Origin of the sequence: Streptomyces halobius, assembly GCF_023277745.1 — a bacterium.
GTDB lineage: Bacteria > Actinomycetota > Actinomycetes > Streptomycetales > Streptomycetaceae > Streptomyces > Streptomyces halobius.
The window spans coordinates 922747-1034085 of the sequence record NZ_CP086322.1; the positions used below are offsets into that span (position 1 = coordinate 922747).

Below are 111339 nucleotides of genomic sequence, written 5' to 3' on the forward strand. Positions count from 1 at the left end.
GTCTTCGTTCTGCGCCTCGTAAACGAAGCCGAGTTCGCGGTCCCAGCGGCGGCCCTCCCGGTCGCAGATCGCCCACCGGTCGCCGCCTGCCATGCTGCGCCGCAACCGGAGGGGAAGTGCGTGACCAACCCAGGGGATCTCGAAGGCGGTGGTGTGCGCGAGCAGCTCGGCTGCGCTCGGCGCGAGCCAGCCCGCGACCTTCCGACGCGTCTCTGGGTCGAAGCACAGCGCCACGGGCCGCCCGTCCTCGGCGACCGCGCCGACCGTCAGCACCGGCTCTTCCTCCGGGGCGGGCTCCATGGCCGTGTCGTACCGGGACACGACCAGCGGTTCGGGCTGCTGCTCGGCGTCGCGCTTCGCGAGAAGCTTCCGGGCCAACTCTCGGTCGCCGTCGTAGTAGACGGTCAGAGCATGCTCGATCACGCTGCGGGCGCTCACCGGCGCACCTCCGTCTCTCCCTCGAAGGACTCCAGCAGGTCGAACGCGGCGTTCTCGTTGCCGGACAGGTAGTGCTGGGCGTAGTCGGCGAGCCGGGCCCGGGGCAGCCAGCCGCGCTGTTCGGCGATGAACCCCTTGTCGCCCCAGTGGCCGTCGCCGCAGGGGAGGTCGCTGCTGCCGTTGGCGTCGGCCCGATCAAGGCGGGATCGCGGGAACCCGTATGCCAGGGCCTCGGCGCGGGTCCACGCGCCCGTGGGCCCCTCGGCGACGTTCGACCAGCCGACGTACAGGTCACGGTCCCGGGCCGCCTTAATGATCAGGCAGCGCAGCAGCGGATTCCGCCCGGCCTTCACCTCCGCCAGCTCGTCACGCAGACGATCGATCTCGGCCTCAGCATCGAGCAGTCGGCGCAGCACGGGCGCTGCCCGCTCGCCCATGTACGCAGCGAGGTTGAGGCAGTACCAGTCCTCGCGCTGGGTGGTGTGGTCGTGCTCGCGGCGGTCCTGGACCGACTTGCCGAAGGACAGCAGCAGGGAGTTGCGCGCTGGTTGCGCGTCGCCGAGCTGCTCGTCGAGCGTGGCCCGCTGCTCCGGGGTCAGCGACTCTGGGGTGCTCACCGGCTCTCACCGCCCTCGGCCTCGTCGAGCAACAGCGCGGCGGCCTGCTTGGCGGACAGCAGCCCGTTGCGCTCGGAGATGGCGCGGCGGATCCGATCGGCTTCGGCGGTGTGGCCGTGGGCGTCGAGCAGCTCGGCGGCATGCTTGCCGTGCATGCCCCGCCGAGCCTTGGCCGCGTCGAGGATGAGGCGCACGGCCGGGTTGCCATCGATCCGGGCCTGCTCCCACACGGCCGTACGCCCTCGGCGCACCTGGGAGTTGCGGGCACGGGTACCGCCGTGGCTTGCGCACAGCTGGCCGGCCGCCGAGCCACAGTCCGGGCAGACGACGGCGAGCGGCGGCAGGTTCGCGCGCTGCCAGTCGTTCGGGGTGAGGTCCATCAGGCGTCGCCGCCCTTCTGCCTAGGCTTCCAGACGCTGGCCACCTTGGTCCACGCGTCGTAGTCCTCCAGCGGCATGCCGCCCTCGTCGTGGCTGTGGTCGTTCAGCGCGGTCGCGGCGGCGAGGGCGAGTGTCGCGTGCACCTGTGCGGCGGTGAGGATCTGGGCGACGTCGTCGCCGATCTGGTGGCCGTCCCTGACGGAGCGCACCAGCTCCTCAGCGCGGCGGTAGTTCTCGGGTCCGGTAGCCATCAGTCGTTCTCCTTCGTGGTGTTGCGTGGGTGGGGTGCGCCGTCGGGCTGATGTGGGCAGCTGGACGTGGCGTATTCGAGTCCGAGGGCCTGGCGGGCGAGGGCGAGCAGGCTGTCCAGGTCCGGGCCCGCTGCCGGGCGGATGGGCCGCTTGCGCAGCACGGGCACGTCCAGATCGACGCCCAGCAGTTGGCCGGGGTGCTCCGGGTCGGTCTTCACGCGGTACGAGCCGGGTGTGATCCACCAGGCGTCGAAGGCGTCGGCGGGGCGTCCGGCGCGCGGGCCGCGGCCCGCTTCGGCGACACCGGGCAGGCCCGACGCCGCGGGCGTGGCCCGGTAGCGGGTGGCTTCCCCCGACAACATCGGGCAGGCGCGCACGCTGTACGCGAGGCATTCCGGGTGCATGCCGGGCTCGGCGGTGTACCCGACGCGCACATCAGCAGGCCGCACCGCGAGACAGATCCGCTCATCGAAGCTCTGCCCGCACACCTGGCAGCGCCGTTCGGCCAGTGCCCGGTCGCGCCGGTCTTTGTCGAGCGCCCCGAACAGGTACCGGCCGCCGGCGTGCAGCGTGATCCACGGGACGACCAGGCCGCCCAGGGTTGGGCGGTCCGCGCACCGTATCGGCGCCGGCAGCTGTGCGGTCACCGGTGGTCTCCTTGCGCGTCACGTGGGTGGGGTGCGCCGCCGTCCTTGCCGGGCCAGTCGTGGGGCCAAGGGACGCCACACCAGCAGCGGCGCGTCTCCCGGTCGAAGAGCGGGGCCTCGCAGGTGGACGGTTCGCGGTTGTCGCGGAAGCGGACCCGCCGCCACTTCGCGGCGGCCGAGTTCGCCGCCGCGGTGACGGCACGCTCGCGCTTCGGGTCGGCCACCGCGCTCAGTCCTCGAATCCGGGCAGGCCGCGGGTGTCCAGGCCCATGGCGGACGTAGTGGAGTGCAGGTGGGCAACGGCCTCGTTGAGGAGTTCCGCGGCCTGCTTGGCGTTGGCCAGGGCGGCGCGCATGTGCTTCACGGCCTCGTCGGCGTCGCCGCCGCCGTCGATGGCCACGCGGCCGTGCTCGTACGTACGCATGACGGGGTTGATGGCCTGTTCGAGGGCCTGGGGCAGCATGCTCACCAGGTGCGAGAGGGCGCCGAGGGCGGTGTATGAGGCGCTGGGGTACTCCCAGCCCGTGCCGGTGGCGCGGGAGGCGTGGTTGAACTGGCGGACGTTCTTGGCCGCCTGGGAAAGGCTGTAGGCGGGTTCGGTCATGGTCGTTATTCCTTGGTGTCGGTGAGGTCGTCGGTGGTGCAGCGGTAGCCATCGGCGGCGAGGGGCACCTCGTCGGGCACCGGGCCCTGGAAGTGCTCCTCACCGGGCTCGTCGCCGTCGGCGTGGGCGTCGATCCACTCATCGGCGGCCTGCTCGGCACCGGCGCGCAGCAGCTCGGCGAGCGTCTCGACCTCGGCGCAGTTGAGGGCGGCGGCCACGTCGGAGGTGAGCCGACCGCACCAGGCGTTGGTGAAGGCGTGCGCGACGTCGGCCGGGATGGTGACGGTGTCGGCCATGGCAGGCTGTCGGGAGGTCAGATGTGGCAGTCCACGACGACGACCCAGGCGTCCTCGGGCAGTTCGTCGAGGTAGGCGTTCGCGCGGGCGTTGTAGACGATCCGGTCGTCCTCGGTGTCGCTGCTCATGCCGAACCAGCCCATCCGGCCTGGCTCCAGCCAGCGGCCTAGCCGGTCCTTCAGCTTGTTGAAGCGTTGCTCGGGCAGAAGCTCAGTGCTCTCCTCGGAAGGCTTGTCCTGGCATCTGCCGGACACATGCTCCTCGGACAACCCGCGGTTGTCGCGTTCCTGATTCTCCGGGGAGGTGTAGCGACCGGAAGTGTCGTGCTTCGCGCCGCAGTTCGGGCAGATGATCCAGGCCATGAGTTTGCCGCTGATGCGTGTCGGGGTGGTCTTGCGCCGGCGCGCGAGACGCCAGCGGTAGAGGGGGCTCGGCACACGGTTGGACTTCCGCCGGTTGTGCCGGCGGCAGAGCAACTGGCCGTTCCACAGTTCAGTCGGCCCGCCACGGCTCCAGGGGTGTATGTGATCGGCCTCGGTCCCCGGTGCCGGGCATCGGAACCAGAGGGGCGGCTTATGCTCGCACCGGCCGTTGGCCTGGCGGATGAGCTGCTGCTTCTGGGACCAGCTGAAAAGCCGGGTGGGGTCCCGCCAGCGCCGCTTACGGCCAACGCCGATGGCGAGACACAGGATGCCGAGCGCAGCGACGGCCAGGCAGGCGAGCAGCACAGTCGGATCTGGCTGCATGGCGCTCAGTGCAGGTCGTTGCCGAAGGAGATCAGCTCACGCCTGGTCGCCCAGAACAGGTCCTCGGAGTCGATGACCGTGACGAGACGGGCCTTGCCGAGGCAAAGGTTGGCCCTTCGGGGCTCACGATGCTCTGCGCCGGAGTCGGGCTCGGAGACGATGCGGTACTTGGGCATGGTCGAAGGCTGCTTTCTGTACAGGAACGCGTGAGCCGGACAGCGAACCGCCGAGGAGACCGGAGTGGCTCCTCGGCGGTTCGGATGGGGGCGTCCTCAGAAATCGATGGAGTACTTCGGGGGACGGCGCAGGATCACCGCGGCGGCACGCAGGTCCTTCTCGTCGTCGGGCGACCTGTCGTCCTCGTCACGGAGGTCGGTGAGCGTGAAGGCACCATTTAGGACAAGGTTTTACAGGTGTATCAGTAGTCTCAACTGAGGTCAGTCCAGAGGGCTTTGGGCTGTTAGGTTCCAGCACTCCTGGTCGTCTCGCAGGTGGGTTGGTATGCACTACTTCTTCGCCTCAGTTGACAAGGTCCGGCGCTTCTACAAGGCCCCGGACGGTGTCGAGCTGGAGGCCCGTACGTACATCGAGCGTCCGGGGGCCGTACGCGAGGGCACCCCGTTCTTCCTGGGTCCGGACATGCAGCCGGTGGAGCCGCTGTGCTCGTTCTTCTTCGATCTGTCGAAGTCGCTGGTGGCCAAGACGCTCGCGGACTACACGTACGACGTTCTCGATCTGGTGGAGTTCCTGGGGCAGTTGGACCCGCCGACGGATCTGGTGTCGGCGACCGAGGACGACCTGGTCGCCTACCGCGATGACCGCACCCGGCACCAGGACGTGCCGATCTCGGCGGCGACGTGGCAGCGGCGCCGGGCGGCGATCAACAACTTCTACGACTGGGCCGTCTACGACGGGCTGCTGGACCGCCGGCCGTATCACCGCCGTCGCAACGGCCGTGACGTGCTGGCCTGGGGCAGTACGACCGAGCTGGACGTGCGCCACCTCTCGTTCGGGCAGTGGCGGTTCCTGAAGCAGGTGGGCCTGCGAGGACTGCTGCCCGACGACTGCATGGACCGGTCCTTCCGTGGCTCGGCTCCGCTTCGCAACAGCTCGGCGGGCGAGCTCGCGGTGACGACCGGGATGCGGCTGCGGGAGTTCACCTGTCTGCTGGACATCGAGGTCGGCCCGCCCCGCCGGGATGCCTCCCCGGCGGACGTGCAGCTGCAGGCGATCGCGAAGTACGGGCTGCCGCGGGCCGTGTCGATCCAGGATTCGACCCTGCGCGAGATCGACCTCTACCGCCGCACCGAGCGGGCCCAGGTGGTGCGGAAGGCGGCCGGGAACCTGCACCGCCGACGCGAGGAATGGTTCATCGTCGACGACGTCGACCTGCGGCAGATGCGGCTGGGTGGCGTCTGGCGGGGCCGGCGGCGGAGTTTCCGCATCGCCCAGATGCCGGCCCCGCTCCGCCGGATCACGATGACCGAGGGGGACCACGGGCTGGAGCCGATGGCCCTGTTCGTGGGCCGCGGCGGGCAGATGCCCAGCAAACAGCGCTGGGAACAGGTCTTCGAGGACGCCCACACCCGCACGCTGCAGGTCAGCGAGGAACACGGGCTCGGTCCGGTGATGCCCCGGCTGTTCCGCATTCACGACACAAGGCACACGTTCGCGATCTTCATGTTGCAGCAGCTCACGAGGATGGTGCTGGCCGAGGAGGCCGAGCGGATTGCCTCCGGCGGGCACGGCGCCTACCTGGCCGATCACATCTCCCGCAACCCGCTGCTGATCGTCCAGCGATTGTTGGGGCATCGCCAACCAGGGTCGACGATGCGGTACTTGCGCTACATCCGCGAGACGAACGTGCTGGTCATGAGGGCCCTGGAGGAGTGGAACGACCGGGATGCCTCCTACGCGGACTATGCGGCCCGTCTCATGGGCGGGGCGGCCTGATGGCCCGGCGGGGAGACAGGAAGGGCCGCACCCGGGCACCGGTTCCCGAGGCGGCCGCACCGGCGGCGGGCCGGATCGGGGTCCGTGCCACGGTGAGCGAGCGACACGGCAGCACCACCCGGCACATCCTCGATCCGGCGGCCTACCAGTGCACGGTGCTGGCCGCCCAACTTGCCGACGAGGCGGTGGAGTACGTCCGCAAGATGGCCCTGTCTGATCACGGCGGCGCCTACCTGGGGGCGGTCCGCAAGTTCGCCGCCTTCGTCGACGGTCAACTCGGCGACGCCGCGGAGGCGGCCCGTCTGGATGACGACCGGGTCGACCTTCCGGAGGTGATCCACGAGTGGGAGACCGCTCTGCGGCAGGAGTACGGTCTGCGGTCCGGCCAGCCCTACCGGCTGGTCAGCGCCGTGCTGACGCTGATCGCCCAGCGCGGGAACCGCGACCAGGCGGTGCCCGAGCGGCTGCGGCGGCGGGCGGCGGCCCTGCCGGTCTTCCCGGAACCCAAGTCGACGCCGCTGGACGAGTTCTCCAACGCCGAACGGATCGACCTGCGGGATGCGGCCCGACGCCGGGTCCGTGAACTGGAAGCACGTCTGGAACGCGGGCGGCGGCTGCTGGAGGAGGGCCGTGACCCGCGCGAGTACGGCTGGCGCGAGCTTCCCCATCTGCTCTGGGCGGCACGCGGGGGAATCCTGACCACGGCCGTCCTGGCGGAGAACCTGCCGCACAAGCCGAAGTGGTGGCCGGCCGCCCTGCGGGAGGCAGGGGCCGGACTTCGTGCGCTCGTCACCGCGGTGGGCGGGATGCTCTTCCCGACGCAGATCGACCTGATGGCCTTCCGGGTCCTGTTGCTGCTGGGCATGGCGGACACGACGCCGGAGGAACTGCTCGACCTGAAGCTGGCAGACATCGAGGACACCGGCGAAGGTGTCCGGGTAGTGCAGCGCAAGGCACGAGCCCGGCGGGTGAGAGCCGATCTGCACCCTGCCGCCCAAGGCGGCGGGGCCTGGGATGTCCCCGGGCTCCTTCGGCGGCTGCTGGCCGCCACCACGATGACGCGCGAGGTGTTCCCCGACGCCGAGTCCTGGTTGTTCCTGGCGACCGAACTCAACTTCCGCACCGGCGAGTTGGCGGCGAGGCCCGCGACGTTCACCCGGGACGGGCGCCGGTTCACGCACTGGATCGCCGCCCAGGAGGGCGGCGACGGGAAACCGCTGGCGATCTCGCTCCCGCACGACGCCCGCCGACTGCGGAAGACCGCGAAGACCGCCAGGGCCGCCGCCCTGGGCGGCACGGTCAGCGACCTGGCGGGCGATGACCACCACGTCGAGGTCTTCCGCGGCCACTACGCGCACGGCACCACCGCCCACCTGATGGCCGGCCGGGCCATCGCCCGCGCTCAGCAGTGGGTCTTCCAACGGGCTCTGGACAAACCCCTGTTCGTCGATGCCGAAGCGGAGAAGCACCTGACCGAGCCGGAGACCGCTAAAGCGGCGGGCCTGAGCGAGGGCCAGGCCCGCGACATGCTCGCGGGACAGCTGGACATGGGCCTGGCCCACTGCCGTGACCCCTACGACTCGCCGTTCACCACCGGCAGCCAGCCGTGCCATGTCGCTCCGGCAATGTGCATGCTCTGCCGCAACGCGGTCGTCTTCACCAGCCAGCTGCCGCGGCTGTTGATGCTCGCCGATCACATCGAGACCATGCGGGCGAGGCTGGAACCGCCCCGCTGGCAGGCTCTTTGGGGCCGTCAGGCAGCCGCTCTGACGGAGTTGTTCACCGAGTACGCCGAGTACATCCCGGCAGCCCGCCAGGAGATCGAGGACAAGCGGCTCACCCTGCATCTGCCGCTGGGTCTGCGGACGGAGTACGACCGATGATGCCCACCCCGGCCCCGCTGCCAGCCCCGGTCTCGGACGTCTTCGGCGACGACGAGCCGGTCTTCGGCACCGCCCACCACTTGCTCGACGGCATCGCAGTGCCGGTCTTCGGCGAGAGGCGGTCCTGGCCCGGCGACTGCATCCGCCGCCCCAGCAACCGGCCGAAGGCAATGTGGACCGTCTACTTCCCGCTCGATGATCCACAGCGGAATCTGCAGCTGCGGGAAGTCGCCTTCGCCCTGCTCAACCCCACCCACCGCATCCTGCGGCAGGCGTCGGTCTTCCTGATGGCCGAACCGCCCTCACTGAGTACGGTCGCCCAGGCCTGCCTCAAGATCAACATGGTGATGCGGTGGGCCCAGACCCACGGATGGCCTGCTGACCTGGGGCAATGGAGCCCCGATGACTGGCAGGAGTTCCTGGACGACCAGGCCCGGGAGAACGGCGCCGCCGTGCTGCGGCACTTCGTCCATGCCGTCCGCCGTCTGGCCGAGGTCTCCGCGGCCGTCACCGGCATCAGTGACTTCACCGACCCCTGGAAGGACGAGTCCGCCGTCGAAGTCGCCCGCCGGACCGCGGCCGTCGTCGAGAAGTACGGCGACGGCCTGTCGACCCCCTCGATCCCGCCGGCGACCTGGTGGCCGCTGCTGCGGGCGGCCTGGACCTACATCCACACCTTCGCCCCCGACATCCTGGACCTGTGCGACAAGCTCGCCGAGGACCTCAAGGTCACGCGGACCGGCGGGGCCTCTCACACCAGTTCCGCCGAGCTGGACGACAAGGTCACCAAGTGGCTGGCCGATCCCGCCCACGCGGTCCCCGTCCACGTGGTCGACTGGAACCGGGCCGAGGCCGGGGCGCCCGTCTGGACCACCCTGAGCCAGCTGATCACCGGCGGAGCCACGGCCTGCCTCTTCGGCCGCGGCAACCATGTCAACGGCCGCCAGAAAGCCCGCCGGGACATGGTCATGGAGGCCGCCGCCGAGGGACAAGTACAGCCGATCGCCGGACGCGACGGGATCGCGGCGACGAGCGGGCAGATCTACGTCCCGCGCTCGCGCCGCCCGGAGGGCCGCACGGCCAGGGAACTGGACCAGGTGCTGGCCGCCTGGCTGGCCGAGCCCGGCAACCGGGTCCCGGTCCGGGACCGGGACGATGCCGCCGGCGCCGCGGGCACCCCGGTCTATGGCATCCTCGCCCGGCACGTCTTCCAGCGGGGCAAAGCCGATCTCTTCGCGCACTCGGCCACCGGCCTCAGGCGCCGGGCGATGGTCGCCGAGGCCGTCGCCGCGGGCCGGGTCGCTCCCGTCGTCGGCGAGGCGACCCACCGCTACCTCACGATCGACTGCCCCGGGTTCGCCCTGGTCACCGGCCCGGACGGGGAACCAAGGCCCTGGCGGACGACGATCAACCGCCGCGAGCTCGACGACGAACTGCGGATGATCAGAGCTGCCTGCTATTGCTTCGTCGCGGGGCTGAGTCTGATGAGGGACAGTGAGATCCAGGAGATCGAACGCGGGGCTCTGACCACCTACTTCGGGTCGCCCGCCATCGCTTCCCGCAAGATCAAACGCGACCCGTCCCAGCCCGAGCTGTTCTGGTGGGTCATCGAGCCGGTCGCCGAAGCCCTCGCCGTCGCCGAGCGGCTGTCCTGGCACTCTTCCCACCTCTTCGCGACCCTGCGGCCGCCGACCGGCAAGCAGCTGATGGGGCGTCGGGGCATCGAGGCCGCCGACGACATTGACTTCTTCATCGAGCACGTCAACGCGGACCGCGACCGCACCAGGCTCCCTCAGATCCCGCTCGCGCACGTGAGACCGCACATGTTCCGGAGAACCATGTCTCTCATCACCGGCCGCGAACCGGACTCCGAGATCGCTCTTGGACTGCAGCTCAAGCACGCCGCCCGGCGGGCCCTCGCGAACCGCACCACTGTGAACTACGGCCAGATGGACGCGAAATGGGCCAAGGAGTTCGATCACGAGCTGGAGTGGGCCGCAGCCCGCAAGCTGGTCGATCTCCTCAAGGCCCGCCGCGCCGGCGAAACCGTCGCGGTCGGCCCCGGCGCCGCCCGCTTCCATGCCCGGCTCGACAACGTCATCGACACCCATCTGCGGGCCCAGGTCGCCGATGAACGGGCCCAGGTCGCCCTGCTTCACGCCGAGTTCCCCGATCTTCACCTGGGCACTCTCAATCACTGCATGTGGGACGCGGGACAGGCCGAGTGCCAGAACGGACTGCCTGCCGATCAGCGGGGCGAAGCCCCGCTGATCGGGGCCTGCAAACCGGCCCGCTGCCGCAACTCCACCGTCACCCCCGCACACGCGCCGATCTGGCTCGCCGAGGAAGAGGACCTGATCGCGATGGCCAAGGACCGCCGCCTGGCCCCGCCCCGCCGCGAGGCCGTGCTGATCGAACTCGCCGACGTCCAGCGGATCACCCAGGCGTTCAAGGACCAGAAGGACGGCCACTGATGCCGGTCTCCGCCGCCACCGCAACCAAGCTGCGGGAGGCCATGCAGCGGCTTCTCGCGGGTGAGCCCATCCGCACCAACGGGGCTCTGACCAAGGAGAACCTGGCCCGCGAGGCCGGAGTCAGCCACGCGACCATCCACCGGGCCGAGGACATCCTTGCCGAGTGGGACGCCAAGGTCCCCCGCCAGATCCTGCGGACGCCAGGTGAAGTCCGCCGGGACGAGGACATCGACACCCTTCGCCGACAACTCCGTGAAGCGAAACAGCAGATCACCGAGTTGAACGGCAAGCTCGACGCCCTCGCCACCGTCACCGCGAACCTCTACCACGAGAACCTTGCCCTGCGGCGCAAACAAGGACAGAACCGGCGGATGGCAGCCCTCCCGGACGCCAACTGACCACCACAGTCCCGGCCCGCGACGTCAGCCACCCCAACCAGGGGCCGGTGTCCTCCGGCGCGGACGGACCGCCGCCACAACGAAACGGTTTCGCGCCGGAGGATGCCGGGCGAGCGGGGTCCAGGGGCCGGCGAAGGCCCCTGGGACCACCGGCTCACACCACCACGCATTCACCCGAACGGAGGGTTCACGCTGAGACACAGCCCAGCCCTCCACCCCGCCGCTTGTCCCTGACAGACGATGCGATCACCGCAGGTCCCTGTCGACTGAGACACCCCAACTGTTCCTAACGTCGGCCGGGAGCTGGTAGCCGTCCTCGGACGGGACGGCGTCGCGCATGCGGAACTGCAGCCCGGTGCCGGTGTCCCAGTCGTTGATGGTCTGCAGGCTGTCGCTGTTGAACAGATCGACACGGCCATCGAAGACGTCGGTGTCGCCGTTCTTCCAGGTGATGTGGGCCTCGATCCGCGAGCCGGCGTGCTCGCTGCGCTTGATGTTCAGGTCACCGATCACCTCAGCGAACGACTCGCCCAGGCGCAGCTCGAAGGCGATCGCCCGCAGGTGGTCGAAGTTGATGTCGTACTTCCGGGAGAAGTCGACGATCTCGGCCACCTGCTTCTCGGCCACTCCGGGCACCTGGTCGCGCAGGTAGGTGGCCACCGTCTCGGGCTCGGGGTAGGCGAAGCGCATGTGGTAGTGGAAGCGGCCGGGGCGGTTGAGCATGTAGTCGTTGACGCGGTGCAGCTCGTTGACCGACAGGACGTAGAGGCGCTTCGTTGTGCTCAGCCCGTCGAACAGGCTCAGGAACTGGTTCTGCGACTCGTCATCCTCGTTGGAGAAGATCTTCTCGAACTCGTCGAAGACGACGACGACTTCGCCCAGCTCGTCGAGGAAGGCGGCGAGCCCCGGCGTGTCGTGCTGCACAAGCACGGTGGGCAGGTGGTGTTCCTCGCGCATCCGCTCGGCGAGCAGGCGGAGCATGAGGCTCTTACCCATGCCCTTGTCGCCGGAGAGGATGACGCCGAGCGAGCGGTCCATGGCGGAGTAGTCGGTGACGATCCGCTGTACACGGGAGGCGTGGCTGCCGTAGACGGTCTCTTCGGCGGATGCCAGCGGCTCCGTCTGGCGCAGGCTGTAGCCGGTCATCTGAGAGAAGGAGATCGTGTAGGTGGCCACGGGCAGATCGGCGAAGGTCTGCACGGAGTCCCCGTAGAGGCGGAACTCCCCGCCGGAGGCGACGATCGTGGATGCGGGCATGAAGACTTCTCGCTTTCGCGGGAGTATGTGGGTGGTGGTGGCAGCACAGCGGTGCTCAACGGATGGGCAGCACGCTGCTGTCCGGGCGGTAGACGCCCTCGCCCTCATCGAGCACGGACTCGGTGAGGGTGACGGTGGCCGGCATCAGGCGTGTTGGCGGCGCGGCGCCAGGTTCGCGGCGGGGTTGAACGTGACTGGTCTCCGCGGCCGCGTGGTCGTAGGGTCCTGCGTCATGCCGCGAGTCGACGCAGGCCCGGCGATACCCTTGGGTCGTTCAGTTCAGAAGCGGTCGCCGATCTCGACGCTGTCGTACTCCTCGCGCGTGACGGTTTCCCAGCCGGTCACATCGCCTTCCTTCAGCTGCAGTTCCCACTTCGCGGGCGTTCTGTAGCCCTTGAAGACGGGCACGGTGGTGATTCCGCACCGGGCCGAGGAGTCATCCTTGTCCGGTGTGCGTGGACTCGGTGTCGAGCGCGGTGGCCTCTTCTTCGAGGTGTCGGTGCCCGGTGCTGCTGCTCGTCCGGCCGGGCGTTGGACGTGTCAGCGGGGGACTTGGGCTTGGGCACCGGCCTGGTGAGCGTGGTCCGGAGCGTCTGGGTGCGCGTGGACCGGCAGGGGGCCGGCCTCTCGATCTGCTCGTAGATGGGGCCCTTGGCGGCCCGGCTGCGCTTGTCGATGACCTTGCCGTGGTCGAGGTCGGTGCCGGTGCATCCGACGAGCGTGATGGCTGCGGTGATGGTGGCTGCGGCCGTGATAGCCGACCGCACGGCGATAGGGTGCATGAAGTGTCCTTGAGCTGTAGCGGGGGAACCGGTCAGGCGGTGGGGCGGGGCGGCCGCAGGATGGCTGAACGTGGCCCGCCCCGCGTGTTCAGGCCTGGGGAAAGCCCGTTGCCAGACGGCTGTAGAGCTCTGCGCTGGACAGGGCCAGCGGGTTGGAGCCGACAGCATTGACGCCGGTATTGCCCGGGCGGCGGGAGAGCAGTTCGAACTGTCGCATCTCGCCGAACGGAACGAACTGCCGGCGCACGTTCTCGTTCTGGGTCGCCCGGAGGAAGGAAAGCTGGCGTGGATGCCTTGTGCGCGCTGGAGGCGCGGAAGTGCTCCAGCACTGCTTCCATGGCCGAATGGTACTGCTTTCCCCCATGCTCCCTAGGGAGTTGTGCAGCTCGGCGATGCGGCCCTGGTCGGCGCCGAGTGCGACGTCGACGAAGATCTGGGAGCGGCGGAACAGGCCGCCTCGCGTGAGGGTGTGCCTTCCGCCGGTGCTTTGCTCAACGGGTCAAAAGCTCGTCGAGGAAGCTGTCGATGTCGACGAATTCAGACTCCTGGCCTGCGGGGACGACCTCGAAGGTCTTGGCGAGCCATGCCTTGACGGAAGCTGCCGGTCCTTCAAGGCGGGCGTATCCGTAGGGAGATTCCAGTTCGATGCTAAGGCGGCGGTTCTGGTGAGGGCCGATCGGAGTGATCTTCACGTCGCCGATGCCAGCGGGTGCGGTGAGGCCCTGGTCGAGCAGTTCCCGGGCGAACGTCCACCGGACCACCTTGTCGGGCGTGACGTCGAAGGAGAACTGCACCGCGTAGGGGTCGGTGTCCTTGTAGTACAGCCGCACGGGGACGAATACACGCGTGTCCGCGCTGGCCACGAGCGTCATGCGGGTCTTCAGTTCCAGGCCGGGAAAGCCCATGGGTGGATTCCTGTTCTTCGGCGGGAAAGCGTGGTGGAGGCGGGCGGCGGGAGGCAACGCCCGGCGATACTCGAACACCGCCGTCCCGCCGAGGTCGCTGTGCGGGGGGCATGGCGGGTGCGGTTTGCTACGCCTGGCGTTCTGCCAGGGCGTTGACGGCGAAGAGAACCTCGCCGTGGATGGCCCACTGGTCGAGGTAGTGCCAGGCTTCGGCATGGCTCTCGGCGAGCGGTTCGTCGTACGCCTTCGTGCCGGGCCGGGCGCTCTCGGGCAGCTTGTCGCGCACGGCGCGCCACTCGTCCTGGACGGCGTACAGGTGTTGGGTGGCCTCGCGTAGTTCCCGCACCTGCCAGGCGTAGCGCCGGGTCCGGTCGGAGGGAGCCAGCCGGGCGAGCTGCTGCTCGGCGACGTGCACGAGCTCGTCAGCGTGGTGGAACACCCGGCCGAACGCGGACAGGGTGTCGGCGTCGCGCTGCTGCTGACGCAGGCCGTAGGCGTCCTCGTCGTGGGGTTGGAAGGTCTCGGGGTCGGAGTGTCGACTGGAGTAGTGGTCCCAGGCGGCGAGGATCTGCCGGCCGTGCCGTAGGTAGAGGGCGAGTTGACGCAGATACAGCCGGTGTGCCCAGCTGCCGGGCTCGAGTGACATCGTCAAGTAGGGCCTTTGGACGGTCGGTTCACCGGCCTGGCTCCTGGGGCTGGTCCGCAAGTCCTGAGCCGTGCTCGCCGGGGGCGAGGTCGTCGCAGGCGCCCTGTGTGCCGAAGACGGTCATGGCGTGCCTCCTTCGGGCTGCGTCATTCAGAGGTGTGAAGTGTGGAAGACCGCAGGGGCGGGAGTTCTCGACGAGCGAGACACCCGCCCCTGCGGCATGGGGTGGTGGCGGCGGTTGGTCAGACGGCCGCGGTGACCGCGGAGCGGTCGTCGGCGCTGCCGGGAGCAGCGCTGTCGTTGTCGTCCAGGAGATCCGGATCGATGCCGAGGGCGCGAGCGGCGTTCCTCTTGTCGCGCTCGGTCAGAGCCGTCACGATCTGCTCGTAACTGCTCTGGATCGGCGGGTTCTTCACGGTGCCGTAGCCGAGTACGTACTGGCTCTTCATGGCACGGGTGAAGGCGACGTAGAACATCCGCTTGGCGTCTTGGGTCATCTTCGCGTCCTCCCTGTAGAGGACGACAGCGTTGTCGAATTCGAGACCCTTGGCACCATGGATCGTCGAAACGACCAGGTCGGCCTTGGACTCGAGGTTCTTCCGCTTGCGCTCCTGGTTCTTCTGCTTGTTGATGTTCAGCTTCTGCTGGTTCCGCTGAATCTCGAAGGAGAGCAGGTTGTCGCGCAGCCGATCGAAGAACGCCTTGTGCGTGAGCGTGCTCTGGTGGCAGAGCGTGACCCAGCCGTTGATGGTTGCGCTGTTCTCGATCCACCACTCGGAGATCGTGCGCAGGATCGCCTTCTCAACGTTGGCGTTGGCAGCGTTCTTCGTCAGCTTGCCCATGTTGTCCTTGATCCCCTGGGAGACCACGAACGCGGCGTTGGTCGGCGGTGCCTGCAGGACGTCGTTCCAGAAGAACTTGATGTACTTCGAGAAGATGTCCGTGGCGTAGACGCGATCGCTGACCAGAGAGGCGACGTGGCGGTCCGGGTAGCGCTTTTCGAGCACATCCTGGATCAAGGACACCTCGCGGCGCGAGTAGGCCAGGAAGGCCACCTGCTCGCCCCGGTCCAGGCACTTGTCCACGTAGTCGGGGATGACCGTGTTGCGCACGATCGCCTGCAGGTCCTGGGTGACGAACCCGGTGAGTCTGGCCACCTCGCGGTATTCCAGGGTGACCTTCTCCTGGAACGAGTCGGCCGTGGGCATGGCGAGCGAGTTCGCCTGCAGCTGGATGTTGGCGAACTGGTTGGTCTCCAGTCCGCCGAGCACGATGTTCGCGAAGTCCAGGATCTCCTGGTTGCTCCGGTAGTTCGTCGTGAGCTTGAAGGTCGCGAAGACCCCCGAGCCCTCCAGCGTGTTGAGCGCGCGCGGGTTCGCCGAGCGGAACTCGTACAGCGTCTGCGAGGCATCGCCGACGATGAACAGGGACTGAGCGTGCTTGGTGATGTACTTCAGCACGTAGATGAACTCAAACACGCTGTTGTCCTGCACCTCGTCGATGATGAGATACTTCGACTGCACGTGGGCCGGCTCGGCCATGTCGTCGATCTTCTGGTAGCAGATGATGATCTGTAGCTCCAGCGACGTCTGCTCGATGCGGTCGAGCAGGGCGATCACCTCGTCGAAGTGGCTCTCGACGAAGGTGTTCAGGGCCGTGAACGCGCCGGTCCTGTTCTGGTCGACCTCCAGCAGGCGGTGGCGGAACGTCGCCGCGAACTGGCTGTTCGGGTAGAAGATGTCGATCGAGTTGATGATCGTGTCGATCGCCGAGACCTTGTGCCTCGGGTGGTTCATCGAGTAGACATCGATGATCATCTTGGCGATCGTCATCGAGCCGACGTTGGGGTTCTTTTCCGTGATGTTGTCGGCAGCGGCGTTGGTGAACGAGAGCACCGTGATGTCCGAGGCGGGGACGCCGCAGGCTTCGAGGTACTTGATCCGTTCGAGGATCACGGTCGACTTGCCGGTGCCGGCTCCCGCCTGCGTCATCACCAGCGGCTCGTGCGTGGTGAGCGCGTCGAGCTGCTGCTTGGACAGGTGGGGCGGCAGATTCGGAGGCGTGGCCGGCTGCGCAGGCACGATCAGCTGAGGCTTCATCTGCTCCAGATGGTCGAGCGTGTGGTTCATCAGCAGGCTGAGGTTCTGCTTCGACAGCTTCGTGGCGATCTGGTCGGAGAAGGTCACATCCACCTGCTTGTGGATCTGGCGGTAGGCCTCCAGCGGGACGTTGTAGTTCTCCAGGTAGCGCAGCTGGACGGCGAGCATGTTCAGCTGCTGCTCCGTCGGGCCCGCGGGCATGTCCTGGATGTAGCGGCAGACCTCGTCGGCAATCGCCTCGGAGTCCCAGATCTGGGCCAGGCGCGTGATGCGCTCGTAGATTGAGTACTGGCGCATCCACTCATCGAACTCATCGCCGAGGTTGGAGGCCGTCAGGCGGGCGGATGTGAGCACGTCCTGGACGTAGTCATGGGCGTTCTCGAGCGGGCTGGTGTCCCACTGCAGGAAGACGGCGGCGTCGTGGTTGCCGTAGCCGACCGAGCGCGAGACGGCGGTCGCGTACTCGGACTCGGGGAGCCCCTTCTTGAAGAGGTATAGCTCCATCCGGTACTGGATGACGAGGTCGCGCGTCGACTTGCCGCCGGACTTGTCCTCGTAGAACACGAGCGCCTGCGGGGTCATGTCGAAGGCGACGTCCCAGTCGTCGAATCGGCTGGACGAGGTGTCGACAGCAAAGCGGTCGTCGGCGTGCGGGCTCGGCAGGGTGAAGGACCCGCCTGCGTTCAGAGCGCGGCGCGTGATCGGTGCGAGCGGGATCGATGTCGTGGTGATGTCGTGCTGCGTCGAGCTCTGCTTGACCTCGATATCGGTGGCCATGGCGTAGGCGGTGTTGGTGGCAGTGTTGATCGGCAGCAGGGACTCGTTGAGCAGGCCGATCTTCTTGCCGTTGCCGGTGAGCTTCGAGGAGAAGAACTTCGGGTCGACGGCCTTCTGAGCAACGGCATTGGCCGAGAGGTCGAGGTCATCAAGCAGGACAGGCATGTCGTTGCCTTTCTCCAGTGGATCGAGAGGCAGATTGAGAGAGGGCATAAATAATGTCGCATAGCAATTCCGACAAGGTGTGAATAGTCAGTCGAATGCCCGAAGGTGAGCGAAGAGCGCAGCGACAGGGCTGGGTCATGGGCGCAGGTACGAACACGGGCGGGGCTCTCGTCAGCCGACGAGCCCCGCCCGTGTTCCTCTCAACCCACCCGTCAGGGGCCGTTAGGTCCCTGAATCCGGGGTATGTGGCGAAGCCACGCCCCGGACACCGCGCGCTACCCAGGCGCGCGGTCGTTCATCAGCGGCAGCTCATCTCACTTCGAGGTCGAGTCCGAGCGCCGGTTGGGACCATCGACGGCAGCATCGCCGGCATCGAGATCCCAGGGACAGGCCGTGACGAGGGATCCTGCGGGATCGACCTCGACCAGGCCGAGCATGAGGCCCAGTTCGCGGAGTTCATCGGTGCTCCGGACATGGGTGGTGAGGTTCGCTCGGGCCGCGGCGGAGAGCTCCATGGCTCGCTTTCGGTGCTCTTGGAGCAGAGGTTCGGGGAGCATGGTGGACATGACTGTCCCCCTTTCTGAGCAATGAGGGTGTGGGGGTGAGGTACGCCGAGGGCTTCTGTTCCGGAACATCCGGAACAGAAGCCCTCGGTGCGATGCGGACGGCTGCTCAGTCGTCCGACGGGGATGCCGAGGCTGTGCCGCCGGTCTGGGCAGCGAGCAGGTAGTCCTCGATCCAGGTGCGAACAGCCTTGCGCGCCGGCCGCGCACCCTGGGAGTCCACGTAGGTGGTCTCTTCGATGGCGCGCAGCTCGTCGTCGGGCATCGACACGGGCAGCGCCGGGGCCAGCCGCGGCTTGGCCTCGACGATCCGCTCACGCTGCCGCTCGTAGTCGGCGGCCATGATCTGCCGGTAGGTCTGCCGGTCGATGGGGTTGAACCCCACGACCAGTGAGAACCGGCCCAGCAGCTCGGCGTCGAAGAACTGCTCCAGTGCCTTGTTGAGGCTCTGGTTCGAGATGGTCTTCGGGCTGTTGCCGAAGCCGATCATCTTGCCGTCGAGCGAATCACGGGCGGCGTTGGTCGTGCAGATGACCAGGGCCTTGGAGAAGTCCAGCATCTTGCCATGGGCGTTGCGGATGTAGCCTTCGTCGAACGCCGAGAGGAACAGGCGCTGCACGGCCTTGTCGGCCTTCTCGAACTCGTCGAGCAGGATCACCCGGTGGGGGTTGGACTCCAGCGTGTCGAACGGGAGTTCCTGGTTGGAGTCCGATCCGACATAGCCGGGAGGTGAGCCGATGATCTTCGACGTCGACCACTCGCTGTGGAATTCGGTCATGTTGAGGATGATCGGCTCGGTGCCGGTTGTCTCCTCAGCGATGATCTTGACCGCCTCGGTCTTACCCACACCCGAGGCCCCGGCGAACAGCCACGTCGTGGGCGTCTTCGTCGGGAACAGGTCGAGCTCTTCGCGGGCCAGACGGTCCGTGAGCTTGGCGAGCACGTCGTCCTGGCCCTGCAGGCGGCTGGTGAGCGTGGCGCTCAGCGCGGCGACATCGAGGTCCTTGCGCTGGGCGTTTCCGGTCATCAGGCGTTTGGCCACATCGAGCACACGGGTGCTCGTCAGCGGCACCTGCGGGATGGACCGCAAGGTCTGCGCGAGTGCCGTGTCGCCGGCGTTCTCGGCCTGGACGATGAGCTTCTTCTGCTCCAGGACCCGGTCAGCCATCGCGCGGTCGAGCAGCGTGATGGCGTTGTCCGGCCGGTGCTGGCCAGCCCGGGAGTTCGCTTCGGCGATCTGCACCACTGAGGCCAGGACGTCGTCGGAGACTCCGATCTGGTGACGGTAGTGGGCCATCAGGCCGGGCCGGACCGCGGTCATCACGGCCAGCGTCTGTTCCACGCTCAGCTCGTCGACGATGAGCCGGGTGAAGCGGCGGGCGAAGGCCGGGTCCTCGTCGAAGGCCCGAGACTCGGTGCTGGTGGTCGCGCCGATGACGGACATGTCGCCGCGGGCCAGGGCCGGCTTGAGGATCTGCGAGATCTTGCGGCCGACGGCGTCGCCATGGCTGCCGGATCCGCCGGTGATCTGGTGGATCTCGTCCATGAACAGGATGGCCTTGTTCTTGGGGTCCGAGGCGAACTCGACGATCGCCTTGACCTTCTCCTCCAGCGAGCCGACGATGCCGGTCCCGGCGATGATGTTGGTGATGGGCAGCTCGTAGATCGTGTGGTCCTTGAGCTGATCGGGAATGAGGGCGTCGCCGAGCGCGATGCGCCGGGCGATGTCCTCGACGATCTTCGTCTTGCCGACGCCGGCGGAACCGACCAGCAGAGCGTTGGGCTTGGTCTTGCTGATGACGACCGAGAGGACCTGCCCGATGAGCGTGTCACGGAACATGGTCGGATCGGCGTTCTTGAACTTCTCGTTGTAGTCAACGAGGAGCTCCTTGACGTCGTCGGCGCTGCCACCGCTGGACGGCAGTCCCACGGACGGGAACTGCGGAGGGAAGCTGCCGCCACCGCCGTTGCCCTTGTCGTCGTCGGAGCCGCCGGGTGTGAAGTTGCTGAGACCCACCGGGTCCTCCTTCGGTGCGAGTCGCTCGGCGTGGGGGCGCGCTGGGCGGATGCGCCACGGTGTCCCGAGCAGGGATATGGATGAGTGAGAGGGAAAGTCAGGGGTCGTCAAAAGCGGCACTGCTCTTGACGGTTTTCGAGGAGCGGCATGGTCAGCTGACCTCGATATCGCCTGGCACGGTGGTGGGCGCAGGCTTGGTGAGCGCGGCGGCAACCTCTTCGAAAGCGGCGACCGCTTTGCGAAGATCAGCGACGATCTCCGCGGCGATGTCGGCCGGGTTTCCGAGTTCTTCCGCGTCCTGGGCGGGGATGTCGCGCGCAGGCCAGACCGTGGGCCGGGCGTCGGCCGGACGGGTGGCAGGAATGGTGACGAGGACGGTGTCGACGGTCGTCCCGGACTGGGCGAACGCCCGGGCCGGAAGTGCTTCGACGAGACCACCGCGCTGTTCCACGAGCTTTCGGAAGGCTGTGGTGCTGCCGGTCTGTTCAGTGACGGTCCACGACATGACCGACACCAGCAGCCCATTCGGTTTCAGGAACCGCAGGGCATGGGTGACGTGGGCCATGTCGGTGCCACGGGTGAACGGTGGGTTCATCAGCACCCGGTCGAAGCGAGGTTCGGCAGGGACGGTGAGGAAGTCGGCGACCTGCACCCGGCGCGCCACATGCGTATCGGACAGGACGGTGGCGTATCCGGGGTCCCGTTCGATGCAGTCCACGATCGCACCGCGGGCTGCTGCGGCTGTGGCTATGGCACCGGAGCCGGCAGATGGTTCCAGCACCGTCATGCCGGGCTCAAGGGCGGCCAGAGCGATGAGCTGGTCGACAACGGGTTCGGGTGTGGGGAAGTACTGAGCAAGGGTGCGTTTCTCCCCCAGGGTCACGACCTCACCGGTGGCAAGCACTGGGGCGAGCGCCTCGGCGGCGTGGACGGGGAAGAGGTGCGCACCCTCGCTCTTCGTCCATCGACCGCCGACCGCTTCGAGGACCTCGTTGACGCGCTGGTACAGGGTGGGAGCCAAGCGGGGGCCGACGAGCATCAGGCGATGGCCATCAGTCTTGGTACGGCCTGACAGGGCTGCGAGCACATCCGTGGGGATTCGCATCGGAGATTCCTTTGGTGCGGCCGAGTAGGGATTGGATGGACGAGAGAGAGTCAGGTGTCGCCAAGAGCGGTGCCAGCCAGGGGAGTTGGTTGCACGGCACCGCTCTTGGCGGTTCTTGGGGCAGCAGGGTCAGACGACCATGCCGAGGAGCCTCTGCCGGATGCTCGGATCGATGTGCTTCATCGAGTCGGCGTAGCGCTTGGCCAGGTCAACCATGAACGACCAGTCCATGGCGGAGCACGGCGCGTAGTACAGGTTCTTCGGGTGGTCCTGACGTGTGGACGGCGGCAGCCAGTCGAAGTCGGTGACCATGAGCGAGAGCCTGCGCTGACGCACCCGGCTGGCGTTGATGTACTGCCAGATCTGCGTGTACTCCGTTCCGCCCGACACCTTCGGGATCCTGCGGAACTCCTTCCAGATCTGAGCCGTCGACTTGTTCTCCGTGCGCAGCATCACCTCCTGGGACAGGAAGTGGCTGAACGAGTTGAAGTACAGGTTGATGTTGAGCTTCTTGGCGATCCGGATGAGCATCATGACCGCCTCCTGGTAGTTCTCCTCGGAGATCGAACCGGAGGTGTCGATGTAGATGTGCAGGTCGGGCATGTACTGCACCGAGGTGATCCGGCCGGGCTTGTTGAAGTCGTCCGGGTCCCGGCGGTTGGCCTTGAGGAAGGTCGCCTTCGTCGTGCGGAAGATGTTCTGCGACTTGTTGACCTTGCCCATCCGGCGCAGCACACGGGTGATGTCCTTGAGCAGGTCGAGCTTGCTCGGCGGCTGCTTGCGGAACGCCACCTGGGCGCTACGGCTCCCAGGCTGGCCCGGTTGCTGCTTGGCTCCCAGGGCGGCGGCCCGGGCGGCGGCCCGTGGCAGCGACGTCAGCTTGGACAGCGACGTGTTCGAGACGACCTTCACCGGCGAAGCCAGCGACTGGTTGATGAGGTTCCACTCCCCCGTGATCTTCGCCGCGGTGGCCCGGGCATGGGCCTCGACGTTGACCAGGACGAGGGAGCGCGGGAAGAACAGCTCCCCGACCGTGAACGGCAGGACGCCGGTGTCCAGGGCGGTGTTCTGCTGGCTGGCCTGGGCCCGCTGCTGCTCGACGTAGTTCATGAGCATGTGCACGAGCACGCGGGCGAAGGAGTGCTCATCGTTGGCGTCAGAGTCGTCCTTGCGCACCAGCAGCGACTCGGTGAGCCCCTTCAGGGACAGGGCCGAGAAGTCGTTGAGCAGCTTGGTGGTGGCCGGCGGCAGCGCGCTGGCCATCGTCTGCGTCTGCTGGGACAGCCAGATCTTGAAGTCGTCGAAGGCCGCAGAGGACTGGAACCAGAACCCGAGGGTGTCGGGGTGGAAGGTGTAGGCGATCGAGGCGAAGAAGGCGCTCTCGTCGCCGGTCCCCCCCAGCAGGGCCTTCGCGGCCGGGAGGACATCAGCCTGCGCGGTGTAGAGCACCCGCGGGGAGGGCGCGGGCATCTTGTTCTGCTGCCCGGCCTGGACGGCGAAGAGCTCGGCGATCGGCAGCGGTGTGCCCTGGTCGAAGTTGATCAGGGTCTGCCCGAGCAGCTCCTTGACGGTCTGCTCGCTGGCCACGTTCAGCGTGTCACCGAAGCAGCTCATGATCAGGTTCGAGATGTCCCCGGTCAAATCCGCGCCTTGGGCATCGGTGATGCTTGCCGGGGCGTTGGGGTTCAACGGCTGCAGCAGCGGGTCGACGAGGACCTGCTGGATCGCAGGTACCGGGTCGTAGTCGCCGATGCACGCGATGGTGTGCAGTGCGTCGAGCACGGCCGGCTTCTGATTCGTGACGTTGATCGTCATGGGTCGTGGTCTCTTTCTGAGGACGAGGCAGCGGCAGAGCGCCGCCGGTGGTGAGGAGTTGCGGCGAGGACCGCAGTCCCCACCACCGGTGACCGATCGATCAGAGGAAGGCCGACAGAACCGGCTTGGCCTGGTTGACGATCGGAGCGTCGATCTCCATGAAGGCCTCCAGGTTCTGGCGGTCGATCTGCTGGCTGGTCACCATCTCGATGAGCGTGCGGGTGTGTTCCGGCTCGATCTGGGTGATGGCCTGGGCCAGCTGCTCGATGAGGCGCGCGTTGTCCTTGCTCTCCTTGAGCGCGTACAGCAGCGACCCGGACTTCTCGTTGTCGGTCAGCGTCGCGATGACCGCGGCCATGTCGGTCATGGTCGCTGCGGCCTTCAGGCTCTGGTAGCAGTTCGGCTTCGGGACGTTCACCCGGTTCTGCTGCACGCCGCCGGCGTTGTTCGCCAGGTCCTGAGAGATGGTGGCCACGAGCTGCGTGGTGAACATGGTGTCTCCGACGTAGGCCTCGATGGCCTCGTTCAGCAGCGAGGTCTCGCGGTCGCCGATCTGGATCGGGGTCGCCAGGTACTGCGCCAGCTGCTGCGGGTCGGCCGCGTTGAGCCACTTCGACAGGTTGTCGATGGTTCGCGGCGTGGTGAGCTGGTTCATCTCCTCGCCGCCGTCGAACAGATCGGCCATCGTGACGTTGCCGTTGTCGTCGTCGTCCTGACCGTCGGCGACGATGGCCTCGGGCGTCGACTTCTGGAAGATCAGTCCGGGGTACTGCGTGAGCACCGTCTTCACCCAGGGGTTCATGTTGTCGCCGAGCACGGACATGAGGGTGGCGGCGTCGGGCTCGACATGAAAGATCGCGAAGCGGGACAGGCTCGCCTCGTCGAGCGAGGTGACGTTACCCCTGTCGTTGCCGGCCACGACGATGCGGACGTTCTTGGGTAGCTCGACGTAGCCCATGCGGCGCAGCGTGACCAGGGTCAGCGCGCCGGAGGTGACGTCGGAGGTGGTGCGGTTGATCTCGTCGAGGAAGAGGATCGGCCACTCTCGCGGGTTCTTCTCGGCGTAGTCGATGCACTCCTGGATCACCTGGTGCGGGTAGAAGACCTGCTTGTAGCTCTGCGTGCCGTCGTCCTTGGTGTACGGCGCCAGGCGCGCACCGGTGAGGTCGGCCTTGTCGGCGAGCTGGTTGCACGGCAGCGTGAAGGCCTGCGTGCCCATGGAGTAGGCCAGGTCTTCGACGAAGCTGGACTTGCCGATGCCGGGTTCGCCCATGAGAGCGGGCGTCGCGCCGACCTCAAGGGACTGCTTGATGAGGGTCGTCAGGGTGTCGTTGAACTTCATGTCGATGTCTTTTCTGTGCGTGGGCGAGGAAGAGAGAGGAAGGCAGGAGATGTCGGAGGGCGGCGCTGCTCTCGGCGTCGCCGAGGCTGCATAGGCCGTGAACGGTCTTGTGGCGCGGGCCGCGCCGTCGGAGCCTGGCGGAGACCTGCACTCCCGCCATGGGTGGCGATGGAGCTCTGCTGCACATCGCCACCCGATCGCGCTTCGCGCGATCCAGCGCTGTCCCCCACCTGTGCTCGGCCCCGCCGCAGCACCCGTCACCCACCCCACCCGCTGCCGGAGGCATCGGATGAACCAGGAGCAGAAGCAGCAGCAGGAACAGGCACAGAGCGTCAGTCAGTTGGTCGACGAGGAACGCGCCTCGCGGTCGGCCACGAGCGCAGCCGCCCGGTCGAGGAGGAAGGGCCGGCCGTTGCGCCGCTCGCTGTGCTTGGGGCGCGCAGGGATGACATCGACCGCCGCCTTGTAGAGCAACCACGCGGTGTCGCCTGTCGAGTACTCGACGCCGAGGACGCTGTAGGCGCGCAGTTGCGTCCGCATCCAGCCGTAGAGCGAGGCGAGAACCGAGAACTCCCAGCGGGACATGTCGTGGTTGAAGTCGCCGGGATCCCTGAGCTGATGGCGTGCACTGGTCAGGGTCTGCTCGACGATCGCCTGTGAGTACGGGATGTCGGGCATGTCCTCGGCGGTGTCGACATCTGATGCTGAAGCGCCGGAGCTCTCGCTGGCGTTCGCGGCCAGCTGCGTGTAGAGGTCCTCGATGGAGGCGAAGGCTGGCGCGTTAGTTGCTGCGTTGACGTGAGCGACGATGCGATCGGGCACCGGCTGGCGGGTGAAGGTCGACCAGTGGTCCAGGAGCAGCTCGTACCAGCCGTGTTCCTCACGCAGGACGCGCTTGCCGGCGGCTACGGGGAAGTCGTGGAAGTTCTTCGGCAGCGGCATGACGAGATGGAAGCCCTGGCCGGACATCGACAGCTCCGAGTAGAGGATGCCCGGCAGCCGCAGCAGGTCTGTGGCCACACCTGGCGGGCAGTCGGCCTCGATGTCGACGACGAGCAACCCGTCAGTCTGGGCTTGGAGGTAGAAGGCGGTGTTCGCGGCGTTCGGTATCGCCGCAGTGAGTTCGTCGAGCGTGAGCAGGCAGGTTTCGTCCAGGGCGAAGGCTCCGCGTAGTCCGGCGTGCTTGCAGCTGGAGGTGCAGCCGGCGAGCAGGTGCCGTACGTCGATCGGGGCCTTGCGCTTCGGCGGCTTGGTGGGATCGTCGGGGGTCTCTTCCCCGATCTGTCCGGAGATGGTCCACCGACAGGCACTGGCGAGAGTGCGGATCGCGGGGTTGTCGTAGAACTGCGGGAACCAGGCATGGGGGTCGGCTGGAGTCATCGTGGGACGCACGCTTTCGATCAGAGGCGTCAGGAGGGGAAGAGAAAGACAGGACCCCCGTACTGCACGGATGCGAGTACGGGGGTCTCATCGATGGTCAGCGTGGATCAGCCCTGGTAGGTGATCCCCGCCTGCTGGGCCGGGCCGGAGTCGTTCCAGGGGCCGGTGGCCACGGGCGAGCCCACCGCCGAACCGGCGTCCTTGAGGGAGGCGTTCTCGGCCTCAAGATGCGCGAGCTTCTGCGCGAGCTTCTGCTCCAGAGTCTCCTGTTGGGCAGGAGCCGGAGCCGGAACGGGAGCAACAGCGTCGGTCGCCGGGGCGGTCTGAACCGGAGCCTGCGCGGCCACGGCCACAGGTGCGGACGCCGGCTGCGGGGCCGGGAAGGACAAGCCGTCCTCCACCTCGGTCGCCACCGGGACGGCGGCGGCAGGGGCAGCACTGGCAGGAGTGGCCTGCACGGGGCGCGGAGTGCCGTTGAGCACGATGCCACGCGCAGCCAGCTCAGCCTGGTCGATGCCGCCGGCATTGTAGTAGCGCGGCGCCTCGTGAACGATGACCTGTTCGAGGGCCAGGCCGCGGTTGTTGAAGTTCTTCGGCTTGTAGGTGCGCAGCACGAGCGTGACGTCGAGGCCCTGCGCGAGCTCCCGGCCGGACTCGTCCTGGTCGTAGGTGCCGTCGCCCTTCGGAGAAGGGATCGCGATGACCGGCAGGGTGCTGCCCTTGGAGTCGATGGAGTAGTTGGGTCCGGTTTCGGGCCGCTTCGGGGAGTCGTAGCGGCGCTCGGAGACGAACTGCTCTTCGAGGGTGGGGTTGTTCGGATCGGCGAACTGGACCTCGGCGTGAATGATCGTTGCGGTGGTGTGCGGCTTGCCGACGGGGTTCATGCCGTTCTTCGTCTTGCGCTGGTCGCTGGCGACGAGCTCCGCGCCCTCAATGAGGCGGGCGAGTACGGCGAAACCGAGCTTCCCGCGGATGAAGACGTTCTTGCCCTCGGTGATCTGGCTGGCGGAGATGGAGTAGTTGGCCATGGTAGTGCGGTTCCTTCGTTCGGTCTGGCGGTCGGTGGCCCAGAGGTCTATTGGGTGGCTATCGGACATGATTCGGACTGCCATCCAATCCCTTATTCTATCAACTTCGGTTCGACTATGAGTAGAATGTCAATGTCGGACATGAATGGCTGTGCGCACTATTCAAAAAGGAGTTGGGACAGGGATGACGGCTACGATTCAGAGGCCAGTGGGGACGGCGTTGAAGCCGTCGGCGCAGACGAAAACATCTGCCGGGAGTCACGCCGGCCCGATGGGCTTCGGCAACGGACCCGCCATCGCAGCCGGCGTCATGGTGGGCGGAGCGGCGCTCTTCGCCGGGTGGGGCCTGACGCAGCTCGCGACGTCCGACGGCGGCCTCATCCAGGCGCTGCAGGGCAATCACGCCCCGGTCGAGGCACCGGGGAATCCCGGCGAGAAGAACGCCGGAGGCGGCAGCGCCCAGCAGCCGAGCGAGGGCGGCACGGGGAAGCAGGACGAGAACGGGGCGAGTCAGGATCCGACGACGGGTCGCGGCGACGAGGACAAGCCCAACGGATCGGGTGCACCGGCCGAGGCGAAGCCCGCGCCGAAGGCGAAGCCGTACACCATCAAGCCAGGCGATACGCTCACCGCGATCTCGGGGACGACGGGGGCGCCGATCGGCATCCTGGTCGAGACGAACAAGATCCAGAATCCGGATCTCATCTACGCGGGGGCCTCGCTGCTCATCCCGCCGGTGTGACGACCCGGCAGGGCGACACTGCCGCGTACCGAGCCTGATTCGGCGCCCTGATCACCATGACGCGGTCAGGGCATCGTCGTCTTCTCAGGCGGAGGACTCTGCTTCCCGGCGGGCCTGCAGGTCCATCAGTTGCGTGCGCAGCTGGTGCAGCTGCTCGACCTCGTCGTTCATGGACCGGATGCCATCCGGCGCGTAGTCCTGCGGGTATTCGAGCTTGTACTCGCTGAGCAGCTCGATCTTCGCATCGACGAGATCGAGCGCTGTGCTCAGATCGAGGACGTCGTCCAGCGTGAGCCCGGAATCGGCGGAGGCGGTCATGCTTCGGTCCTGGGCTCTGCCACCCAGTCGCTGCTCGAGGTCGGGGGAAGGTTCTGGATGTCCAGCCAGCGGTTCATCGCTTCATCCTGGCCGGCGACGCCGTCTGCTTCTTTGTGCAGGGTCAGAAGCGTGATCCACCCGGTGGGGACGAGGGTCGCGATCTCGAACTCGGCCGGGTCCAGACGCTGGACGACGCGGTAGAGACTTCCCTCAGGGTCCTGGAAGTCGAAGGTATCGAAAACGAACTGCGTGGCCTCGTAGGGTTCACCGCGAGGCGTCACCCGGGACCGGCGTGAGCCGGTCCACGGCATGTCTCCCCGCAAAGCACTCGGCCTGGGTTCGACACCCGGATCAGCTGTGCTGATCCCCTCCCCTGTTGCGGAAATGCAGCACTGTAACAGCGTCAGAGATCAGAAAACCCCGTCGGCCAGGCTGCCGGCGGGGTCGTCTGAGGTACGAGGTCGTGGTCTCTCACGCCGCATCAGTGTCGTCGGACTCACCCCGGCCAAACAGGAATCCGCGGACGTCACCGTTCTTCATCATGTCCTGCAGATGCGCCAGGAACACCGCGCGCTGCGTGGCCCGGCGATCAGCCAAGGGGTCGTACTCGCGCAGTACCTTCAGGTTGACGACCCAGCCGTTCTCGCGAGAGATGGCCTGGTCAAGCTGTGAGTCCGGCACGACGTCCATGCCGGTGAAGTCGTGGTCGAACTCGGGCGCGATGCCGAGGTGTTGATTCGGCTCGTCGATGTAGAGCGTGTCGACGCCGACCCGCTGGCCGGCCTTGTCGAATGCCACGAGGAACACACGGTCCGCCCTGGTGGTGTTGTCGACGTGGACTGCTGCGACGTCCGTGTCGACGATGAAGGTCGTCAGCTCTAACCGCTCGTACACGCGGGCGCGAGCTTCGTGGCACCACATGATGCTCCGGGCTTCGTTGAAGCCTTTGAACTCGTCAGAGTTGGACGCTTCAGGGTGGGGGTGGATCATCGGTGCGCTCCTTCATATGCGAGATCAGGGTGGTTTGCGATGCCAGGGAGCGTATTAGCTACGAAACACGCCTCAAGGCAGCGAGCCTCAGCCGTTCTTCACTGCAACTTGTGGTGTCAGCAGAGGACATGGCAGCGAGGGAGATCAGGTTTGTGGAATGGCTAAGGAGCTCGTGGCCGATCTCGTGGCCAACGAGGTGATTTGTCTGGAGTTGGGTGGGGCGCACCCTGTACAGCAGGATGGTTGCCTCAGGGAGCCTGACTCGCAGTCCGCAGGCGGTGCGCATGTCCGAGCCATGGCTCTCGAACGGCGCAAGAACGATTCTTCTGCCACGAGTCCGTTCGATGCGCTCAACCAACCCTTCGATACTGAAGGGCTCAGACAATCCCACCTCTGCGAGCTGGGCCCTGCAGCGCTTATACAGTTCCCGCATGGCAAGCGTCTGCTGCAGCCGCCTGATGGCGAACATATTCAGCTCCCCCGTGTCGTCGTGCCTGTGCATGACGTAGGACCACGCCTGCCCTTACGTCACTCCTCCGCGCAGAAACGGAGCCTTTGTCCCGTTGTAGCACGTTATGTGAACCTGTCGGCTTCGTGATCAAGTGACAGAATCGACTGCACCCACCCGCTTCGAAGGCCCGTGGACGCCGCCGCGCGACCCACGCCGAAACCTACGCAACGCACGAACCCATGCCGACCGTTGTCCAAAATGTCGAGTACGCTCCACCTTCATTGCCGTAGCACATCTGTAAAACAGACCATGCGACTGGTTGGATATGAGGCATGATGGCCGCGCTGTGAGAAAAAGACAACGATCAGTCAGTGGACACAGTGATCGTGCGGATGACTTCGGCGTCCCGGCCCTCGGCACGCTGATGGTGGTTACGAACGGGATCTTGCCCGGTCTGGTCCGGTCACGGGGCTTCTGCTCCGTCATCAGGCCGGGGCAGTGACTCCCGAGAATGCAGGAGGACTTAGCGGTGCGGAAACCAGTGCAGACCCGTGCTGTGGCGAAGCGTGCGGCAATCCTCGAAGGTGCCGCGCACGTTTTTGCAGAGAAGGGCTACGCGAACGCGCGCATCGATGAGATCCTGGAGCGCTCACGGGTGACGAAGGGCGCCTTCTACCATCACTTCGCGACGAAAGCTGAACTCGCATCGGCGGTGGTGTATGAGGGGTTCACCATGGAGGACGTGCAGCCGCAGACTCCGCACCTGCAGAGCATCGTCGACGCCTCCATTTCTCTAGCCGTGCTGACACCCAAGGTCGCGGTCGTGCGGGCGGCCGCCCGTGTGGCCACTGAGCAGGCGGACACCGAGTTCTTCGGGGCTCTATGGAAGATGTACGTTCCGCCGGTCACCGAGTTGATGCACGCGGCGCACGCAAACAATGAGTGCATCCCCGGCGTGGACCCCGAGCTGGCCGCGACGACTTGGATCGCGACCTTCGTCGGTGTCGATCTGATGTGTCGGCAAACCTATGAAGAGCTCCCCGAAAAGATCGCCGGCATCAACCTCCAGATCCTTCAGGGCATTGCGACACCCGCGACCCTCGCCCTCCTTGATGTGTCCGTCGCCCGTGGCGAGCACTTGGTCGCGAATTCCCCAGTAGCGGCGGCTTATTTCGATGCCGAGCGTGGAGTCGGTTGAGTGCCCAGACGGCGGGGCCACGCCACCGTCTGCTGTGGCCCCGTCCTCTGGACACGCAACTAACGTGGTTCGCCGCCCCTGGTTCGCTCGGCACGGAACCCAGGTGATGTGGACTGGCAACAGGGGGCTCCGGCGAGGCAGTTGATTGAGCATGGCGTACCTGGGCCCGCTGGTCCACGCACACTGCTGCATCCCTGTCGACGTGATGGACGACGCCTGGTGATCAACCTGGATACGGGGAAGTGTGACGACGCATACAACCACCGAGTGTCCGCATTGACTGCAAGTTCCCTGATTGGGCGAAACCTTCCTGCGATTCCCTGGTTCAAAAACCAACCATGCACATGGTTGGATTTACTCCTCACGCTTGGGGCGATTGGCGGGTCCTCAACGTCCGCGAGGTGTACACACCCTGTCGCGGACGTTGAGGACCCGCCAACAACAGGGGGTAAAGTTGAAACATGGACTAACTCGCGAGTATCGTAGGCTTCTGAGGTGCTATCGTCGCAGCCTTACCCGCGAGGACCTTGGCCTGACGCCGCGTTCCACGAAGGGCAGAGTGCGGAGTAGCGGCCTGCGCCAGGCAGATGTCGACGAAGCGCTGAGTGGTTCTGATGGGCCAGGCGGCGGAGCTGGCGTCTACCAGAAGCTGGAATCAGGCACACTTTCCCCTTCACCGGAGCTCTTTCTGCGGGTCGCCTCCCTTCTGCGATTCAGTGATCACCATCTGCGTATTGCCCACTTGGACCTCTTCCGGACCGAGCCGGTCCTGACCGCCCAGCCTGCTTCGCCTCACTGGCAACAGGTAGTTGACAGGCAACGCGAGATGTCCTACGTGATGTCGCCTGCGGGAGGCCTGATCGCCCATAACGCCGCGTTCGGCGAGATGTTCTCCGCTGGGGAGCCCCCGGCCCAGCTCCGGCGGTGGGGCCTGCTCTCCGAAGAGGCCCGAGACGGCGCCCTTTGTGACTGGGAGAGCGAGTGGGCGCCCTATCTACTCGCAGACCTTCTCCTGGCCCGTGCTCGTTACCCCTTCGAGGAAACGCTGCTCGCCCTCCATCGCGAGGTGAAGAGGGACGCCCGACTGGCGCAGCTGGCAGACGCAGCCACAGGCCTCGACGACAGTCCACGCCCGCTCAACCATGCGCGGCGCGGCCCCGGGCACGCTCGATTCATGACGGTTGGTGTCGAAGTGCTCCTAGTGACCATCCTGTTCGACCCCGCCCCGTGAGAACCCCACCTGCCCGCACCTCCTTGTGTACCCGCACCGGCAAACGGTGATTGGAGGCATGACATGCACGTCCTGCTGCCTAACGACCCGGTCTGGGCCGTCAAGTTCTTCCAAATGGAGGAACCCCTCCTCCACTCGCTCAGCTACTTCTATATCCACGACCTCCCCCCGGACGAGGCCAGTTGTGTCAGAACTGCGTATGCCAGCTGGGCCCGCATCAACGTCCAGTTGCCGTCAGTATTCAGGGACTGGGCATCGTCCGCGGAGGTCGTCCCCGGCATAGCCGCCGACACCAGCTACAAGCTCCATGCCCCGCAGGGACGACGCCTCACCGAGATGTATGCCGTGGACGTCGAAGAGGGTGACCTCCAGGAGCTGGCGGCCTTCCACGCGCTGCTACGCCGAGCAGAGATGGGCGGCACCGGCACCCTCGCCCGATCGATCGAAGACATCGCGCAGGACAGCGGACACCGATCGATCACCGCAGACTTTGGGCGGGTGCTTGCTGTCCTGCAGTTGAAAGCCGATCCGACGCTGCTGAACCCTCTGTGCCATACCGACGTCGGCGCGCCGCGCGAGGTGATCGCCCTAAATGATGTGCAGGAGGTGCGCTACCGCTCGCACTGCGACAGCATTATCCGAATACTGAGCAACGGCGATCCATGGCTATCCACTACTCACCGCCATCTCTATCCCTAGTGCTCTGACCGCGTAGGTTCGCGGGGTTGTTGGGTTTCAGCGGGAGTGCTGCAGGAAGGCGATGAGAGCGGCTGTGAGTTCGGCGGGTGCGTCTTCTTGGACGAGATGGCCCGCGCCCGCGATTGGCTCAAGTCGCGCGCCTGGGATGCGGGCGGCGAGCTCGCGTCCTTTCGCTATGGGAATCCAGGTGTCGTCCTGGCCCCAGCACACCAGTGTCGGAATGTCGATCTCGCCGTACCGGTCCTGCACCTCGTCGGTGTAGAGCTGGTCGGCCTGGGCGATCTGCCGGTAAAAGGCTGCCTGGCCGAGGTCGTCGAGCCAGGGCTGGACGAGCCGGTCGAGGACGGCTGGGTGCAGGCCGGGGCTGCTTGCCGAACTTACGTACTCGCGCACCAGAGCATGGTGCAGTGCGGGCGGCAGCTGCTCGAAGACCTCGGAGTGCTCGCCGACGAGCCGGAAGAACGGCGACCCCCACGGCGCCAATGCGACCGGGTCGACCAGAGCGAGCGCGCGGTAGCGGGCCCCGTGCAGCAGATGTGCCCGCAAGGAGACGGCACCGCCGAAGTCGTGGGCGACCACCAGGGGTTCCTCCAGGTCCCAGTGGCTCAGGAGCTCGGTGAAGACCCTGCCCTGGGCAACCAGGGAGACATCCTGGCCGGCGGACTTCTCCGACGTCCCGTAGCCGGGCATGTCCCACACGAACACCTGGTGGCGGCGGGCGAGTGAGCGAGCGACGGCGCGCCAGACATACGAGGAGAAGGGGGTGCCGTGAAGGAGGACGACCGGATCCTGACCAGGTTGTCCGAGACTGTCCCAGCGGACGTCGCCGGACGTGCTCCGGAATGTCTCGGTCAACTGCCATTCACTCACGGGTGCTGTTCCTCTCGGTGGTGCCTCCGGCCCAAGGCGGTAATCAAGCCGGGGGTGGTCCGGACAACTCCATCACAGGTCGGCAGCGCCGTGCCCGGACGGGGAATCCACCCGGTGCCAGATCACGCGACGGCGGGCGTGAGCGGTCTGCCTCCCCAGCGGATGCCCTTCTCGCCGCGGATACGGGCGCGCTCGCGGCGTTGGGCGGCCAGCACATCGGGGTGGCGGGCGTTCGCGTTTCGCCAGCGCAGGTAGCGGTGCAGTTCGCGGGTCTGGACGGTGTGGTTGGGGTGGTGGGAGTTGGCCAGGGTGAATTGCCGCAGCGGTCCGAAGTGTGCCTCGATCGGGTTGGCCCAGGAGGCGTTGGTCGGAGTGAAGCACAGCTCGACGCGATGCTTGTTCGCCCAGGTGCGGATCCTGGTGCCCTTGTGGGCGGAGAGGTTGTCCATGATCACGAAGATTTGGGCGCCATCCGGGCGGGCGGCGCGGATCGACCTCAGCGCGGCCAGCGACTGCGCGGCACCTTTGTGGCGGCGGTTGACTCCCCACAGTGTGTCGTCGCCGATCGAGTAGCAGCCGTGGAAGTAGGTCACGCCGTGGGTGCGGCGGTAGGTCGCCGGGAGGCGGTCGGGGCGACCGTGTTTCGCCCAGCAGGAGCCGGCGGTGGGACGGATGCCCAGCGGCCCGAACTCGTCGAACGCGAAGACGCGGTCCGCGAAGTGCTCCAGGACGTGCTCGATGCGCTCCAGCTTGGCGTCACGCTCGGGGTCGGTGGACTCCTTCCACGTCTTGGTTCGCTGGAAGGTGATGCCACGTCGGACCAGAAGGCAACGCAGGGCCTCACAACCGATCCGGATCACGCGACCGTGCACGGTGCGCAGGTAGGCGGCGAGTTTGCGGATCGACCAGCGGCTGAAGGGCTGGCCGAGCTTGGCCGGGCGAGTGGTGGCCGTCACCACGACGAAGTCCTCGTCGTCAGGACCGAGTAGGCGGGGACGGCCTCTCGCCCAGCGAGACATCTCACGATGCCAAGTTGTCAAGCTGCTACGGCCAGTTGGGGCGGGAACGCGATGTGCTCGTCGAACAGTTCGCCGGTCTGGATGCAGTGGTAGAGCTGGCCGATCATGCGGTTGAACAGGTGTCGCTGGGCGGCTGCGTGCCAGTCTCCTCGCTCGCGTCGGCGACGGTAGTGGGCGTCGGCTCCTGGTGAGGACCGCAGGGCGGAGAAGGCCCACAGATAGCCGGCGTGGTTGAGCCGGTCATTCTTGACCATGCGGCGCCCGACATGATGTTTCTTCCCGGACGCGCGGGTGACGGGTGCGGATCCCGCGTATGCCTTCATGCCGCGGGCGTCGGCGAACCGCTGACGGTCGTCTCCGATCTCGGCGAGCACCCGGGCACCGAGCTGAACCCCGAGACCGGGGAAGCTCAAGATCACCTGAGCGTCCGGGTGTTGGAGAATGCCTCGACCGCCTCGGTGAGTTCGTCAGCCGCGAGGCAGGCGGCTTCCAACTGTCGCAGGAGGGCGAGGGCCTGCTTGCCGAGCGCATCCTCGACCAACCGTGGCTGGCTTGCGTAGTCGCCCCGGAAGATCTCGCGGAGCCGCTCGGCCTCAGCTTCGATGCCGCGGCTGCGACCGGCCCGTTTGAGGGCGGAGCGGAGCTGTGCCCGGGTGAGCCGCGCGGCCTGTGCCGGCGTCGGCGCCACCTTGAGTAGTTCGCGGGCTTCGGGGCGGCACAGGCCGTTCTGCCACCCGGCGAAGGCATCCAGGGCAGCGGGGTAGTACTCGCGCAGCAGGGAGCGGAGCTGGTTGGCGCTCTGCTGCCGGTTCCAGGTGGCGTCCTGCTGAGCACGGGCCAGGACTGCGATAGCGCGGGCCAGATCGGTGTCGTCCGGCAGTGGGCGGTGCATGGGCATGTCGGTGCGCAGGATGTTCGCCAGTACCAGGGCGTCGCCTGGATCTGACTTCTTGCGCGAGACGCCGTGCCGATCGCGGTATCGGGCGGCGGCCATCGGATTGACCGCGAAGACCTTCCGCTTGCCCTGCCTCAAGGCGGCAACCAGGAGCCCGCGGCTGGTCTCGATCGCGATCGGGATGGGGTCTTCTTCGGTGTCGCCGTACTCGGCCAACAGGTCCAGCAGCAGCCGGTAGCCGACCGCGTCGTCGCTGATGCGGCGCTTGGCCAGCAGTTGCCCGGTGTCGTCGACGAGGGCGACGTCGTGATGCTTTTCGGCCCAGTCGATCCCGCAATAGATCAAATTGTCCCTCCCCTTGGCGCTGGTATTTGCGCTGGTCACGAGCGCATGCGGGCCACGCGGCTCCCTAATTCCAGAACTCTTCGGTCCGACATCTCACAAGCCGTTCGTGGCACCAGCGCACGCCACGGGCCTCGGTCTTGCCCGGAGCTCGACGGCTCGGGACTGGCAAGAGGTCACCGTGAGGCGGGCTCGTACCACCAACATCAACGAGTGTTCCCGCATGGGGGTGGTGGCGGCCGTGAAGACGCCGAACGTCACCGCTCTACCTAGAGGCATCACACGCCGGGGCTTGTATAGGTTGTCCGCCCGGCGTCCACGCGACCGCCACCACCATGAGCACGGGGACCTGGGCCACTCTCCCGCGAGGGCTCGGAGCCAGGAAGACCTAAGGCGTCAGGTCTCAATGCTCACAAGTACGGTTCGTGCGCCGCTCTCAGTGGAGGCTTCGTCAGCCGGGGTCCAGAAAGGCGTCACAGTCCCGCACTCGAACAGTCCGGCAGTGCTCCAAGAAGCCTCGCCGGTGCCGTTACCAAGGAATTAGGGTCCAGACAGGCCAGACCGACCGCGTTGAAGCGATGGATCACGTCGCGCACCGTGCCCCCGTCGGCCTGCACGAGCTGGGCGATGACCGGCACCCGGTTCCCGCCGGCCGAAGCCAACAGCATCATCGCTCGTCGGTAGCGCACCGAGTTGGTGGTGCCACGACGCCCGATCTGCTGTAACCGCTGCCCTTCCTGATCAGTCAGTCGTCGTACTTTGACCGGCTCCGCCACCACGCCTCCACACGCTGGATGGGATGTCCGTCCCCCATCCAATCGCCCCTGGCCTCACGCAAGCCAGAACCCGGTGAACCTATGCGGTCAGAGCACTAGACAACAGCACGGGTCTCGCTTGGGTGAAAGGAAGTGGAGAACTGAAGACGCTGACGTACCCGCAGCGGCCTTTCGCCTGTCCGACTCGATCCAGTGCTGGTGAAGCGCGGCATAGACGCGGTGCACGGTTCGGGTGGGTGACGTCCAGGCCGAGTCTGTGCAGACATCGACCAGCCGGCGCTGAGTGACGGTGAGGGAGTGTCTGGCGTCGTAGCGGGGGGCGAGGTAGTGCCTCATGCCGCGATCGGCCTCGCGTCGTTGGCACTCTTCGCGGGCCGATGGCCGACGAGCAGCCCCGAGTTTGTGAAAGCTTCGCCTTGGAGTTTGCATTCCGACAGCTCAGAGTGGGAACTTACCGCACCTGACGTCTACTCAATCGTGGTGATACTCATGCTGAATTGAACGATCATATGAACTACCGTTGCGGAGCGTGACGCTTCAACTTCTCTATGCCGAGTCTCCTTCAGTAGCCGCAGATCTTACGCGAACCCTTTACGGAGATGAATTCGAACTAATTCACGAATCATGGCGCAAACTCTTCAGCACCAGCGCCTTCCGCTTCCAGGAAGGCCTTGCCCCGGAAGAACGAGCAGCACTGTCTTACCAGCGCTTGAAACTGGTCAATGAGTCTCTCGACAGTCCGGAGCAGCTGGTGCTCGATGTGGAGCGGCTCGCCGCTCTGCACGAGTGGGCCGGTCCGGTGGACGCGGGGCTGGCTACGGTCGCCAGCATCCACTACAACCTGTTTCTCGGGAGCCTCCTCGATCACGACGGCGACCGGCGTGACCTGCGGGCGTTCACGAACTTGGAGCGCATTGGAACCTTCCTGTGCACCGAGGCCGGCCATGGCAACTCCGTTTCCCAGTTGGAGACTACTGCCACCTATGACCCGGTGAGTCGTACCTTCGATCTGCACACGCCCACGCATGCGGCGCGGAAGTTCATGCCGAACACCAGCTCCACGGGCGGCGCCAAGTCGGCCGTCGTCGCAGCTCGTTTGATCACTGAAGACGGCACGGATCGCGGGGTGTTCCTCTTCCTCGCCCCCCTTAGCAACGCGGACGGGGATCCTCTGCCCGGCGTGCTCATACGAAGCTTGCCGCAGACTGCGACGGCGCCCATCGACCACTGCTCGACGGCATTCGAGCACGTCCGGCTGCCCTACGAGGCACTGCTGCAGGCCGACCACGGGCGTCTCACCCCCGGCGGTGCGTTCACCAGCCCCATCGGCAGTCCCCGCAAGCGATTCCTCAGCAGCATTGGCCGGGTTACCACTGGCAAACTCTGCATGAGCGCCTACAGTCTGGGGGTCGCGCGCCACGCAGTCACCGTCGCCGTGCGTCACGCTCACAACCGTCACACTCTCGGCGTCACGGCGCGGGGAACCGTCCCACTGGTCGCTCACCGCAGTCACCACACGCCTCTCCTCAACGCCCTGGCCACCACCTACGCGGCAAGCCTCCTGCACCGCACCGTGGTACGGCAGTGGGCACACACCACGGAAGCCGGCCGTGAGGACGCCGAACACCTCGTCGCCGTCGCAAAGGGGTGGCTCACCTGGCGCGCCCGAGAGGTCATGACCGAGTGCCGCGAGCGCTGCGGCGCCCAAGGACTGCTCCTTGCCAACGGCATCGCCGGCCAGCTCGCCGCGAACGAAGGCACGATCACAGCAGAGGGCGACAACCTGGTCATCTGGGTCAAGGCCGCCGGGGAACTGCTCCTGGGCCACTTCACGCCGATCCAGCCCAGCGACATCGCCGCCGCGGACCGCGACCTCACCGATGCCGCCTTCCTCCAGAGCCTCCTCACGGATACCGAACGGATCTGGCACCACCGCGCCCGCACCCGCCTGCATACAGCCAAGGCCGGAAATCCGCTCAACCGTTGGAATCAGAGCGTCACGCCCGCGCTCGAACTCGTCGACGCCTACGCTCACCGTCTGGCCGCCGACGCCCTGCTGCGCGCGGCCGAGCAGGCGGGCGGTCCTGAGGCCCGGGATCTCCTGTATGGCCTGCACCGGCTGTTCTCCCTGCGCCGAGTCGCCAGCCAGAGCGGGGACCTTCTTGCGGAGGGGCGTGTAACTGCCGACCAGGTCAGGCAGCTTCCCGAGGCGATCGAGGAAGTCATCGCTGACCTCGCGCCGCACGCACTGACCCTCGCAGCCGGTTTCGGCGTCTCCGAAGACGTCCTTCTCGACCACCCCATCACCACTGAAGGCACTGGCCAATTGGTGACATAGAGGCTGAGGCAACCGTCGGACGTGACAGTGAATGATCAGGCAGCTGACAGAGCCAAGGAGGACGTCGTGGCGTCTGGTTTCGTTACGACTGTTTTGTCTCGACGGATCCAGTCGGCGTACCTGGTAGGCGACGATGCCGAGGCTGCTAATTGGCCGGTGTGGCAGCTGGCGGACGGATCCTTCGGTGGGCCGTTGCACCCGTTGTGTGCATCGGCCTACCGTCGCCATCCGATCCTGCTCTCGGCATGTGGCGAGATTCGGTCACGAAGTAGCCGAAGAGCCACGGTTCCAGAGTGGCTTGACCTGATGCGGCCCTCGGCATCCGCGTCGGCCAGGACGGCCGCGTAGATCTTGTCCCACGTGCCGTCCGCCGACCAGCGTCTGTGCCGCTCGTACACGGTCTTCCACTTGCCGAACCGCGCAGGCAGATCCCGCCACGGCACCCCCGTCCGGTTCCGGTGCAGAATCCCGTCGATGATCCTGCGGTGACTGGCCCAACGCCCCCCACACTGCTCGGACTTGGACAGATGCGGCTTCAGCCGGGTCCATTCCTCATTCGTGAGATCTCCCCGCCTCATGAACATGCCAACGTGCCGGAGCCCGAGAAGTCACATGATCCGCCGGACAGGACCTAGTAGGACTCCGTTAGGTCTGTCTCGATCTTGGTGTCATGTGTGTCCTGGTGGGCAGGCGTTGTTGGCAGGTGGTGCAGATGCCGGTCCAGCACCTCAAGACGTCCTGGAGGGCGTCGAGTACTTGGTAGAGGGTGAGACCGGCGTGGGCACTTTTGGGGCCAGGCGCTGTTCGGTGAGGAAGGCGTGGGCGGCGGTGACGAGGGTGACGTGGTGGTGCCAGCCGGGCCAGGAACGGCCTTCGAAGTGGTCCAGGCCCAGGCCGTGCTTGAGTTCGCGGTAGTCGTGCTCGATGCGCCAGCGGACCTTGGCCAGGCGGACCAGGTCAGCGATGGGTGTGTGCGCCGGTAGGCTGGACAGCCAGTAATTTGTGGGTTCCTCGCTGTCTTCGGGCCATTCGATCAGCAGCCAGCAGTCGGGCAGGATTCCGTCCCACCAGCCCTGTTCGGCTGAGGCGGCGGCTCGGATGGGGCGTTCGACTGCCTTGCCGGCCGGGCGTACACGCACGGCGGCGAAGCGGGAACGTAACTCCCCTCGCGAGCCTTGCCGCCACGTCACGGGGGTGAAGGCATCCGGCCCAAGGCCTGAGGCGAGAGCTGCCACGGACGGTGCGGGTTCCCGGTATCGGGGCTGGGGCCGGCAGCCGACGGTCCCGTTGCGGCGTGGGGTCACGGGTTTCGCGTCGAAGGGGTGGGCGGTCACATCAGCGCGGACGGCCAGCACGTAGGCGAGTTGGCGGTCGGACAGAGCCGCCCGCAGGTGCGCGTTGGTGCCGTAGGCGGCGTCGGCCACCACGACTGGTGGTGTCATGCCCCAGGTGGCGAGCGTGTCGAGCATGTCCAGAGCCAGGCGCCATTTCTCGCGGTGTGTGACCTCGGGCGGGATGCGGGTCCTGGCCCGCCGATCGGTGTCCCAAGCCCACTCCTTGGGCAGGAACAGGCGCCATTGCAGCGGGCAGGAGGCGGTGTCGGTTGCGGCATGGACGCTGACCGCGACCTGGCAGTTCGCCCGTTTCCCCAACGCTCCGCAGTACTGCGGAGCCACCCCGACCGACATCCGGCCGTCCTTGGGCACCGACACGTCGTCGATCACCCAGGCGGTCGGGCCGATCAGTGGCAGCATCCGCTCGGCGATCCGCCGCTGCACCGGCACGGGATCCCACGTGGACTGGTTCACGAACTGCTGCAGGTTCTGCTCGTTGCCGTCCGGCAGCCGCAAAGCCATGGCCTGGACGGACTTGCGGCGACCCTCCAGCATCAGACCCCGCAGATAGCAGTCGCCCTTGGCCCGCTGGTCCTTGCGCGGTACTGAGGCGAACACATCCTCCACGAACAACGCCAACTTCGCCCGAACCCGGTTCACTTCAAGTGCATCCACACACCCAACATGCTCCTGATCTAGCACAACAGGAAGACCTAACGGAGTCCTACTAGTGCTGGATTCCGCTTTTGCGGGGGTATATGTGCTGGTGGCGGGGTGGTTCGGGGGTCGGGTACCACGTCGACGGCGGTCCGCCGCTCTCCCAGCATCAGCGGCCGGGACGGGCGGGGCGCGGTACGGGTCAGGATGCGACTGAACTCGCCTTCGCCATCACGGAAGATGGCGCGCGCCCCCTCCTGCCGGAGGAAGGTGAGCTTGTAGCCGACGGCGGGCTCGAACGTCTCGTCCTGTTCGACCTGATGTCCGTTGAAATCGATGTGGGTCATGCTGCCTCCCTTTGAATTTGGGCATGGAAAAGGCGACCCACCGGTTGGTGAGTCGCGCGGATTTCCGCTGTGTCCTGCTGCTATTGATGACCGTACTTCTCGCGGACCTGCGTTAGGAAGTCCACGCTGAGGGTGTTGTGCACGACGCCGAGGATCTTGTCGCCGTTCCGGTCGCCGACGATTTCCATTCCTGGGAAGCGCTCGGAGGTGCCGAGGTGCTTGGACCGGAAACCGGTCAGGGTGAGCACGGTGTAGTTGGCCTTGTGCGTGGCGCACCACCCGGCCCGACAGGTCTCATAGACGTGCCCGATCTCTTCGCCGTGGCCGGGCCGTTCACTCGGATTGCTCATTCTCCTCGCCCGCGGCCGCGCCCAGCACTACCTTCAACAGCCAGCAGGTGTTGACCGCGCCGACCGGAACGCCGTGCTGCTTGATCAGCAGGTGGCTCTCCAAGATCGTCCCGTACGGCTTCCCGGTCTCCATCTCCGGCCAGAACCCGTGCCCGGACGCATTGCCGTCGACCCACTCGAAGGTCACACCGCTGTCCTTGGCGTCGTGGGCGTCAAACGGGACAGCAGCCCGCGACAGCGCAAGCAGGTCCGCCGGGGAGCAGACCTTGACGAACTCCGGAGGAACCTTGGCGATCCACACCTGCGTACCGGTCTTCACGCGGTCGACGACCGAGCCGTCCTCGTGCTTGAACAGGATGACGCCCTTTGCGTCGGTGGCCTGCTCGACGGTCACGCGGGCCGGCGTCTTCAGCGGGGTCTTGCGAGTGCTCCGGCCACCAAACAACACGACACCCGGTCGGTCATCCTTCTCCTCCTGCTGCGCCAGGCTCAGGGCCTCGGGTGCCTTCACGATTTCCATTAGTCGAACTCCTCTTGCTCGTCGGGGTCAATCAATCCGAAATTCGAAGTGTCGGATTGCCGAGGATTACCAACTCCTCGTCGCCGCACCGCCAGTACTCCGTATTCGCGTCGAACCGCGGCCCATCGTCGCCGAGCCAACGCAGGTCCCACACAACGCTCCAGTCGTCCCGCGTGTAGTGGACCTTAGTTTGGCGCTCGATGCCGTGTCCGTCGGTCCAGGTGTGTATCCACGGTTCCCTCTGTACGGGCCGGCGGGACGTCACTTCACCGGCTCCACATCGCCCTTGATCCAGGCATCAGCGCGCTGCTCCAGCCACTCGATGACTGCCCCCTCCGTCTGCTTCTGGGGGCACAGGGCGAAGTTGTAGTCCGGGTGCCGGAGCGTTTTGTCCGGCGAATAGACGTACGCCAAGGGATGCCCGAACCAGACGAAGTTCCAGCGGTTTCCGTCCGCGTCTTCTCGTGTCGACGACCACGGTCGCTCTGCGCTGATTCGGCGTTCATATGTCCCCAGGTCCCGCCATGCTCGTTTTCGTGCTGTACCCGCACTAGCACTCTGGTCCTGGGCGGAACCACCGACAGCACTGTGCCGTCCACCAGCAGCACGGGCCGCATGCGCTTGACCTCGTTGGTGCGCATGTAGGAGGCCCCGCATTCCTCGCACACCCCGTCGCGGACTCGGCGGCAGTCCCCCGGCAGCGGGTACGGGTCCTCCTGGTCCAGCAGGTGCGTGGCGCGGGATGTGCACCACGCCGTCGTGCATTTCTCAGGCTGTGACACTCTGCCGCTCCTCCTTTGTCTTCTCGGGGTAGTCGTTGCTGTCGGCCGAGGTCGGAAAGCGGTCGCGCTCGGCCTCGTTCTTGGCGATGCGTCCCTCCCACGTGCCGACGTGCCGCAGGCACGCGAGGTAGTTGTTCAGGGAAGTCCAGTTCTGGCCTTTGCGGCAGCTCTTCCAGTACGCCACCCACAAGTCGCTCAGCTCCGGGCACTTCGTGGTGACCCAGTTGCTGTCGAAGTGGATGTAGCCGCCGGGGAAGTAGACATAGATCTTGCAGCCGCACGGCAGCACGTACGTTCCGGTTTCGAGGCCGAGCTGTTCGGTCTGAATTTCAGGCATAGCTTTCCTCTCGACGAATTGGATTGAGTAAGTACCCAGTGCGGGAATTGAACCCGCGAATGCGCAGGGGAGTACGCATCCGGTGCCTACACCGGCCGGGCCCGCTTTTAGGTGTCGACCGTCATGTATTCCACATTGTCGATCAGCTTCGGGCTGTCGTCTCCGGGCTCGCGCACGTAGGTCTCGTACGCCGTCTGACAGGCGGCCCGGTGGCTGTCAACAAGGAAGGAAGCGGCCCAGCCGTTCTGCTTGTCGTCCAACTCCCGATAGACCTCGGTGTCGAGTTCCTTGCGAGGTGTGTCGTCGGGCAATTTCCGGGACGACTCGATGATGAGATTTCCGTCGTGGTCCGCGACCCATGAGGAGGATCACTCGTGTACCTCCTTTGCATCCTCATGAGCACCAGATGGCTTGCGGCGCTGGCTCGGGCTCATCCGGTCACCCCGAAGACGGTCACGCCGTCGATCTCCTGCGGCGGCCTGCCCTCGCGCATTAAGCAGCCGGGGCAGGTGAGCCGGTCCAACGAGTGGACCGTGATGTAAGAGCTGTGGCCCTGCTCCCACAGCTTCACGCCGCCGGTCGTCTCCAGCAGCACGCCGCACACCGTGGACTGCCACGTCCGGCGGTCCTCGTAGTGCTTCCCGTTGTCGAACCCGGTCGCCGACATGGAGTGCTTGGCGTCGGCCGGCATCTCCCACACCGCGAGCCGCTTGCGGCCCTCGGCCAGCTCACAGGCGCACAGGTTGGAGACGAACCCGGTGTGCTCCCAGACCTGCATGTAGATCCGGAAGTGGTTCCGGTTCGTGCAGATGGGGTTGTAGGGGAGATTCGGCTGCTCTCGTGCAGCACGTACTCCGCGCACCACTTCCCCCGATGATTCACGGCGCGCGGGTCAAACAGCGACACCCGCTGCCCCGGCTTGATTGCCCGCAGGAAATCGGTCGCCGTTTCGATCTTCATGTTCAGATCTCCTCAAGATGCTGTCGGCCGGCGAACAGGTTGGGGTGGGTCGGCAGCGAGATGTACGTGTCACGGACCGCTCGCCCGTTGCCATACTCGGCCGCGTACTTACGCGCCCGGTTCCGCGCGATCTTCTCGGTCTTCAGATCCTTGAAGTCCCGTTGCAGCGTCGGGCTGTTGAGGCTGGTTCCAGCCCACGCGGAGAACTTCTCGTGAATCTCGACGTCCAGCGGAACGACGACCGAACGGGACCACCAGGGAGGCAGGAAGCTGCTGTTCTCCACGAACCGGACCTCGGCGCTCGCAATGTCCCGACCGTGCATCGCGCGGGCCTCGTCGCGCATCTCTTCGAACCGCAGGGACTGGACGCCGTAGAGCTGCTTGCCGTCCACGTAGACGTAGAAGCGGCCGGTCGTATGCGTCACGGTGCGGCCCACACCGATCTCGTGGATGTCGTACGAGTAGGAGCCGGTGTCGTCGCTGTAGAAGCTCATCCAGCTCAGCGGGTTCGGCATGGAGTGCTCGTGGCCGGACTCGGGCGAGAGAAGCTGCCCGAACCCGTTCTCCAGAATGCGGACCGGCATGAGCTTTCTGTCCAGGCCCATACTCATCATGCATTCCGACGCACCGAGCTTAACGACGACGGTGTCACCGGGCTGCACATAGTGCTTCTCGGGCCGCTTGTAGTGGTTCATATGACCTCCCAGAAAACGAAATTACGGCTGACAGTCGGCAGTCCAGGGCGCGGCATTTCTGCTGCGCACTGGACTGCCGTTAGCTCAGACGTCGATTGGTGTGCGGGTGCCGTCGATGTGCACCACGAATGCCTCACGGAACGCGCGACCATGGAATTCCTTGACCAGCACACGGAACTTGGGCTGATCGCTTCGCATGCGCGCCGGCGTATGGCGTACGCAGTGCTCAGCAACCGGATCGGATTACGTGCCGTCACGGCGCGACTTGAGTTCTACGTACCGATCGGAGGTGTCGGTCCACGAGACCGGCCTCCCCGCGGCCGGCGGCTCGTACCGCTGGAGCATGAAGAACCAGAGCGGGCCTAAGGGCCTACCTGTCGATCTCGGCCGGTTCACGTGTCGCCACGCAGACCTTGTCGTAACAGAGCGGGTCGCGGTCGCCGTCCTCGAAGAGGAGCGCGAACCCCGTCACCGGCGAGTTCGGTACGACGTCCTTCAGCCGCTTGAAGGCGGAGTTGTACATGTGCGCGGGCTGATAGATGCCGCGAGCAGCATCGTCCTGGCGGCGCCAATACGCCCGGCACGCGACCAGTTCACTTCGGCGAAGGGAGACGTCAAACGACGTGTTGATGTACTCGTACACCCAACCCTCGGCCGCCGCCTTCGCCTCGATCTCCGTGTGCCGCCTACGCACACGGTCGTAATGCCGGTTGTCGCTGCACCGTCGGCAGCAGCTCTCCCCGTTCTCCGGGTCGGTGAAGACACCCGGCCCCTGGAAGGAGAACAGCTCGTCCGGCTTGTGTCCGCAGTCAAGTATCTGGTGGTGGTTGATGAGTTCCATGCCGCTCCTAGAACGTGACCCGATTGCGGAGCATCTGCAGGCCGTCGTTCGGGTCGACCGTCGACATCTGGTGGCCGTTCAGTAGCGGGGTCGAGTCGAAGCCCATACCGCTCCGGCGCCCGTACTGCTTCCGCTCCAAGATCTCCCGCACGCCGCCGGGTGGGTGTCACCTCCAACGCTGCTTCCCTAGGCGCGGCTGCGGCGAATGACGATGTCCGCCGCCGCCTCGTCGCCTACCTCCGCTATGACCTCGTCGGCGTCGCTGCCCGCGCCAGATTCGCCGGCCGCCTCGGCCTGCTCCTCGGCTGCCTCGTCGTTCTCGGCCTGGGCGGCCCCTATGGTGCGCGGCCCGTCGAAGTAGCCGGGAAGATCACCTGTCCTGCACCCCAGGTCAGCGACCACGCAGAACGCACACCGGCCCACGGTGTTACAGGTCTCCCACAGGGCGACGTCTTCCAGGGTGTGAACGTCCGTCATGCAGGTTCCGAACCCGTCCAGCTTCGTCACGACGTACCCGGCGACCACGCCCCATTACCCCGCTGCTCCCCGTTGTGGGTGCAGGCGGGGCGGCTTTCGCCCCGGGAAAACTCGACGGCCGCACCGCACGAGCAGCACCCGCCCACCATGACCGGCGCGGCCGTCTCGGCCTTCGCGTCCTTGACGGGGTAGACCCATCCGTCGGCGGACCGGTACAGCGTCCCCGCCTCGATCAGCGGCGCCACACGGGCAGCGGGCACCCTACGGCCCGCGTGCCCGAACCCGTCACCGCGCTGCCACAGCAGACCCGCCCCGGCCCACTCGATAACCTCGGCATCCGTGCCCGGCTCGGCGGTCTGTACGAACTCACGCGACGCCCACAGCTCCGGCGACTCCTGCGCCTCCGACTCCTCATCGGCGGCGAGCACGGCGAGCGCGGCCCTGCCTGCGTCCATGGCGGCCTGAAGGTCGAGCCGGTACACCCCGTACCGCTCATCCACCGACGTGCACAGCGCGTGCCAGGTGTCGGCCGTGGCGTCGGTGAGGTTGGCGGGGATCGCCGACAGCGTGTCGTCCGCCTCGGTCGTGATCGGCTTCTCAACGCTGTTGACGTTGTACGTACGCGACACGTGCCGCTCTTCGTCGTTCGAGCCCTCATCGAGGCGGACCGAGGTAGCGCCGGGCCGGTACCGGGTAATGACGTGCCCGATGTACGCGGCCGACAGCACCGCCGCCGCGTTCTCGTCCAGACCCTCACGCCCCAACGCGTCGATCACGGCGAGTTCGTCATCAGTGGGCGTCGCGGCCTCCAGTGCCGCACGCTCTTCCTCGGCCTTGCGCAGCGCTGCCGCCTCCGCCTCCGCCTTGGCCTCCGCATCGGCGGCGGCCTGAGCGGCCTTGACCTCACCGGGCCAGGTGTCCCCGGCGGAAAGCCAACGATAGGGGCCGTCCTTCACGGCCGTGTGCTTGGTGTCCTTCTCCGGCTCGGTCACGGCGCCGATGCGCACGGCCTGAGACCACAGGCGGAACGCGGCCTCACCCTCATCGGTGAGACCGAACGCGCGCACGCCGGGGGCGACGGCGTACACCTTCACGAACCCGGCCAGCCACAGGCCCGGTACCCGCTGCTTGTTGATCTTCGCGGAAACGTCGGCCTTGTCGGGGGGAGACGTCAAAGGCGGTGAACCCGTCGGCGGTCTCGCGCACCTTGCCCTCACGCATCCATCCGAGGGCGCGCCACTGGTCCCGGCTGAAGTTCAGCGACTGGGCGGCGTCGATGTCGTCGGGGGTCATGGTGTCGGCGTCCTGTGCGGCGTGCCGGTCCAGGTGGAGGCGGGCGGCGTCGTCGGCCTCATCGCGGGAGGTGTACACGTACGCGGCGGAGACGTCGGCCACCGGGTCGCCGTACTTGTTGAGGGCCATGGAAACGGGGCCGTGCCGGTCGCACTCGGCTACCCACTTGGTCTCGTGGACGTCCAGCGCGACCGCCCGCGCGGGGGTCGGCGTGTTGTAGGCGTCGCCGGAGGCGGGGACGTCGGCGGCCTCGTCCGCGTCGCTGCCCTCGGCGCTTTCGCCGGCTGCCTCCTCGGGGGTAGTGACGGCATCGACGGCCCGCTCGGAGTCGGCGGGGAGACCGGGAACGGGCTTGTCGTCGGCGTGCGCCCTGACAATGTCGCGGATGTCGTCGGTAAACGGCTCGTTGTTGATCACGGACGGGTGGGCGATGCGCTCACCGTCGGGGGAGACCACGATCCACGGCCACTCGCGGCCGTCCTCCTGCACGATCGTATACACCTGCCCGCGCGTGGTCGCGTGCCACAGAAACCCCGTGATCCGCTTCACCGTGATTCGCCGCTTACCCGCCATGTCCGTGTGTCCATCCGTGTCGTTGTCGTGGTCCTGCTGTGTCCTGCTGTCGCTGTCGCCCGAAGGAAGGGCGGGGAAGTCCTCGATGCCCCGCGCTGCCAGTTCCCGGCACTCCCCACACCGCCAGTCCAGCGGCCACACCCCCCGGCAGCACCGGCTCGGCGCGGTGCGCTTTTTCGCTCCAGTACATCTCGCGTACGGCGGCGGTGAGTTGAGACTCCTGCATCCTCAGCCACTCGCCGGGGATCCAGGCCATCACGTAGGGCTGCGTCCTGCGGTCAAGCTGGAGCATGATCTTGCCGTCGCCCGTCATGGACGGTCGCGCGAACGCGACTCTCGGCGAGCCGAGGAACGGCCTGAGTACCTGAGGCACCGTCTCCGCGGGGAACTTCGCGAGCACGCGCGAGATGAGTCCGGCAATCTCCTGGAGGTCGGCGTACATCTGGATCGTGGCGTCGACGATCTCTGTGGTCTTGTGCTTCATCACTTCTGGTCCTTGAAGATCGGGTCCTGCTCGGGGAACCGGGACAGGGCCGTCCCGCCCCGATTGGCCTCCCCCGCATGACGTAGAGGAAGGCACTGCACTTGACGCAGAGGATGGAGGCGCTCGGTTCCTTCGTATCCATGACCAGACCCGTCGTCAGGGCGCGCTCGTGAGAGGCCGTCAGGGGTCTGGTTGGAGGCCGATGCGTGTCCCGGCTGGCGCATTGACGGGTCTCATCGGTGTCTTGCTCGGGGCTTCGGCGATCAGCGTCGTGGTCGCGTCCGGCCGGTGGCAGCAAAACGTCTCCTCAGGGACACCACCGGAACCCGGGGATGCCCATGACGAGACGCCGACGTATCAACGAGGAACAGGCCGATGCACGAACACCCGGCCTGTTCCGGTGTCGATCCCGCACCCGGGTCGGCTATGCCGACCCAGACCCCCGAGGATCTTCTTCATGAGGGAGTCCTCTTCTCGATCACGCGTGTTCGGTGAGCGGTCGCCGCAGCGACGGCCCGGCTGTGGGATCACAACCGGGCCGTCGTCGGATGGGTGTGGGTTAGACCCGCTCGGAAGCCCAGAGGTCGTTGAGGTCCTCGCGGATCTCTTCCTCCAGGGCGGCGAGAAGCACCTGCTCGGCGTTGAAGTCCCCGGATACGGCCTCGATGAGGTCGTCCTGGACCTGCTGCTTGCCAGCGAGCACCGAGGGCATCCGCTCGTCCTGTGTGCCCTTGGCGATGAGCCGATGGACGGTCACCGGCTTCGTCTGGCCCGTGCGGAAGAGTCGGCCGTTGGTCTGCAGGTAGTGCTCGAGCGAGAAGGGCAGCGTGTACCAGATCATCGTCGAGCCGCCGTGCTGCAGGTTCAGGCCGTGCCCCGCGGCGGCAGGGTGGAGCAGCATCACCGGGATCTGCTTGGCATTCCACCGGCGAACCATGTCGCGCGAGCCGTCGAAGGCCTGCGCGTCGATGCCGGCCTTCCGGAGCCGTGTGAGCAGCTGCTCCTTGTCGGACTTGAAGTGATAGGCGATGAGGACGGGTTCGCCGCCGTTGTTCCGCACCAGGTACTCGGTCATCTCGATCTTCTTGTCGTGGATGACCTCGTACCGGCCCTTCGTGGTCGGGTCGTCAGGATCCGCGGTGTAGAGCGTGCCCGAGGCGAACTGCATCAGCTCGCTCGTCAGCACCGCCTGGTTCGCGGCAACGATCGATTCGACGCTCTGCGTCAGCTTCCCGTCGTCGGTGTAGGTCTGCACGATGTCCAGGACCAGGTCGCGCTTGAAGTCCTTGTAGGCCTGGAGCAGGTCCGGCGGGAGCGTGACATTGACGTCCTGGATGCTGAGCGCCGGGAGCTGCAGGCTCGTGTTCTGCGCGCTCATCACCAGGTGCGAGATGGCCTGATGGATCTCAGCCTCGGCGTTCGCCGTGGGAATCCACTTCGCCGGCGTCGTGGTGCCGGGCACCATCTTCGGCGTGAACCAGCGGTTGCGGTACGCGGTGATGTTCTGACCCAGCGTCTGGCCCTGGTCGAGCAGGTAGACCTGGCTCCACAAGTCGTGGAGACCGTTAGGGCTGGGCGTTCCCGTCAGCTCGATGAGTCGGTTCATGGCCGGCCGCACCGTCGCCAGGGCCAGGAAGCGCTGCGAGTCGTGCGACTTGAAACCCTGGGACTCATCGATGATGACCGTCTGGAAGGGCCAGATGATGGTGTTCTGGCCGTTGATGTTCTGGACCGGCAGCTGGTCGACCAGACCGAAGCGGCATCGAGCGCAGCCTGCGCCGGAACAGGTTCGGCAGTCATAGGCTTCCCACGTCACCAGGGCCGACTTGAGCAACTCCTGAATCCAGGCGCGGATCTTGTCCTTGGCGGGGACCCGGTTGTTGGCGTTGCCGGCGACCAGAGCACGGTACCCGTCGATCAGCTCGTCTCGGCCCAGTGGCCCCCGTGCCTGGAGCAGACCCAGGATCGCCGTCGCCTCCGGTGAGACGGTCGGGGCAGGCACTGCGCCCGGTACCGGCGTGATCAGCTTCGTCTCCTGGGACGGCTGAGTCAGCAGCTCCTGGTTGATGAAGTACATCGTCGGCGGATCGGTGGCGACCTCCTGGAAGCGCTTCAGGCGCTTGGCCTTGGAGAGCTTCCTGTCGTTCTCGTCGACGATCAGCGACTTCGTCCGGATGGGGAAGCCCCACTTCTCGATCTCGTCGATCCAGGTGGAGCGGGCGATCGCCACGGGCGCTATGACGAGGATGTGCCCCATCGGGCGGATCGTCTGCAGGACACTGAGGGTCGTGAGCGTCTTGCCGGCCCCGACGCCGAGCCACGCGCCGGCGAAGGGGTGGTCAACGAGGAAGTCGTGGATCTGCTGCTGATGCGGCATCAGCGAGATCGGGGACGGAGCAGTAGCCGTGGTCATGTCGCTGGTCATCCCTTCTCTTCGAGTGAGTGGTCAGGCATGGAATGCTTCTTGAATGAGGGCGAGTCGGGCATGGGCCTCGTCGGCTCTCTGTTTTTGCTGCGCGACCTCGGTCTCCAGCTCGGCGACCCTCGCTTCGAGCTGCGTGACGCGCGGGTCGGGTCCGAGGGCTTTTCGCACGCGTTGCAGCACTGCCACCGGGTCGTCAGGCTGCTCGGCTGCGCCAACCGGTGCTGTCTGGTGCATGGGTGCTGGCATGTCGTGCTTCGCTTTCTGCAGAGTCTCGGGAGTGATGTCGGAGTCGGTTCTGGTTGCGGGGACCGACGCGGCACGATCGCGGTGGACTCGCCGATGCGATCCCAGAGCAGCCGCAGTGCTGAAGGGCCGCCGGCAGACCTCGTATCTGAACTCCCGCGCCTGGGGCGTGGATTCGTCCTCGGTCTCTGCTTCAGTCGCGCGTATGACCTCGAATAGCGGCTGATCGAACTCGTCGAAGGTCACCTTCAGCGGCGTATCCGCGGGAAGGCTGCCTTCTTGGGCGTCAAACCAGGCGGTGAAGGCTGTGCTGTGCTGGATGAACGCCTGGGCCACCGTGACCTCTTGGGCCGGTCTGGGTTCCTGAACGGAGTCCGACGATGGAACTTCAGCATGGTGCTCGGCCATGAGCCGGCGCATGTCGGCCCTGGCGTTCTGCGCCGTGCGGTTCTGCGAGGTCAGGTTGGGCGGCACCGAGGCTGTGCCCCCGGTGTTGTTGTGCATGATGCAGTGGCCTTTGGAGGAGATCCGCCCAACGCAGCCGATGTCCATGGCCGCGAGGATGAGGCTCTTGGCTTCCTGGTCGAAGGTGGGGAGGTCGGCCCGGGTGAGCCGGCGGAGCGACGGCGCCTTGAACCCGTTGGCCTTTGTGCTGCGGTTCCTCATCAGAACCCCAGCTCGCCGTTCTTGACCCCCTGCTCGATCCGGTACGCGGTCGTCTCGACAGCCAGGAGATTGAACACAACGGCGGCAGCGTGATCCTCGTCGGTCTCGCCAGTGAGCCACTGCATGACGTGGCGGAATGCGCTGGCCTTCATGCGCTCCAGCTCAGCGGCGGAGTCGGCCTTCTCCCAGTTACGGGGGCTGTATTTCTGCGCCCCTCCCTCCATGGGGGCAGCGCAGCGGGTGAGCAGCTGCTCGTCGAAGGGGACGGTCTCCGGGACGAGCACGTCGAACCGGGGCTGGCCGGTGTCGGGCTCGCGCAGCATCCCGGAGGAGAACTCGTCGCGCTGGCCGGAGTCTTTGGTCTCATACTGCGGTTGCTGGGCCGCGGCTATGTATTTGTGGGTCATGGTGCTGCTCTCTGTTGGTCGGATGAGGTCTTGAGGAGGTTCGCGATGAAGACGTCGACGCTCGGCTTGTTGTCGACGACGTGAACCTCGGCCCCGTGGCGGCGCAGCTTGGCGTGCGTGAGCTGTTGCAGCTTCCGCAGCTGGCCGCCGGGGCGTTTGACCTCGACGAACACGGTGCCGTGGGGGGCGACGACGATCCGGTCGGGCACTCCCCCGCGGGCTGGCGAGACGAATTTCAGGCACAGGAAGCCGTGCTCCCGGCACTGGCTGAGGAGGTAGTCCTCGATGGCGCTCTCGCGCGTGCGAGCCATCAGCGCTGTTCCGTCTCGTCCGAGGAGACCGTCGGCACGCCGTACTTCAGCTCACCGGGCTCGACGAGGCGGAAGCCCGTGGAGTGCTTGTGCATCCGAGAGACGCTGATGGTCGAGCGCCTCGTGCCGTAGTGGGCCCGGACTCGGGCCCTGCCGCTTTTGACGAACTCGACGACGACGCGGCGCTGGTTCTGCCGGGTGTCGAGGTCCTCCCAGATCTGGCCCCGGCGGACCAGGATGCCCTCGCGGGTCGTGTTCTTCTCCTGCTGGGCCTGGGCGTCGTCTTCCTGGGCGGAGGTGTCGGTCGGCACGGCATCGGACACGAGTTCGTACTTCCGCAGGACCAAGTCGAGCTCGGTGACCGTTCGACGCCGCGCCCGGTGCTGGACCGAGCGCCGGAACCGCAAGGGCGAATCCACGTAGATGACCATGGTCAGGATCCTGTCGCTTTTGCGCCGCCAGCGCTGGCCGGGCTGGACCGTCTGGCCTGTGCTCCCGGTTCCTCCGGTGGAACTCACAGCTCGCCCTCGTCAGCGTCTTCGAGGCAGGCGAAGGCGGCATCGTCGGCTTCGACGGCAACCCTCCGCTCGGCCGTGTCGCCGAAGCGGGAGACGCCCTTTTGGGAGCCCTCGGTGGCGAGGCCGGCGTTGACGGGCTCCTTGAGCCGGGTGCGGATGCCGGATTCGGAAGCACGAGGTGTGTCCGGGGTCATGACGATGCGGGCGTGGTACGCGGCGATGAACTCGTCGTGAGTGAGCGGGCCGGACTCGCTGAGCGCCTCCAGGACGACGGGGCGGACGCGGGACGCGCCCAACACTGCCTTCAGGGCGGCCTCGCAGGAGGTGACGGGGTCGTCGGTGCGGACGGGAAGTGTGGTCTGGGACATGACGCCTCTCAACTCTCTTGTCGCAACAAGTCAGACTCGTCTTTCATCTCAATCATGACTAGGAGTAAATGACCTATGCGGCCCTATTCGCCAATGGCTATGGAAAGCCACACGGTGCCGGTCTGCGTCGTGTCGACACGGCCCGGCACCCTGTGGTCCGGTGGTGGTGCAGGCGCTGATCAGGCGGCGTTTCTCCAGTTCTTGGTGAACGTCTCGTCGAGCATCCGGGTGTAGATGTCGAGATCGAGCGCCCCGATGAGCTGCTCGACTCGGGAGGCCGGCAGCGCGCGGAGGTCGTCGTTGACGACGATCACCGACCAGTGCGGGTCGATGCCGTTGATCCGGCGGATCACGACGTCCTGGTCATCGGGCAGCAGCGTGAGGCCGTCGGAGGTGCTGGCCTCGCTGCGGTTCTTCGCCCACCCGTGGTGGCGCAGGATCTCCAGCGCGATCGGGTCACGTCGCACCCCGGCGCTGCCGGACTCGCGCCGCTTGCTCTGGCTGGCCGGGTTCACCTTCCATGCGCCGGCGTTGTGCAGGCTCACGGCACCATCAGTGCCGTCTTGGACGATGAAGACCCGGTTGACCATCTGCAGGGCCCGCGGGTTCACCAGCTGCGCATCGGAGTCCTCGTTGTCGTCACGGTCGGGCCCGGCGCTGACCGGGTCGGCAGCGAACGGGTAGGTGATTGATCCACGCGAGGCGGCGAGGACGTTCTGGAACAGCAGCAGCGTCCGCACGGGATCGGCCGGGTCGATCGCCTCCTCGATCATCTTCCGGCCCAGCACGGGATCGAACGGCTCGGCGAGAGCCTCCTCTCCCCTGTTGGCGACGGTCTGCAGGTAGCGGGCCAGGGCGAAGTCGATCACGGCCGGGTGGGCCAGCGACTTCGTCGGGGTAGGACCCGCGTGGCAGGCCAGCGTCCCGCCGGAGGCGGTAATGATCGGGCTGTCGGCGACGCTCCGGTCCTCACTGGGCGACTCCAGCTCGAGCCGGTTGTTCGAGTCCTTGCTGATGAGGAACATCAGCTCCGGTTCGATGTCGATGCCGATGGCGGCCTGCTGCTCGGCGAGCACCCGGTTGTTGGTGGTCTCATCGAAGCCGTTCTCGCCGCCGACGACGGAGTAGAGGCCGTCGGTGTTCGTCGAGATGATCCGCGCGCCGGCCAGCGTCTGGGCCTGCCCGATTCGCCAGCTGAACAGCTGGCCGATGATCCGCATCGAGATGGTGCGGTTGTTCATCCTGATCGGGGTCCGGTGCGCAGCGTCAGCAGCTCCAGAGGCCGAGTTGAGGATCAGCTTCGTGCCGTTGCGCAAGGTCGTGAGCCGGGCCTTCTCCTCGGCGGAGATCCACGGCTTCTTCATCTCGAAGCCCAGGCGCTCCTTCTCGAAGAAGATCGTCGTGTAGCGGTCCTCGCCCAGCTCGGGATTGTAGAACGCCCTCATGTTGCGCAGCAGGTTCGGGTAGTAGCTCGTGAAGTCCTCGTGGATGACGAGGCCTGCCGAGGTCCGTGCGAACTTCGGGTGCAGCTTGGTGGATTTGTCGGCCTTCGCAGTGAACAGCATGGGGGCCTTCTTCGCCGCCTCATCGCGATAGACGGCCTTGACCGCCGAGGTGACGGCCAGGACTACCTTGCCGTCGAGCACGGTCCCGTCGGCCAGGCACACGTGCATCGCCTCGGTGTCCGGGCGCTGAGTGTCCAGCAGCTGGGCCGGATCCGGCACTTGGGCCTGCGCACGCGCGAGCTGCTCGGCCTGGTCCGGGTCGTCCTTCTTCGGCTTGCGGTACTTCACCTTTTCCGGGTCCGAGCCCAGCAGCACGAGCCGCTTGTCGACGGCCGTGCCGTCGGGCAGCGCGAGCAGGTTGTGCTGGCGCTTGGCCTCGGCGACGAAGTCCTTCGCGTCCGGGTAGAAGAGCTTGGCGAGGCCAATCATGGCTGCCTGTTCTCGGTGCTCGAAGGAGTCGGCGTCGAAGACCGTCATGTCTGCCTCGGCTCCGTGGATACCGCCTGTGCTGAACGTGGCGAAGCACGACGACGCGGAGGCGTCACGGTGGAAGTAGGGCACGTTGTTCGGCGTCTTCGGCAGCTCGCGCAAGGACTTGGCCGGGAGGTCGAACAGGTCGCGGTACTCCTCGGAGTCGTTGAAGTTCTGCCCCTCGATCGAGCGGTAGTAGTTGACGACCTGCATGAACTGGCGGTGCGCCTTCGCCTGTGCCGGCGTCGCAGCTGGGTCCTTGGCAGGGTCGGGGGCCACGTTCTCCTCGAAAAAGCGCACGCACTCGTCGAGCACGTTGACCTGGGAGATGCCCTGCTCCTCGGCCACCTCCTTGGCCGGATAGAGGAACGACACGGCCTCGATGTCGTTCAGCGAGGTGTACGGCGCGAGGATGCGGCCGACGAACTTCGCCGAGGACGAGTCGATGGTCAGTCGGTCCCGGCGCACCGAGCCGTTCTTGGCGTAGACAGTCTCGGAGTACTGCGCCAGCAGGCCGGCCTTGAGGTCGAAGTTGCTGGCGTAGGCCGGGTGCTGGAAAAGCTGGGCCAGGCCCAGGCAGTCGGAGACGTTGTAGGCCAGCAGCTCGTAGAGATCCTTGATCAAGGCGATCGAGGTGTCGTGGCTGAGCTTTTCGGACTCCTTGATCTGGCGGCCGAGCATCCCGAGCAGGCGCTTGAGGCTCACCTTGGTCTGCAGCTCGTTGAGACGGGCGACGTCCAGGTGCCGGCCGGAGTGCATCATGGCGCGGCGGATCTTGGCGGCCGGGCCGTCCCAGCCGAGGTAGCCGGGCATGTACGCGATGTGCTCGTTGAACAGCTTGTCGTTGTGCTCGCGCATCTCGCGCGCGGTGGTCGGCTGGACAAGACGACCGGAGTGCGGAGCCGGGAAGGTCTCCATCAGGTACAGCGCGAGCATGGTCATGTCGTAGTTCAGCGAGTTGTACCCGGCCAGGAACGGGTGCTTCAGCGGGTCGTACTCGGGATCCGTGTCGCAGACCGGGCGCAGGCTCGCCGGATAGGACGAGACCTCGCTGCGGTCGTTGACCTGGTCGGCGTTCGAGAGGCCCATCAGCTCGGCGAGGCGGAGGTTGCCCCGCTCGCCGCGCAGGTTCCACAGCTGGACGCTCACCGCGGGCAGGCCCGGGTTGGAGCGCACCACGGCTTCATAGAGCGCCTGCGGGTCCACGGCGTCGGAGAGCTGCTGGTCGTCGGCGAGGAAGAAGATCTCCAGGTCGTCGACGGCTCTGCCGGGCCGCGGAGTGTAGGCGCACAGAGTGAAGACGTCCGGCAACGACTCGATGTCGTAGAAGGTGAAGCGCGCCTTCGAGGCCGTGACTGGTGTTCGCTGTGTGGTCATGATGGGGATCTCCTTTCGTCGGTCCGACCATCACGGCCGGTGTCTGGGGAGGAGGCGCGCGTGACCTCAGACGGAGTCGTGAGGAGAGCGCCGGCGCGAGGCATCCATGCGCCGGGACGCCTCACTCATGAGCCGGGCCTTCTCCACGGGGTCTGCCGTGATCTGCGAGCGGACGATGAGGTTGGTGATCCGCTGCTCGCACGCGACGTCGGACATCGCCGTGATCAGGCGGCCCTGGCCGCGGGCGAGTTCGAGTACGGCCTGGGTGAGTTCGCCGAGTGCGCCAGCAGTTTTGGCCATGGGTGCATCAGTCCTGTTCGTCAGTGGTGTCGTCGGTCGGGGCGGATGCGCCCGTCTGCCGGAGCAGTCCGCGGTAGTTGGCCTGCAGCGTCGGCTGGGATTTCTTCTTCAGGTCGCTGCCGGTGTAGCTCGGGTGCATCCACTTCTTCAGCTCGTACTCGGCGATGAGCACCTCGGGGTTGCTCATCATCTGGCCGGGCCGGATCTTGCGGTTCTTGTCCGGGCAGTGCCACAGGGCATCCGGCCGGACGATCGCCACGAGGTCAGTGATGAACTGTTTGTTGCTCACCGGCGATCCCGACGGCGAGACGTCGCGGTGCCAGGCCTTGTACAGGTCGTAGAGGAACGTGAACGGTGCCAGGTCCCAGACCAGCCGCCCGCGGAACTCTTCCCAGAAGGCGCGCACGGGGTCATTGGTCTCCTTGTACTCGGCCAGGACTTCCTTGGTGGCCACCGGCTCTGAGAGCTGGTAGTAGTCACCTGGAGATAACGCGCCGGCACGGTTGATCGCGTACCAGAAGACGTACTCCAGGACCTCGCGGCGCTGGAGGTAGTCGTCCTTGATGTACTTCTTCTCGGCTCCGGTGAAGCTCTTGGTGAAGGGCACGAAGAGCTGCCGGCGGTAGAACGACTCGGACTTGTCCTTCACGCGCGGGAACTCGTTCAGGCACTGGACCATGAAGCCGAAGAACTGGTAGGCGATCGGCATTCGGTACTTGCGGTTGATCTGGATGACGTCGTTGGTCACGATCGCCTTCAGATTGGCCGCCTTGTCGATGAAGGTGCCGACATCGTTCTCGTCGACGATGATCGCGTTGGCGCGCACCAGCGGTTCGAGCGCGAAGTCCTTGCCGAAGTCCGAGAGCGGAATCGAGGTATGCGCGCCGCTGCCAACGAGGTTGCGCATGAGCGCGCAGAGCGTGCCCTTACCGTTGTTGCCCTGCTCGGAGTAGAACCAGGCGGTCTTGCCCCAGCGCACGTGCGGCCGGATGATCGCGCCGATGATCTCCCAGATCAGGTCGGCGAGGCCCTCGTCACCGGGCTGGTCGAAGAGCTCTTCGATCCAGGCGACGACTTCCCAATCTCCGTCCTCGGGGTGCGTGATGACCTGCTGCGGGGCGTCGTCCACGTAGTCGACGTCGTTCTTGGTCAGCAGCACGATGGCGGGGTCGAAAGGGTGGACCTGCTTGGGCTCGAAGTGGAAGTCCTTGCCGAAGATCGTGACGTCCAGCGGCTCGGTTCCGTAGAAGACGATGCCGTTGCGCGCGGCGATGAAGTCGCGGCTCGTGCTCTGGTGCCGGCGCGGGCTGTCCTCGCGCAAAACGGCCAGGACCTCGGCGAACTCCTTGAGGGTCAGCTGGGTGTTGTACATGCGCGCCGTGGTGCGGATGTCGTCCTCGCTGGTGGTGTACGTCCCACGCGCGCGGCCGGTGGCCTGGTACATCGCCAGCAGGTCGTACTCGCGGTCGGTGTCCTTGGCGTTGGGCGCGATGCGGATGACGTGGTGCAGACGCAGGAGGATCTGCGCGACTTGCCAGTACGTCAGATATCTCGGCAGGGGGTACTTCTCGGCGGCCACGGCCGCCTTGAAGTTCTCGGCCTTGATGACGCCGCCCACAATCGCCAGCAGCTCCTTCTCCAGCACGCGAGGCGTCGGAGGATCGGTCGGGTCGATCTGGTCGAGGTAGGCGGCGGTGACGTAGGTGACGATCTCGTTCTGCGGAGCCATGTCGTCGCGGTTCGAGAAGTACCCCATGACGCTGGCCAAGACGTCGGCGACGGGGTTGGTGCGCGGTCCGGCGCTGGAACCGGCGGCAGGTACGGACATGAGGGCATCAGGAGGCGTCATGTTGCTGCTTTCTCGATCGCGATCGAGTTCCTGCCGGCGATGAGTGGGAAGCCGATTGGACTCGTAATCGAATGGAACGTGATCTTGACCCTACTCCATCCGAGTGCCCTTTTGCAACGATTTAGCTATCAGTCAACAAGAGAGTCGACTGAGGTCCTGAATGGTGGCCAATGGAGGGCCGGAAGGGCCACTGACAGGGACTGGAGAGAGCGCGCGACCATCACGGCCATGCCACACGCGTCGCGAGCCTGGGTGGGCCGTGAGAACCAGCGACTCCGTCGGGCACATGCCCCACGGAGTCGCTGGTTCTCGTGCTCGACCACGCACCCGCGGGCGGCGTGAGCCGCCCGGCTCGCAGTCGAGGTTCGGAGGAGTTCTTCTGACCGGTCGAGCCAGCTGCCACCAGAGCATCGACTGGACGCTCTCCAGGAGGATCCCGAGAGTCGCATGCCCACATACCCTCTAGGGGTAACCGAGCGTGTACCACTTGACGTGGTACACCTGTTTTCCCAGGTCAGAGCGAAAATTCCGGGAGTTCAAGAGCAAGCTGTACCACGTGGCACTTTCTACGTGGTACAGGTGTTTGCCCAGGTCAGGCGGGGTTTATATACCTCCTGTACCACTTGCACCAGGAAATGAAGACTAGATACACGCGCAGGGGGGATAAGAGAGCAGACTGGTGAGCTGAGGCTGGAGCCGCCTGGATCGCTCCCGAACGCGCCCCCTATGTAAACGGTCAAAAAGACGTGGTACTCGTGGTACATGGGCGGGAAACACTGGTTGACCAGACAAAACGTCGTACCACGTCGGCGATCCCACGTGGTACACCCGATGCGGGAAAGAGCCTCGCGGTACAGGTGTTTCCCCAGTTCAGACGCGGTTTTCAGGGGTGTACCACGTCTCGTGGTACATCTGGCAGCTCGATGCGCCCAGCCCCCTGGCGACCAACGAGGCGGACTTCCACGCCGAGCCGCCGTGCGGCTCCCAGGCAGCGCGGCCGAGCCTCAGCGAGACTGGAAGCCGCATGAAACATCCTCGGCGTCCTGAGGCTCGCAGAAGGCTCCTGACGCGTCCTCCGAGCGCGAGTCAGAACTCCGTCCGAGTCGTTCCCCCATGAGACTCCACTGGAGGTGGGAGGGCATTGGACTGACATTCGCTGCTCATTGCGAGTGATACACGACAGCTGCTATCGTTGACGCCAGGTGATCGATGTTGCACTGGAACGTGGAAACAGAGAGGCCGGAGAGCATCCCCGTGGGAAGGGAGCTCTCCGGCCTCTTTGCATGTGCTGATGAGTGCGAGGCGTGGATGGCGCGAATCACCCAGGGGTGACCGTGCTTCAGCCTCGCTGGTATCCCGCATTGGGGAACTCGGAACTGCGGCTACGAGATCGCTCGTCTGCTTCGACGACGTAGAGGATCTCGTAGGAAATCGTGGTGTTGAGGTTGAGCCGGTTCTTGCTCTGGCTCTTCTTCATCGTGATCTTGCGGAAGCCGCGAACGGCCTCAGCGCGATCGAAGAACCGGCGCAGCCTCGAGTTCACGCGCTCACGGGCCTGTTCGGTCGTGACGCCCATGTCGGAGACGACGAAGACATGCGTGTGACCGCGATCGAAGGTGGGCTTCTCACCAGTGTCGAGGTCCAGACGGATCTTCGCACGGCTGATGTCGAGCGCGTCGGGACGGACGAGCTTTCCTCGTGAGTCGTACGTGCAGGTGCTGACGATAGCCATGATGAGATCCTCTCCTCTCCTGATGAGTATGACTGAATAGTTATTTTCAGTCACACCCCCAGTGACCGGATAACCCCGGTCATCACGAGCATGCCCTCCGCACGAGGGACCGGCGGCTGAAAGGCCGCCGGGTCCCGCAGGGAGGGCACCATCGCTTTTCAGAAGAGGCTGAGTACCTCGATCACTGCATCGCGGACTCGCCTCCCGCGCCCTGGACTGCGCCTGGCGCAGTCCCGCCGGCGACCCGCAGGTAGAGCCCCAAGGCACAACCAGCAAAGGCCAGGCACAGGAACACCGCGGAGACGGGGTTCGCCAGAGCGCCGAGCGCCTGCGCCGGGACGAGAGCCGCGGCGAGGTTGAAGCCCAGGTGCAGGAGCACGCAGGGCCACAGCACGCGCGTGCGTTCGTAGACCAGGGCCAGGAGCACCGCCAGCGGCAGGGTCGAGGCGAACTGCACGGCGTTGCCGTGCACCAGGCCGAACACCACGGCGGTGACCAGCGTTGAGACGAGGATGCTCACCCGCTTGCGCAGCAACGGGTAGATCAGCCCTCGGAACAGGGCCTCCTCCCCCACGGGAGCCGCGACCAGGGTGAGCAACAGGGTCGCCAGGGCTCCAGCCGCGTGCCTGGTCTGCTTCGAGGCGTCGAAGCCGGCGGATCCGACCGTGACGTAGATCCACAAGGCCAGCGACTGGCCGGCGAGGAAGGCCAGGACCGCGCAGCCGAGGACGGTCCACCCGAAGCGTGGGATCTCCGGCCTCGGCCGCGGCCCCGGCGCATGCGCGAGCCACCGGGGCCGCTGGATCCTCATCGAACCGACCAGGACGACGACGAGCATGCCCAGGACGGCGGTCGCAACGATCGGCTCTCCGATGAGGAGGACTGCGAAGGTGCCGAGGCCGAGGTAGACCGCGACGGCGGCGAACGGCACGAGGACGCACCACCCGATGCCGAGCAGACGCGAGGTGATCGGTGACGTCGTCAAGGTCTCCTCCTCTACGGGGCTCAAGCAGCCGTGGTGATCTGCTCGTTGATGACGGCCTGGACGCGGGTGTCGCCACGGAAGGTGTTCAGCTGCAGCGTCGCCGTGAAGCGCAGCGTCCCGAGCTCGGTGCGGCTGGCGCGCTGCACGAAGCCCCGGAGCACGTCGAACTTCTCCTCGGCGACGTTCCACCACAGGCAGGACAGGCCGGACCGGGTGACCAGACGCAGGTGCTGCGATTCGGATCCGATCCGGTCCACGCGCAGGCCCAGGGGCTCGACCGCGATCTCGACGACCGGAGCGGTGAAACCGTGCCCGAAGGGCTTGAGCCCCTCGGTACGGCGCACCAGCTCGAACAACGGCTGCAGGTCCTCGAGGCCGGCGTCGCAGTCGGCGTCCGGGCCGAGCACGAGATCACCGTTCGGGCCATCGGTGCTGACGGCGAGCAGGGCGACCTGGGTGGCCTCCTGCAGCACGGCGACGAGGTCGCCGAGCTTCTCGGCCTTCGCGACGCGGACGCCGCAGGCCTGCTGGTGCCCGATGGCGCTGAGACCGTCGTGCGGCTCCAGGCTGGTGATGATGTCGAACCACCCCGGCGCGCGACCGGAGCCACTGACGAAATCGTCTGGGCCGGCGGGCCGGTTGACGACGACGACCGGGTGGCCGTTGAGCTCCATCATCCGGTTGGCCAGCAGCCCGTACATGCCCGGGTAGGCGTCCGAGAAATACACCCACGGGGCCAACGGCTGGTCCCCGGTGGTGAGTTCTTCCATGTGTTCGATGACCAGCTGCTTGCGCAGCTCGTTGCTCTCGATCACCTGGTGGGCGACCTTGAGCTTGACGTCAGCACCGGCGGCCGTGAACACCGCGAAGCACGGCTCAAGCGAGGCCCCTGTGCGGCGCGGGCTGTTCATCGCCGGGGCGAGATAGAAGCCGAAGAAGCCCTCGTCGAGGTCGTCGACGTCGCGGATCTTGCCGATCTGCGCGAAGGCCTTGAGCACGATCGCGAAGCCCTCGAAGGCCCGGAGGAAGACCGGGTGGTGCGGCTCGGTGCGCAGCAGCTGCATCAGGATCGACTGCTCGACGTCGATGGCATCGGGATCAGCGTCGAACCCACCCCAGGGATTGGGGATCGTCTTCGGCGCGGCGACGCGCAGCAGGCGGGCAATCGAGATCGCATCACGCACCAGCTGGCGGTTCTCGTACAGCACGGGCATGACGTCGGAGACGGTGCCCAGGCCGGCGAACAGGCGCAGCAGGTGGATCTCCCAGAGCTTCTCGGACCGGTGCACGCGGGTGTAGGCCTCAATCACCTGGTAGAGCACATGGGCACCGCAGATCCCAGTGTGGGCGTAGGTCTCGTCGATCCGGCACGGGTCGACGGTGATGTCCGCGGTCGAGCCCGGCGCGAGCTCCTCGTGGTGATCGGTCACCAGCGTCGTCCAGCCCAGGGCACGCGCGGCGGCGATACCGCGGTGGGAGTTCACCCCCCCATCGCAGGTGAGCAGGACCCGCGTGTCGGGCCACTTCGCGTGGATCTCGGCAATGTCCTCGGGCGTGAGCTCGTGACCGCGGCGGTAGTTGGGCAGGTGCAGCTCGACGTCGAAGCCGAGCTCGGACAGGCCGGCGTAGCCGAGGACACCGGAGGAGATGCCGTCCATGTCGAAGTCGGGGGCGATGGTGATCTTCTTGCCCGTGGTCCGGGCGTCATGAAGGGCCTCGACCATCTCGGCCAGGCCCAGGAGCTCGTCGTGCTCGGTGGACTCGATCTCCTTCAGGTACTGATCCGACCACCCCCTGCGCTGGCACAGCAGCTCGAAGAGGTCGGTGTCCTCGTCGGTGAGCGAATGGTCGTCGACGGTATGGAGTATGGACATGGTGGAGGCCTCTCGATCAGGGTCGTTGATCGGTGGAGAACGAGGTATGTAACACCCCTCATATTGCTGTGATTTTAGCAGTGACATTCGCCCCTTCTGCTCGTTTAGCAGTTCTTCTGAGTCTCATTCGGGTTCTAAATGGCACACTTATCTCGAATGGCCGCGACAGACTTTCCAAGGTCCTTGCGCATCAGTTACTCTCGCTGATATGGCCATTCGAAGCATTGTCGAGTCAGATCTCAGTGGTAAGCCGGATGCGGCTACCGTGACCTTCGGCCTGGGTGACACCTGGTACGAAGTCGACCTCACCGCTGAGGAGCAGAAAGGCCTTGAGGATGCGCTGAAGTCGTACCTGGAGGTCAGCCGGAAAGCCGGGAAGCCGGCACCCAAGAAGCGAGTCGTGCCCGAGACGACTGCCGAGGAGCGCGACAAGATCCGTGAGTGGGCCAAGAAGGAGGGCTATGAGTTCGCGGAACGGGGACGCATCCCGAAGACAGTCATGAAGGCCTATGACGAGGCACACGACATCGATCGGAGCAAGTAGCGCTGAGCCTGGCGTTCGCCTCCCGGCCGACTCCTCCCATCCGTCCTTGAAGGGCCCTGCAGCACACTGCAGGGCCCTTCGTGCGTCTTCAGAACGGCGGCAGCGACGGATGGATCACGGTGGCCGTCACGATCCCCGCGGCTCGCGCGCGAGCCCTGCAGTGGATCGTGCCGTGCGAGAAGTGCTCCGGCGTATGCGGCATGAGCTGCTCCTGGTCTCGCTGCGGGCATCCGGGCTTCCGGCAGAGGTCGAGGAAGGCCGTGCACAGCACCTGAGCCCCGGCCTCGCGGAAGACCTGGGCGGCGTCGACCATCTCCTGGTTGCGCTGGAAGCCGGCCCGCTTCCCATGAGCCGACCAGGCGGCGGGGAAGGTGCGGATCTCGAAGCCGGCGGCCCGCCACAGCAGCTCGGCCATGGCGTCGGCACCCTCGGGGCAATGCCCCGAGATGAGCACCGGCCGGGTGACGTTCTCCGCTCCCCAGTCGCGCCAGGCGTCGTTGAACGCCGAGCGCATGCTCTGCTCGTCGTTCCAGCTGCGGGAACCGGTGACCAGGACGACATGCGAGAACGATTCTGAAATCATTTCAGCAATCATTCGAGTCTCCTCTCCTTGTGACTCGGCGGTCTCCACAGCTGGAGTCGAGAGCTGTGGCCACGATGTCTGGACAGGCGCGGCGGCCTGCATGTCGCTGGCTCATACCGGCCGACTGGTACTGGGCTCGATGACGGCCAGGTCCTTCTCCCGGTGGAGCTCGACGCGGATCTGATCGCCATCACACATCGGCATGAGGTGGACGGTGTACATCCCGTCATCGCTGCGGGAGACGTGCACGGTGACGACGGTGCTGTTCTCGCCGTTGGTGAAGTAGACGTTGCCGATGTCCCCGGCTTCGCCGGAGCGCATCACCTCGGCGACCGCTTCATTGTTCGGTTGCCACAACTTCGGCTCGCAGCGGGCTCCGGTGTCGTAGGGCGAGATTTCGGGCTGGGACTGCGTCATGGTGGCGCCTCTTCGTGGACTCGGGTGCGGGTGGCGACCATCGAGTGCGGACCCCGGTGAGGTCCGTGTGATCTCGATGTTCGACCCAGCTCCCGTGCCAGCTTTGCTGGCTGACGACTCGGAAGATCTTGTTGGCGTGATCTGCTCCCGGATGGATCGCGTGGCGAGCCGTCGCGCGGGTCGTCACTTCCCGCTGAGCCAGGCGCGCAGCGCCAGGCGATCCACCACTGCTGCACCCTTTGCTGCTGTCCATATCTGTGGACAACTGCAGCGGGGCAGTGGTGGGGCTTCCTCTCTCAAGCGCAGCGCTGGGCATAGCCGGAGGGAGCGCCAGCGACCGACGGACCGGCGAGCGAAGCGAGCGGTGGAACCCGTCGGCTATGCCGACTAACACGTCCTCGGAGCGCAGCGGAGAGGACGAGCGAAGCGAGGGTCCGCAGGACACGTGTTATCAGGTTCCCTTATGCCCTTTGCTTCCTTGTCGTCGTCCTCGCTGTTCCACGGCTGGAGCGTTAGCGGAAGCCTGGAACATCAGGGGAAACGGTCCGTACCCTCTGGACCCGTACCCCTCCCCTTCTTCCGCGTAGCGGGGGTACGGGTCTGGCCGTTTCGCCTGGTCATTGCGCCTTTTGGGTGTACTGCTGTTTTGCCGTCCGTGATACGGCCGTACCCCCATGCTGATCCGTCCTCGTGAGGCACGAGCGAGGCGGGGGTACGGGTCTGCTCCTGACGGGGCGCAGCCCCGGTTCATCGCTCTGCTGCCGTCGGCGGCACAGCCTTCGCCGCGCAGCGGATCCGTCCTCTCGCGACACCGTCGCTTCGGCTGTGGATAACGCTCTGCTCCACCGCTTGCTGCGGCGGCGCAGCCGGCCTCGCCCCGTCGCGTTGTGCTGGCTGCACCGACGTGGATTCACCTCGCTCCGGTGCTGCCGCGGCAGCGTGCCAGCACTTTATGCACCGCGTCCGAGGCGGGCGTTCTGCACTGTGTCGACGACGCACGTTCCGGCCCCGGGCTGTGCTTCGTCTCGCGTCTCGCGCTTGCGCGGCGAGCCCGGGGTGGTACCCCGTGGACGCATCGGAAGAAGAGAGGCCCGACCGCTGCGACCAGTTGCCCATCGGGCACAGCGAGCAGCTCCAGCGTCATCGGGCCGTTGTCGTCTTCCTCCAGGGGCTGCTTCTGCAGCAAATGCCTCTGCTCTTCCTCTACCCCACGGGCCTTTGCTGCGGAAGCAAGTCGTTCCTCGCACGCTCGCTGTGTGCGGGGGACTGCTCCCCTTTCGCTCCTTCTCCCTCTGCCTCCCTCTGCGCTCCTCTGCGTGACCATGACGGCCCGATGACGCCCCTGTACCAACCGTCGCACCAGCGCTGTGCCAGCACCGTGCCGACGGCTCACCGGCGGCTGTGCTGATCTCGCTCCGCCGACGTTCCGTGGCTGCGCTGCCGTGCCCGCCGACGGGCTTCGGCAAGGGGTACAGACAGACTTTTCGGCCCCATGAAACAGCAATGAAACAGCGTCTCCCTCGCGTCTCCGAGGTGACTCATCAGTACACGAACGAGACTCGACGGGGACACCGATAAGACGCCGACTGATGCCGGTGTACCTCTTGGAGTTCTGCGCACGTCCTCACGGTGTCTCGTACGCGCCCCGACAGTGCCGCACTGGCGTCGCACACAGAGCCTTCGGAGGACTCACCTGTGCAGGGCTGTCGGTTGGCGCCTCCCAGGAGACACGACCGGGGCACCACAGGGACGCCGTTCGTACTTCGCTGCGCCTCTTCTGGATCAGTGTCGGTACCGCAGGTGTCGCACAGGTGTCCCGGGTGAGCACTTGCCGTGTCACAGGTGGGGCTCATAGGCGCATGATGCCGGCGGCTTGCGCGCGGCCGCCCCAGGCGGGGGCACTGCGGCGTCTCGCAGGTGTCCCTGCCAGCACTCGACAGGGACTTCAATGGTGCCTCACTCGTGTATCAAATGGGACTTGCATAGGACTCGACAGGGACACTAGAGTGGACTCGCATCGATTCGCATTCGAGAGGAAACGCGAAGGGCGGTGCGTCCATATGACAGAACGAGAGACATCCGGCGAACGACCGGATGAAGTGCAGGAGCGAGTGACAGGGCGAGGTGAGTGCAATGGCGAATCAGTCGGGTGAACCTCGCAAGGTCCGCTGGACCGTGCCCGCTGCCGACACCTCGGTGATCGAGTGGCTCAATGAGCAGGCGGACATCTCGCAGTCGATTCGACTGCTCATTCGGGAGTCCATTCAGCGCGACGGGTACATCGACGTCTTCTACAAGCCCGTCGATCAGCTGCCGCGTCGCGGCCGGCCACCGCTGGAGATCACCGAGCAACGCGAGGACGACGAAGCAACAGCCGAGCGCCGTCCGGCCGCCCGGCCGGTTCAGCCGCAGCCGCAGCCCGTGGTCACCGACCAGGCCGACGCCGTCGTCGAGACCGCAGCACCAGCGCCGGTAGCCCAGCCCGAGCCGGTTCCCGCACCGATTGAGACGGCCGAGGAGCCCGCGGCAAGCGCCCCCAGCGCACCGCCGGAGCCGCCGAAGCAGGCATCCATCGACGAAATCATGGCGAGTACTCGGCGCTGAGTGACGCGGTGAATTTCATTTTCCAGGCAGACAACGCAGACACCGAGGGACCGAATTCATGAGCGCCAACAGCAACGACATCATCACTCTCACCGGCGGCATCGACGTCGGCAACGGCTACGTCAAGGGCGTCATCCAGAACACGAAGCAGGGGACTTTCGACGAGCTCGATCTGCCCAGCGCGGTCGTCTCGACCTCTCGCACCTCGCCGAAGGTGCCACTCCCCGACGCGGATGCAGCATCCGTGCTGGCTGGCGACTTCTACAACCAGATTGACTGCTCGCTCACTACTTCCCTGGTGGCGGCGTCCGACCGCCGGATCTTCGGCCGGGCGGCGCTGAGCGTGCGCGGCTCGAAGTTCACCGAGTTCGAGGTGCTGGGCAAGCACTCCAAGGCTGATCAGGAGCTGAGCAAGGTTCTGGTCCTGGGTGTCTTCGCCGCGAAGGCCCTGCGCGACTACGTCCGCGAGAACGGCGCGCTGCCCGATCACGAGCTGCGCGTGCAGGTGCGCGCCGGCCTGGCGCTGCCGATCTCCGAGTTCGTCGCGCGCCGCCACGCCTACGCCGCCGAGTTCATCGGTCTGCTGGGCAGCTCCGACCCCGCGGTGCACCTGGTGACGATCAAGAACTTCAGCACCCCGGTCTCGGTGCGCCTGGAATTCGTCGACGTCCAGGTGATGGCCGAGGGTGCCTCCGCTCAGTTCGCCATCACCGACAAGGGCGAGCCGCTCGCCCAGGCCCTGCTCGATGATCTGCGCGCCCGTGACGCGTCCCTCGTGGAGGGCGTCTCGGCGTCTGACCTGGTGGCGGTGCAGAACACCATCGGCGTCGACGTCGGCGAGGGCACTGTGAACTTCCCGGTCTTCACCGACGGTCGGTTCAACCCTGAGGCGGCTGCCACGCTCGACGAGGGCTATGGCACCGCGCTGATGAACGCCATGGAGCGTATGAGCGAGTCGGACGCCACGCTGCAGTTCTCCTCGCGCAAGCAGCTGGCGGATTTCCTCCACGCGGAGCCGTCGGTGCTGGTGAGGAACCGTCACCAGCGTGCCGCCGGCTTCGTCGAGGATGAGGCCAGCTACCTGGTCGACGAGATCGTCTCCTCCTTTGGTGACGTCCTCTCCCAGGCCGGCGCGACGACTGAGGTCGTCTACGTCTACGGCGGTGGCTCGGGTCCGATCAAGCACCTGCTGCACCCGGCGCTGCTGAAGGCCGCAGGCGACGTGCCCGTGCTCTACCTCGATTCGAGCTATTCGCGGCACCTGAACCGCGAGGGCCTGTACATCGCGGCTCGTCACGTCGAGCAGCAGGCCCTCGCCGCGAAGCCCGCGGGGATGCGCAGTAAGGAGGTGGCCTGATGTGTGAGGCACTGGATGCGGCCTCGAAGGCCGAGGTCGAAGAGATCAGCAGCCGCATCGAGTTGTCGGACGAGATCGCGCTCACGTTCATCCGCGATGGGGCGCTGGTTCTGCTTCGCGAGCAGGCCCGGCGGAAGCTGCTCGGGTCGGATGAGGAGCTTCCGGGCTCCGCCGCAGTCCTCACGGTCGGCTCGAAGAGCAGCCCCGAGCGGGGGCGCATGAGCGGCTACCGCGAGATCGTGAAGTTGCTGGCGGCGAACACCGGCGCGAAGCGGATGAGCGAAGTCTTCGACAACTTCGTCGAGATGGCGGCGCTGGCTCTGCGCAACGCCGTGGATGTCCGCGGGAGCGAGGCCTGGGAAGCGCGCGAAGGGCAGTACCTCCAGATCGCCGGCCGCTACAGCAGAACAGAGCTGGACCGCTTCGTGCACGCCCTGGCGCTGGTGACCACGGAGATGGAGCGCGAGCCCTGCGACGTACTCGGCCGCCTCTACATGGAGTTGGAGCTCGGCAACGAGCGGCTCGGCCAGTACTACACGCCCTACGACATCGCCCAGCTGATGGCCGAGATGCAGATCGACTCGGTGGTCGAGCAGGTGCAGAGGGATGGCTTCGCCAATGTGTATGAACCCAGCTGCGGCGCGGGCGCGTTCATGGTTGCTCTGTCGCAGGCGATGCTCGAGCACGGCCTGAACCCACAGACGCAGCTGCATGTGACGGCAGAGGACATAGCACCGCAGGCCATGCACATGATCTACGTCCAACTGACGCTGCTGCACATCCCCGCGGTGGTGCGCCGTCGCGACGTCCTCACGCTGGAGGCCTTCAAGTCGTGGCCCGCTCCCGCTCATGTCCTGGGCGGTTGGGGCCGGAAGCTCAGGCTGGCCCGGGCGGTCAATGGATCACGGCGGCTGATCATCACTATGCCTCAGGGGACCACCGAAAAACCCACTGATGCTCTGGAGGTGCAGCGATGACGATCACGCAAGAACGAACCGATCTCTCTGACGTCGAGAGCGACGACGCGCCGGCCTGGCGCGCGCACTCGCGATGCATCGGCGAGGACCCCGAGATCTTCTTCAAGGGCGGCGGGTCCACCCTCAAGACGAAGAAGATCTGCGGTGCTTGTCCGGTCCGTCAGGAGTGCCTTGAGCTGGGCCTGGAGCACGACGAGCGCAGGGCTTGTCCTCGATGGTCGACCGGCACGAACACAAGCAGCTGCGCGGACCATCCACGGACGAGGCCCGCATGCGGCTGGAGAAGTTCGGTGACCGCGTCCGCTTCCTCGGCAAGACCCCCAACGACGAGCAGATGAAGAAGCTCATGGCCCGCAACGACCCGCGGATCTATCCCGGCCGCTTCGTCACCTGCACCGACAATCCAGCCCGGCGTCTTTGCCGCCTGCCAGGCGAGGTCAGCAACACACCCAACCCTGGCGGGTGCAAGCCCCTCAGCTGCCGCAACGTCGCCCTGACCATCGCCAACATCCAAGCCTGGCACGACCGCCTGGACGACATCGACACACGGCTCAAGGCCGCCGACGTGCTAGCCCCCAGAGCCCGAGCCCGCCTCGAAGAAGAACGCGAGGACATCCTCGCCTTCCTCACCCGCGCCGACGCCTCGGAACCGGCAGGAACACCGGCATGAGGAAGCACACGCTCACCGACGAGGCCGTCCACGAAGCCGTCGCAGAACTGCTGGCCCAGGCCGCAGAGACAGGCAAGGCAGCCACTGTCACCGCTCTCGCCGACCGGCTCGGCATCAAGCGCCAGACGCTCTACCGGGACTTCGGCAACGTCGTCGCCGACTTTCTGACCCGCGACGCCGAACGCCGCACTCGCCCACTGCGTCCTCCCAAGGACGACGCGAACGACCGCAAGACCATTGCCCGGCTCCGTCGGGAGAAGGACGAACTCACCCGGCACGTCCACGCCTACGAGGACTACATCCGCTTGCTGACCATTGAAAATGCCCGACTGGCCAGCGAACTCGAACGAGTCAGCGGAGTGACCCGGCTGAGCCGGTTCAGAACGTCCGAAGATCAGTAGGGAGCGGCTGCCCTGATGTCAGAGGCCACTTTCTCAAGGTTCACCAGCAGGAACTCGAATCGCCGCTGGCGTTTCAAGGTGTTCGGAGCCAGCGCGAACATACCCGTCACGGCGCCCAAGGGCGCTCTGGGCCACCTCCAAGGTGCTGCCGGCGGGGTGGAGGCGGTCGCCACCGTCCTGACTTTGAACCACCGGTTGATCCCGCCGACGATCGGCTGCGACAACCCGGACGACGGCATTGACCTCGACATCGTCGCCGGCGCACCGCGGCCCCTGCCAGAGAGGGGGGATCTGGTGCTGAGCAACTCCTACGGATTCGGCGGCCACAATGCCGTCCTCGCCTTCCGCCGCTACACCGAGACGCACAACCAGGCCGACTGAGCCTTACCACGGCTTCCCTCGCACGGGCCGCTGCCTGGACACCGGGGTGTCTCCTCCGCCACCACCTGAAGGAAAAGACGCGATCTCCACCAGCATCAATGAAGCTCTCCTCTCTTACCGCATGCAAGAGGGGCTGTCCGCTGCGCAGGTCGCCCAGGCCGCGGGAATCTCTGAACTTCGTTACACCATGCTGGAATCGAGCCGCGGTTGGCCAGGAAGTCGCGCACTCTCCGCCGTTCTCGACGCATTGAATATCCCGAAGGACCAACGCTCTTGTTTCGCTTTCCCGGGAACCCCTCTGTCCGACGGTGAGCGTGCCCTCCTGCACCAGAAGCCCTATCCCGCGCTCGTCGTCGACCACACCTGGCGCGTGGTGGACTGCAACCGGTTCTTCGCCGACCAACTGCCGGAATGCGCCGCTCCCGGGTCGAGCCTGCTGCGATGGGTCTTGCTCCAGGAGGAGGCCCGGCATCGCCTGGCGAACTGGGAGGACGCCGCAGCCGCCTACGCCACTGCACTGCGAGACGCGCTGACCGCCGACCCCGACGCCCCAGAACTGCAGTCTCTTCGGGCGGGCCTTCCCTCAGGGCTGTGGGAGACGGCCTGCCCTGATGCCGGCCAACCCGACGGACAGTGTCTCGTCTGGCGCACGGCCCAGGGGCCCTACGTCATCTGGGAATGCGTGCTCATGGTCCCCGCCAGCCGACCAGATCCGCTCACCGTGGACTTCATCCCCCAAACCCTGACACGCCGCTCCACCCCAGAGCCCACCGCCGCGCTACAACAACCGGCTTCCACCGGTGACGAAGCACTCCTGGCCGGCATCGCCCGGTGCGGTGCCTGCAACCTCAACCTCACCACCAACGTTGATCACTACCAGTGCCCTGACAACTGCGTGACGATCGGGATGGAGCTTCTGGAAAGTCGCGTCGCTCAAGCCCTCATCGACCGCGTCTTCACTGCCGAATCCCTGCGCAAACTCCACCTCGCACAGGAAATCCTGCTCGCCGAAGGCGGCGAGATCCACCAGCCCTTTCCTGTCTCACCACGCCACGCCCGCCACCAGTGGGACCACGACCTACCCGCAGAGATCCAACGCGCTTTCGTCACCCACTCCGTGGAACGTGTACTCGTTACCACCGAGACTGACGGTGAACCATCCACCACCATCTCGTGGAAGGAATAGACCCCGTCTTCAGCGGTCAGGCGTTGAGGTCCAGGATGCGGACCGGCTCACCGTCCCATCGCTTCGGTGCGGTGGTGGCAACGATCGCGCCGTCGGGGCGCTCGGGAGTGGGCTGCGCGGCGTACTGGCAGTGGGCCGCGGCCCACGTGTCCCGCTGCGCCACGGCCAGGGCGGCGGGCAGGTCCAGGTCCAGGACGGTGATGCCGGGCAGGGCTGCCAGGTGCTCGGCCGTGCCAGGCCGTCCGCGATCGGCTTCCACCAGTGCGCAGGAGGGCGCATACAGGTACCAGTCCGCCTCGGCATGGGCTCGGTGGATGAGACGGGAGGCGAGGACGTTGCCCTGGCCGGCCGCAGCCATCGCGGTCTCGTCCAAGACGATGTGCATGGCGTCGCTCACCGGCCGGTCACCTGCGCCAGACGCCGGTCGAGTTCACTGTCCAGGTCCTGTTCCTCTGCCGTGGTCGGGGCATAACCGTTCCACTTCTCCAGCACGATGCGGGCCTTCTCCGCGCGCTCGGCACGCTCGGCCGGCGTAAGCAGCGTCTCGGCCAGGCGGGCCAGGTAAGCGCGCAGCGACAGGCCCTCGGCGGCCGCAATCGCAGCGAGCCGCTCCTTGGCCTCCTCAGGGAGGCGGATATTGGCATCGGACATCGTCAGGCTCCTTCCCATGCCTCATAGGGTACGGGTACGTACCCGTACCCTACGGTATTCCGCTGGGCCAGGAGATGGTCCCGGACTCACGCCTCGGCGTGGTCCTCGCCGATTTCGTCCAGGAGGTGCGGGCCTTTGTTGCGTACGTTGTTGACCGCCACAGATACCGCACGGGCGTCCAGATGGCCGGCGGCTGGGGCTGCCAGCAGGGCGCGCAGCTCGCCGGTGTCCTGGTGGGTGGGGTCAAGCCAGGCGCTCCAATCGTCGGGAGCGATGGCAAGCGGCATACGGGGGTGGACGCGTCCGGCAGCCTTTTCCCCTGCGGCCACTGCTTCCGGATGCCGGCTGGGTCGGTGTGGACTCTTCGCCGGGGGAACTCGCCGCGGCCGCCCGGGCAGGCCGGGGCCCGCTCGTCCGGGCCGGCGCCGACGCCCTGCCCATGGCCTCGGGGAGCGTCGGTGCTGTCTGCGCGTCGATGTGCCTGCCGGTGCTCACCCCGCTGCCACGGGTGCTCGACGAGATCCAGCGGGTGCTGCGCCCCGGTGGGATGCTCGCGGCTCTCGTCCCGGCCCGCCTCGGGCTTGACCCGCCGGGGCTGTTGGGCTGGGCCCGGGTCATGCGTTCCCTCGGCGTGGTCCGTCAGCCCTGGCCCAACCCGCAGGCGCGCGACTCCGTGGCCAAGGTGCTGCGGCAGGCCGGATTCAGGGTCCGGTCCGACGAGCGTCGCGTCTTCACCCTCGTACTGGAGACGCCCGAGGACGCGGCCGTCCTGGTGGACGGCCTCTATCTGCTCGGCCTCAGTCCCGAACGCGGGGACGCGGTCAAGCGGGCGCTCGCCGAGTGGGTGCGCGGCGGACAGACGCTGCCCCTGCCGCTGCGCCGTGTTCTTGCGACGACCCGGGGGCCCGGGTCGGACAGCACCTTGGATGACTTCAGGTACGGTCGTACCTCTCCTGATGCTCGCCGTGCCGTCGGCCCGCTCTACCCTCCTGGCCAGTCACCGACGGCGGCCGTTTCCGGAGCACCGCCGGTCATGGCCCCACGCCTCCCACCAGCGGATGGAATGCACACGTCCCGACAGGGGGTTTCTGCTGTGTGGAAGACGAAGTGACAGCGTCGCCGGACCCGGCGGACCCTCGGGCCAAGGCGTTCGCTGCCTACGTGCTGCCCGAGGTGGAGGTGCTGCTGCGGGTGGCGATGACGCTGACCTCGCAGCCCGCCGACGCCGAGGACCTCGTGCAGGACACTCTGCTGCGCGCCTACCGGTCCATCGACCGCTTCGACGGGCAACACCCGCGCGCCTGGCTGCTGACGATCATGCGTCGGGCCGAGATCAACCGGCACCGCCGCCGCCGTCCGCATCTCCTGGACGACCCGGACACCGACCTGGACCGGCTCGGCACCACGGGCGCCAGCGGGTCCGCGGAAGAAGTAGTGGTGGGCAAAGCGTTCGACGAGGTGGTCGACGAGGCCCTGTGCGCGCTGCCGGACAAGCACCGGCAGGTGGTGCAGCTGGTGGACATCGACGGTCTCACCTATGCGGAGACCGCCCGCCTGCTGGACGTGCCGGAAGGCACCGTGATGAGCCGGCTGCACCGGGCGCGCAAACGGATACGGGGCCGACTGGCCACGGCCGGACTGGCACCGAAACGAGGTGTGATGTGACAAGGCGCCCATGGTGGCGACGTTCAGCGGCCGAGCGCAGGATGAACTGCATGCAGGTCGCCCGCCTGCTGCAGTCCTACCTCGACGGCGAGACGGACGAGATCACCGCACGCCGGGTCGCGGCACATCTGAAGGACTGCCGTCGTTGCGGCCTTGAGGCGTCGGTCTACCGGGAGATCCACAACGCCCTGGCCCGCCGGGTGGAACCGGATGCCGGGGCCGTGCAGCGGCTGCGCGCGTTCGGTGAATCGCTCATGAACCCGGCTGCCGGGGACGATGGAGGAGGGGGAGAGAGCGCCACACCGCCGGCGGGCGCCTGAGGGGGCAGACGAAAACCTGTTCAGACCTGCATGCCCTGACCTCATGGAGGAGACAGTGCCGAGCCAGAATGCTCAAGTGCTGGTTTTCGACGTCAACGAGACCCTCAGCGACATGGGACCGCTACGGACCCGTTTGGAAGAAATCGGCGCTCCTCCACACCTGTTCTCCGTATGGTTCGCCGGCGTGCTGCGTGACGGCTTCGCACTCACCGCTGCCGGAGCCTATGCGGACTTTCCGGACGTCGCCCGGGACGGCCTTCGCGCACTGTTGCCCAGCCTGCCGGGATGGTCCGGGGATGCCGAGGAAGCGGCACGCCACGTGCTGGACGGGTTCGCCGAGCTTGAGGTGCACCCCGATGTCCCCGATGGCGTGCGCACTCTGCACGGTGCGGGATTCCGGCTGGTGACCATGACCAACGGCCGCTCAGCCCTCACCGAGCGGCTCCTGACCCGAGCCGGGCTCCTGGACTGCTTCGAGGCACTGCTGGACGTGAGCGGGCCTCGCCGCTGGAAGCCCGCCCACGCCGCCTACCGGTACGCCGTGGACCAGATGGGCGTGCGGGCTGACCAGGCCGTGCTGGTCGCCGTCCATCCGTGGGACATCGACGGCGCGCAGCGCGCGGGACTGGGCGGAGCATGGCTGCGGCGGGGTGTACCGACCTATCCGGAGGTCATGCTGTCTCCTACGTACACGGCCGAGGACCTGCGGGAACTCGCGGCAGCACTCACATAGCCGCTCTCGGGCCGCGCAGACGGTGACCCTTCCTTTCCCCAGTCGCTGTGCGGCCAGCGGAGGTGGGGAATCCCCGCTCCCTGGACGAGAGGGCTGAGGGCAATGGACTTCGCGGTTGGCCCGGCACTGCTGGCCGGTTTGGTGGGCACCGTCGCCATGACGGCCGCGATGATGATGGGCAGGGTCATGGGGATGACATCCATGGACATCGCGCTCATCACCGGCGGGATGATGACCGGAGACGAACGCCGGGCACGAATGCTGGGCATGATCATGCACTTCGTGGTCATGGGCACCGTGGTTTTCGGACTGATCTACGCCGCTGTCTTCCACTGGATCGGCTCGGCCAGCTGGCTGGCCGGCCTGGTGGTCGGCCTGATCCACGGCCTGCTTGTCGGCGTGATCGCACTGCCCATGATGGGCGCGTTCCACCCACGGATGCGCGGCTCCGGCGACGGCTTCCGCCTGGATCTTCCGGGAATCATGGGGATCGGCTACGGCAAGGGCACGCCGATGGGCCTGCTGATGGGGCACCTGATCTACGGCCTGGTGGTCGCCCTCGTCTACGCCGCGCTGATGTAGACGGGCTCTCGTACCTCGCCGCCGGAATCACTGGGAGATCGCTGTGACCAACAACCCCACGACCGACACCGCTGATGTGTTCGCGATGGAGCCGCCCGAGAGGCGGTTGCTGGACCGGCGTAAAGCCCTGGTGACCGGTGCGGATTCCGGGATCGGGCAGGCGATCGCCTATCGGCTCGCCGCCCACGGCGCCGCCGTGGCGATCAACCACGTGGGGGACTCGACGGTCGCCGAGGCGATGGTCCGCAAGATCGAGAGCGCGGGCGGCAAGGCGATCACACTGCCGATGGATGTCACCCAGGAGGAGCAGGTGCGGCGGGCGTTCGCCCGGACGGCCGGCGCCTTCCACGGGCTCGACCTTCTGGTCAACAACGCCGGCATCGAGCGCCCGTTCCGGCTCGTGGACATGGAACTGGAGTGGTGGCAGAAGGTGATCGACGTCAACCTCACCGGCACGTTTCTGTGCTCCCGGGAGGCGGCGCGGATCATGCTGGAGCGGGGCTCACGCGGCGCGATCGTGAACATCACCAGCGTCCACGAGACGATTCCCTGGGCCGAGTACTCCCACTACTGCGCGTCCAAGGGCGGACAGCGGATGTTCGCCCAGAGCATCGCGCGGGAGCTCGCCCCGCACGGCATCCGGGTGCTGTCCGTGGCGCCTGGGGCGATCGAGACCCCGATCAACAAGGACGTACTCGCCGACCCGCAGCGACGCAAGACAGTCGAGGACGAGATCCCGCTGGGGCGGTGGGGCAAGGTGTCCGATGTCGCCGGCGTGGTGGCATTCCTCGCGTCCGAACGAGCGGACTACATCGTCGGCTCGACCGTGTTCGTCGATGGCGGCATGACGCTCTACCCGAGGTTCGTCTAGCCATGTCCACGCGGATCGCCGACTACGGAATGCTCGCCGACGGCAGCTCCGCCGCCCTGGTCGACCGGCGTGGGTCGATCGACTGGATGTGCGTGCCGCGCTTCGACAGCCCGGCGCTGTTCGCGCGTCTGCTCGACCCCGACGCCGGGCACTGGTCGATCACCCCGACGGGCCGGTTCGACGTGACGCGCCGCTACCTGCCGGGCACCCTGGTCATCGAAACCACGTTCACCACCGCCACCGGCGCGGCGCACCTGCGCGACGCGCTCGCCGTCTCTGAGGGACAGCGAGGCCACGAGCTGGGCATGAGTCCGCCGCACGAGCTGCTGCGCGAGGTCGAGGGACTGCGCGGCGAGGTCGAGTTCGACGTCGACCTGGTGCCCCGCCCCGAGTACGGTCTCGTTCGGCCGCTGCTGCGCCTCACCGACGGCGGGGCACGCACCTTCGGCGGCCCGAACCAGATCGCCGTTCGCTCGCCCGTCCCACTGGAGGCCGGCGACGCCTGTGCCCGCGCCAGGCTGCGCGTGGCAGCCGGGCAGCGGCTCGGTTTCTCCCTCGTGTGGGCACCCCCGGAAGTGGCCCCACCGGAGCCGACCGCTCCCGAGCGGGTGACTGCGCGGATTACCGATACCGTTGAAGCGTGGCGTTCCTGGGAGGGGGAGCACGATATCTACCAGGGCCCGCACCACGACCTGGTGCTGCTGTCCTCCCGGGTCCTCAAGGGGCTGACGTACCGCCCGACCGGCGCCATCGTCGCCTCACCGACGACCTCCCTGCCCGAGACCGTGGGAGGCGAACGCAACTGGGACTACCGCTACGCCTGGATCCGCGATGCGAGCCTGACCCTGGAAGCCCTCTACCACGGCTCGTGCCCCGACGAGGCGGCCGACTTCGTCTCCTTCATGACCAGCTCCGCAGGCGGAAGCGCCGGGGCGGACTCGTCGCTGCAGATCATGTACGGCGTCGGCGGCGAGCACGACCTGTCCGAGCGCGAACTGCCCCATCTGCGCGGATGGCTGGACTCCCGCCCGGTGCGGGTGGGCAACGCGGCGTGGGCGCAGACCCAACTCGACGTTTACGGGGAACTGCTGAACGCGCTGCACCTGTACCGGGAACGGCTCGGAGAGCTGCACCCGGAAATCCAGCGTTTCGCGGCGGAGCTGGCGGACACCGCGGCGCGCCGCTGGACGAAGCCGGACGTCGGGATGTGGGAGATGCGCGGCACACCGCGGCACCACCTGTCGTCGAAGGTGCTGTGCTGGGTGGCGCTCGACCGGGCGGTGAAACTCGCTCCGCGCCTGGGACGACACGCCCGTACCGGAGCGTGGGCGGCCGAGCGGGACCGTATCCGCGCGGCGGTGCTCGAACGCGGCTGGAGCGAGCGACGACGCGCCTACACCCAGGCGTTCGACTCCGACGAACTCGACGCCGCCGCCCTGCTCATGCCGCTGTACGGATTCCTGCCTGCCACCGATGAGCGCATGTACGCCACGATCGAGGCGATCGCCCAGGAGCTGACCGAAGACGGGCTCGTGCTGCGCTACCGGGTGACCGGCGACCGAAGCATCGACGGGCTCATGGGCAAGGAGGGCACCTTCGCGCTCTGCTCCTTCTGGCTCGCCTCCACCCTCGCCCAAGCGGGCCAGCCCGATCGCGCGAAGGCTCTCTTCGATCGGGTCGCCGGCTTCGCCAACGACCTCGGACTACTGGCCGAGGAGATCGATCCGCGCAGCGGTGAACTGTTCGGCAACTTCCCGCAGGCCTTCAGCCACATCGGACTGATCAACGCAGCCGCCGCCATCGACCATGCCTACGGCGCACTACCGCCTCCGGACGCCGACGGGTCACCATAGGCCCGGGCACGCGACCGAGCCGGCTGATTCGGGAAGGCCGCAGGCGGGTCGGCGGGTTCCCTGGGCATCACTCGCATCCGGGCGGGTCAGGGGTGATGTCCGGTGACCGGCCAGCAGCATCTCAAGCCGAACCGTCGGCAGGTCCTCAAGGGGGCCGGTGTGATCGGGGGGCTCGTCGGCCTGCTCCTAGGCGGAGGCATCCTGGGCTGGCAGGCCATCTCGGACCGCCCCGCCGACTCGCCCTCGGTTGTGCAGCCCGGTCAGGACCCATCGCTGGAGACACTGGCCGGCGCCGCGGTCTCCGGCGGTCCGGGCAAGGACGGGATTCCCTCCATCGACCGGCCGAAGTTCGTCCCGGCGCAAGACGCGGATTTCCTCAAGGACGAAGAGCCGGTCTTCGGGCTGGAGTACCGCGGTGAGGTCTGGGCCTACCCCCAGCAGGTGCTGGTGTGGCACGAGATTGTCAACGACACCGTGGCCGGCGAGCCGCTGACAGTCACCTACTGCCCGCTCACCGGCACGGTGATCGGGTTCTCCAGTCCGCCCGGCATGCCTGAGCTGACGTTCGGCACCCCCGGCAAACTCGTCAATTCCAACCTGCTGATGTACGACCGGCAGACCGGTTCGGAGTGGCCGCAACTGCTCGGCACCGCGATCAGCGGACCACTCAAAGGACAGCGGCTCGACACGCTCCCGCTGGTGTGGAGCACCTGGAAGGAGTGGCGGGCGGCGCACCCCGATACCCGCGTGCTGTCCACCGACACTGGCGCCCTGCGCGACTACGGCAGCGATCCGTACGGCTCCTATGCGCCACAGAGCGGTTACTACGTCGAGGGAGGCCCGCTCTTCCCGGTGCTGGCAATGAATGACCGCCTCCCGGACAAGGAGGTCGTGATCGGCGTGCGGGCCGGCGAGCAGCGGCTGGCGATCGACAAGGACCTCGTCCGTAAGGCCAAGACCGTGCAGGCCACAGTGGGAGGTAGAGAGGTGGTTGCACGGTGGGACGACCAGCTCGACACCGCTCGGGTCTTCCAGCGCGTCGGCGACCGGTGGCAGCCTGCCGACTTCCTCGACTCCATGTGGTTCGCGTGGTACGCGTTCTACCCGAACACCCAGGTGCGGCAATGAACAAGGTGCTGACGGCCGTCGCCCGGGTCGGCGACGCCTGGGACGCCACGGTCGCCGCAGCCGTGGTGACGCCCCGCCGGGTGCGCGCAGCCCTTGCCGTGCGCCGCCACCGGCGCATCGGGCTGGTCGGGGCCGCTGTAGTGCTGCTCGCGTACCTGGCGTCCATCGGTGATCTCGTGGTGTCGCCCTCGGGCCGGTTCACGGGCGTCCCGGTGTTCCAAACCGCGTGGGAGCAGCTGTTCCGAGCCCGGGCGCCGTACCTGTTCGAGCCGGTGCTCGCAGTACATCCCACTCAACACGTGGCGGTGTTCGTCAGCCCGATCAACCTGCTGCTCGGCACGATCGTGGCCGCGCTGGTCGGGTGCAATGTCGCGGTCGCCGGGCTCGCGGCCCGGCAGGCGGCCTCCTGCCGACGCCCCAGGTACGCGCGGCTGCTCGCTGTACTCCCTGCCTTCCTGCTGGGATTCGCCTGCTGCGTACCGACCTTCCTGCTCGTTCTCGGCAGCGGCGCGGCTGCGGCGCTCCTGCCGGTACTGATCCCACTGCGCCCAGTCTTCTATCCGCTCACGCTTCTGCTGCTGATCGGCACTCTGGTGTGGGGCGCATCCCGGCTCAGTATGCGCCCGGCGACGGACGACAGCGGGGGGGAGCGTCGCCGACTCGGACAGTGAGCTTGCGAAGGGCGATCCGTAGCAGGATGGGCCGCCATCCGGGCACGGTAGCTCGTCCCAGCGGCGGCCCGGCCCGTAATCGGCGCCCTCCAGGAGGCGGCAGTCAGCAGAACACCGAACCTCTGAGAACAGCGGATAGCCCGCCCCAAGGAAGCGCCGCCGCGCGGGGGACCTGAAGGGGACGGCGCGGGACCGCCGACCGGGTTCCGGGTATACGCCGGGGAACCCGGCCGCACCACCAGCAAGGAGACAGCCATGGCGCAGGAGACCGATGTAGTGGTGATCGGGATGGGAGTGGGCGGCGAGCATGTCGCCGAGCGCCTGGCCGGGGAGCGCCTGGGCGTCGTCGGGATCGAGGCGGAGCTGGTGGGCGGGGAGTGCCCGTACTGGGCCTGCATCCCGAGCAAGATGATGATCCGCGGCGGGAACCTGCTCGCGGAGGCCCGCCGCATCCCCGGCATGGCTGGGCAGGCACAGGTCAGCCCTGACTTCGGGCCGGTTGCCTACCGGATCCGCGACGAGGCGACCGACGACTGGAATGATCAGGTGGCCGTGGACCGGTTCACCGGCAAAGGCGGGCACTTCGTCCGAGGGCGCGCGCGACTGAGCGGCCCTGGCCGGGTGGAGGTCGACGGTCAGACGTTCAGCGCCCGGCGCGGGGTTGTGCTTGCCACCGGCAGCCGCCCGCAGATCCCTCCGGTGCCGGGCCTGGACCAGGTGCCGTACTGGACCAACCGCGACGCGATCGCCGCCAAGGAGCGCCCGCCGTCGCTCATCGTGCTCGGGGGCGGAGCCGTGGGCCTCGAACTCGCCCAGGCCTTCGCCCGCTTCGGCACCGCGGTCACGGTCGTCGAGGCGACGGACCGGCTGCTGCCCGCCGAGGAGCCCGAGACCGGCAGCCTGCTCACCGATGTCTTGGGCGCTGAGGGCATCACCGTACGCACCGGAGCACGGGCAACCCGCGTGCGCCACGACGGCGACACCTTCACCCTCAGCCTCGACGGTGGCGAGGAGCTGACCGCCGAGCATCTCCTGGTGGCCACCGGGCGACGCGCCAATCTTGCGGGGCTGGGGCTGGAGACGGTCGGCCTCGACCCGGACGCCCGCGCCCTGCAGGTGGACGAGCAGTTGCGCGCGGCCCTCGGCCTGTGGGGTGTCGGAGACGTCACCGGGCGCGGAGCGTTCACGCATGTGGCGATGTACCAGGCCGAGATCGCGGTCCGCGCCATCCTCGGCGAAATGGGCCCGGACGCGGACTACAGCGCGCTGCCCCGGGTCACCTTCACCGATCCCGAGGTCGGCTCGGTCGGCCTGACCGAGGCCCAGGCTCGCGAGAAGGGCCTGCGGGTACGCACCGGCATCGCCCAGGTGCCGTCCTCGGCGCGCGGCTGGATCCACAAGGCGGGCAACGAGGGCCTGATCAAGCTCGTCGAGGACGCCGACCGCGGAGTACTGGTCGGCGCCACCTCCGCCGGGCCCATGGGTGGCGAGGTGCTCTACGGGCTCGTCGTGGCGGTGCAGGCCGAGGTCCCCGTCGACCGGCTGCGGCACATGATGTACGCCTACCCCACCTTCCACCGCGCCGTGGAAGACGCCCTCGCGGCACTGCGCCGACGCTGACCCGCAGAGACACACGGAGCTATGCGGGCCCCGACCCGGTGGGACGAACGGCCGCTGGGAAACCGACGGCTGCAGCGCAAGTATGGAGAGACAAAATAAGAGCCTTCCGCGGAAGAATGGCCTTCCGTCAACGTGTCAGGCGCCGCCGGGCCAGCCGATTGGAGCAGCGCGTGTGGTGCGTTTCTGGCGCGAGCCAGCGCGGGCGCATCGGAAGGATCCCGCGGGGAACCCGGCAATGCGCTACGGCAATGAGTGCACAGCGCCATGGCCGCCGGCCATGGGAAGAAAATCTTGCCCGGAGCGGAATGGTCGCAGCGGCCGACCGGGTTCCCGGAATGCGGCATCCGTTGGAGGTGGCTCTCCCGTACGGACTGCACGGTGCGGGCGTCCACCCTCCCTCCCGAGAGAAGGTGAGTCAGCATGGCGGTTCTGAAGGAGCGGCCCCATGCGCCGCACATGCACATGCCACACATGCCTCATGTGATCAGCGAGCCCGAACTCCGTCCACTCGACCTGGGCGGTCTGCTCGCGCGCGGAGCGGCTGCGGGGTTCTTCGCCGGGATGGGATTCCTGCTGGCGAACATGTGGTACGCCGTGAGCCAGGGCATGCCGGGGATCTCGCCGCTGTACGCCATGTCCACGGTCTTCCACGCTTCGGACATGCCGGTTGCCAACCCCACCGAAGCGATACTGGGCCTGACGGTCCACATCGGCCTCTCGCTGGGCTTCGGCATGGGCTTCGCGCTGCTCCTCGTCCCGCTGCTGCGCAACGTGCCCGCCTTGGTGCTCGGTGCCCTCGTCTATGGACTGGCCCTGTATATGCTCAACTTCCAGATCCTCGGCAGGACCGTCTTCGAGTTCTTCACCAGCCCCCAGGGGCCGGATCAGCTCTTCGAAGCTCTCGTCCATCCGCTGATCTTCGGGCTGCTGCTGGTGCCGTTCTTCCTCGGACGACCGTTTGAGCGGGCACGTCGAGCCCAGCCACAACCCACCGCGACTGCGACCGGCGGCACCACCCCTGGCACCCCGTACCGGCCAGGTCCCACGGAGCCGTAACGGACTCGGTCTCGGCATGGCGGCACTGTCCTGGGCGAACCCCGCCAGGGGCAGGCTGTGGGCCAGGCCACAGGCCAGCCGGGAGGTGGACACTGTGCTGCACCTCGGGGCAAAGGCCACGGACAGCAGGCAGCTAACCGACCCCGTCGGCGCCTTCGAAAGCAATGGTGCGCTGTCTGTCACCGCACGCGGAAGGAACCCGGAGAACGATGACGTATCGATACCCGCACTTCCATACCCGTCTGGTGGTCGAGGACATGCGGTTCCATGGAGGACCGCGGCCGGGCGAAGAGATACCGGACTTCGACCTGCCCACGGTGGAAGGTGACCGGCTCGCCAAGTCCGACTTCGTCGGTCGCACTCCCCTGCTCCTGACCATGGGATCGGTGACCTGCCCGATGACCGCGGCCGCGGACCCGGCCCTGAAGCGGCTCCACGCCGAATTCGGTGATCGCATAGCGTTCGTGACGCTCTACGTACGCGAAGCCCATCCGGGTGATCGGTACCCGCAGCCGGACCAGTTCGACCGCAAGATGGATCACGCACGCGATCTCAAGGCCCGTGACCAGCTCCCATGGCCCGTCGCTGTCGACGACCTCGACGGGACGCTGCACCGCCGGCTCGACCCCAAGCCGAACGCCGCCTACCTGATGGGCGCAGACGGCCGGGTCAGCTTCCGGGTCCTTTGGTCCGACGACCGCGAGCCGATCCTGCGCGCAGCCTTGGAGAATGTGCTGTCCGGGCGTCCCTCGGTAGGCGAGCACCAAGGACGTGTGGTGCCGATGCTCCGCGGCGTCGCAGAAATGGACCGCATGCTGACACTCTCCGGACCCACGGCGCGGCGCGACGTCCGCAAGGCTGCGCCTCCCATGTATGCCATGGCACGGGTGATGGGGCTGATGAAGCACCGCCGCGAGAAGGTGCCCACGTGACGCGACCGGCGGCATACGCACTCCACTGCACGTCTATGCCTTGGGCATTTCCGGAAAGGGCACGGCTGCGATGAGGAGAAAGCGAATCGGCGTATCCGCCCGAGATGCACGCGCCCGGAAGGGCATCGGACGCGCCTCTTCCGTCCCGGCTGAACAGATCAGCGATGATCTGCGTCTCGGTACGGGTGACTTCCTCGAACAGCGGCGGCGCGTCGCCGCGCTGAACCTGGGAGCATCCGCCGCGTATGCGGTGGTCGGCCTGTACCAGTTCGGACTGCTGAGGCGGCTTCCCGAACCGCCTCTCCCCGGGCTGGATGCCGAGCGCGTCGACGCGAGCGGCGAGGCGTACGCCCTCCTGCGCACCCCTGATGCGGCACTGGGACTGACCAGTGCAGCGACCACCTTGGTACTCACCGGCATGGGGAGCCGCCAACGGCATCAAAGGTATCCGTGGGTGGCGTTGGCGGCCGCGGGAAAGGGCGTCGCGGATGCGGGCATGTCGGTTGTGCTGTTCGCCGAGCAGCTGACGAAGCATCGCCGAGTCTGCTCCTGGTGCACCCTGGCCGCGGCCTGCCATCTCGCTGCTGTGCCGCCCCTCCTTACGGAAGCACGAGCCGCGTTGTCCACGATCCAGCGGCGGAGGAGGTGACCGCCCGGCACCGTCGCCCTCGACGTCATTACCGCCAAGGTGATCGGCGAACAGCGTTCCGGCCCGGGCCCGCTCGGCTTGACGGCAGATCAGCTCTCAACGCTGAGCCGCTCTCAGAACACTCGACTACTCAACAGCATAAGGATGGTGCGTAATGAGCAAGGTCGCCCTCATCGTTCTCGCTGACACGGAAACGCACGCCGACTTGGGCCGGTCGTACAACGCCCTCGTCACAGCCAAGGAATGCATGGAAGCAGGTGATGACGTACGGCTCATCTTTGATGGTGCCGGTACCAAGTGGCCGGGCGTCTTCGCCGACCCGAACCACCAGGCTCACCAGGCTTACGAGGCTGTCACCACAGTTGTGGCGGGAACGTGCCAGTTCTGCGCCAAGCAGTTCGAAGCCGAGGAAAGCTCCCGGCAGGCGGATGTCCCCCTACTGGACGAGTACGAGGGCCACCCGAGCCTCCGCAGCCTGATCAGCAAGGGATACCAGGTCCTCACATTCTGAAAGGACCGTCAGGCCCCGTGGAAGATGACCGCTGCTCTTGCCAGACGCCGGCGCTCGGAGTCCAGTGGCCAGCCGATTGCGTTGACGCTGGTGTGACGGTGCTGCATCTTGAACAGCACGAGACGGCGAGCAGGCGCCGCAGGGGCGTGCCCCCACCCCCACTGCTGACGTCGCATGACCTGCCGCTTTCCTCGACCTGATGTACACGCGCAACCTATCTGGCCAAGTGTGTCCACCTGCCCGTACCAACTCGCCGGCCACTCCCAGGGGTTGTTCGTCCGCAGTTCCCCTCTTCAGGCGCCAACCACCGACGGCCATAGCGAAGTTGGCAACCCGGCTGCAAGAGACGGCAGAATGGCCATCTGCGCGCAGGTTCACGGCCAATGGCTTCCAGGATTCCTGGAACTCGCGCGCTTTGCGCTGCGGCGGGCGTTTGGGGGGTTGTCGCTGGCCGCGTGCCAGGACATTGCGCAGGAGGCCTATTTGCGGGTGGGGTCGAAGGCGGACGCCGGGAAACTGCCGCCGGGGACGAACGTGATGGCGTATCTGCGGCGGACAGCCCGCAATCTCGCCCTGGACTGGTGCCGTGAGCAGCAGCGCGGCAGACGGCTGGTGCTGATGAGCGGCGACGCATTCGATGCTGCGCCAGAGACTCGGGCAGTGGTGGATGGCGGCTCAAGGGTGCTGCAGGAGCTGGTGATCCCGGCGATCGAGGGGATGCCGGAAAGCCTGCGACGAAAGGTGGTGGACCTGCAAAGCCGGGGGCTGAGCGACGTGCAGATCACAACCAAGCTCGGCATACCTGCACATCGTCTCCATAACCTGCGAAATAAGGCAGTTGCGGATCTAAGACGCAATCTTGCTGGGCATATTCGGGACGGGCACCGGAAGAAGCAGCAGCACGGGGAGAGGGACAGGTGAGGGATGTGAGCAGGTACGACCACCGCGACGGGGCGCGGTGCCCGGAGCCCGTGGTCCCCGCCGGGCTCGCGGAACTGCTGGCCCAGCTGGCCGGCCCGCCCGACTTCTGGGACCGGCCGTGTGGAAACTTCGGTCCCCTGACCAACATGTACGCGCTGACCTCCCAGGAACGGTCGCATGCCAACTCGCTGTACCGGCTGGGCTCGAAGGCCCTGGGCCGCAACGAACTGCTGCCGGCCGCAGACTGGCTGGGCGCCGCCGCCGAGGCCGGCCATCCCGGGGCGCTGTTCCGGATGGCCGCCCTGGCCGCACGTGCGGGGGACGCGGGGCGGAGTGAGAACGTGCGGTTCCTTGTTGCGGAGGCTGCACGGCACGGACACGGCGATGCCCGTGCGCTGCTGGAGACGGCAGAGCACGGCACGTCGGCCGACCGCCCCGTCTCCCCGGTGATCGAGGATCCGCAGTTCATCGACGAAGTCCGCACAGGTATGGGCCCAGAACCGCACCAGTCGGCAGCTGCCGACCGGGGCGGCGAAGTCGCGCCAGCCCAACACACCGCGCCAGGCGGACAGGAGGCAGCGCTGCCCCGGCTCGTTCGGGTACCGGCCCCCAGACTGGACCACGTTCACGGACCCGGACCGCAAACAGACGCCTCCACGGCCGACCGCCCCCGCCTCACCGCCCCGTGCGGTACTGCACACCGCGGCGAAGGACTGCTGCTGCCACTCCCTCAGCAGCCGGCGCCAACGCCCAGTGCCCCAGCAGACGAGAGCGGCGGGCACGAGCCCGGGTGGTCGGTCCATGCGCTGCGGCCGGCGGCACTGACGGAAATGGCCCGCAGGACTCCCGCACACACCGACACCCCCCAGCAGTGGAAAGCCGCGGTCAGAGCCCTGGACATCCTCCACCTCGTCGACGCAGCAGACGGGATCACTACCCGTACCCTGGCCCGCCGCAGCCGACTTCCGCTCGCAGCCGTGGCCTGGCTGCTGCACTGGCTGCGCGGCCAGCACCTCATCTCCACCGTCGCCGGCGCCCACTTCCCCGGCCCGCTCATGAACATGACCCGCCACCCCCAGCAGCGCGACCAGCTCCTCCAACAGGCCCTCGCCGGACTGCGCGACCACCTCGGCGCCGCCGTCTACGTCAGCGGCTACACCCACGGAGACGTCACGGTCTTCCAGTCCGCCTACAGTCCCCAGGCTCCCGCGGTGACGGAGTGGGTCGACTTCCGCGACACAGCACATGCCAGCGCCGTCGGCAAAAGCCTGCTGGCCCAACTCGACTTCGACAGCCGCATGAACCACCTCGCCCGCTACCGGCCGATCAAACTCACCGACCGCACCATCACCAGCCCCCGCGCCCTGTTCGAAGCCCTCGACGGACACGGCCCCCAAGCCGCGCAGTTCGACCTGCTGGAGTACTCCCAACGCGAAGTCTGCGCCGCCTTCCCGCTCGGCATCCCCGGGCGAGCCACCTGCGTGGCGCTGTCCCTGCCCGCCGGAGTACGCCACCGACTCCTGCCAGCCGCCCGCGCCCTCAGCGAACGCTCCGCACCACTGCTCCTGGCCCTCATGCTGACCGACGAAGCAGCCACCGGCCACCAGCCACCAGCAGTCGCCGAAGAACCCGACCACACCACCGCCCTGGGGGCAGCCCACGCTCTGCCCCAGACATACGCAAGCCCACGCTGAACGGCCTCCCTCGCCCCGCGTCTCACGCGGGGCGGGGCGATCTTCATCGGCGGCGGCTTGGCAGTTCGTCATGCCCGTTCGTCGCCCGGGATACCGAGATGTTCAGGTGACGAGGGTCACATGGAGGTTCCCGAGATTCTTTGCCGGACCGGACGCATCCCGCGGCCTAAGAGTGCAGAACTTGTTACCGACACTCTGGAAGGATCCCGTCACACATGCCGCACAACGACGCCCGCCCCGCCTCCGAATCCTCGCCTCCGGGCCGCGGATCCCGGCGCCCGCCGAAGCAGACGGAGCCCAGCCCGGAGCCGCACTACCAAGTGTCCTGCATCGCAGTAGACGTTCAGCCTGACGGCACCGTCCACGGTCGCCGGTTAGCTGGGAGCGATCTTGCCCCTTACGTTCGCCCCGTGGCCCTCGAATGACCTCGCTCAGCTAAATGCCCTCCCGAACCCTGGCTGACCAGCAGCGTCCCGCCCCTGCGATTAGCACCACCCCAGAGCCCGTGGAACCCTGCGCCCACCCGACGCGACAGCCGGGCTATTGGCCTATCCACCAGCAGAAACCTCCGCTCTCAGTGAGCAGAAAGGCCGCCAGCAAGCTGACGGCCCCTCATGCAAGATCGAAGTTAGGCGCTGGAAAGCCCTCCTCGGGCCTCCGGCAATCGTGCCCTCATCCTCTCCAGTGATTACAGTGGCGACACATCGAAGATGCGATGTACCCAGTCCGAGGAGCCTCCGGGATTGGACTGTTTGACGCTGATCTCGTACGTGCGGTTGATGGGCAGGTCCCGGTTGCATTGGACTGACCACATATCGCCATTCGTCACACGCGTTTCGCCTAGCACGGTATTCGGATCACCCCTCTTGCAGACGGTGATAATTGCCCCCGGCTCTCCGTAGGTGCCTTTGAAGGTCGGGCGCCGTGATACCGATGCCAGATGTCTTGGTTCGACAATTTCCGGAGGTCGGGGTGGCGGAGAAACCTGCTCTCGTACATGGAAGACGCGGTCCGGCCCCCAGTCCGATTGTCCGTATTCGTTCGACTGTCGTGCGTTGATCGAGTACCGACCTTCTGGCAGCTCCCGGTTGCACGGAACCGACCACTTCCGGCCGCGGTCTACAGTGGTGGTGCCCAGTACTGTTCCGGGTTCTCCAGATTTGACCACCGTGATGGTTTCCCCCGGCTCTCCTCCGGTGCCGCTGAACACGGGTATTGTTTCGGTGAATTGGCTCTGCACCGGAACGGTGATCTGTGGTGTCCACGGCCGTATGCGGTTCATGTTGATGACTGCCGTCATCATGTTGGTGTATCCGCCGGAGGTTGAGTTGTGGGGGCGGTCGCAGTAGTTCAGCAGGACCACGCCCACGGATTTTGTGCGGTCGTGTAAGCGAGCTAGTTCCTGAAGAGTGTACGGATTAATTCTCTGGGCATAACCCCACGGGGTATGAGGAACGCCTGTCGCGCTAGTGTAGTTCAGGAACATCTTCGACTTGGATGCCCCGGCGTTGACCGCCTTGATCAGGTGATTGCGAACGTAGGATGCCTTGGCGTCTATTCCCGGCTTATCCCAGTTGTCCTGGGTGTCGAACAGGCTTGAGCCGAGGTTGAGTCCGCCGATGTAGGGACCACTGGTCGCCAGCACGATCTTTCCGCGAACAGCACCGAGAGTCGGTAACGTATTTTCGATGTGGAACAGGGATCGCCATCCATCTTGGTCGAGATAGATATCTTCGAAGGTGCGCTGGAAGTCGGCAGTCGACGCATTGGACTTGGTCTGCGAGAGCCGCATGAAGATGGTCTCGGTGGGGCGTGCCTTGAGGAATTCGTGGCACATCTGCAGTACGCTGCCGAAATATAGGTGCTGGTTTATATCGCCATGGAACACTTCGAAATACTGCGAGCTGCGACGGGCGCAGCGGATGTCGATGAATCGGATGCCGTTGTTGAGCTGCCACTCCAGGCTCTGGGCCTGGCATCGTCCATACCCGAAAGCCGTGTCGTCGTGGACAGCGCAGCTCTCGTGCGTGCCCGGGATCGAGATGTCGGTCACCTTGGTTTCGTCGGGTATGCCTGACATCCAGTTGTTCAGCTGTGACAGTACTGGTATCGAGTCGCCGAACGCGACGGTCTCGTCGCCCTGGTACTCGGGAGCTGTTTCCAGTGTCACTTCGGACAGGAATGCTGCCCTGTCCGCAGCGGACGGGACGTGTTCCGGCGACGGCTCGTCGCTGCTGCGGTCGGTAGTTGTGTGAAGCATGACGTGGCTCCTTTTGCGGTCATTCAAGGAAGCTGTACTGGGCAGAGCTGGTCAGCGGCTGGAGCACCTCTGTGGCCACGAGATTGGGCATGCCGGGCCCCGTCAGTAACCGGTCCCCGGCCGACAGGGGCAGTTCGCTAGGACGCTACAGCGGACGCCTGATTCCGCTTCGGTGAACCAACATGAACGGCCGGAACACGCCCCAACACGGCCACAAGCCTGCACTCGCCCGAGCCCCACGACCTGCATTGCGAGCGGGCACAGAGCCCGAATCCTGGTCCACACCTGGTCCACGCGCACCGGTCAACGGAGTGACAGAAGGGCCGGGCCACCGCCGCCATCGTCGCGGAGGCACATGGTCAAGGGCCCTCACAGGACACGACTACTGACTTCGGCGCGTCAGGGTGATCTTTCCTGGTTCCCCTGATGGGGCTGGGGTGTTGGTTGTACTTCGTGGTGGGTGAGGTATGCGGATGGCGGCGGGCTCACCGCTGCGGGACGTCAGCGCCGGGAGACGGTACGCATGCAGGCGGCCGAGCTGTTCGATGAGGATGAGGGGGTCAAGCCGCCGGAGGTGGCGCAACGGCTGCGGGTGAGCCGGAAGTCGGCCTACCAGTGGTACCGGATATGGCGGGAAGGCGGTGTGCAGGCCCTGGCCTCGCGCGGTCCGAGCGGGTCGCGGTGCCGTCTGTCGTCGCGCTGTCTGGAGAAGCTGGCCGTGTACCTGGAGCAGGGGCCGGCCGCGCATGGCTGGGTGGAGGACCAGGTGTGGACGGCCGCGCGGGTGGCCACGCTGATCGGGCGGAAGTTCCACGTCTCCTACAGCGTCTCGGGTGCCACCAGGCTGATGCACCGGCTCGGATTCAGCCCGCAGGTGCCCGCACGGCGGGTGGCCGAGCGCGACGAGCAGGCCGTGACCTTGTGGAAGGAGTCTCAATGACGAAGTCAAGCCGCTTGCGCGACCGGCGGGGCGGGGGTGAAGAGCCGTCCGTCACGCAGGAGTGCCCAGAGCACCCCGGCCCGGCGTCGGGCGAGGGCGATGACAGCTTGAACGTGTTTGCAGCCCTCGCCGCGCTTCTTGAGGTAGAAGTCCCGGTTCGGGCCGTCGCGGATGATGCTGGTCTGCGCCGACAGATAGAACACCCGGCGTAGGCGACGGCTGTAGCGCTTGGGCCGGTGAAGGTTGCCGGTCCGTCGGCCGGAGTCGCGGGGAACGGGCACGAGCCCGGCTGCCGAGGCCAGGTGCCCGGCGTCCGCGTAGGCAGACATATCGCCCGCCGCCACGACGAACTCCGCTCCGAGTATTGGCCCCATCCCGGGCAGGGACTCGATGATCTCGGCCTGCGGGTGACTGCGGAAGGTCTCGCGAATCTGTTTGTCGATCCGGTTGAGCCGGTCGTCCAAGGCCAGGATCTGCGCCGCCGAGTCGGCGACGATCTGGGCGGCGATGTCCTCGCCGGGCAGCGCGGTCTGCTGGGCCTGAGCGGCTTCCAGGGCGGTGGCGGCGACCGTATCGGCACTCCGGACGCTGCGGTTGGCTAGCCAGGCCGTCAGCCGGGCCCGGCCGCGGCGCCGGATGGCGGCAGGAGTCTGGTAGCCGGTCAGGAGCACCAGCGCACCCTTGTGCGCCGAGTAGTCGAAAGCCCGCTCCAGCGCGGGGAAGACGCCGGTCAGCACGTCGCGCAGCCGATTGATCATCCTTACCCGATCGGCCACCAGGTCGGAGCGGTGGGCGGTGGGCGGTGAGCAAAGCGAGGTCGGCGGCCAGCTGGGCCGGCACGTCGATCGCGGTGAAGTCGTTGCGGTGGCGGGCGGTCTCAGCGATGACGTAGGCGTCGCGGGCGTCCGTCTTGGCCTCGCCCCGGTAGGCGCCGGACATCCGGTTGACCGTGCGGCCGGGCACGTAGACGGCCCGCTGGCCGTGAGCTGCGAGCAGGGCCAGCAGCAACGCGGAGGCCGTGCCGGAGATGTCCACCGCCCAGTGGACATCGTCGGCCAGGGCCAGGATCTCGCCGAGCGCAGCCAGGATGGCAGACTCGTCGTTGTCGATCTTCTTCGACCACAAGGTGGCTCCGGTCTCGTCGACCACTGCGGCCCAGTGATGAGCCTTGCCGGCGTCGATGCCGGCCCAGACCCGGTCCCGTTCCTTGCGCACGCGCCCCTCCTCGTCTCCAACATCATGCTGTCGGCCCGAGGAACACCCCGCTGTCATCTCCGTAATCAGCGACCGCACAAGGCGCGCACATCTCAATCAGCAGCCAGGGCGCCCCGGAAAGCCGGGCGGCCACTCCTTCCGAGCCACTACAGGCAAGGCAACCTGGGCCACACCCGGCCCTCCCGGGCCGCCCAACAACTTACGGAGGCGACCTGGGCGGAGGTAGAAGAGCCCGGGCGGCCTGCGGCGGCTATGTCTGCTTCGAGGACGAGGCAGGCTTCACCCGTCGGCCGCCCAAAGGACGCACGTGGGGCCGGCGTGGCGTCACCCCGGTCGTGACGGTCAGCGGGCGGCGCTCGGGGCGGCTGTCGGTGGCCGGGCTGATCGCGATGCGGCCCGGGTCCCGCACCCGGCTGTGCCACCGCCTGCGCACCCACCGGGCGGGAGCCGGCAAGCGCCGCAGCATGAGCGAACGCGACTTCGTCGCGCTGATCGACGGCGTGCACCAGCTGGTCAAGGCGCCGATCGTGCTGGTGTGGGACCGGCTGAACACCCATGTCTCTCACGCCATACGGGAGTTGATCGCCCAGCGCGAGTGGCTGACGGTGTTCCTGCTGCCCGCCTACGCGCCCGACCTCAACCCCGTCGAGGCGGTGTGGGCACACGTCAAACGCAGCCTGGCCAACCTCGCTGTCGTCGCCCTCGACCGCCTGGAAACACTCGTCCGCAACCGCCTCAAACGCCTCCAGTACCGACCCGAGACCCTCGACGGCTTCATAGCCGGAACCGGCCTGTCCCTCGACGATCCAGCGTCACCCTGACGAGCCGAAGTCAGTAAAACGGGCTCGGTGGGTACGTCATCGCAGCTCACGAGACGCCTCGGCACCCGCGCCCCCCGGGGGACGGGGTAGCGACACCGAAGTGGCCGACATGCGCTGTTGCAGCGCACGGGTTCGCAAGTCCTCGGGGTCTCCCCGCCGGGATCCGGCCTAGCCTCCTCCTGCGTGCCTGCACCGCGCGGGCACACCAGGACAAGGGGGGGCACGGTGCCACGCATCGAAACCTTCGGTGACATTGAGCTGCCCCGAGTTTCGTAGAGTCCGATCTTGATGGTTCAGGCGGACTGTGGGACTTGCTCCTGGCTCCGCCAGAAATCCCGTTCGTACTCAGTGGGCGGTACGTAGTCGAGTGCGGAGTGGAGACGTTCTTTGTTGTACCACGTGATCCACTGGAAGATCGCCCGTTCGACCTGGTCGACGTCCCTCCAGGGGCCCTGCATCTCGATCAGCTCGGCTTTGAACGTGCCGTTCAGCGCCTCGGCCATCGCGTTGTCATACGAGTCTGCGACCGAGCCGACGGAGGCGGCGGCACCGATGTCGGCGAGCCGGTCGGTGTACCGAATTGACACGTATTGAGACCCGCGGTCGCTGTGATGAATGAGGCCGGAGCCTGCCTTGATCCGGCGTCTCCACAGAGCCGTCTCCAGTGCGTCCAAGGGTAGTTCAGTCCTCATATGGTTCGCGACCTGCCAGCCGACGATCATCCGCGAGTACACGTCCAGGACGAACGCCACGTATGCCCAGCCCGACCACGTCCTCACATAGGTCATGTCGGCGACCCAGAGCTCGTCCGGGCGGGAGGCTGTGAAGTCCCGGTCGACCAAGTCCGGCGGCCTCGGCGCCGACGGTTCGGGGATCGTGGTGCGGCGCCGCTGTCCGCGGATGACACCCTCCAGGCCCAGTTCGGCCATCAGGCGCTCGACGGTGCAGCGGGCGACGTCTACCCCCTTGCGCTGGAGAGCACGGGTGATCCGGCGGGCACCATAGGTGCCACCCGACTCGGCGTGAACCGACTCGATCACAGGCATGAGCTGTTCGTCGCGGAGCCGGCGGGCCGACTTCGGCCGCTTCTTGCGGGCGAAGTACGTCGACGACGACAGCTCCAGCACCCGGCAGACGGGATCGACCCCGAGACCTTTGTCACGCAGGTGGTCGATCACCTGCTCGGCCTCGTCCGGGGACGGTCGATCTCCTGGGCAAAAAACACCGACGCGGCCTTGAGGATCTCGTTCGCCCGCCTCAACTCCGCTACTTCTTTGCGGAGTTGCTTCAATTCGCCTGCTCGGCGGTGGTCAGACGGTCGTCGCGCTCACCACGGTCGGCCTCGGCCTGGCGGACCCAGCCGCGCAGGGCCTCCTTATGGATGCCCAGGTCCTTCGCTACGTGCGCGATCGGGCGGCCAGTGGAACGGACCTCGCGCACCGCGCGCTCGCGGAGCTCGTCCGGGTATTTACGGGGTGCTGCCATGGTGCTGGTGGTTCTCCTTCGCCAGGACCGTAACCCTGGCATCAGGGACTCCACAAATCTCTACAGCTCAGTCCTCCCGCCTGGGCACGGGAGGCCGAAGCCGGGACCGAGTAGGTTCAACTCCCGGCGCCGGCGGAAGAACGTGACAGGCGCTAACCAGTCCGCAGACCAGCAGCGCGCCGTCATCGTGGAGGCGGCCGTCGCGATGCAGACCGCAGGGCGGCTTCAGGAACCGACGGCTTCCGACCGTCCGGTCCTGGCCGAGATGATCGCGGACCTGAAGCCAGGCGACGAGGTGACCGTCTTCAACCGCGAGGTCGTGGGCGACGACGCTGCCGCGGCGATCGAGGAGAAGGGCGCGACGCTGCACAGCGTCACGGAGCCGCATCAACCGACGAGGACCTTTGGCTACGTGCGGACGGCGAACGGGTCCGCGGATTCGCAGCGTGCCGCCATCACGGAGGCAGTCGGCACGATCCGGATCTTCTCGGACGAGGGCGTCTCAGGAACCACCGCAGGCACTGACCGCCCCGGGCAGCGCGAGCTGGTGGCGAAGCTGCAGGCCGGCGACGAAGTCGACGTCTGGCAGTACGACAGGCTCGGACGGACCCTCGAGGCGATGCGGGCCGTCGTTGAGCTGATCATCGCGAAGGGTGCGACGCTGCGCAGTCTCACGGAGTCCCCCGCCGAGGGGCTGTTTTCGATGAAGTTCATGATGGCCGTTGCCGAATACGAGCACGCCTGGAAGCTGGAGAAGTAGGAGCACCGTCGGCCGCCGGCGAGAAAAGAAGACCCCCGTGGAGCGCACGTCTCCGCGGGGATCTTCGGCGTTCAGGGTGGGTGTCAGGCACACCGTTCGATGCGTGTGGCCCCCGAGTCGTCCTGAAGCCCGGTGGCCAGGTCGTACCAGAAGCCACTACCCAGTCGGACCAAGGTCTTTCCCTCCCGACCTCCCCAGCCGGGGATGGCGGGGACGTCGCGTCGGTCGAGGACGGCGGTCGTGAGATGGACTCTCCGGCGTTCTCGTCGAGGCTGTTCTTGACGACGACCTTGTCGCCGACCTGAAGGTTCGCAAGATCATTCGTGCTGATGGTGCTGGTGTTCATGGCGCTGTGCTCCTTGCGTCGTCGTGCCGCAGACCACCGCGCCCCCGCACAGAGGCGGGGCGGGATGGACCAGGCACGGCGTCAGGCATCGGTGCCCTGGTTGATTGCGTCGCGGGTCTGCGCCGTCGCGGCGTGGACGGTCCACGCGGTCCGGCCCGCGTCGGTGATCGTGTAGCCGTGCCCGTCTTCGGTGTACGTGGTGAGCCCGAACCTGACGAGGTCGCGGCAGGTGGTCAGCGTCCTGGTGTGGTACGCGCAGTAGGGCGTGCGGGCCAGGTCGCCGAGCACTGCCCAGCGGTGCTCGGTCATAGGGTGCCGGGTGGTGGTGGTCACGGTGACGTCAACGAACGTCTTTCCGGCGTGGTCAAGAGCAGTGGTCTGCACGGGGAATCCTAATTCTCTCAATGTGGGGATGTGGGACGCGTGTTGGACTCGCGGCCGGTCGGCCCCGGGGATGCGCCCTCGGTGCCGCACTGGGTGGTCAGTAGTCCTTGCGGGCGGCGGCCCGCTCGGACGCTTCGGCGTCGCGGTCGGGGATCGACGCGAGGAGTTCGGCCGCCTTGTCGGCGCGGGCCACGCTCTTGGTTCGGGCCGGGTCGGCGTACAGGGTCCACACGTCGCCGCCCATACGGGGCTGGTAGGAGAGCTGCCAGAACCGGCGGTTGGCGTAGCAGATCTGCCAGGAACGCGGGCCGGACGGGTGCGCGCTCACACCGGCCGGTAGGTCCGGCAGCTTGGGCGCGGGACCGTACGCGCGGTCTATGTAGGCGAGGTGTTCGGCAGTCGCCGTGATGGCGACGCGCACCGTGTGCGGCCACCGGTGCCCCTCGGGCAGCATCGGCGCCCACTCCTCCCACTGCGCCTCACTGCTCGCGCTGCCGGTGTACGGCGCCCAGGCCGCGCCGCGCGCGTAGTTGAAGCCGAGCCGCATCAGGTGCCACCCGGCGGCGGTCTTCAGCCCCTCCGTGTTCGCGCCGTCGGTGATGGTGTCCAGGTAGATCCCGGCGGGGTCGTTCTCCCGCCCGGCCGCACCCCGCTCCGTGAGCGGGATCATGTGGTGTTCCGCCGTGCTGCCCTCGGCGGTCATCAGCCGCAGCGTGGCGCCCCCACCGGCGAGCGGGTACGCCATCCGGATTTCCGCGACGGTCGGCAGGGCGGCGATTTGGCCCGCACGCATCCGCTCCAGCCGCTCGGTCATGGTGGCCGACACCTGGGAACGCTCGCCGCCCTCGGCGGCCATACGCCACGCGGCGCCGTGTGCACGGGTATTCTGGTCGCGAGTTGCTGGCGCGGCGGCCTTCTCCCGTTGCTGGGCAACCGTGTTCACCGCGAGCGCGAGAGCGCCCTTACGGGTGGTGCTGTGGCTGCCGACCTGCCGCCGCTCGCCGCCGACTTCGCGCACCTGCCAGAACAGCATTCCGCGTTCCGATACCTGGTAGGCGGCATACGTGCTCTGTGGGAACCGGCGCCCGTTGAGCGTCTCGCCGGGCAGCGTGAACAGCCAGCCGTCGACGCCGTACTCGGTGCCATCCGGCGCACGGCCGTTGGTCGGCGTGTACCGGATGTAAGACCGGGTGACGACCTCCCGGACGATGCTGCGGGCCTTGCTACTCATATCGTGAGTTCCTCTCGGGCTGCTGTCGTGATCGGTGGTTGGTCAGTTGACGGTCAGGAGTTCATCGAGAGCGTGGTCGTTAGCGAAGGCGGCGTTTCCGGGGGGGCGGCGGGCCATTCGACGGCGGCCCAGGGGTCGCCGTCTTTCTGGTAGAAGCGGGTGATCGCGTCGGGCTTGCACCACGGCTCGTCGGTGGTGTGGTGGACGAGGTCGCCGCCGGCGGGCGAGACGGTGTCGAAGGTGCGGGACACCGGGGGTTGGTGGCTGGTGGGTCTGCGTGCTCCCCGGTCCGACCCGATCGGGCTGCACACCGTCTGCGGCGGGGGCTGTGATGCTTAGAACGGGGCGCCGTCGTAGGGGCGGACGAGGTAGAGGCGGCCGTCGTGCACGGCCAGGCGCTCACCGTCGCCCAGCTCGAACGCGGAGACGTCGGCCCTGTAGCCGCAGCCGGTAGCGGTGCACACGTAGACCGGCCGTCCCTGCGCGTACAGGCCGGGAACGGGGGTGTAGCCGCCCCAGCCGCATTCCGCGCACACCTGCGGTCCGAACTCCTCGGACCCAATCACCATTTCGCCGGTGTGCTTCTCGGCCGCCCGCGCTGCGGCCTTCTCGCGCCGGTCGGTGCACGCGGGGTCGTCGCACGGCCGGTGCCCGATCAGGCCGTCCGTGGACGCGTGGCGGATCTCGATCAGGCCGTAGTCCTGGCACGAGCCGCACAGCGGCTCCGGGGCGTGCGGCTGCTCACCGTCCACGCACCCGGTCCGGTTGGACGAGTCGTACCAGGCGCCTTGTCCGTCGGCCTCGATGTACTCGATTTCGCGGGCGCAGTGCAGACAGGTGCGGGTCTCGGCGGTGGAGCTCATCTGCCCTGGTCCTCTCGGGGGTTGGGCCACACGCCGGTCGGTCGCGCGGCGGGGGGACCGGCCGCCAGCGGAAGGAGCGGTCGGTCGCGGGTTCAGCGGGTCTCGGCGGTGAGGCCGGCCACGCGCCGCTGGTAGGCGCCCCAGACGCTTGCGGTGTCCAGGCTGGGGCCGGTGGTGTAGCCGGTGGGGGAGGATGCGTGCGCCCATACGCCGTGTGCGGTGACGACTTCCCGGTACTCGGTGCGGCTGGCCGGGTGGGATGTGATGGTGACCCACTGCGCGCCGGTCAGGGACGGATAGGCCGCCAGGTGGGCGGCGACGGCCGATGCCATGGCGTCGGCGGCGGCGGCCGGGTCGGTGATGTCGGCGGGCGCCTCGGTGAAATCGCAGTGCACGTGACGGGTGTTGAAATCGTCGGTGATCACAGCACTGATGCCGAACAGTCCGGCCAGTGGCACGTCGTAGCCGGACACGGCGCGGCGGCCGGTGTGGGAGTGCGCCTCGATCCACACGCCCGGCTGGCCCGGCGCGGTGGTCACCAGGGAGGCGCCGGGTAGGGAACGCCAGGGCTTGACCACACGGAAGGTAACGCCGTGCGCGGTCAGCGCGGCTTTGAGGATCGCGCCGGTGCGCTCGGCGGCGGCGGGGGCTGTCTTGCTCAGGTCGTGGGGCCAGGAAGTCATGGTGCACCTCTCACGTCGATGGGGTGTGGGTGGGGCTGAGTGCGTGCGGCCCGGCTCGACCGGGCAACCGGCCTACCGGACGGCGCGGGTGGATCAGAAGAGCGGTGCGTGCGGAGGGGCGGGGACCAGACCGGCGCTGATCGCCATACGGCGCTCGGGGCTCACCCGCCGCTGAGGGGCACGCCGGGCACGCGGGGGCCGTGCCTCTGGGGTGGGGGTGGCCCGATCGGCCGCAGCCTCCGCCGTGGCCTCCGTGCGCGCGGTCTCGGCCGTCTCCTGCTCCTGGGTGACCTCCGCCTCGACCGGCGCGGCCTCCGTCTGCCCGAGGGTGCCGCCCGCGCCGTTGTGGTACCCCGCCGGGGCCGGAGCCTCGGGGGCGTTGCCGTCGTGCAGCTCGGCGACCGCCGCGATGCGGGCCGCCTTGCCGCGCGCCGTGCACGGGTCCTCATGCCCTGAAGACCAGACCGGATCAGCTCCGCTGATCAGGCAGACAAAGAGAGACCCCCGCCCGGCGAGCATCATGCTCAGCCGACGGGGGCCCCGCGGAATTCACCTGCCGACGCCCAGAGGTGAGCCCCAGTCGGCTACGGCTGGATGCTGCCGTCCGGCACGAGGATCGTGATCCGGTCCTGGCACAGCTGCTGACTTCCTGCGTCCGTACCTTCCTGGTCGGGCCCGATCTTCAGCCGACTCCTGTCGTGCGGGTCGCCGGTGTAGCTCGGCTTCGACGCATCGACGGGCTCGACCGTGCAGCGCAGCCGCTCGACGCGCGGCGTCTGGTCTGCTTCGTGTGGATCGATGACTCGGACCGTGATGTCGTTGATGAACGTCGAGCGGTGCCACAGGAACGACGGCTCAGCTCTGCGCTCCTCTACCGACACGCTTCTGGGCACGACGACGTCGTGGTCTTCGATGGTCATGTAATCGTAGGTACCGGTGTACGGAGTCTCCGCCTCGGGGGTTGCCGTGTAGTAGGAGCCGTCAGTGCGCTTGACGAGCTTCTGCACGGGATCCGGGACGTAGACGATCTTCGTGTTCGCCATGGCAGCGCGCTCCTGGGCGTCTTGCTCCTTGATGTGGTTGAGCCAGAGGAACACGCCTGCGACCAGGGCGGCAACTATCGCGATCGAGATCGCCCAGTCACGCAGGCGTTGGCGTTGGCGTAAGGGGGTGTTGTACATGGTGCTGGGTCTCTCTCATTCTGGGCGTGGTCAGGTGGTTTCGACGCCGCTGCGCACGCGCAGCCGTTTGGCGAAGAAGCCGGCCTGGACGGTGAAGTAGCCCTGGTGCAGCTCGTAGAGCTCAGGGCAGACGGGGCTCGGAGGCCCAGGCCTGGATCGCTTCCGGGAAGAGGGCTCTGCCCTCCCAGGCGAGGTGCCAGGCTTGGCAGTAGTAGACGAGCTTCTGGAGCTTCATCGCGGTCATCGCCGGCCGATCGGGCTCGGCCGCGGCGCGCCTCTGCAGGATGTGCTCGGCGACGTCGAAGACGGATGTCTGAGACTGAGCGATGGTTCCAACCTTCATTCCGCTTCGATCACCACCAGTGCCGGAACAAGTAGTCGCCGCGCGGCAGTTCGCTGCGGCGGATCAGATCGGCCAGGACCAGCCGCAGCGACGGCGAGAAGGCGCGATCGGCGAAGAACCGGTCCTCGAACACGGCGTTCTCAAGGTCTTGCGTCGCCGGCGGGTTCGCCTCGACGGTGGCTGGTGTGTTTTCGTCGGCGACGCGGATGCTCAACCAGTAGTCCAGCTCCGTCATGCTGGTCTTGAAGGCGCTCTCGCCGGTGCGGGAGTCCCAGCCCAGGTAGATCTCGGCGTCGTCGAGGTCGCCGAGTGCCTGCAGGTAGTCCCCGTCGGAGGTGAGCTCGTAGAGCTTCACGCTGTCATTGCCGATGTGCTCGTCGTCCCGCTGGCATCCGCGCAGCGAGCTGTACGGCTTGCCGTAGACGCGCTCGGCGATGGCCTCGATCGCAATGTATCCGCTCTCGGCGGTCACAAGATCAGCGTGCGGTTCCAGCGTGTAGACGCTGCGGGGCGTGTATTCGGGTGCATCGGGCATGACGGGGCCTCCTATGTGCGGTTCGGTGATGGTTGCGGGGACGAGCCAGTGCGGCTCAGTGCTCGCCTCGCAGGAGGTCCGCCAAGGCTTGAGCATGGGCGTTCTTGGCTTGTTCGACGGCGGCCTGCTCCTGGAGGGAGTGGATCTTCTCCCCCGCCTGGATGCGCTCGTCGACGGCGTCCATGGCGAGAATGACGGCAGCGAGTTCGAGCCGGGCGTCCGCCACGCGGCGCTTCAGCTCGGGATGCCGCTCGGACATCACGCCCAGCCGGTGGACGGCGGCGACCTTCTGCTCTTCGCTGATGGTCATGGTGCTACTCCTCCTTGAGGCTCTCCCAGATCTCCTTGCACTCCGGGCAGACCGGGTACTTTTCCGGGTTCTTCGACGGGGTCCACTTCTTGCCGCAGAGGGCGGAGACGGGCTCGCCCGTCATGAAGGAGCGGACTCTGAAGGGGAGAACGAGAAGCCCCCGCACGGTGCGATCCCTGCGGGGGCTGATAGGGCGGATGAGCTGTGCTCGTGGAGTCAGGCCTGGGCCAGGACCTCGACGAGGTCGATCTTCCGGCCGCGGGCCAGCTCGGCGGCCGGGACGACGATGCGGTAGCCGCCGACCGGGTAGCTCGGGTGGTCGGAGTACACGACGGCGCAGGTCCAGGAGCCGGAGTGGCGCTTGCGCGGCAGCGGCTCTTCCTCGACGCCGTCAGGCAGAGCGTCCTTCCGGAACTCGATCGGCACCACGACGACGCGGTAGGGCCGATCAGTGCGCTGTGGCTCCCACGGCAGCTCGACGACCAGGTCCTTGAGCCAACCTTCGACGGTCACGGGCAGGGTGGACAGGTAGTGGTTGATCGAGCCTTCGGGGGCTTGGGCCAGTCGGTCCTGCTCCTGCTCTGCGGTCTCGATGAAGCCGATGCGGCTGAGGAAACTCATGGTGATCAGTGCTCCTGAGTCAGTGCCTGGTCCGGACAGCCGGCGCGGGGTCGAAGAAGGCGAGCTCGTCGAGCTCGCAGCGCACGCCGTGGATGCGCGCGGCCTCCAGGTCGGCGAGGTCCTGGTGCACGAGGTCGTCCGGCCTCGTCAGCCAGTGGACGAACACCCCGGTGTCGTCAATGCGGTTCAGGGAATGCCGGACGATGATGCCGATGCTGCCGGGGACCGCGCCGAATTCGTACTCGAGGTATTCGCTGGCCTCGGCGAGGAGCACGTAGCTGCCGACGGCGGGCCGGACGCGTTGGCCGGGCCTGTCGCCGCGGTCCTTGGCCTTCGGCCTCCGTCCGATCAGGTCCGGCAGGAGGAATGCGAGCCCGATCGTCGCGAGGGCCGCGGTGAAGACGATGAGGAGGATGGGCAGGCCGGGCATGGTCAGGAGCGTGTTCATCGACGTGGTTTCCTTCGAGACCGCAGTGGAGGGGAAGAGGAAAGGCGGGGCGAAGAAGCCGATGGTCAGCGCGTCTCGCTGTAGCCGCACTCGGAGCACGTGTGCGTGACCTTCTTGGCCTTCTTGCCGGCGCGGACGCCGTGGGCGTTCGACTCCATGTCGACGGCGCAGTTCGGGCAGCTCATGGCTCGGCTCCTGACGTGACGAGGATGTTCTTCAACGCCAGATCCGGATCAGCTCCGCTGATCCCTTGTGCTCACTGCCTTCACGGGACGAGCAAGGCGAGCCACGAAGAAGAAAAAACACAGCACCCCGGCGCAGCTGCTGCCCGAAGGCAGAGCGCGCACCGGGGTGCTGGGGAAGCCGGAGCCGCGGAGATCTCCAGGGACGCGCCACAGGGATCAGCTGCAGCGCTGAAGGAATCGAACCTTTTCCGCGGTCGGTCTGCACGGTGTGCCGACTGGCGCACGCCGGTGATCAACCAGCGCACTGCGGATTCGAACCGCTCCGTGCAGAAGTCCATGGCAGCAGGTCTACTCAGCCAATCGCCGTGCGGCTGCTCGGAATTCCTCGAAGGTGACAGAATTGCTGGTACCGGGCCCCACAGGGTTGTTCAGGCGCCGCGCAGCGCCCCGGGGGGCGCGAGGGGCGTGCCGCTGATGGTGGGCACGGCCTTGGGTCCGCCGGTGAGGGCGTGTCCCTGCGGCAGGGTCGTGCTGGCCTGCCAGTGCGAGACCCGCCCCTCCGTCGTGCGGGCCGGGTACACGTACCGCGAGCTCCCCGTCGGCGCCTTGGTGGTGTTCATGGCGTCCAGTAGCGTCCCGGCGACCACCTCGCCGCGCTCCTGCACGCACACGGCGGCCTCCTGCCACATGCCCTTGCCGCTGTTCTTCTCGGCGGGCAGCGTCGTGCACACCAGGAGCCGCTGGCTCGGGGCCTCGGCCCACCGGCCGCCGAGCGCGGTCCCGGCAGCCGGCTCAAGTCGGACGCCCACGATGCGGTCCGCCCGCACCCACTGGTCGCCGATCCGGACCCAGGTCGCGGCAAGTTGTGCTGACATGTCGTTCCTCCTTGTGCGTGAACGCTGCCGGGCGGGTCCGCCAAGGGCCCACCCGGCAGCGGTGAGGGGCTGAGCCGTTGTCGGCGTCGGCCAGGCCCGCCGGGGGGGTGAAGTTCTACAGATCGTCAAGCGGTCTGAAAGGGCAGCTGCTCGTCCTGCACGGCGCTGGCGTGCGCGACGGCCGGGGCGGCTGCTGCGACGGGTGCAGCCTGGGCCTGCAGGTTCTGGTTCTGGGCCTCGGCCTTGGTGACGCGCTCGGCCAGGCGGGCCTGGGTGGTGGCGCGGGACTCCAGAAAGGAGATGTTCTGGATCTCGAGCTTGACCTCGAAGACCTCGGCACCGTTCTTGGTGTAGCGGTTCAGGCGGGGCTCGTAGCTGAGGGCCACCAGGTCACCCTTGTGCACGTGGGCGAACGGCCCGGTGCCCTGCGTCTCGGCACGGACGAAGGCCTCGAAGGGCAGCGCGTCCGAGATGCGGTTGCCCTGACGGTCGGTGTAGCCGCGGTCGACGAAGGCGGTGAGCATGACCTTCTTGGAGCCGTCCTTGTTCTCGAAGACCTTCGGGTCGTTCGCCAGGCGGCCGATGACGGATGCGGTGCTGTTCGGGTTCGACATGGTGAGTTCTCCTTGAATACAGCGCAGCGCCCGGATCGACGTCGTCGTCCGCGCGCAGTTGGGTGGGTTGTTGAGATATTCAGTTGTCTGTCATGCCACCATCCGGATCAGCTTCGCTGATCCAATGATGATCCCTTTCAATGCTTCTTCCGAATCAGCTGTGCTGATCGAATGCTTTGTCATTCCGAGTCCCGAATCGGCTTCGCCGATCAGACTCGCGCTCTTCGCTGAGTTATCGGCCACTCCCCCGACCAGACTCCCGACGTGATGCCCGGATGTCCCGCAGCTCGGCCTCCACCTTGTCCGCTCTGGCGATATCGCCCCTCTTGCAGGCCAGCCGATAGGAGTGCTCGAGATCGGCGATCCTGCCTCGACGGATGACCGCCAGGGTGAACCAGAACAGCACCAGGACCAGACCGACCGCGATGAGGGTCCCGACGCTCACAGCGTCACCTGCACTTCGTAGGCCGTCGGCTGAGCAGGGCCGGGTTCGGCGCGGCAGTTTCTGCCTGTGCGGCGCGCTTGTCCGCCGCGGGATTGCGGAAAGGTGAGCTGGTCGCCGTCCAGCTCCCGAACGACGTGCACTTCGTGATCCTCGTCCTCGCGCTCATCCGGCTCGGTGCTGTGCCGGTGCTGATCCGGCAGGTGTTGCGCGAGCACGAAGTCGGGCACGTGCTGTCCACCATGCGCCCGTCGGCGCTGGCGGTTCCCGTCCGCCAGGAGGGGTTCGACCACTTGGCCATGGGCAGGCGTCTGCGGGCCCAACACCCCGCCATCCACTGGCTGTTGGTTTCCGACGCCTCCGGCGATGCCGAACTCGGTCTGGGGGAATGGAACGTGAGGGATCTGTGCCGACCTGCAGCGGAACGGCCCGACACTGCGGACTGCGCCGCACAGGAGCGGCGGCGCCCGTGCTGGAGGAGGGCCGAAGTGGGATGAGCGGAACGCCCTCGACATCAGCAATAGCTACCGCAAGAACATCATTCAGAAGGGTCCCCGATTCGGAGACGTTGCGCTTTAAACGCAGAAAGGCGCCCTCCCCGGCCATACGGCCGGGGAGAGCGCTGAATGGTGCTGGGCATGCCGCTGAAGCGCCCCGATTCGTTCGGGGCGAGGTCCGCCGTTCGGCCTACTCTGAGCATCGCGCGGCAGTACCGCTCTATCCGGACGCCGGACTGCGGTGAGGACTGGCCCCATGGGCCCGGCACACCCCTGGTCGCCCTCGGGACCGGGCTCAACAGCACCAGGCCCCCTAGATGGCATACGCCAGGTGGTATCTGCCGCACGCCGATGGATCATGGAGGTACGGCTTCTCTCCAGCCGCCCGCGGCCTGAGATGGGGTTCCGCCCAAGCTCACGGGACGGACGAGAGCAACAGGCACGCAGCATGGCTCGGAGCGTCCTCCGTGACGTCCCGGCAAGGAACGCCTGGACGTCACGGCAGACCGAAGCCTGATTCACCACCGAAACAGCCCAAAGGAAGGAACACCGTGACACGTATCAGACTGGCCGCCGGAGCCCTTGCCGCCGCAGCGCTGCTGACAATCTTCGGCGGAGGCGTCGCCAACGCCGCACCCTCAGACAACTACGGCGTTGGCCACTGCAGGGCGGGGGGGATGTTCGGAGACTGCTACGGCGTCTCGTGATCTGCCCGGCAGGCACGTAGCCAAGCCGCTTGTGGTCGTCTTCACTTACCAGTCTTGGCAGGTGAAGACGGCCGCACCGGGGCGGGAACGACCCGGCGAGGGCCATGAGCATCTGCTGACGCTCCGCCACCGCTGAAACATCAAACGCGACTGGCGGACGGCACGCCGTGTCGGCCGGCTCGCGGCCGACCAAGTCTCCGGTCACCGTGTGCGCTAGTTCGGGCTTGGCGCGCAGGTATTCATGGACGACGGAGACCGGATCGACCCTCACGGTTCCCGGACCTTCACCAGGGCGCCCTTGAGGATGTGGCGGCCCGGATGGCGCCGGCCGCCCTTGTCACGCCAGCCATACTCCACCAGTAGCGGGTGGCGGTCGGCCTGGACGAGCGCGTAGACGGTGCCGTTGCTGCGGGAGGTGTCGATCGACAGGGAGCGGGAGTACATGTTCCAGGAGCCCTTGCGATTCTTGGGCGCGTCCTTGCGGGCGATGGACGCGATCTTCGATGCCACCCCTGCGGCCAGCTTTTCCGAAGCCCGGGAGGAGACCAGCTCGTTGAGGGCAGATTCGTAGAGGTCGAGGTGGAAGTTCGCTGCCATCAGTGCTCGACCCTCCACGCCCGGACCCGGACGTGCCGTAGGGACCCCTGCCCCCATCTCATCGGCACGCCGTCCACCTCGTACGTCTGGCCATTCCACGCGATACGGTCCGCGGATTCGACGCGAGCGCCCCAGGGCAGGTAGGCCACCAAGCGCTCCTGTGCGGTCTCTCGTTCGGGACCGCGGACCTCGAAGGAACGGTCCGGTTGGACACTAGCCAGACCGGACCACACCGTTCGGGCGGAGGCCCAGTCCCGGCGGTTCGTGTAGGCGCCGGGGCCCTACCCCTTGATCGTGGACACCCTGATCATTGGATCGTGAAGGTCCATAGGACAGGAGTTCCCGTTGGGGATATCGAAGTATTCGCCTGAGTTCCGGGCCGATGCCGTCGCGCTGTACCACGCCAGCCCGGGTGGGACGTACGCGTCGGTGGCCAAGGACGTGGGTGTCAATCACGAGACGCTGCGCACGTGGGTGCGGGACGCCGAGCAGGCCACCCGGCCCGGGGCGGTGGAGGCCACCGCGATGGAGAAGGAGAACCGGCAGCTGCGGGCGCGGGTGAAGGAACTCGAGCTCGAGCGGGAGATCCTGCGGAGGGCCGCGAAGTATTTTGCGGCCGAGACCAGCTGGTGAGCAGCCGCTTCCAGTTCGTCGACGATCACCGTGGCGCCTTCGGCGTCAAGCGGCTGTGCCGGATGCTGAAGGTCTCGCGTTCCGGCTTCTACCGGCACCTGGCCGGCGCGCAAGCGCGGGCCGACCGGGCACGGGGCGATGCCGAGCTCGCCGAGCGGATCACCGAAGTCCACCAGGAGTCCGACGGCACCTACGGGGCCCCGCGCGTCACCGCCGAGCTCCGGGACGGCGGCGAGCGGGTCAATCACAAGCGGGTGGAACGCGTCATGCGGAAGTTCAACATCATCGGGTTCCACCTGCGCAAGAAGGTCCGCACCACCATCCCCGAGCCCTCCGCAACGCCGGTGCCGGACCTCTTGCAGCGCGACTTCACCGCGACCACACCGAACACCCGCTACGTGGGCGACATAACCTACCTCCCTGTGGGCAACGGTCAATTTCTGTATCTGGCAACGGTGTTGGACCTGTGCTCGAAACGGCTGGCGGGCTGGTCGATCGCCGACCACATGCGCACGGAACTGGTCACCGACGCGCTCAAGGCCGCGGCCGCGGCCCGGGGTGCCGACGGCCTGCGCGGGGCAACCTTCCACAGCGACAACGGGGCGCAATACGTCTCGAAGGAGTTCGCCCAGGTCTGCAGCAAGCTCGGCGTGATCAGATCGCGCGGCGCGGTCGGCACGAGCGCGGACAACGCCGCCGCGGAATCCCTGAACGCGACCATGAAACGCGAGACGCTCCAGGGGAGAAAACGGTGGAACGGGGCCCGTGAGGCCCGGCTCGCAGTCTTCCGATGGGCGACTCGCTACAACACCCGCCGACGGCACTCCCGCCTCGGCCAGATCAGCCCGATCACTTACGAACAGCGATCAACTACGCTGGCCACCGCCGCATGACAACCGGTGTCCACGATCAAGGGTGAAGCCCCCCGGCCGTCAGATCGGCACGGCGGATCTCGACGGGATCAGCGAAGCTGAGCATTCACCTCCCGAACCAGGGACAAGGAGCGCAGGGCAGGCCGATAGCGCTTCAGCGAAGCCCTTGCTGCTGGTGAAAGCTGCTGGGCTGCGGATGCCGAGCCGAACTCGACTTCCAGCTCTCCAGTCCGTTCTCGGACGACGCCCGGCTGTACGGAGAGCCAGCGGATGACCTCGGCGCAGATCACGGCCTTGATGCCGGGAGAGTCCTCACGGAACCCACTGCCGCAGTAGTCCGCCACGAAGGCGGTCGCGTCTGCGAGGAATGCTTCGACGCGGGGTCTCTCTTCTTCGGGAATGGTTCGCCCCAGCCGGGCGGCGACGTCATCGACAGAAGCCAAAGACATAGTCCCTCCGAGCGCAGGTTTATTGACCTGCGAACAACCGGTAAGCCGGTATTTTGCCCTGTTTGGTGGGGACTTGACTGACCATTTGATCTTGTTTGTGATCTTCGGCATAGGGATGGATCGATCTTCATGCCGACAATGCCGAAGTGCCCCGACTCATGGGGCGAAGCAGTATTGAAAGGCACAGACAGATGGGTTTACGCGTCCGTTCGGCTCTGACCGCCACCGTGGCCGCCACCGCGATCGTGTCCTCCACGGCTACTACCGCCATGGCCGCCGCTCCGGCTTCGCAGGACAAGCCTGCAAACGTCTTCGTCAAGCGTGGCCAGGTGGCGAAGTTCGCAGCCAGCTCCACGTTCAAGATCAACCTGCCCAAGGGTGACCACGCCGTTCTCACCCCCAGAGGGCTCCGGGTCCTTAACGCTGATGAGAAGGTGGTCGGCGGCATGACGCGGCTCGACGTCATGGACAAGGCCGGCCACGTCCACAAGGCCACCTGGAGCCTGGAAGGCAACCAGCTCACGCAGACGATCGCTGATGTAAAGAAGGGCTCCACGATTGAAGGCACCGTGGTCCGCCCGACGCCCCCAGGTCCGGTGACTGTACTCGTCAACTGGAACTGTTTCTGGGATGGCGTGGGAACCGTCGGGGCCGGACTTGGTGTTATTGGTAGCGTCGCAGGGGCTCCGGCCACTGGCGGGGCGTCACTGGCGGCCACCGGCGGACTACTCGGTGGGACGGCAATGGCGGCCAGGGGATTCAAGGACTGTTTTTAAGGACTGCTGCTCATGCTTCTCGGCCGGATATTTGTCACCATCGCGCTTGTCCTTACGCTCATTGCGGCGGTTGCCAGTATCTGGCGGGAGGATACGTGGGGCACCGTCATCAGTGTTGCCCTGCTATGCAGCACGTCCACTAGCGCAGTCATAGTCTGGCGAGCCCGCCGATAAGCACTACGCATCGGTAGCTACGCCGGCCTGGCACGCCATTAGGCGGGGCGTGCTGGCGTAGCTCCGGAGCGGTCGCAAGGTGGTGTTGCGATGAAGCGGAGTGAACCGCATCCGCCAAACGGTGGGTTGTTCTTTGCGGGCTCGGTCGCTGTGGCCGTCTGCGTAGGAGCGATCACCAAAGAGTCCCTGACCGGGTGGCCGTCGACCGTGGCAGCTGTCGTCGGAGTCGCTGCCGTCGCTTTGGTAGGCAGGCTGTGGCACCGGCAGGCCGATCTGAGGTACCGAACGGCACGTGCCCTCGCGCAAGGGCCGAACGACAGCAGTAACTAGCGGTGGTTTGTTGACGGCGGTTCGGGCCGGTAGTAGGCCAGTTGGTGGGAACTCCGCCCACTGTCCGGGGGGGTTGTGATGACCAAGCGTGTGCCGTGTCCGCCCGCGCCAGGGCCGTTGGAAGCCTATGCCGCCCGCTTCGATGACCTGTTTTCCACGTTGGCACAGCGCCGGGGGTTCCGCGAGTACCTCGCTGGACTGCTGCTGCCGAGGGACCGGAACAAGACGCTGACCTGCCTGGCCGGTACGGAGCCGGTGGCCGGTGCCCAGCACCGGGCGGTCCAGCGGCTGCAGTTCTTCCTGTCCGAGTCGACCTGGGACCACGAGAAGGTCAACGCCCGCCGTGTGGAGCTGCTGCTGGCCGATCCAGCCACGGCCACGCACTCGGGCGGGGTGCTGGTCGTCGACGACTCCGGTGACCGCAAGGACGGGAGTGCGACCGCGCACGTCGGCAAGCAGTACCTGGGCTCGGTCGGGAAAATCGACCGCGGCGTCGTCACCGTGACCACCTGCTGGGCGGACGAACGCGTCTACTACCCCCTGCACGCCGTGCCCTACACCCCCGCCCACCACTTCCCGAAGGGGACGACCCCGGTTTCCGCACGAAACTCCAGATCGGAGCCGACCTGGCCCGCAAAGCGAAGGAGTCAGGAGTCTCCTTACGGGCAGTGGCCGCCGACTGTGCCTACGGCGACCAGGACGCCTTCCGCGGTGAACTGTCGGCCGCAGGGCTGCCGTTCGTGATGGCGCTCAAACCCCGGCGGGGAGCCTGGGCCTACGGCGACGAGGCGTACACGCCCGTCGACGCCGCCCGCGACCTGGCCTGGGGCGGTCCGGACGACCCCGGCCACTGGAGCACGGTCACGCGCACCTTCCGCGACGGACACACCACCAGGTGGTGGGCCGCCGACGCGCAGCTGGGCTGGTGGGGCCCGGACAGCACCACCCGGCTGGTGATCGCCACCACCGACCCGGCCACACTGCCCGCGCAGTCCACCTGGTACCTGGCCACCAACCTGCCCCGGCCAGGATCGACACGCGAGAGCGGCAGCCGTCACCCGGCCGCCGACCTCACCGAAGTCGTGCGGATCTACGGACTGCGGCACTGGGTCGAGCAGAGCTACAAGCAGGTCAAGGACGAGCTCGGATGGGCTGACTTCCAGGTCCGCTCCGATGTCGCCATCCGCCGCCACCAGACCCTCGTCACCTGCCCGTTCAGCTTCTGCTGGGACACCTGGTTCACCCCACCCCCACCCGTCGCCCATGAGGAGGAGCCGGCTCCTGGCCGGCCAGAGAGGGGGCACCCCACCGCCCCACCAGCCCCAGCCGGCCTGCTGGCCCCACGCCATCCGGGCCGTCCGTGGCTGGCTGACGCCCTGGGCCACGCTGCAACGCTACTGGCGGGCATGGTCAACGAAACCCCCTCCCACCGCACTCCAGTCCCTCATCAACGCCCTCGGCGCAGGCAGACCACTCGATCTCTACCGCCCGGTCTAACAAACCACCGCTAGTACTGCAACGGTGTTTGTGTTGATGGCCGGGCAGTTCTATGGGCTGTGTCCGCGTCGTGTGTAGTGACTGATGCGGGCCTGGTGTTGTCGCTTTCGGCGCCAGTGTGTCCAGTGAAGGATGTGGTCGACGGGTGTGGGTCGGCGGTCGTTGAGGTG

At 66.8% G+C, this 111339-nt stretch carries 115 protein-coding genes and 11 pseudogenes (1 of these 126 only partly in view); 42 read left to right on the top strand and 84 right to left on the bottom strand.

Annotated elements, in window-relative coordinates; all coding sequences use genetic code 11:
* The 10 genes in view from K9S39_RS04365 to K9S39_RS04410 are tightly spaced (at most 17 nt apart) and all read right to left on the bottom strand, a layout consistent with a single transcriptional unit that may run on beyond the window.
* On the bottom strand, positions 1 to 438 hold the 5' portion of the coding sequence (locus K9S39_RS04365; RefSeq protein WP_248862009.1) for a hypothetical protein. 105 nt of this gene lie to the left of the window's left edge; the window shows 438 of its 543 coding nt (coding positions 1-438); the start codon lies at positions 436 to 438; the stop codon falls past the left edge of the window.
* Positions 435 to 1055, bottom strand: a complete 621-nt coding sequence (locus K9S39_RS04370; protein WP_248862010.1) for a hypothetical protein — start codon at positions 1053 to 1055, stop codon at positions 435 to 437. The genes K9S39_RS04365 and K9S39_RS04370 overlap by 4 nt, the downstream gene beginning before the upstream one ends.
* The gene (locus K9S39_RS04375) at positions 1052 to 1435 is read right to left on the bottom strand and encodes a zinc finger domain-containing protein (protein WP_248862011.1); all 384 of its coding nucleotides are present in this window, start codon (positions 1433 to 1435) and stop codon (positions 1052 to 1054) included. The genes K9S39_RS04370 and K9S39_RS04375 overlap by 4 nt, the downstream gene beginning before the upstream one ends.
* The gene (locus tag K9S39_RS04380) at positions 1435 to 1686 is read right to left on the bottom strand and encodes a hypothetical protein (RefSeq protein WP_248862012.1); all 252 of its coding nucleotides are present in this window, start codon (positions 1684 to 1686) and stop codon (positions 1435 to 1437) included. Before K9S39_RS04380 ends, K9S39_RS04375 begins: the two co-directional genes overlap by 1 nt.
* Complete coding sequence (locus K9S39_RS04385; RefSeq protein WP_248862013.1) at positions 1686 to 2333, bottom strand: cell envelope biogenesis protein OmpA; 648 nt, start codon at positions 2331 to 2333, stop codon at positions 1686 to 1688. The genes K9S39_RS04380 and K9S39_RS04385 overlap by 1 nt, the downstream gene beginning before the upstream one ends.
* Positions 2330 to 2557: a hypothetical protein gene (locus K9S39_RS04390; RefSeq protein ID WP_248862014.1), complete on the bottom strand. Its 228-nt coding sequence runs from the start codon at positions 2555 to 2557 to the stop codon at positions 2330 to 2332. The genes K9S39_RS04385 and K9S39_RS04390 overlap by 4 nt, the downstream gene beginning before the upstream one ends.
* A 5-nt stretch (positions 2558 to 2562) precedes the next feature.
* On the bottom strand, positions 2563 to 2937 hold the full coding sequence (locus K9S39_RS04395; RefSeq protein WP_248862015.1) for a hypothetical protein: 375 nt from the start codon (positions 2935 to 2937) through the stop codon (positions 2563 to 2565).
* 5 nt (positions 2938 to 2942) lie between these two features.
* On the bottom strand, positions 2943 to 3233 hold the full coding sequence (locus K9S39_RS04400; protein WP_248862016.1) for a hypothetical protein: 291 nt from the start codon (positions 3231 to 3233) through the stop codon (positions 2943 to 2945).
* Between the two features lie 17 nt (positions 3234 to 3250).
* Complete coding sequence (locus K9S39_RS04405; RefSeq protein WP_248862017.1) at positions 3251 to 3979, bottom strand: HNH endonuclease; 729 nt, start codon at positions 3977 to 3979, stop codon at positions 3251 to 3253.
* 5 nt (positions 3980 to 3984) lie between these two features.
* Entirely contained in the window at positions 3985 to 4155 is a 171-nt protein-coding gene (locus K9S39_RS04410) for a hypothetical protein (RefSeq protein ID WP_248862018.1), read from the bottom strand.
* Between the two features lie 325 nt (positions 4156 to 4480).
* On the opposite strand from K9S39_RS04410, the gene K9S39_RS04415 reads away from it, so the two are divergent.
* The 4 genes from K9S39_RS04415 to K9S39_RS04430 all read left to right on the top strand — a co-directional run bounded on the left by K9S39_RS04415 (position 4481) and on the right by K9S39_RS04430 (position 10687).
* Positions 4481 to 5932: a site-specific integrase gene (locus K9S39_RS04415; RefSeq protein WP_248862019.1), complete on the top strand. Its 1452-nt coding sequence runs from the start codon at positions 4481 to 4483 to the stop codon at positions 5930 to 5932.
* A gap of 92 nt (positions 5933 to 6024) precedes the next feature.
* Positions 6025 to 7815 (top strand): hypothetical protein, encoded by a 1791-nt coding sequence (locus K9S39_RS04420; RefSeq protein WP_248862020.1) that lies wholly within the window; start codon positions 6025 to 6027, stop codon positions 7813 to 7815.
* The gene (locus K9S39_RS04425) at positions 7812 to 10289 is read left to right on the top strand and encodes a hypothetical protein (RefSeq protein WP_248862021.1); all 2478 of its coding nucleotides are present in this window, start codon (positions 7812 to 7814) and stop codon (positions 10287 to 10289) included. The genes K9S39_RS04420 and K9S39_RS04425 overlap by 4 nt, the downstream gene beginning before the upstream one ends.
* Positions 10289 to 10687 carry a hypothetical protein gene (locus K9S39_RS04430; protein ID WP_248862022.1) on the top strand — a complete coding sequence of 133 codons (399 nt, stop codon included), beginning with the start codon at positions 10289 to 10291 and terminating at the stop codon, positions 10685 to 10687. The genes K9S39_RS04425 and K9S39_RS04430 overlap by 1 nt, the downstream gene beginning before the upstream one ends.
* Before the next feature lie 246 nt (positions 10688 to 10933).
* Here K9S39_RS04430 and K9S39_RS04435 read toward each other — a convergent pair whose 3' ends face one another.
* The 13 genes from K9S39_RS04435 to K9S39_RS04485 form a co-directional block, all read right to left on the bottom strand.
* Positions 10934 to 11944, bottom strand: a complete 1011-nt coding sequence (locus tag K9S39_RS04435) for an AAA family ATPase (RefSeq protein ID WP_248862023.1) — start codon at positions 11942 to 11944, stop codon at positions 10934 to 10936.
* Positions 11945 to 12223: 279 nt separating this feature from the next.
* On the bottom strand, positions 12224 to 12352 hold the full coding sequence (locus K9S39_RS41960; protein ID WP_283112275.1) for a hypothetical protein: 129 nt from the start codon (positions 12350 to 12352) through the stop codon (positions 12224 to 12226).
* Positions 12353 to 12814: 462 nt separating this feature from the next.
* Positions 12815 to 12943, bottom strand: a complete 129-nt coding sequence (locus K9S39_RS41965; protein WP_283112276.1) for a hypothetical protein — start codon at positions 12941 to 12943, stop codon at positions 12815 to 12817.
* A gap of 274 nt (positions 12944 to 13217) precedes the next feature.
* On the bottom strand, positions 13218 to 13631 hold the full coding sequence (locus K9S39_RS04440) for an SsgA family sporulation/cell division regulator (protein WP_248862024.1): 414 nt from the start codon (positions 13629 to 13631) through the stop codon (positions 13218 to 13220).
* Between the two features lie 127 nt (positions 13632 to 13758).
* Positions 13759 to 14277, bottom strand: a complete 519-nt coding sequence (locus K9S39_RS04445; protein ID WP_248862025.1) for a hypothetical protein — start codon at positions 14275 to 14277, stop codon at positions 13759 to 13761.
* Between the two features lie 242 nt (positions 14278 to 14519).
* Positions 14520 to 17318 carry an AAA family ATPase gene (locus tag K9S39_RS04450; protein ID WP_248862026.1) on the bottom strand — a complete coding sequence of 933 codons (2799 nt, stop codon included), beginning with the start codon at positions 17316 to 17318 and terminating at the stop codon, positions 14520 to 14522.
* A gap of 314 nt (positions 17319 to 17632) precedes the next feature.
* Positions 17633 to 17884 (bottom strand): hypothetical protein, encoded by a 252-nt coding sequence (locus K9S39_RS04455; RefSeq protein ID WP_248862027.1) that lies wholly within the window; start codon positions 17882 to 17884, stop codon positions 17633 to 17635.
* A 106-nt stretch (positions 17885 to 17990) separates the two neighbouring features.
* On the bottom strand, positions 17991 to 19898 hold the full coding sequence (locus K9S39_RS04460; RefSeq protein WP_248862028.1) for an AAA family ATPase: 1908 nt from the start codon (positions 19896 to 19898) through the stop codon (positions 17991 to 17993).
* A gap of 151 nt (positions 19899 to 20049) precedes the next feature.
* Complete coding sequence (locus K9S39_RS04465) at positions 20050 to 21003, bottom strand: RsmD family RNA methyltransferase (protein WP_248862029.1); 954 nt, start codon at positions 21001 to 21003, stop codon at positions 20050 to 20052.
* Positions 21004 to 21132: 129 nt separating this feature from the next.
* A complete protein-coding gene (locus K9S39_RS04470) occupies positions 21133 to 22818 on the bottom strand; it encodes a vWA domain-containing protein (protein ID WP_248862030.1) in 1686 nt (561 codons plus the stop codon).
* Between the two features lie 100 nt (positions 22819 to 22918).
* A complete protein-coding gene (locus K9S39_RS04475) occupies positions 22919 to 24160 on the bottom strand; it encodes an AAA family ATPase (RefSeq protein WP_248862031.1) in 1242 nt (413 codons plus the stop codon).
* Between the two features lie 336 nt (positions 24161 to 24496).
* Complete coding sequence (locus K9S39_RS04480; RefSeq protein ID WP_248862033.1) at positions 24497 to 25552, bottom strand: hypothetical protein; 1056 nt, start codon at positions 25550 to 25552, stop codon at positions 24497 to 24499.
* A 95-nt stretch (positions 25553 to 25647) separates the two neighbouring features.
* Complete coding sequence (locus tag K9S39_RS04485) at positions 25648 to 26568, bottom strand: hypothetical protein (protein WP_248862034.1); 921 nt, start codon at positions 26566 to 26568, stop codon at positions 25648 to 25650.
* Positions 26569 to 26839: 271 nt separating this feature from the next.
* Here K9S39_RS04485 and K9S39_RS04490 point away from each other — a divergent pair, with 271 nt between their 5' ends.
* The gene (locus K9S39_RS04490) at positions 26840 to 27310 is read left to right on the top strand and encodes a LysM peptidoglycan-binding domain-containing protein (RefSeq protein WP_248862035.1); all 471 of its coding nucleotides are present in this window, start codon (positions 26840 to 26842) and stop codon (positions 27308 to 27310) included.
* An 84-nt stretch (positions 27311 to 27394) separates the two neighbouring features.
* On the opposite strand, the gene K9S39_RS04495 is transcribed toward K9S39_RS04490, so the two are convergent.
* From K9S39_RS04495 to K9S39_RS04505, 3 genes are all read right to left on the bottom strand, one after another.
* Positions 27395 to 27628 (bottom strand): hypothetical protein, encoded by a 234-nt coding sequence (locus tag K9S39_RS04495; protein ID WP_248862036.1) that lies wholly within the window; start codon positions 27626 to 27628, stop codon positions 27395 to 27397.
* Entirely contained in the window at positions 27625 to 27939 is a 315-nt protein-coding gene (locus tag K9S39_RS04500; RefSeq protein ID WP_248862038.1) for a hypothetical protein, read from the bottom strand. Before K9S39_RS04500 ends, K9S39_RS04495 begins: the two co-directional genes overlap by 4 nt.
* A gap of 160 nt (positions 27940 to 28099) precedes the next feature.
* Positions 28100 to 28618, bottom strand: a complete 519-nt coding sequence (locus tag K9S39_RS04505; protein WP_248862039.1) for a hypothetical protein — start codon at positions 28616 to 28618, stop codon at positions 28100 to 28102.
* A 1007-nt stretch (positions 28619 to 29625) separates the two neighbouring features.
* Between K9S39_RS04505 and K9S39_RS04510 the strand changes: the two genes are divergently transcribed.
* The 3 genes from K9S39_RS04510 (at position 29626) to K9S39_RS04520 (ending at position 32197) form a co-directional block, all read left to right on the top strand.
* Positions 29626 to 30267, top strand: coding sequence for a TetR/AcrR family transcriptional regulator (locus tag K9S39_RS04510; protein WP_248862040.1), 642 nt, complete (start codon positions 29626 to 29628; stop codon positions 30265 to 30267).
* A gap of 826 nt (positions 30268 to 31093) precedes the next feature.
* Positions 31094 to 31498 carry a hypothetical protein gene (locus tag K9S39_RS42750; RefSeq protein WP_248862042.1) on the top strand — a complete coding sequence of 135 codons (405 nt, stop codon included), beginning with the start codon at positions 31094 to 31096 and terminating at the stop codon, positions 31496 to 31498.
* Positions 31499 to 31561: 63 nt separating this feature from the next.
* Positions 31562 to 32197 carry a hypothetical protein gene (locus tag K9S39_RS04520; RefSeq protein WP_248862043.1) on the top strand — a complete coding sequence of 212 codons (636 nt, stop codon included), beginning with the start codon at positions 31562 to 31564 and terminating at the stop codon, positions 32195 to 32197.
* A gap of 36 nt (positions 32198 to 32233) precedes the next feature.
* On the opposite strand, the gene K9S39_RS04525 is transcribed toward K9S39_RS04520, so the two are convergent.
* From K9S39_RS04525 to K9S39_RS04540, 4 genes and pseudogenes are all read right to left on the bottom strand, one after another.
* Positions 32234 to 33067 carry an alpha/beta fold hydrolase gene (locus K9S39_RS04525; RefSeq protein WP_248862044.1) on the bottom strand — a complete coding sequence of 278 codons (834 nt, stop codon included), beginning with the start codon at positions 33065 to 33067 and terminating at the stop codon, positions 32234 to 32236.
* Between the two features lie 122 nt (positions 33068 to 33189).
* Positions 33190 to 34107 carry an IS630 family transposase gene (locus K9S39_RS04530; RefSeq protein ID WP_248862045.1) on the bottom strand — a complete coding sequence of 306 codons (918 nt, stop codon included), beginning with the start codon at positions 34105 to 34107 and terminating at the stop codon, positions 33190 to 33192.
* Positions 34104 to 35326: pseudogene (locus K9S39_RS04535) on the bottom strand (IS110 family transposase). The gene K9S39_RS04530 and the pseudogene K9S39_RS04535 overlap by 4 nt, the downstream one beginning before the upstream one ends.
* A 509-nt stretch (positions 35327 to 35835) precedes the next feature.
* Positions 35836 to 36099 (bottom strand): annotated as a pseudogene (locus tag K9S39_RS04540) (helix-turn-helix domain-containing protein); the annotation flags it as partial.
* 529 nt (positions 36100 to 36628) lie between these two features.
* On the opposite strand from K9S39_RS04540, the gene K9S39_RS04545 reads away from it, so the two are divergent.
* Positions 36629 to 38437 carry an acyl-CoA dehydrogenase family protein gene (locus K9S39_RS04545; RefSeq protein WP_283112278.1) on the top strand — a complete coding sequence of 603 codons (1809 nt, stop codon included), beginning with the start codon at positions 36629 to 36631 and terminating at the stop codon, positions 38435 to 38437.
* 305 nt (positions 38438 to 38742) lie between these two features.
* On the opposite strand, the pseudogene K9S39_RS04550 reads toward K9S39_RS04545, so the two are convergent.
* The 28 genes and pseudogenes from K9S39_RS04550 to K9S39_RS04685 form a co-directional block, all read right to left on the bottom strand.
* Positions 38743 to 39015 (bottom strand): annotated as a pseudogene (locus K9S39_RS04550) (transposase); the annotation flags it as partial.
* 150 nt (positions 39016 to 39165) lie between these two features.
* A complete protein-coding gene (locus tag K9S39_RS04555; protein ID WP_248862046.1) occupies positions 39166 to 40446 on the bottom strand; it encodes an IS701 family transposase in 1281 nt (426 codons plus the stop codon).
* Positions 40447 to 40484: 38 nt separating this feature from the next.
* Positions 40485 to 40775 (bottom strand): hypothetical protein, encoded by a 291-nt coding sequence (locus tag K9S39_RS04560; RefSeq protein ID WP_248862048.1) that lies wholly within the window; start codon positions 40773 to 40775, stop codon positions 40485 to 40487.
* 80 nt (positions 40776 to 40855) lie between these two features.
* Entirely contained in the window at positions 40856 to 41125 is a 270-nt protein-coding gene (locus tag K9S39_RS04565; protein WP_248862050.1) for a hypothetical protein, read from the bottom strand.
* The gene (locus tag K9S39_RS04570) at positions 41109 to 41645 is read right to left on the bottom strand and encodes a hypothetical protein (RefSeq protein ID WP_248862051.1); all 537 of its coding nucleotides are present in this window, start codon (positions 41643 to 41645) and stop codon (positions 41109 to 41111) included. The genes K9S39_RS04565 and K9S39_RS04570 overlap by 17 nt, the downstream gene beginning before the upstream one ends.
* Positions 41646 to 41906: 261 nt before the next feature.
* The gene (locus tag K9S39_RS04575; RefSeq protein ID WP_248862053.1) at positions 41907 to 42059 is read right to left on the bottom strand and encodes a hypothetical protein; all 153 of its coding nucleotides are present in this window, start codon (positions 42057 to 42059) and stop codon (positions 41907 to 41909) included.
* Between the two features lie 354 nt (positions 42060 to 42413).
* The gene (locus K9S39_RS04580; RefSeq protein ID WP_248862054.1) at positions 42414 to 42764 is read right to left on the bottom strand and encodes a hypothetical protein; all 351 of its coding nucleotides are present in this window, start codon (positions 42762 to 42764) and stop codon (positions 42414 to 42416) included.
* Between the two features lie 107 nt (positions 42765 to 42871).
* Complete coding sequence (locus tag K9S39_RS04585; RefSeq protein ID WP_248862055.1) at positions 42872 to 43075, bottom strand: hypothetical protein; 204 nt, start codon at positions 43073 to 43075, stop codon at positions 42872 to 42874.
* Positions 43076 to 43194: 119 nt separating this feature from the next.
* Positions 43195 to 43626, bottom strand: a complete 432-nt coding sequence (locus tag K9S39_RS04590) for a hypothetical protein (RefSeq protein WP_248862056.1) — start codon at positions 43624 to 43626, stop codon at positions 43195 to 43197.
* Positions 43627 to 43726: 100 nt separating this feature from the next.
* Positions 43727 to 44419, bottom strand: coding sequence for a hypothetical protein (locus K9S39_RS04595; RefSeq protein WP_248862057.1), 693 nt, complete (start codon positions 44417 to 44419; stop codon positions 43727 to 43729).
* 370 nt (positions 44420 to 44789) lie between these two features.
* On the bottom strand, positions 44790 to 45260 hold the full coding sequence (locus tag K9S39_RS04600; RefSeq protein WP_248862059.1) for a hypothetical protein: 471 nt from the start codon (positions 45258 to 45260) through the stop codon (positions 44790 to 44792).
* Positions 45261 to 45267: 7 nt separating this feature from the next.
* Positions 45268 to 45411: a hypothetical protein gene (locus K9S39_RS04605; protein ID WP_248862060.1), complete on the bottom strand. Its 144-nt coding sequence runs from the start codon at positions 45409 to 45411 to the stop codon at positions 45268 to 45270.
* 35 nt (positions 45412 to 45446) lie between these two features.
* A complete protein-coding gene (locus K9S39_RS04610) occupies positions 45447 to 45737 on the bottom strand; it encodes a hypothetical protein (protein ID WP_248862062.1) in 291 nt (96 codons plus the stop codon).
* Between the two features lie 26 nt (positions 45738 to 45763).
* Positions 45764 to 46912: a hypothetical protein gene (locus K9S39_RS04615; protein WP_248862064.1), complete on the bottom strand. Its 1149-nt coding sequence runs from the start codon at positions 46910 to 46912 to the stop codon at positions 45764 to 45766.
* 680 nt (positions 46913 to 47592) lie between these two features.
* Positions 47593 to 48087 (bottom strand): hypothetical protein, encoded by a 495-nt coding sequence (locus tag K9S39_RS04620; RefSeq protein ID WP_248862066.1) that lies wholly within the window; start codon positions 48085 to 48087, stop codon positions 47593 to 47595.
* Between the two features lie 559 nt (positions 48088 to 48646).
* Positions 48647 to 50512, bottom strand: coding sequence for a DEAD/DEAH box helicase (locus tag K9S39_RS04625; protein WP_248862067.1), 1866 nt, complete (start codon positions 50510 to 50512; stop codon positions 48647 to 48649).
* 21 nt (positions 50513 to 50533) lie between these two features.
* Positions 50534 to 51421, bottom strand: coding sequence for a hypothetical protein (locus K9S39_RS04630; protein WP_248862069.1), 888 nt, complete (start codon positions 51419 to 51421; stop codon positions 50534 to 50536).
* The gene (locus K9S39_RS04635; RefSeq protein ID WP_248862070.1) at positions 51421 to 51828 is read right to left on the bottom strand and encodes a dATP/dGTP diphosphohydrolase domain-containing protein; all 408 of its coding nucleotides are present in this window, start codon (positions 51826 to 51828) and stop codon (positions 51421 to 51423) included. Before K9S39_RS04635 ends, K9S39_RS04630 begins: the two co-directional genes overlap by 1 nt.
* On the bottom strand, positions 51825 to 52139 hold the full coding sequence (locus tag K9S39_RS04640; RefSeq protein WP_248862071.1) for a VRR-NUC domain-containing protein: 315 nt from the start codon (positions 52137 to 52139) through the stop codon (positions 51825 to 51827). The genes K9S39_RS04635 and K9S39_RS04640 overlap by 4 nt, the downstream gene beginning before the upstream one ends.
* Positions 52139 to 52570: a hypothetical protein gene (locus K9S39_RS04645; protein ID WP_248862073.1), complete on the bottom strand. Its 432-nt coding sequence runs from the start codon at positions 52568 to 52570 to the stop codon at positions 52139 to 52141. The genes K9S39_RS04640 and K9S39_RS04645 overlap by 1 nt, the downstream gene beginning before the upstream one ends.
* Before the next feature lie 83 nt (positions 52571 to 52653).
* Positions 52654 to 53025, bottom strand: coding sequence for a hypothetical protein (locus tag K9S39_RS04650; RefSeq protein WP_248862075.1), 372 nt, complete (start codon positions 53023 to 53025; stop codon positions 52654 to 52656).
* Between the two features lie 179 nt (positions 53026 to 53204).
* Positions 53205 to 56378, bottom strand: a complete 3174-nt coding sequence (locus K9S39_RS04655; protein WP_248862077.1) for a hypothetical protein — start codon at positions 56376 to 56378, stop codon at positions 53205 to 53207.
* A 66-nt stretch (positions 56379 to 56444) separates the two neighbouring features.
* Positions 56445 to 56678, bottom strand: a complete 234-nt coding sequence (locus K9S39_RS04660; RefSeq protein ID WP_248862079.1) for a hypothetical protein — start codon at positions 56676 to 56678, stop codon at positions 56445 to 56447.
* A 7-nt stretch (positions 56679 to 56685) separates the two neighbouring features.
* A complete protein-coding gene (locus tag K9S39_RS04665) occupies positions 56686 to 58527 on the bottom strand; it encodes a DNA primase family protein (RefSeq protein ID WP_248862081.1) in 1842 nt (613 codons plus the stop codon).
* Positions 58528 to 59397: 870 nt separating this feature from the next.
* Positions 59398 to 59553, bottom strand: coding sequence for a hypothetical protein (locus K9S39_RS04670; protein WP_248862083.1), 156 nt, complete (start codon positions 59551 to 59553; stop codon positions 59398 to 59400).
* Positions 59554 to 59866: 313 nt separating this feature from the next.
* Positions 59867 to 60259 carry a hypothetical protein gene (locus K9S39_RS04675; RefSeq protein ID WP_248862086.1) on the bottom strand — a complete coding sequence of 131 codons (393 nt, stop codon included), beginning with the start codon at positions 60257 to 60259 and terminating at the stop codon, positions 59867 to 59869.
* 181 nt (positions 60260 to 60440) lie between these two features.
* Positions 60441 to 61244 carry a CPBP family intramembrane glutamic endopeptidase gene (locus K9S39_RS04680; RefSeq protein WP_248862088.1) on the bottom strand — a complete coding sequence of 268 codons (804 nt, stop codon included), beginning with the start codon at positions 61242 to 61244 and terminating at the stop codon, positions 60441 to 60443.
* A 20-nt stretch (positions 61245 to 61264) separates the two neighbouring features.
* Positions 61265 to 63118, bottom strand: coding sequence for a DHH family phosphoesterase (locus K9S39_RS04685; protein ID WP_248862090.1), 1854 nt, complete (start codon positions 63116 to 63118; stop codon positions 61265 to 61267).
* Positions 63119 to 63326: 208 nt separating this feature from the next.
* On the opposite strand from K9S39_RS04685, the gene K9S39_RS04690 reads away from it, so the two are divergent.
* Positions 63327 to 63662: a histone-like nucleoid-structuring protein Lsr2 gene (locus K9S39_RS04690; RefSeq protein WP_248862092.1), complete on the top strand. Its 336-nt coding sequence runs from the start codon at positions 63327 to 63329 to the stop codon at positions 63660 to 63662.
* Between the two features lie 88 nt (positions 63663 to 63750).
* On the opposite strand, the gene K9S39_RS04695 is transcribed toward K9S39_RS04690, so the two are convergent.
* Together K9S39_RS04695 and K9S39_RS04700 are read right to left on the bottom strand one after the other, a co-directional pair.
* Entirely contained in the window at positions 63751 to 64245 is a 495-nt protein-coding gene (locus K9S39_RS04695; protein WP_248862093.1) for an SLOG family protein, read from the bottom strand.
* Between the two features lie 111 nt (positions 64246 to 64356).
* The gene (locus K9S39_RS04700; protein WP_248862094.1) at positions 64357 to 64662 is read right to left on the bottom strand and encodes a hypothetical protein; all 306 of its coding nucleotides are present in this window, start codon (positions 64660 to 64662) and stop codon (positions 64357 to 64359) included.
* A gap of 2133 nt (positions 64663 to 66795) precedes the next feature.
* Between K9S39_RS04700 and K9S39_RS04705 the strand changes: the two genes are divergently transcribed.
* The 8 genes and pseudogenes from K9S39_RS04705 to K9S39_RS04740 all read left to right on the top strand — a co-directional run bounded on the left by K9S39_RS04705 (position 66796) and on the right by K9S39_RS04740 (position 72238).
* Positions 66796 to 67266 carry a hypothetical protein gene (locus tag K9S39_RS04705; protein WP_248862096.1) on the top strand — a complete coding sequence of 157 codons (471 nt, stop codon included), beginning with the start codon at positions 66796 to 66798 and terminating at the stop codon, positions 67264 to 67266.
* Positions 67267 to 67324: 58 nt separating this feature from the next.
* Entirely contained in the window at positions 67325 to 68623 is a 1299-nt protein-coding gene (locus tag K9S39_RS04710) for a ParM/StbA family protein (RefSeq protein ID WP_248862098.1), read from the top strand.
* Positions 68623 to 69600: an N-6 DNA methylase gene (locus tag K9S39_RS04715; RefSeq protein WP_248862100.1), complete on the top strand. Its 978-nt coding sequence runs from the start codon at positions 68623 to 68625 to the stop codon at positions 69598 to 69600. Before K9S39_RS04710 ends, K9S39_RS04715 begins: the two co-directional genes overlap by 1 nt.
* Positions 69597 to 69788: pseudogene (locus tag K9S39_RS41975) on the top strand (WhiB family transcriptional regulator); the annotation flags it as partial. The gene K9S39_RS04715 and the pseudogene K9S39_RS41975, both read left to right, overlap by 4 nt.
* A 17-nt stretch (positions 69789 to 69805) precedes the next feature.
* The gene (locus K9S39_RS04725; protein WP_248869223.1) at positions 69806 to 70270 is read left to right on the top strand and encodes a hypothetical protein; all 465 of its coding nucleotides are present in this window, start codon (positions 69806 to 69808) and stop codon (positions 70268 to 70270) included.
* The gene (locus K9S39_RS04730; protein WP_248862102.1) at positions 70267 to 70671 is read left to right on the top strand and encodes a helix-turn-helix domain-containing protein; all 405 of its coding nucleotides are present in this window, start codon (positions 70267 to 70269) and stop codon (positions 70669 to 70671) included. Before K9S39_RS04725 ends, K9S39_RS04730 begins: the two co-directional genes overlap by 4 nt.
* 87 nt (positions 70672 to 70758) lie before the next feature.
* A pseudogene (locus tag K9S39_RS04735) lies at positions 70759 to 71052 on the top strand (3-oxoacyl-ACP synthase); the annotation flags it as partial.
* A 46-nt stretch (positions 71053 to 71098) separates the two neighbouring features.
* Entirely contained in the window at positions 71099 to 72238 is a 1140-nt protein-coding gene (locus tag K9S39_RS04740; protein ID WP_248862104.1) for an MmyB family transcriptional regulator, read from the top strand.
* 16 nt (positions 72239 to 72254) lie between these two features.
* On the opposite strand, the gene K9S39_RS04745 is transcribed toward K9S39_RS04740, so the two are convergent.
* The 3 genes and pseudogenes from K9S39_RS04745 to K9S39_RS04755 all read right to left on the bottom strand — a co-directional run.
* Positions 72255 to 72623 carry a PIN domain-containing protein gene (locus K9S39_RS04745; RefSeq protein WP_406708121.1) on the bottom strand — a complete coding sequence of 123 codons (369 nt, stop codon included), beginning with the start codon at positions 72621 to 72623 and terminating at the stop codon, positions 72255 to 72257.
* An 8-nt stretch (positions 72624 to 72631) separates the two neighbouring features.
* Complete coding sequence (locus K9S39_RS04750) at positions 72632 to 72889, bottom strand: hypothetical protein (RefSeq protein ID WP_248862107.1); 258 nt, start codon at positions 72887 to 72889, stop codon at positions 72632 to 72634.
* A gap of 86 nt (positions 72890 to 72975) precedes the next feature.
* Positions 72976 to 73200 (bottom strand): annotated as a pseudogene (locus K9S39_RS04755) (SOS response-associated peptidase family protein); the annotation flags it as partial.
* Positions 73201 to 73217: 17 nt separating this feature from the next.
* Between K9S39_RS04755 and K9S39_RS04760 the strand changes: the two are divergent.
* The 16 genes from K9S39_RS04760 to K9S39_RS04835 all read left to right on the top strand — a co-directional run bounded on the left by K9S39_RS04760 (position 73218) and on the right by K9S39_RS04835 (position 88095).
* A complete protein-coding gene (locus K9S39_RS04760; protein WP_248868588.1) occupies positions 73218 to 74000 on the top strand; it encodes a class I SAM-dependent methyltransferase in 783 nt (260 codons plus the stop codon).
* The gene (locus tag K9S39_RS04765) at positions 73997 to 74554 is read left to right on the top strand and encodes an RNA polymerase sigma factor (RefSeq protein ID WP_248862109.1); all 558 of its coding nucleotides are present in this window, start codon (positions 73997 to 73999) and stop codon (positions 74552 to 74554) included. Before K9S39_RS04760 ends, K9S39_RS04765 begins: the two co-directional genes overlap by 4 nt.
* A 50-nt stretch (positions 74555 to 74604) precedes the next feature.
* The gene (locus K9S39_RS04770; RefSeq protein ID WP_248862111.1) at positions 74605 to 74874 is read left to right on the top strand and encodes an anti-sigma factor family protein; all 270 of its coding nucleotides are present in this window, start codon (positions 74605 to 74607) and stop codon (positions 74872 to 74874) included.
* A 55-nt stretch (positions 74875 to 74929) separates the two neighbouring features.
* Positions 74930 to 75607 carry a haloacid dehalogenase type II gene (locus K9S39_RS04775; RefSeq protein WP_248862112.1) on the top strand — a complete coding sequence of 226 codons (678 nt, stop codon included), beginning with the start codon at positions 74930 to 74932 and terminating at the stop codon, positions 75605 to 75607.
* Between the two features lie 102 nt (positions 75608 to 75709).
* Positions 75710 to 76189 (top strand): hypothetical protein, encoded by a 480-nt coding sequence (locus tag K9S39_RS04780; protein ID WP_248862114.1) that lies wholly within the window; start codon positions 75710 to 75712, stop codon positions 76187 to 76189.
* Positions 76190 to 76232: 43 nt separating this feature from the next.
* Complete coding sequence (locus tag K9S39_RS04785; RefSeq protein ID WP_248862115.1) at positions 76233 to 77060, top strand: SDR family oxidoreductase; 828 nt, start codon at positions 76233 to 76235, stop codon at positions 77058 to 77060.
* Between the two features lie 2 nt (positions 77061 to 77062).
* Entirely contained in the window at positions 77063 to 78913 is a 1851-nt protein-coding gene (locus tag K9S39_RS04790; RefSeq protein WP_248862117.1) for a glycoside hydrolase family 15 protein, read from the top strand.
* 102 nt (positions 78914 to 79015) lie between these two features.
* A complete protein-coding gene (locus K9S39_RS04795) occupies positions 79016 to 80041 on the top strand; it encodes a DUF3179 domain-containing protein (RefSeq protein WP_248862119.1) in 1026 nt (341 codons plus the stop codon).
* A complete protein-coding gene (locus K9S39_RS04800; RefSeq protein ID WP_248862120.1) occupies positions 80038 to 80712 on the top strand; it encodes a hypothetical protein in 675 nt (224 codons plus the stop codon). The genes K9S39_RS04795 and K9S39_RS04800 overlap by 4 nt, the downstream gene beginning before the upstream one ends.
* A gap of 255 nt (positions 80713 to 80967) precedes the next feature.
* The gene (locus K9S39_RS04805) at positions 80968 to 82332 is read left to right on the top strand and encodes a dihydrolipoyl dehydrogenase family protein (RefSeq protein WP_248862121.1); all 1365 of its coding nucleotides are present in this window, start codon (positions 80968 to 80970) and stop codon (positions 82330 to 82332) included.
* A gap of 420 nt (positions 82333 to 82752) precedes the next feature.
* Positions 82753 to 83388, top strand: a complete 636-nt coding sequence (locus K9S39_RS04810; RefSeq protein WP_248862122.1) for a hypothetical protein — start codon at positions 82753 to 82755, stop codon at positions 83386 to 83388.
* 209 nt (positions 83389 to 83597) lie between these two features.
* Positions 83598 to 84320: a deiodinase-like protein gene (locus K9S39_RS04815; RefSeq protein WP_248862123.1), complete on the top strand. Its 723-nt coding sequence runs from the start codon at positions 83598 to 83600 to the stop codon at positions 84318 to 84320.
* Positions 84321 to 84390: 70 nt separating this feature from the next.
* Positions 84391 to 84969 (top strand): vitamin K epoxide reductase family protein, encoded by a 579-nt coding sequence (locus K9S39_RS04820; protein ID WP_248862124.1) that lies wholly within the window; start codon positions 84391 to 84393, stop codon positions 84967 to 84969.
* Between the two features lie 154 nt (positions 84970 to 85123).
* Positions 85124 to 85480, top strand: a complete 357-nt coding sequence (locus K9S39_RS04825) for a hypothetical protein (protein ID WP_248862125.1) — start codon at positions 85124 to 85126, stop codon at positions 85478 to 85480.
* A gap of 354 nt (positions 85481 to 85834) precedes the next feature.
* Positions 85835 to 86401: an RNA polymerase sigma factor gene (locus K9S39_RS04830; RefSeq protein WP_248862126.1), complete on the top strand. Its 567-nt coding sequence runs from the start codon at positions 85835 to 85837 to the stop codon at positions 86399 to 86401.
* A gap of 5 nt (positions 86402 to 86406) precedes the next feature.
* Complete coding sequence (locus tag K9S39_RS04835) at positions 86407 to 88095, top strand: IclR family transcriptional regulator C-terminal domain-containing protein (protein WP_248862127.1); 1689 nt, start codon at positions 86407 to 86409, stop codon at positions 88093 to 88095.
* A 688-nt stretch (positions 88096 to 88783) separates the two neighbouring features.
* Here the strand turns inward: K9S39_RS04835 and K9S39_RS04840 are convergent.
* The gene (locus K9S39_RS04840) at positions 88784 to 90355 is read right to left on the bottom strand and encodes a phosphatidylinositol-specific phospholipase C domain-containing protein (protein WP_248862128.1); all 1572 of its coding nucleotides are present in this window, start codon (positions 90353 to 90355) and stop codon (positions 88784 to 88786) included.
* Between the two features lie 460 nt (positions 90356 to 90815).
* Here K9S39_RS04840 and K9S39_RS04845 point away from each other — a divergent pair.
* Positions 90816 to 91289 (top strand): annotated as a pseudogene (locus tag K9S39_RS04845) (winged helix-turn-helix domain-containing protein); the annotation flags it as partial.
* A gap of 11 nt (positions 91290 to 91300) precedes the next feature.
* Here the strand turns inward: K9S39_RS04845 and K9S39_RS04850 are convergent.
* Positions 91301 to 92510 (bottom strand): annotated as a pseudogene (locus tag K9S39_RS04850) (IS110 family transposase).
* Between the two features lie 204 nt (positions 92511 to 92714).
* On the opposite strand from K9S39_RS04850, the pseudogene K9S39_RS04855 reads away from it, so the two are divergent.
* Positions 92715 to 93331: pseudogene (locus tag K9S39_RS04855) on the top strand (transposase); the annotation flags it as partial.
* Positions 93332 to 93624: 293 nt separating this feature from the next.
* On the opposite strand, the pseudogene K9S39_RS04860 reads toward K9S39_RS04855, so the two are convergent.
* Positions 93625 to 94816, bottom strand: a pseudogene (locus tag K9S39_RS04860) (IS3 family transposase).
* A 187-nt stretch (positions 94817 to 95003) separates the two neighbouring features.
* Between K9S39_RS04860 and K9S39_RS04865 the strand changes: the two are divergent.
* A complete protein-coding gene (locus K9S39_RS04865) occupies positions 95004 to 95576 on the top strand; it encodes a recombinase family protein (RefSeq protein ID WP_248862130.1) in 573 nt (190 codons plus the stop codon).
* Positions 95577 to 96003: 427 nt separating this feature from the next.
* Here the strand turns inward: K9S39_RS04865 and K9S39_RS04870 are convergent, their stop codons facing one another.
* The 16 genes from K9S39_RS04870 to K9S39_RS04945 form a co-directional block, all read right to left on the bottom strand.
* Positions 96004 to 96306 carry a hypothetical protein gene (locus K9S39_RS04870; protein WP_248862131.1) on the bottom strand — a complete coding sequence of 101 codons (303 nt, stop codon included), beginning with the start codon at positions 96304 to 96306 and terminating at the stop codon, positions 96004 to 96006.
* Positions 96307 to 96403: 97 nt separating this feature from the next.
* On the bottom strand, positions 96404 to 97537 hold the full coding sequence (locus K9S39_RS04875; RefSeq protein WP_248862132.1) for a hypothetical protein: 1134 nt from the start codon (positions 97535 to 97537) through the stop codon (positions 96404 to 96406).
* A gap of 53 nt (positions 97538 to 97590) precedes the next feature.
* A complete protein-coding gene (locus K9S39_RS04880; protein ID WP_248862133.1) occupies positions 97591 to 97788 on the bottom strand; it encodes a hypothetical protein in 198 nt (65 codons plus the stop codon).
* A gap of 84 nt (positions 97789 to 97872) precedes the next feature.
* Positions 97873 to 98400 (bottom strand): hypothetical protein, encoded by a 528-nt coding sequence (locus K9S39_RS04885; protein ID WP_248862134.1) that lies wholly within the window; start codon positions 98398 to 98400, stop codon positions 97873 to 97875.
* A 92-nt stretch (positions 98401 to 98492) separates the two neighbouring features.
* On the bottom strand, positions 98493 to 99083 hold the full coding sequence (locus tag K9S39_RS04890; RefSeq protein WP_248862135.1) for a hypothetical protein: 591 nt from the start codon (positions 99081 to 99083) through the stop codon (positions 98493 to 98495).
* Between the two features lie 93 nt (positions 99084 to 99176).
* On the bottom strand, positions 99177 to 99605 hold the full coding sequence (locus K9S39_RS04895; RefSeq protein ID WP_248862136.1) for a hypothetical protein: 429 nt from the start codon (positions 99603 to 99605) through the stop codon (positions 99177 to 99179).
* A 62-nt stretch (positions 99606 to 99667) separates the two neighbouring features.
* Positions 99668 to 100264 carry a hypothetical protein gene (locus K9S39_RS04900; protein WP_248862137.1) on the bottom strand — a complete coding sequence of 199 codons (597 nt, stop codon included), beginning with the start codon at positions 100262 to 100264 and terminating at the stop codon, positions 99668 to 99670.
* A gap of 121 nt (positions 100265 to 100385) precedes the next feature.
* The gene (locus tag K9S39_RS04905) at positions 100386 to 100607 is read right to left on the bottom strand and encodes a Panacea domain-containing protein (RefSeq protein WP_248862138.1); all 222 of its coding nucleotides are present in this window, start codon (positions 100605 to 100607) and stop codon (positions 100386 to 100388) included.
* Between the two features lie 10 nt (positions 100608 to 100617).
* On the bottom strand, positions 100618 to 101142 hold the full coding sequence (locus K9S39_RS04910) for a hypothetical protein (RefSeq protein ID WP_248862139.1): 525 nt from the start codon (positions 101140 to 101142) through the stop codon (positions 100618 to 100620).
* 55 nt (positions 101143 to 101197) lie between these two features.
* Entirely contained in the window at positions 101198 to 101452 is a 255-nt protein-coding gene (locus K9S39_RS04915) for a hypothetical protein (protein WP_248862140.1), read from the bottom strand.
* A 4-nt stretch (positions 101453 to 101456) separates the two neighbouring features.
* On the bottom strand, positions 101457 to 101618 hold the full coding sequence (locus tag K9S39_RS04920) for a DUF3039 domain-containing protein (protein WP_454894892.1): 162 nt from the start codon (positions 101616 to 101618) through the stop codon (positions 101457 to 101459).
* A 50-nt stretch (positions 101619 to 101668) separates the two neighbouring features.
* On the bottom strand, positions 101669 to 102073 hold the full coding sequence (locus K9S39_RS04925; protein WP_248862142.1) for a hypothetical protein: 405 nt from the start codon (positions 102071 to 102073) through the stop codon (positions 101669 to 101671).
* A gap of 19 nt (positions 102074 to 102092) precedes the next feature.
* Entirely contained in the window at positions 102093 to 102503 is a 411-nt protein-coding gene (locus tag K9S39_RS04930; RefSeq protein ID WP_248862143.1) for a hypothetical protein, read from the bottom strand.
* A 631-nt stretch (positions 102504 to 103134) separates the two neighbouring features.
* Positions 103135 to 103581, bottom strand: coding sequence for a hypothetical protein (locus K9S39_RS04935; RefSeq protein ID WP_248862144.1), 447 nt, complete (start codon positions 103579 to 103581; stop codon positions 103135 to 103137).
* A gap of 125 nt (positions 103582 to 103706) precedes the next feature.
* A complete protein-coding gene (locus K9S39_RS04940; RefSeq protein WP_248862145.1) occupies positions 103707 to 104195 on the bottom strand; it encodes a single-stranded DNA-binding protein in 489 nt (162 codons plus the stop codon).
* A gap of 232 nt (positions 104196 to 104427) precedes the next feature.
* Positions 104428 to 104640: a hypothetical protein gene (locus tag K9S39_RS04945; RefSeq protein ID WP_248862146.1), complete on the bottom strand. Its 213-nt coding sequence runs from the start codon at positions 104638 to 104640 to the stop codon at positions 104428 to 104430.
* 29 nt (positions 104641 to 104669) lie between these two features.
* On the opposite strand from K9S39_RS04945, the gene K9S39_RS42755 reads away from it, so the two are divergent.
* Positions 104670 to 105134, top strand: a complete 465-nt coding sequence (locus K9S39_RS42755; protein ID WP_406708122.1) for an AMP-binding protein — start codon at positions 104670 to 104672, stop codon at positions 105132 to 105134.
* A 551-nt stretch (positions 105135 to 105685) separates the two neighbouring features.
* Positions 105686 to 105841 carry a hypothetical protein gene (locus K9S39_RS04955; RefSeq protein WP_248862147.1) on the top strand — a complete coding sequence of 52 codons (156 nt, stop codon included), beginning with the start codon at positions 105686 to 105688 and terminating at the stop codon, positions 105839 to 105841.
* A gap of 267 nt (positions 105842 to 106108) precedes the next feature.
* Here K9S39_RS04955 and K9S39_RS04960 read toward each other — a convergent pair whose 3' ends face one another.
* Complete coding sequence (locus K9S39_RS04960) at positions 106109 to 106438, bottom strand: hypothetical protein (RefSeq protein WP_248862148.1); 330 nt, start codon at positions 106436 to 106438, stop codon at positions 106109 to 106111.
* Positions 106439 to 106783: 345 nt separating this feature from the next.
* Here K9S39_RS04960 and K9S39_RS04965 point away from each other — a divergent pair.
* Positions 106784 to 107964 (top strand): IS3 family transposase gene (locus K9S39_RS04965; RefSeq protein ID WP_248862149.1). Its coding sequence is split into 2 segments (ribosomal slippage): positions 106784 to 107051 and positions 107051 to 107964, totalling 1182 coding nucleotides; the frame shifts between segments, so codons are not numbered across the junction.
* A 68-nt stretch (positions 107965 to 108032) separates the two neighbouring features.
* On the opposite strand, the gene K9S39_RS04970 is transcribed toward K9S39_RS04965, so the two are convergent.
* On the bottom strand, positions 108033 to 108503 hold the full coding sequence (locus K9S39_RS04970) for a hypothetical protein (protein WP_248862150.1): 471 nt from the start codon (positions 108501 to 108503) through the stop codon (positions 108033 to 108035).
* A gap of 116 nt (positions 108504 to 108619) precedes the next feature.
* Here K9S39_RS04970 and K9S39_RS04975 point away from each other — a divergent pair, with 116 nt between their 5' ends.
* Complete coding sequence (locus K9S39_RS04975) at positions 108620 to 109168, top strand: hypothetical protein (RefSeq protein ID WP_248862151.1); 549 nt, start codon at positions 108620 to 108622, stop codon at positions 109166 to 109168.
* A gap of 582 nt (positions 109169 to 109750) precedes the next feature.
* A pseudogene (locus K9S39_RS43305) lies at positions 109751 to 111183 on the top strand (IS701 family transposase).
* The last annotated feature ends 156 nt before the right edge of the window (positions 111184 to 111339 follow it).

Excerpts from the sequence above, each read along its gene's own strand:
- K9S39_RS04375 (WP_248862011.1), bottom strand. The coding sequence starts at position 1,435 with ATGGACCTCACCCCGAACGACTGGCAGCGCGCGAACCTGCCGCCGCTC.
- K9S39_RS04380 (WP_248862012.1), bottom strand. The coding sequence starts at position 1,686 with ATGGCTACCGGACCCGAGAACTACCGCCGCGCTGAGGAGCTGGTGCGC.
- K9S39_RS04395 (WP_248862015.1), bottom strand. The coding sequence starts at position 2,937 with ATGACCGAACCCGCCTACAGCCTTTCCCAGGCGGCCAAGAACGTCCGC.
- K9S39_RS04400 (WP_248862016.1), bottom strand. The coding sequence starts at position 3,233 with ATGGCCGACACCGTCACCATCCCGGCCGACGTCGCGCACGCCTTCACC.
- K9S39_RS04405 (WP_248862017.1), bottom strand. The coding sequence starts at position 3,979 with ATGCAGCCAGATCCGACTGTGCTGCTCGCCTGCCTGGCCGTCGCTGCG.
- K9S39_RS04410 (WP_248862018.1), bottom strand. The coding sequence starts at position 4,155 with ATGCCCAAGTACCGCATCGTCTCCGAGCCCGACTCCGGCGCAGAGCAT.
- K9S39_RS04415 (WP_248862019.1), top strand. The coding sequence starts at position 4,481 with ATGCACTACTTCTTCGCCTCAGTTGACAAGGTCCGGCGCTTCTACAAG.
- K9S39_RS04425 (WP_248862021.1), top strand. The coding sequence starts at position 7,812 with ATGATGCCCACCCCGGCCCCGCTGCCAGCCCCGGTCTCGGACGTCTTC.
- K9S39_RS04430 (WP_248862022.1), top strand. The coding sequence starts at position 10,289 with ATGCCGGTCTCCGCCGCCACCGCAACCAAGCTGCGGGAGGCCATGCAG.
- K9S39_RS04435 (WP_248862023.1), bottom strand. The coding sequence starts at position 11,944 with ATGCCCGCATCCACGATCGTCGCCTCCGGCGGGGAGTTCCGCCTCTAC.
- K9S39_RS41965 (WP_283112276.1), bottom strand. The coding sequence starts at position 12,943 with ATGCGACAGTTCGAACTGCTCTCCCGCCGCCCGGGCAATACCGGCGTC.
- K9S39_RS04440 (WP_248862024.1), bottom strand. The coding sequence starts at position 13,631 with ATGGGCTTTCCCGGCCTGGAACTGAAGACCCGCATGACGCTCGTGGCC.
- K9S39_RS04445 (WP_248862025.1), bottom strand. The coding sequence starts at position 14,277 with ATGTCACTCGAGCCCGGCAGCTGGGCACACCGGCTGTATCTGCGTCAA.
- K9S39_RS04450 (WP_248862026.1), bottom strand. The coding sequence starts at position 17,318 with ATGCCTGTCCTGCTTGATGACCTCGACCTCTCGGCCAATGCCGTTGCT.
- K9S39_RS04455 (WP_248862027.1), bottom strand. The coding sequence starts at position 17,884 with ATGTCCACCATGCTCCCCGAACCTCTGCTCCAAGAGCACCGAAAGCGA.
- K9S39_RS04465 (WP_248862029.1), bottom strand. The coding sequence starts at position 21,003 with ATGCGAATCCCCACGGATGTGCTCGCAGCCCTGTCAGGCCGTACCAAG.
- K9S39_RS04470 (WP_248862030.1), bottom strand. The coding sequence starts at position 22,818 with ATGACGATCAACGTCACGAATCAGAAGCCGGCCGTGCTCGACGCACTG.
- K9S39_RS04475 (WP_248862031.1), bottom strand. The coding sequence starts at position 24,160 with ATGAAGTTCAACGACACCCTGACGACCCTCATCAAGCAGTCCCTTGAG.
- K9S39_RS04485 (WP_248862034.1), bottom strand. The coding sequence starts at position 26,568 with ATGGCCAACTACTCCATCTCCGCCAGCCAGATCACCGAGGGCAAGAAC.
- K9S39_RS04490 (WP_248862035.1), top strand. The coding sequence starts at position 26,840 with ATGGGCTTCGGCAACGGACCCGCCATCGCAGCCGGCGTCATGGTGGGC.
- K9S39_RS04495 (WP_248862036.1), bottom strand. The coding sequence starts at position 27,628 with ATGACCGCCTCCGCCGATTCCGGGCTCACGCTGGACGACGTCCTCGAT.
- K9S39_RS04500 (WP_248862038.1), bottom strand. The coding sequence starts at position 27,939 with ATGCCGTGGACCGGCTCACGCCGGTCCCGGGTGACGCCTCGCGGTGAA.
- K9S39_RS04505 (WP_248862039.1), bottom strand. The coding sequence starts at position 28,618 with ATGATCCACCCCCACCCTGAAGCGTCCAACTCTGACGAGTTCAAAGGC.
- K9S39_RS42750 (WP_248862042.1), top strand. The coding sequence starts at position 31,094 with ATGTCCTACGTGATGTCGCCTGCGGGAGGCCTGATCGCCCATAACGCC.
- K9S39_RS04520 (WP_248862043.1), top strand. The coding sequence starts at position 31,562 with ATGCACGTCCTGCTGCCTAACGACCCGGTCTGGGCCGTCAAGTTCTTC.
- K9S39_RS04560 (WP_248862048.1), bottom strand. The coding sequence starts at position 40,775 with ATGACCCACATCGATTTCAACGGACATCAGGTCGAACAGGACGAGACG.
- K9S39_RS04565 (WP_248862050.1), bottom strand. The coding sequence starts at position 41,125 with ATGAGCAATCCGAGTGAACGGCCCGGCCACGGCGAAGAGATCGGGCAC.
- K9S39_RS04570 (WP_248862051.1), bottom strand. The coding sequence starts at position 41,645 with ATGGAAATCGTGAAGGCACCCGAGGCCCTGAGCCTGGCGCAGCAGGAG.
- K9S39_RS04580 (WP_248862054.1), bottom strand. The coding sequence starts at position 42,764 with ATGCCTGAAATTCAGACCGAACAGCTCGGCCTCGAAACCGGAACGTAC.
- K9S39_RS04595 (WP_248862057.1), bottom strand. The coding sequence starts at position 44,419 with ATGAACCACTACAAGCGGCCCGAGAAGCACTATGTGCAGCCCGGTGAC.
- K9S39_RS04600 (WP_248862059.1), bottom strand. The coding sequence starts at position 45,260 with ATGGAACTCATCAACCACCACCAGATACTTGACTGCGGACACAAGCCG.
- K9S39_RS04610 (WP_248862062.1), bottom strand. The coding sequence starts at position 45,737 with ATGACGGACGTTCACACCCTGGAAGACGTCGCCCTGTGGGAGACCTGT.
- K9S39_RS04620 (WP_248862066.1), bottom strand. The coding sequence starts at position 48,087 with ATGAAGCACAAGACCACAGAGATCGTCGACGCCACGATCCAGATGTAC.
- K9S39_RS04625 (WP_248862067.1), bottom strand. The coding sequence starts at position 50,512 with ATGACCAGCGACATGACCACGGCTACTGCTCCGTCCCCGATCTCGCTG.
- K9S39_RS04630 (WP_248862069.1), bottom strand. The coding sequence starts at position 51,421 with ATGAGGAACCGCAGCACAAAGGCCAACGGGTTCAAGGCGCCGTCGCTC.
- K9S39_RS04635 (WP_248862070.1), bottom strand. The coding sequence starts at position 51,828 with ATGACCCACAAATACATAGCCGCGGCCCAGCAACCGCAGTATGAGACC.
- K9S39_RS04640 (WP_248862071.1), bottom strand. The coding sequence starts at position 52,139 with ATGGCTCGCACGCGCGAGAGCGCCATCGAGGACTACCTCCTCAGCCAG.
- K9S39_RS04645 (WP_248862073.1), bottom strand. The coding sequence starts at position 52,570 with ATGGTCATCTACGTGGATTCGCCCTTGCGGTTCCGGCGCTCGGTCCAG.
- K9S39_RS04650 (WP_248862075.1), bottom strand. The coding sequence starts at position 53,025 with ATGTCCCAGACCACACTTCCCGTCCGCACCGACGACCCCGTCACCTCC.
- K9S39_RS04655 (WP_248862077.1), bottom strand. The coding sequence starts at position 56,378 with ATGACCACACAGCGAACACCAGTCACGGCCTCGAAGGCGCGCTTCACC.
- K9S39_RS04660 (WP_248862079.1), bottom strand. The coding sequence starts at position 56,678 with ATGGCCAAAACTGCTGGCGCACTCGGCGAACTCACCCAGGCCGTACTC.
- K9S39_RS04665 (WP_248862081.1), bottom strand. The coding sequence starts at position 58,527 with ATGACGCCTCCTGATGCCCTCATGTCCGTACCTGCCGCCGGTTCCAGC.
- K9S39_RS04670 (WP_248862083.1), bottom strand. The coding sequence starts at position 59,553 with ATGCGGCTTCCAGTCTCGCTGAGGCTCGGCCGCGCTGCCTGGGAGCCG.
- K9S39_RS04675 (WP_248862086.1), bottom strand. The coding sequence starts at position 60,259 with ATGGCTATCGTCAGCACCTGCACGTACGACTCACGAGGAAAGCTCGTC.
- K9S39_RS04685 (WP_248862090.1), bottom strand. The coding sequence starts at position 63,118 with ATGTCCATACTCCATACCGTCGACGACCATTCGCTCACCGACGAGGAC.
- K9S39_RS04690 (WP_248862092.1), top strand. The coding sequence starts at position 63,327 with ATGGCCATTCGAAGCATTGTCGAGTCAGATCTCAGTGGTAAGCCGGAT.
- K9S39_RS04695 (WP_248862093.1), bottom strand. The coding sequence starts at position 64,245 with ATGATTTCAGAATCGTTCTCGCATGTCGTCCTGGTCACCGGTTCCCGC.
- K9S39_RS04700 (WP_248862094.1), bottom strand. The coding sequence starts at position 64,662 with ATGACGCAGTCCCAGCCCGAAATCTCGCCCTACGACACCGGAGCCCGC.
- K9S39_RS04705 (WP_248862096.1), top strand. The coding sequence starts at position 66,796 with ATGGCGAATCAGTCGGGTGAACCTCGCAAGGTCCGCTGGACCGTGCCC.
- K9S39_RS04710 (WP_248862098.1), top strand. The coding sequence starts at position 67,325 with ATGAGCGCCAACAGCAACGACATCATCACTCTCACCGGCGGCATCGAC.
- K9S39_RS04715 (WP_248862100.1), top strand. The coding sequence starts at position 68,623 with ATGTGTGAGGCACTGGATGCGGCCTCGAAGGCCGAGGTCGAAGAGATC.
- K9S39_RS04730 (WP_248862102.1), top strand. The coding sequence starts at position 70,267 with ATGAGGAAGCACACGCTCACCGACGAGGCCGTCCACGAAGCCGTCGCA.
- K9S39_RS04745 (WP_406708121.1), bottom strand. The coding sequence starts at position 72,623 with ATGCACATCGTCTTGGACGAGACCGCGATGGCTGCGGCCGGCCAGGGC.
- K9S39_RS04750 (WP_248862107.1), bottom strand. The coding sequence starts at position 72,889 with ATGTCCGATGCCAATATCCGCCTCCCTGAGGAGGCCAAGGAGCGGCTC.
- K9S39_RS04770 (WP_248862111.1), top strand. The coding sequence starts at position 74,605 with ATGCAGGTCGCCCGCCTGCTGCAGTCCTACCTCGACGGCGAGACGGAC.
- K9S39_RS04780 (WP_248862114.1), top strand. The coding sequence starts at position 75,710 with ATGGACTTCGCGGTTGGCCCGGCACTGCTGGCCGGTTTGGTGGGCACC.
- K9S39_RS04790 (WP_248862117.1), top strand. The coding sequence starts at position 77,063 with ATGTCCACGCGGATCGCCGACTACGGAATGCTCGCCGACGGCAGCTCC.
- K9S39_RS04800 (WP_248862120.1), top strand. The coding sequence starts at position 80,038 with ATGAACAAGGTGCTGACGGCCGTCGCCCGGGTCGGCGACGCCTGGGAC.
- K9S39_RS04805 (WP_248862121.1), top strand. The coding sequence starts at position 80,968 with ATGGCGCAGGAGACCGATGTAGTGGTGATCGGGATGGGAGTGGGCGGC.
- K9S39_RS04810 (WP_248862122.1), top strand. The coding sequence starts at position 82,753 with ATGGCGGTTCTGAAGGAGCGGCCCCATGCGCCGCACATGCACATGCCA.
- K9S39_RS04815 (WP_248862123.1), top strand. The coding sequence starts at position 83,598 with ATGACGTATCGATACCCGCACTTCCATACCCGTCTGGTGGTCGAGGAC.
- K9S39_RS04820 (WP_248862124.1), top strand. The coding sequence starts at position 84,391 with ATGAGGAGAAAGCGAATCGGCGTATCCGCCCGAGATGCACGCGCCCGG.
- K9S39_RS04825 (WP_248862125.1), top strand. The coding sequence starts at position 85,124 with ATGAGCAAGGTCGCCCTCATCGTTCTCGCTGACACGGAAACGCACGCC.
- K9S39_RS04830 (WP_248862126.1), top strand. The coding sequence starts at position 85,835 with ATGGCCATCTGCGCGCAGGTTCACGGCCAATGGCTTCCAGGATTCCTG.
- K9S39_RS04840 (WP_248862128.1), bottom strand. The coding sequence starts at position 90,355 with ATGCTTCACACAACTACCGACCGCAGCAGCGACGAGCCGTCGCCGGAA.
- K9S39_RS04875 (WP_248862132.1), bottom strand. The coding sequence starts at position 97,537 with ATGAGTAGCAAGGCCCGCAGCATCGTCCGGGAGGTCGTCACCCGGTCT.
- K9S39_RS04885 (WP_248862134.1), bottom strand. The coding sequence starts at position 98,400 with ATGAGCTCCACCGCCGAGACCCGCACCTGTCTGCACTGCGCCCGCGAA.
- K9S39_RS04890 (WP_248862135.1), bottom strand. The coding sequence starts at position 99,083 with ATGACTTCCTGGCCCCACGACCTGAGCAAGACAGCCCCCGCCGCCGCC.
- K9S39_RS04895 (WP_248862136.1), bottom strand. The coding sequence starts at position 99,605 with ATGATGCTCGCCGGGCGGGGGTCTCTCTTTGTCTGCCTGATCAGCGGA.
- K9S39_RS04900 (WP_248862137.1), bottom strand. The coding sequence starts at position 100,264 with ATGTACAACACCCCCTTACGCCAACGCCAACGCCTGCGTGACTGGGCG.
- K9S39_RS04905 (WP_248862138.1), bottom strand. The coding sequence starts at position 100,607 with ATGAAGGTTGGAACCATCGCTCAGTCTCAGACATCCGTCTTCGACGTC.
- K9S39_RS04910 (WP_248862139.1), bottom strand. The coding sequence starts at position 101,142 with ATGCCCGATGCACCCGAATACACGCCCCGCAGCGTCTACACGCTGGAA.
- K9S39_RS04915 (WP_248862140.1), bottom strand. The coding sequence starts at position 101,452 with ATGACCATCAGCGAAGAGCAGAAGGTCGCCGCCGTCCACCGGCTGGGC.
- K9S39_RS04925 (WP_248862142.1), bottom strand. The coding sequence starts at position 102,073 with ATGAGTTTCCTCAGCCGCATCGGCTTCATCGAGACCGCAGAGCAGGAG.
- K9S39_RS04930 (WP_248862143.1), bottom strand. The coding sequence starts at position 102,503 with ATGCCCGGCCTGCCCATCCTCCTCATCGTCTTCACCGCGGCCCTCGCG.
- K9S39_RS04935 (WP_248862144.1), bottom strand. The coding sequence starts at position 103,581 with ATGTCAGCACAACTTGCCGCGACCTGGGTCCGGATCGGCGACCAGTGG.
- K9S39_RS04940 (WP_248862145.1), bottom strand. The coding sequence starts at position 104,195 with ATGTCGAACCCGAACAGCACCGCATCCGTCATCGGCCGCCTGGCGAAC.
- K9S39_RS04960 (WP_248862148.1), bottom strand. The coding sequence starts at position 106,438 with ATGGCAGCGAACTTCCACCTCGACCTCTACGAATCTGCCCTCAACGAG.
- K9S39_RS04970 (WP_248862150.1), bottom strand. The coding sequence starts at position 108,503 with ATGCCGAAGATCACAAACAAGATCAAATGGTCAGTCAAGTCCCCACCA.